This window comes from Marinobacter sp. B-12, assembly GCF_056857915.1.
The window spans coordinates 115,343-230,685 of the sequence record NZ_JBSXOB010000063.1 but is presented as its reverse complement, the minus strand read 5'-3'; the positions used below and the strand labels follow the sequence as shown (position 1 = coordinate 230,685).

Here is a 115,343-nt window from a genome sequence, read left to right as displayed (position 1 = left end):
AACACTGAGCTCGTTAGCCGCAACCACTCGAATCCGGCTGGGCGAATGGTGGGCACCGCTCACCATGGCCTGAGCAAGCTCCACTTCCGCGGCAACGGCCTGGCGGTCAGTCTCGTTATCCGCCAGCAGCAGGACTTCCGCATAGCCGGCGCCCAATGCGGCCAAGATCTCGGCATGGCCAATACGATCGATATGCTCGAGCCCCATCGGAATCAGATCGTCCGCCAGCCCATCGCCGTACCGTGCCAGGTGCGCCATGGCCTCACCACCGGCGCTCAGGGTATGAAACACAAGGCGTGGAGATTCTTCGGTATGTTCACGATAAACCCTGGCCATCACCTCCACGGCTTTGGTCAGGGCTTCGAAAGGGCTTTCGGTCATAGTGATGGCTGAGGTCGGGCAAACAGCCGCGCAGGAGCCACAGCCGGCACAGATATCCGAATCAATCTGCACGTGGTCGCCGAACGAAAAAATGGCCTCTGTGGGGCAGACGTCCAGGCAGCGGGTACAGCCGGTTTTGTTGGCCCGGGAGTGGGCGCACAGGGATTCCTCCAACCTGAAGTAGACGGTTTTCTCGAACTCACCAACCCGTTCCCGGGCCGTCAGGGCAATGCGTTCCAATTCCCCGGTTTTGGCGGGGTCGGCCCAGAAATAACCGTTGCGCTTCTGATGGCTGGGAAAGGCCGGAGCGTCACCACGGAGGTCGATAAACACATCACACTCGCTGCGAGCGGTGGCTTGCACCTCGCCGTAACCCAGTGCACCACGGCCGGCGGGATTCAGGGTTTGCAACTGGGCAAACTCCATCCTGAAATGGCCCAGCGCGCCATAGGCTGACGTCAGCCGGCCCTTCGCCACGTCGTAGGCGGCAGAGGGTAGCTGTATGGGACCGGCGTCATTGACAATACAGGTAACCCCCAGCTCGTCCTGCACCAGCTCGGCCATCCTTATGGCCTGCTCAGTAGGGCCGACGATACAGCACACTCCGCTGGAGCGGATCGTTTTTGCAGGCGCTATCGGAGCCGGGAGTTGGGCCGCAGCAACCAGGGCCGCTTGTTTGGCGCGCAGGCGTTTAGGGTTTGCACTCGCGGCCCCCCAACCTGCCCGGTCCCGGATGTCGATGGTGCCCAGCGGTGCGGAATGCCCGGTTTCGGCCTGAACATCCTCGCCCAGACGCTCGAACAGGGCAGCCTGCTGGCCACAGGCAATGAGTACGTCTGCATCACCACCCAGATGCTCAGCGGCCGTCTTCATGTCATGGCCGCACAGTTGATCCACCGCGATGACCTGCTCGGCGGCTGCGGCCTTGCGCAGCGCCTCTGGATCAAAGGACTGTGTTTTATCGCAACTGCATAGCAGTAAGGTCTTGGGTGCCGTCATCAGGAATCTGACTCTTTTCGTTGTTGTTATACGTATACGAATCACTATAGCTCTTCGAGCATGACACAGCGGTTTGTTTTTAGACAATCGGAAAGTTGGATATTTTTTGACCTCCTGCTAGCTTGAAGGAATAACAAAAGAGAGCAGCCATGAGCAGTCGCACAGATCATTGGAAACGCGCGTTACAAGTCGGTGCCGTCGTTCGCCAGTCTCCTGGCGTGACCCAGTGGGCGCGGTATGTCTGGAAGCCGGTGGCGGTCATACCGGGTGCCCCGGAGGCGTTCTGGAAAGAACTGGTCCAGGAAGGCGATGAGGTGGATTACCACGCAGGCTCGGTGACCATGGAACTCTTTCGTGCCGACGTGGAAGGCTACCTTGTATCCCTGAATATGGCCGTTCCCTCCGTCTGGATTGTCATGGATAAGGACCAGACTGGTCGCTCTCCCTCAGGGTGGGTCATCAGCTCCATTACTGCCAGTGCCCATGAGGCATTGGATGCACAGGACAGTGGTGAAAGTATCGTCGAGCCCGTGCCCATTCCCGAGTCTCTGGCGGCCTGGATCAAAGAATTTGTCGATATGCACTACATCGAAGTGCCCTTCAAGAAACGGCGCCGTGACAGTGTCCACGTTGACGGTATCGAAGACGCCAAAGGCGATCCGCGTATCCGTCAGGAGAGCGACGTCTTTCGCGCACCCGCCAACATCAAAAAACCGAGGATTCAGTGATGGCTGAGTCACGCCTGCAACGTTGGTCGCGCAAGAAAACAGAAACCGGCAAAAAGACTGAGCTGGCCCCGCCCCCATCAGTCGAGTCCGAACCGTCACATGAAGAGCAGGAGCTCTCTATTAATGAGACGTTGTCCGAGCACGACGTATTGGAGAAGTACGGCTTACCCGATCCCGATGCCATCGAGCTGGGTACCGATATTACCGGGTTCATGCGAAAAGAAATCCCCGAGCTGCTGCGCCGCAGGGCCCTGCGGTCTCTTTGGAAATCCAACCCTGTACTTGCCGTGCTGGACGGGCTCAATGACTACGATGAGGATTTCACGAACGCTGCTGCGACCGGGGCCGTAAAGACCCTCTACAAGGTGGGACAAGGGCTAATCGACCGGACCGCAAAGGTTGATGAGCCGGTTGATAACCCGGTGGGGGGGCGCACCGCAAAGCTGGCCGAGGCTCCGACAACCGTAGTGCCTCCGGAACCTGCAGGACTGCGCGAAACACCCGTTTCCGACATCAATGAGGCGCCATCAGATACTGATCGTCACTCTCAATCAGTGGTCACCGAAACCGGAGAGAAACCGACGCCGCACTACCGCCCGCGAATGCGTTTTGAGGATTCATGAGTGTTAGAAACCGTAGTTGCGCCCGACACAAATCGGAACTATATACAGTAGATCGGTGATTAAAAATTAGACAACAATAAACAAGAGACAATATAGAGAGAGACATCTTGGCCAACGCTGCAGAAGTTCAGTGCCCGCGCTCGATCAGTGACGAAGATCGAGCGCGTGCCCAAATGTATCGGTTGCTGGGTGTCCTGCTGGACGCCCCACCTTCGAGTGAGCTGCTCCGGGGGCTGGTAACCTTAGAGGGTGACGATACTCCGATTGGATCCGCCTCCAGAAACCTCGCTGCCCTTGCCCAACGCACCGCGCCCAATGATGCAGAGCGGGAGTTCAACAACCTTTTCGTTGGCATCGGTCGCGGTGAATTACTGCCCTACACCAGTTATTACCTGACCGGCTTTCTCAACGAGAAGCCCCTTGCGGATCTGCGTAGCGATCTGATGGCCAGGGGCATCAAGGCTAGAGACAACGTTAAAGAACCTGAAGATCACATGGGTACGCTGTGCGAAATCATGGCCGGCATTATTGCGGGCGAGTTTCTGTGTGACAGTGACCAACCTTCTCAAAAAGCCTTTTTCGACGCACACCTGGCAAAGTGGGCGGAACTTTTCTTTGCCGATCTGGAAGAAGCGCAAAGCGCGGTTTTCTACGCGCCTGTGGGCTCGCTGGGCCGGGCTTTCATGGCCGTTGAGGCCGATGCGTTTGCCATTCAATAACTGGGACCTGCCCGGTCCCTTAACTCAGGTGGAGGTGTCCAATGGACAACCCGAAACGTGAAAACAGCCGCCGCCGTTTCCTGAAGGTGGCAGCAGCCGCAGCTCCTGCGGCCGTTGCGCTGGCAGTCTCGCCCAATGCCGCAGCCGAGGTGGTGAAAGAGGCCCCGAAAAGCCGCGGTCTGCGTGACACTGAACACACACGTAAGTACTTCGAATCGGCTCGCTTTTAAGGAAGCGTGCGTCATTCAAGGTTGCGAAAGGCTCTTGAATGGCCACACCTCCGTAAAACGAGAATAAAAAGAGAGAGGTAATTGACATGTTAAGAAAGAAAACCAACGGGGTAGCGAAAGGCCCCCGTGCTGGTTCTTTACTTTCATCCCTCGCTGCCAAGACCATGGATCGTCGTGGTTTTCTGGCCGCCTCCGGTGTCACGGTGGGCGGTCTGGCAGCTTTGTCACTGACGTCTGGCCGCGTTGAGGCCGCAACCCCGTCGACGGGAGGTGGGGAAGTTGTTCGCAAAAAGTCCGTGTGTACCCACTGCTCGGTTGGCTGCACGGTGATGGCGGAAATCCAGAATGGCACCTGGATCGGGCAGGAGCCGGGTTGGGACAGCCCCTTTAACCTTGGTGCGCATTGTGCCAAAGGGGCTTCCGTACGGGAGAGTGCCCACGGCGAACGTCGCCTCAAGTACCCGATGAAAATGGTCGGCGGCCAGTGGCAGAAAATCTCCTGGGACGAAGCGATCAACGAGATCGGCGACAAGATGCAGCAAATCCGCGAGGAAAGTGGTCCGGATTCGGTCTACTGGCTGGGCAGCGCAAAGTTCAGTAACGAGCAGTCTTACCTGTTCCGCAAGTTTGCCGCCTACTGGGGCACCAACAACGTCGATCACCAGGCCCGGATCTGCCATTCGACCACGGTTGCCGGCGTAGCCAACACCTGGGGCTACGGCGCGATGACCAATTCGTATAATGACATCCACAATTCGCAAGCCATCTTCCTGATCGGTGGTAACCCCGCGGAGGCGCACCCGGTGTCGCTGCTGCACCTTCTGAAAGCCAAGGAAGAGAACAACGCACCGCTGATCGTCTGCGACCCGCGTTTCACACGCACTGCCGCCCATGCGGATGAGTATGTGCGGTTTCGTCCGGGTTCAGACGTCGCGCTGGTCTGGGGCCTTTTGTGGCACATCTTTGAGAACAGCTGGGAGGACAAGGAGTTCATCCGCACCCGGGTGTACGGCATGGACGACATCCGCCAGGAAGTAAAGAAATGGAACCCTGAGGAAGTTGAGCGTGTAACCGGTGTACCGGGAGCACAGCTTGAGCGCGTTGCCCGCACCTTGGCGAATAACCGCCCGGGCACAGTCATCTGGTGTATGGGGGGAACCCAGCACACCAATGGCAACAACAACACCCGCGCCTACTGCGTGCTGCAACTGGCGCTGGGCAACATGGGCGTTGCCGGCGGTGGCACTAACATCTTCCGCGGCCACGACAATGTTCAGGGCGCCACAGACCTGGGCGTACTGGCCGACACCTTGCCCGGCTACTATGGCCTGGCCGCTGGCTCCTGGGCCCATTGGGCCAGAGTCTGGGAAGAGGACCTGGATTGGCTCAAGGGGCGTTTTGCCGTTTGGGACAAGGACGGCAAATCCAGAGCCATGATGAACGAGAAAGGCATTCCCGTTTCACGCTGGATTGACGGCGTTCTGGAAGCCAAGGAAAACCTGGAGCAGCCCGACAACACCCGGGCCATGGTGCTGTGGGGCCACGCGCCCAACTCGCAGACCCGGATGCTGGAAATGAAGGAAGCCATGGAAAAGCTCGACCTGCTGGTCGTTGTGGACCCCTTCCCCACCGTGTCTGCAGTGCTGCACGACCGTAAGGAAGGCGCTTACCTGTTGCCTGCGACCACGCAGTTCGAGACATCGGGCTCGGTCACCGCTTCCAACCGATCGCTCCAGTGGCGTGAAAAGGTCGTTGAGCCGCTGTTCGACTCCAAGGTCGACCACGAAATCATGAAGCTGTTTGCGGACAAGTTCGGTTTCACCGATCGCATGTTCCGCAACATCGCCATCAATGGCGATGAGCCGTCGATTGAGGACATCACCCGCGAATTCAACCGTGGTATGTGGACCATTGGCTACACCGGCCAGTCCCCTGAACGTCTCAAGAAGCACATGAAGTATCAGCACCACTTTGACAAAACCACGCTGCGTGCAGTCGGTGGACCTTGTGATGGTGATTATTACGGCCTGCCATGGCCTTCCTGGGGCACACCGGAGATGAACCATCCGGGAACTGCCAACCTGTACGACATGTCGCTGCCGGTTTCCAAAGGCGGCCTGACCTTCCGCGCCCGCTTTGGCGTCGAACGCAACGGCGAAAATCTGCTGGCAGACGGCGTCTACTCGAAGAACTCCGAGATCAAGGACGGGTATCCGGAGTTCACCATGCAGATGCTGATGGACCTGGGCTGGGATGGCGATCTGACGGCCGAAGAGCGTGCCAGCATTGATGCTGTTGCCGGCCCCGAAACCAACTGGAAAACCGACCTGTCTGGCGGCATCCAGCGTGTTGCGATCAAACACGAGTGCGCACCCTTTGGTAACGCCAAGGCCCGCGCCATCGTCTGGAACTTCCCGGACCCCGTGCCGCTTCATCGCGAACCACTCTATACCAGCCGCCGAGACCTGGTGGAGGACTACCCGACATACGAGGACAAGACCTTTTGGCGCGTCCCGACCCTGTACGAGTCCATCCAGAAGAAGGACTTCAGCAAGGACTTCCCCATCATTCTGACCTCTGGCCGACTGGTGGAATACGAAGGTGGTGGTGACGAGACCCGGTCCAATCCCTGGCTGGCGGAATTGCAGCAGGACATGTTCATTGAAGTGAATCCGCGTGATGCGAACAACATGAACATTCGTGACGGCAAGGATGTCTGGGTGTCCGGCCCGGAAGGTGCACGCATCAAAGTCAAGGCTATGGTGACCGAACGGGTCGGCGAGGGCGTAGCCTTCATGCCGTTCCACTTCGGCGGACACCTGGAGGGCAAGGATCTGAGGGACAAGTATCCGAAAGGCTCCGACCCCTACGTATTGGGTGAATCCACCAACACAGTTCAAACATACGGGTATGACTCGGTCACGCAGATGCAAGAGACCAAGTGCACCCTGTGTTCGATTATGCCGGCATAATGAGAGGTGTAGACCATGGCACTTGAAGGAAAAGCACGCGCAAAATTCCTGGTCGATGCCGAACGCTGCATCGAATGTAATGCCTGCGTAACGGCCTGTAAGAACGAGAATGAAGTTCCCTGGGGCATAAACCGTCGACGCGTGGTGACCATCGAAGATGGTAAGCCTGGCGAGCGTTCGATCTCGGTCGCTTGCATGCACTGTTCAGACGCGCCTTGTATGGCCGTTTGTCCGGTGGATGTCTTCTACCAGACCGAAGACGGCATAGTGTTGCATTCCAAGGATCTGTGTATTGGTTGTGGGTACTGTTTTTACGCTTGCCCCTTCGGCGCACCCCAGTTCCCGCAAGCGGGCAACTTTGGCAGCCGGGGCAAGATGGACAAATGCACCTTCTGTGCAGGTGGTCCTGAAGAAGACAACTCCACAGCTGAGTTCTCCAAATACGGTCGCAACCGCATTGCCGAGGGCAAGTTACCAATCTGTGCCGAGATGTGCTCGACCAAAGCGCTACTGGCCGGTGATGGCAGCGAGGTGGCGGACATCTATCGCCAGCGTGTGGTGAACCGCGGTTTTGGTTCGGGCGCCTGGGGATGGGGCACAGCTTACGAGAAGAAGGGCGCGTAAGCCCACTGGATGCTTCCGGGGCCTTGGTGCCCCGGCATTCATTGAGGCCACGAATTCTTTTTGTTCTTTCCGCTGGAGTGCTTTCATGAACGGTAAACTAGTCGGTGCCGCCGTCTTTATGCTGGCGACATTATGCCTCAACCCTGCGTGGGCGCAAGAAACCACGGAGGTTGACCGGAAGTCTACCGGGGGCGCTCAAACCCTCGAAGACATCATGGCTCGTCAGGAAAAGCTGAAAATTGACGAGCAGTTTCGGTCAGACAACACGGGTGATCCCGCCAATGCGGCACCGATCAGCGAGCCACTGGGTACCCTTGGTGGGCGCTCCGATGCTGATGCCTGGCGTGGCGTTCGATACGACAACATCAACATCGAAACCCAGGTCCGCAATCCGGCCGCCGATGTTCTGATCCAGAACGGAGGCATAGGCTGGTATCAATTGAGGGAGGGCCCCGTCATCAACTACGGTGGCGGCGCCCTGCTTGGTATTATCCTACTGTTGGTGATTTTCTACTTTGTTCGGGGCCGAATCAAGATTGATGGCGGCCCTGCGGGCACCACGATTGAGCGGTTCAAAGCCGTCGAACGGTTCGGCCATTGGCTGTTGGCAGGCTCGTTTATCGCCTTAGGCCTGACGGGGCTGATCACCCTGATGGGGCGAAGCTTCCTGATCCCGGTCATGGGGCCAGACGCCTTTGCCACCCTGGCTGCCGGCTCCAAGTGGATCCACAACAACGTTGCCTGGGCGTTCATGTTTGGCCTGGTGATGACGTTCGTCATGTGGGTGGCCCACAACATCCCCAACAAGCTGGACTGGCAATGGCTCAAAGCCGGCGGTGGCATCTTTACCAAGAGCCACCCTTCCGCGAAGAAGTTCAACGCAGGCCAGAAAATCGTTTTCTGGACCGTGATGGTGCTGGGTGTTTCCGTCTCTCTTTCCGGTCTGTCGCTGCTGTTCCCGTTTCAGATGCCCATGTTTGCCGATACCTTCGGCATCCTGAACAGTGTTCTGGGAACCAGCTTCCCAACCGATCTGGCGCCCCACGAAGAGATGCAGTACGCCAACCTCTGGCATTCGATTGTCGCGTTCGTGATGATGCTCGCCATTATCGCCCACATCTATATTGGCTCGGTTGGTATGGAAGGCGCGTTCGATGCCATGGGTAACGGGCAGGTTGATGTGGAGTGGGCGCGACAGCACCACGACCTGTGGGTGGCAGAAGTTGAAGCCAAGCAGGGCAAAGGAGGGTCATCGTGAAGGTTATGATTTCGGCATTTGTCGCGGCGCTGGTGATTGCCTTTGCCGCCCCGCCCGTTCTTGACCAGTTCGGGTGGTCCTCAGCCGCGCAAACCAGCAGTGAGAGTGTGCGGCTTGACTGAACAGTCCCAGATACATGAAACAGAGGTTTACCAGATCGATGCCATCGGTTTGGTATGTCCCCTGCCCGTTCTGCGGTTTAAAAAGCGCACCCAGGGCCTTCCCAGTGGCACGCAAGTTGAATTTTTGGCCGATGATCCCAGCGGCCGTCGGGATTTACAGGTGCTGTGCGAACTGACCGGGCACCGGATTGAATGGGTCCGCGAGGAGGATGCCGGGGTGCTTCGGTACCGCATCTGCCTGGCTTAGCGATCGCGCCGGAACAGATCCGTTGCGGTCCTGGCAAGCCTGCTCAAACCATCCGGCGGAAAATACCGTCCCCACGGAGCATATGACGAAAGGCCGCTGCGATATGGCCAGCGATCAGAACACCTAACGTTATGGCGAGCCACCCGTGTATCGCAAACAGGCCTGCAGCCAGCTCTTCGTCCTCTGGCACAAACGGCATCGCTGGCAGTTGGATATCGCCAACTATGCCCAGGGCCGGAAACGCCGTCACACCGGCCCAGCCAAACAACGGCGTAACCACCAGCAGTATATAGATCAGGTGGTGCACGCTCTTGGCGGCCATCTGCAATGTGCGGGGCATGTTCTCCGGATAAGGCGGGCTTTTTACGCGAATTTTCACCACGATCCGCAGGATCATCAGTAACAACACACTGAAGCCAATGGCTTTATGCATGCTGTACAAAGTATTCGTCAGCGCCCCCCATATATCAGCTTCCGCGCGTGAGGCCATCCAGAGCCCGACGGGTATCAGCGTCAGAACCATCAGCGCCATTACCCAATGCTGTACCCGCCAGCCCGCGGGGTATTTCTGGATCTGTTGCATTACGCCTTCTCCATCAGCGAATTTATCCCCACACTCTCAAGAGGCGGTGCCATGCAGCCTTAGGAAAGCATAGATCATAGAGTCGAATTCTACTTTCTCTATCCGGATGCTGGTAATGTGCTATACGATTATCAAAGCCCTTAATGGAGAGCTCCAGCGGCTACGCGTCTAAATGATCTTCAGGCTCTTTCCTTTTCTGAAATGGGCCAGGCCCACGAGACGGCAAACCCGGGCGGATGCCATTGCCGGCATCACGGTTGGGTTGGTGCTGGTTCCCCAGGCCCTGGCATACGCCCAACTCGCGGGAATGCCTCCCGTTACCGGTCTCTATGCGGCACTGCTGCCGGGCATTGTCGGGGCCTTGTTCGGTTCATCGTCACTGCTTGCGGTCGGGCCTGTGGCATTGACCAGCCTGCTGACCTTTGCAGCGCTGCAACCGATGGCCGAAGCGGGATCCCCGGAATGGGTAGTGATGGCGATATGGCTCGCCCTCTATTCCGGGCTCATGCAGTTTCTTATGGGCGCGTTCCGCATGGGCATTCTTGCCAACCTGATCTCGAACGCTGTCGTTCAGGGGTTCGTGAATGCGGCTGCGGTCATCATTATCGTTTCGCAGATCCCATCACTGTTGGGCTTCGATACAGGTGCCGGTGGAAACTGGCTATCCACGACCTGGCAGGAATGGCAACACGCTCCCTGGCGGCTGATCGCAACCGCCGGGTTCGGTCTTGGTGGTGTGGTCGCTTTGCTGTTACTCGGGAAGTTGACCGCTCGCCTGCCTGCAGTGATGGTGATTACCCTGATCGGCATCGCCGGCAGTTACCTGCTGGGATTTGGAGAGCTCGGTGGCTCGGTCATCGGGCCGGTTGGGAGCGGACTTCCCCATCCCTCACTGCCTCTGACACTCTCCGTTGACCAGCATCTGGCGCTTCTGCTGCCCGCTGCAATCATTGCACTGATCAGCTTTACCGAAGCGATGTCCAGTTGCCGCACCATGTCTCGAATAACGGGGGAACCGTGGGATCGGAATCAGGAGTTAATCGGTCAGGGGCTGGCCAAAATGGCCAGTGGCTTCAGCGGTGCCTTCCCCGTCAGTGGTTCATTCTCCCGCACGGCGCTGAATGCCTACAGTGGCGCGAAAACCGCGAGGGCATCCCTGATCGCCTCTCTGGTGGTGCTGATCTCCCTTTTCGGGTTTACCGAACTCCTGTATCACCTGCCGACCGCGATTCTCGCCGCCATCATCATCGTGCCCGTCACCCGGCTGATTGATGTCCGCTCGCTTATGCGATTAAGCCGTGAAAACCCCAAGGATGGCCTGGTAGCTCTCGTCACCCTGGCGGTGACACTGGTCACCGTACCAAATCTGTACTGGGGCATTCTGGCGGGCATGGCAGCGTCTTTGCTCGCTTTCCTTCACCACCATACCATGCCGCGAATCATTGAGCTGGGAGTTCACGAGTCAGGTGGGTTTCGTGACCGACATCTTTACCAGCTTCCGCCCATTGCCGAGGGGGTTCTCGGGGTACGTATGGACGCCTCACTCACGTACCTGACGGCACCTGTTCTGGAGCGCTCTATCCGCAAGCGTGTGGATGCCGACCCGAATCTGAGAGCCGTGCTTATTTCTGCGTCTTCCCTGAATCAGGTCGACTCTACTGGCCTGGACACCCTGCAGGACATCTGGTCTTTTCTGGATGCCAGAGGCATTACCCTCTACCTGTCTGGCCCAAAGCTTCCGTTGAGAGGAGCCCTTTCAAGGACAGGACTGGCGCAACTGATCAAAGAGGAGAACATTTTCGCTACTGACGCGAAGGCGATTGAGGCATTGACGTAGATAGAACCCGGGGCAATCCCAGACGCAGCGTTCAGTTCGGCCTCTCTACGAAAAAGGTCCACAACAGTGCCGGGCGCCCAAAGAAGTACCCCTGTAAATAAATCCCCGGATGGTGGGCTTTCAGGAAATCCGCATGTTCTTGCGTTTCCACTCCCTCCGCCACAACTCGAACATTCATGGATTCGCCGATACGTTTCACCATATCGACAATATCGGCAGACGTGGAATCGCTTAATGCCGAAAGCACAAACGACCGGTCAATCTTGATTTCCGATATGGGCAGCCGGCGCAACTGGGAGAGCGAGGAATAACCCGTCCCGAAATCATCCAGCGAGAACGTGCAGCCAAGGTTCCGTATCTTCTCCATCTTTTCGACAACGGCATCCACATCTTTCACCATCACGCTTTCCGTCAACTCGAACGTAATCAGCGCCGGTGGGTAACCCGAGTCTGCGACCAACCCGAGGATCGCCTCGGCAAAATCTTCCTCCGCCATGTGCTTGGCGGAAATATTGATCGAACAGCGAAGTTGTCGCGAATCTGCTCTCATCTGAGCCAACATTCCCAGGCACACGCGAACGATATGGCGCTCCAGGGCGACAATCTGCCGGGTCCGCTCGGCAAAAGGAATAAATTCGCCGGGCCCCAACAACCCTCTTTCCGGATGATCCCAGCGAACCAGCAGTTCGATGCCCGCCAGTTCCCGGTCCGGGCTAAGCTGGGGCTGGGCATACATTGCAATTTCGTTCTCGGTAATCGCTCGGGCCAGTTCCGACTCCACCGCCATTTGCCGCCGGATATTCTCGCTCATGGAATCTTCAAACATCGCAACAGCCCGGTTCGAGTCCTTGGCATTTCGGTGCGCCGTTTCGGCATGGCGTAAGGCCAGGGATGGCATGTCGGAGCTTTCTGTCGGGTACAGCGCAATGCCACCGGTTGCCTCTATCGTTAACGCCCCTTCCGAGCGATAAGGGACGGGTTCCCGCAGAGCCTCCTGAATACGCTCGAACAACCGCAGCGCTATCCGGTAAGCTTCGTCCAACGTCCACTGCTTTGGTGCCAGCACTATTCCAAATTCATCGCCGGACAGACGAGCGATGGAATCGTCTTCATGGCAAGCCTTCCTGACCCTCTCGGCAAACGTCTGAATGACAATATCACCGCAGTCGAAACCATAGGTCTCGTTTATATATCGGAAGTTGTTGATATCAACAACGATCACCGCCGTGGTCATGCCACCGTGATGACACAACTTCAGTACCGTACTCAGTTGGTCCAGGAAAAGGGCCCTGTTGGGGAACCCGGTAACGGGATCACGCCAGGTCAGTTCTTCCAGCCGCTGCTCGGTCTCTTTCAGGTTGGTGATATCGTTAAAGACCGTCACGTAGTGGGTCACCTGGCCGTCATCAGCCACTATCGTGCTGATCGTTCTTAGCTCCGGGTATACCTCGCCATTCCTTCTGCGGTTGTAGATCTCCCCCGACCAGTGATGATGTATCTCCAAATAATCCAGAATACTGGTGCTGTCTCGGCGTTTATCCACGCGCATATCAAGAATGTCATGATACCGACCCAGGGCTTCTCCTTCGGAGTAACCGGTAATACGGCTGTAGGACGGGTTTACTGCAGTGATCTTTCCTTCTGAATCAAGCACCGCAATGCCTTCCGAGGTTGACATGAAGGCCTGCTCATAGAGGTTTCTTGAAGCAGTGGCCCGGTCCCGTTTCCGTTTCTGTTTCTGCATCAACCGCCAGTTCAACTGGTCCATTTGATGCAATCTCTCGCTTAACGTTTGATTGAGCTCGACCATATGATCAAGCATGCCCTTCAGGGAAATGTGAGTGCGCACTCTCGCCCGTACAGAAGGAATGCTGATTGGCTTGCGAATAAAATCCACAGCCCCTGCCTCAAACCCTTTCTCTTCGCTGTCAGTGTCAATGAGTGCCGTGATGAAGATAACCGGAATATGCTGAAGCTCCTGGCGTTTCTTCAGCCGCCGACACAGTTCCAGACCATCCATGTCCGGCATCATGATATCCAGCAGCAACAAATGAGGACGCTCTCCCTTATCGAGAAGCTCCAACGCCTGTTCCGCGCTGGTGGTCACGATAATGTCATGATCGCTTTTCAGTGCTTCCGACAACACGCGTATATTAGTGGGTTCGTCGTCCACGACCATGACTCTGGGTTTCACCTGAAAGAGGTGCGTTCCAATCGAGTCGTCCCGATCCAGCTTAGATGGCAGGTCTGACACAGCTACGCCCCCCTTCCCGTTTTGCCTCATAAAGATATCGATCCGCCGCTTCCTTCAACTCTGAAGAATTCGTCTCTTTATGAGGAACGACGGCGTAGCAACCGACTGACACCGAAAAGTTAGGGCAAGCCTGCCCACTACGGCGACATTTTTCGTGTTCAGCGTCCAGAACCTGCGCCAGACGCTTGGCCGCCCGAACCGTATTCGCGAGTGAGGCGCCAGGCAACATGGCTACAAACTCATCGCCGCCGAGTCTTGCCACCACATCGCCAGCGCGGCCAAACGCCTTTTCCATGGACGTCGCCAGAAGTTGCAGGCAAACATCACCCTGAGCATGCCCAAATTGATCATTAATGTTTTTGAATTGATCCATATCCACCAAAGCAAGGCCGAGGGAAAGCTCGTTTCGGAGAGCCCTCCGCCACTCCAGGTCCAATTGCTGCTCAAACATCCGACGGTTTCCGATCCCGGTCAGTGTATCCCGCAACGCCTGAGCCGCCAGCAGATCCGTTTTTCGCTTGAAATCAACAAAGGTTGAAACCTTGGCACTCAGAATGATTTTATTGAAAGGTTTGAGGACATAATCAATAGCACCTTCTCTGAACGCTTCCTCAATATCGCTGCTCTGGTCGGAAGCCGAAATACAGATCACCGGAAGTTCCCGGTAGGCCGGGGCCGACTTCAAGCGCTTCAGGAACTCAATGCCTTTGCCGTCGGGCAGATAGAGGTCAAGAAGCACAGCGTCCATGTCCGGTGAGAGGCAGCGCTTTGCCTCTGCCAGCGATTTGGCAACAACAAGTTCACAGGCCGCTCCCAATATCCCCACCAGACTGGCGATACCCGTAGGGTTATCTTCCACAACAAGCACAACTGGCTGTTTTTTATGGCTCATTGTCTGGTCTGTACTCCGTTTGGACATCATCCAATAGCGCGAGTGCTTGCTGAAAGTCATAGACCTCCAACGCTTGCCTCAGTCTGTTCGCCAGTTTCATCTGGCTGCTGGCGATAAGATGATTCAAGATCACCCTCAGATCTTCATCTTCAGCGATACGATTGCCACTCAGTTTCGTCTTCACGCGAGAGAGAGCTACCTGTAGTTCCACTCCGGAGTTATCGGCATTGTCCGCAGGAGCAATCACCTTAAAATGCTGCTCCAAACGACGACTATGATCAAGAAGCAGATTGAGCAATTGAGGTAACATGGACAGCGACGTACGGTCCTCCTCGGCGTTCTCAACCTGACCAGCCACCTGAGCAAGCTCTGTGTCGGCAATACTGGCGGCGGCCCCCTTGATTTTGTGCGCCATGTGACGGGCATCCTCCGCCAGCGTTGCCTTCCGGACCTCAGCAACCATCTCCGCAGAACTGGCGATAAAACTTCTGACACACCGTGTGAACAAAGCACTGTCGTCACTGAAAAGACGGTCGTAAGCCTGGCGTGAAATAAATTCCGGCATTTCCGTTACCGCTGTCTCCGTGTCGTTGGATACCTCACTGTCGTCGGACACCTCGGGTGTGTAAACCACTGACCGACGATCTTCAAAATAGGTTTCCAGCAGTAATTGGATATCCTTGGGAACCACCGGTTTGGTGAGATAGTCCTGCATTCCCGCCGCCTTGGCCGTCATGCGGTCGTGATCGGAAATAGAGGCCGAGAGTGCAACGATGATCGAGTCATTTGCGTTGGCACAGCCATGGATGCGCTCGGTAACCTCCTGTCCGGTTTCACCGTCCAGGTGAAGGTCCATCAGTATGAGGTCGAACCCCCTCTGCCCTAAGCACTCGACGGCCTGGTCCCCTGTCTGGACAGACTGCACATCGACACCAAACGAACTCAGGTAACTCTCAACAATTTCGCAGTTCAAGGGCACATCGTCGACAACCAGCGCGGATAGCCCGTCAAACTGGGGCTTGCCCCCGCCCCGCGAATCCGGAGTATTCCCGTGTCTTTGGGAGAAGTGCTCGAAGAGCTTTGATGGCGTCAGGGGTTCAAAAGCCATGTGCCCGCCGGAACGCTCGAAGTCCGCCACCCAGTCCCGCCAATAGCCGGCGGGGGCGATGATCAGTATGGCCCAGAGCGGGTACCTGCCGGGATGAGTCAGGATCTCAGTCACGAAACCATCCAGTAAGCCTGGTTCCGTGCCTTCCATGTCAATCAGGAAGAACCTGTCTTCGACGTGTTCGACCTTCGCAATAGTCTCGAGGATACCAGGCCACTGCGACATGTCATCGACGGTTTCAAGTGTCAGGCGCCAGTGCTCCCTATAATCCTCGAGCAAGGCCAGATTGGCACGAAAACCGTAATGGAAGACGTGAATCGGCCTTCCCGTCCTCGAGGAACTTACTGTGCCATCGTCCTGAGAGACACCTACAGGCACCAAAAGCCGGAAAGTCGAGCCCTGGCCAATGTCGCTCTCCAGGGTGAACTCCGCCTTCATCAATAATGCCAGTCTTTGGCTGATGGCAAGGCCTAACCCGGTCCCACCGAAATTCCGGCTCGTGGATTCGTCCGCTTGCCGGAAGTTCTCAAAAATTCGCCCCTGGTCCTCGGGTTTGATCCCCACACCGGTATCCACAACTTCAATTTGCAGATAACCGCTTGCCTGACTCTCAGTCCGATAATCAATCCTGACATCGATACCGCCCTTACGGGTGAATTTGACGGCATTGCCGACAAGATTGGTGCATATCTGGGAAATGCGTAAAAGATCGCCCGTCACCCGATTGGGTGTCCCGGGATCAATGGACACCCTGAGTTTCAGGCCTTTTTCTTCCGCAACAATGGCAAACAGGTCGACGCTGCGATGAACCAGCGCGTCGATGTCAAATGGATGGATGTCCAGCTCTATGTGATCCGCTTCGATCTTGGAGAGGTCCAGAATGTCATTCAGGAGCTGCAGGAGGGCCTCTGACGCCGAGAAGGCTTTCTTTACGAGTCTCCGGGGGTGATCCTCCAGCCCAGCTTCCTGCAACAGCACCAGCACACCGATAATCGCGTTCATGGGTGTGCGGATTTCGTGGCTCATATTCGCAAGGAAAGCGGTTTTGACGGTCACCGCCGATTCCGCCTCCTGCTTCTGCTCCTTGAGTTCCGCATTCAGAACTTCCAGCTCCTTTTCGCGCTGTACGATATCGGTCACATCAATCGTGGTCGCCATGAAACACTGCTCGCCCTGCAACGTTACCGGGTGATAACTGACCACAACATCACGAATCTCGCCTTTACGGTTCGCAAGCGAAGCACCGGCCTGAACGCTCTTTCCACCCAGCGCCTGCTGATAGAGTGTATTGCGTTCTTTGACGAGGTCGGGGCCAAGCATCTGCTCCAGATTGTGGCCAATGGCTTCTTCTTTGCTGAAGGGAAACCAGTGTTCTCCGCAGGCGTTCATAAAACGGCACGTGAGTCGGGAGTCCCAGACGGACACTGTCAGCGGCAGGTGGTCGGTCAGCGTGTTGATAAAATCCAGGCTTTCCCGCAGCTCAGACGTTTTCTCAACAACCTCGCTCTCGGCGCGACGGCGAGCGTTAGCCATGAGCGCAAAGACCAGCAAAATCAAGGTATTGATAACGAGGCCGCTGACCAGAATGCTAATGGGCTGCTTACCGGCATTGAACGTTTCAAAGCGCCGGGTGGTCTGGACATCGAAATGCCACTGACGACCGTACATATCCATCACATACGACGTCTCGAACATGGGTGTGGGGTCGTAATTAGCCCCCCGGGTTTCATCGAGTTCACTGTACAGGCGGGATTCGCCATCCATGACCCGAAAGTGAACAAGCCGGTTGACGTTGGCGAGCGTGCCTTCCATCAGTTTCGACATGATGAAAGGCGCGTAGATCAGCCCTCTGAACAACGACTCACGCTGATCGGCCGGTGGTACTTCGGCTGACTGGTAAAAAGGCCGGTAGAAAAGGAACCCAGGTGTTTTTTCCTCATCCTGTACCAATACAATAGGGCCCGTTATCTGGGTCTGACCGGTTCGCATCGCCTTGAGCGCCGCCTGATACCGGTTCGACTCATGGGCCATGTCGAGCCCGACCGCCGCCCTGTTGGACGTCTCTGGCTCAATGTAGACAATGGGCCAGAAATCATCGCCACCGTGGGAAGGATGAACCCGGAAGTAGGAACGCTCCTGTTGTTTTTCCGCTATATAGTCGTCCAGATTCTCAGCGGCAACACGCTCAATAACCCCGATACCATTAATGCCTGGCAGACGCTCCTGAAGCGCCAGCACTTCGCTGAAGCGCTTCCACATCTCCAGATTCACATTGCCCTCTGAAGCCCGGATAGCGCCTGCACCGAACATCAATGCAAATTCATATTTCTGCATCCGGTCCCGCAGAAGCTCATCAAGCTGCTCCACCTGATGATCAAACTGCTCCCGGGCTTTCTCCTCGGCAATTCGAGACGAAACCTGCCAGGCGGTGAAGGTAAGAAGTAACGAGAGGGAAATCACTACCCAGTGGAGTACGGACAGTGACTGAAAGGACTTCCATGCGTTGAACATACCTAGGCCCACATCCTGTTAGCGAACTACACAACAAAGTGTAGTTCAGTTTCGGAGGGAGAACGAAGGGATATACGCGTCAGAGACCTAAAAGATTCACGCTTGGAACCTAAAGCAAACCGATTCGGTATTCAATCGGCTACATGGCTTGCAGGCGGAATAAAGCAATTTTATTGATCTCGCTCAGAGCGCGCTGAAATTCCTGCTCGGGAGAGTTGTGAATACGCTCCTCGAACGACGCCAGTATCTGGTGTCGATTACTGCCCCGCACTGCCATAACAAAAATAAACCCGAACTTGGCTTTGTATCCCTCGTTCAGCCTGACAAAGCGCTCAAACTCTTCCGGGCTACAATCCTGAATGCCGGCACCGGCCTGCTCGGAAGTACTGGAGACCGTCAGCTCTCCACGCATAGCGGCTTTGCCTGCGAGGTCAGGGTGGGCGTTGATCAATGCCAACTGGGTGTCGCGATCCGCACTGAGAAGGATGTTGGCCATCCGCTCATGCAGGCGTTCGACCTCATTACATGTTTCATCGATGCCCATCTCATAGGCTTTATCCGCCACCCACGGTGAATGCTCATAGATGTCCGCAAATGCGGCCACGAAGTCCTCGCGCCCAAGGCTGGACGGAGTCAGCGTTTGAAAACGGCTCATTGTATGCTCCTGATATTTCAATGTACGCGGTCGACACCCGGATTGTAGAGCGCCAAACCAAAAATATCGTATACAATTAACATAGACATCAATGCGAGGCAATTCTTTTTGCGGGCCGGTAATATCTCTGAGCTCAACATGACGCCCGCTCACTGACCCTGATCCATAATTGACCTGAAAATACGAATGTTATTAATTTATGGGATACAATATAGAAACAATATGTATTCATTTATTGTTGAATTGTGTTACTCTTTGATCAGGTCATCGTGGCCACGGCGGGAAGGTTTTGTGACATTCGATCTGCGAACCTTACCCGCCCTCCTGCAACACACTCGACTTGCCTCAGTGTGTTTTTACCCGCCTCCTGGCGGGTTTTTTTTGCTCCTTCTCCAACTCCATTGATGGCCTGGAGCTCCGAAAGGTGGCTCGTGACTGGATCAGGCTCGGCTAAACGGGGGCTTTTCTCGTATACTATCCCACTACCGGATTCCGTACTTCCACCACCTCATTCGCGAGACATTATGAGCAAACAAGCGCAGCCCACCAAAAGCCCGAACCGAGCCGAGAAAAAACGGACGGGGGCGACAAGCGACACCATATACGCCCACATGTTCGACGCTATTCTTGAGCATCGGCTGGCCCCGGGAACCAAGTTGAGCGAAGAGGCGTTAGGAGAGATTTTTGGCGTCAGCCGCACGATTATCCGGCGGGAGCTGTCACAACTTGCCCATGAGGGTGTCGTTTCCATTCGCCCCAACCGGGGCGCAATGGTGGCCAGCCCAAGCGTGGAGGAAGCCCGCCAGATTCTCTACGCAAGGCGTTTGGTCGAACGTGCCATCACGGAGCTTGCCGTTCAGCACGCCACGGAAGAACAGATTGATGAGCTACGGGGGATGGTGACAGAGGAGCATGATTGCTTCGCCCGAGGGGATCGGGGCGCCGGTATCCGCTTGTCCGGCGAGTTCCACCTGAAACTGGCCGAAGCGGCGAACAATACCCCCTTCGTAGGCTTCCAGCGCAGCCTGGTTTCTCAGACCTCGCTGATCATCGCCCAGTACGAAAAGGGAACCCGTTCGCACTGTTCCTATGATGAGCACAACCAGTTACTGGATGCGATATCGGCCCGTGACACCGACAAAGCCGTTTCATTGATGATGCATCACATGGATCATATTGATGCGAAACTGAACTTTGATAACGAAAGCACGACGGATGACCTGCATGCGGTGTTTTCACACATCGGCTTTGCCCGGAAGAAAGCCGGCACCAAATAACAGGGTCCGGCCAGAGCATTCAGGTGTGGGAACGCTGTTGATGTTCGGCATTGTGCTCACTTAGACTTCGGGGCTCACATGGATTTCGGAAGCACCAGAATGGCCCGGAAATCATTAACGTTGGTGCGAGTCGGACCCGTGATGATCAAGCCATCGAGTGCCTCGAAAAAGCTGTAGGCGTCATTGCGGGCGAGATAGCTGGCAGGATCAAGCTTCAGGGCCTGAACCCGCGACCAGTCATTGGGACCAAAAATGGCGCCGGCGTTATCTTCGGAGCCATCAATACCGTCCGTGTCGATGGCCAACGCGTGAATATTGGACGCTCCCTGAAGGACCGAGATGGCACCCAGGAGGTATTCGACGTTACGACCTCCTCGCCCTTCACCGGACACCGTAACACTGGTCTCGCCACCCGAAAGGATCAACAGTGGTTCTTTGAGGTCTTTTTGCAGCTTCAACGCCATTGTCGCATGCTCAGCTCCGAGCTCCCTCGCCTCTCCTTCAAGATCGTCACCCAACACACGAACGGCGACACCGGCCAGATTTGCGGAGGCCTCCGCGGCTCGGAGTGCATCAAAGGCCCTGGCCTGGACGATCGTACGATCAAGTCCAAATTCGGGTGAGTGCGGCTTGGGCGCGGTATCGTCACTGAGCAGGTGGCGACGCACGGCCTCTGGAATGTCTATGGAGTACCGCTCCAGTATTTCCAGCGCATCCATTGGCGTTGTCGCATCTGGAATGGTCGGCCCTGAGGCGATGAGCGCAGGATCGTCGCCAGGCACATCGGAAATCAGGTAGGTAATCACCCTCGCCGGATGGGCGGCGACGGCCAAGCGCCCGCCCTTGACGCGCGAAAGATGGCGCCGCACCGTGTTGATCTCTCGGATCGGGGCGCCACAACGCAACAGCGTCTTGTTAATGGCCTGCTTTTGCTGCAGCGTCAGCCCTGGCGCCGGCAGCGTCATGAGCGCGGAACCGCCCCCCGAAATCAACGCGACAACAAGATCATTCCCGGTCAGCCCGGATAACAAATCGAGCATGCGCTGGGCGGCCTTCTCGCCCAACTCGTCCGGCATGGGATGGGAGGCTTCCAATACCTCGATGTGACGACATTCCGCGCCATGGCCATAACGGGTAACAACCAGACCGGAAAGGTCAGCGTCGTCGTAGGCGTCAGCCCACGTGCGCTCGAAGGCCGCCGCCATTGCCGCCGCCGCTTTGCCAGCCCCAATCACAACGGTACGTCCGGACGGGCGCGGCGGTAGCTGGCCGGCCGAAAGCAGCGTATCGGGGTGGACGGCAGATACTGCCGTTGCGGCAAGCTGCCTGAGCCAGACATTCACTTCTGTCGGATGATCAAAGGACAGCGAATCGGACAAGGCGTGCATCAGCGGCTCCTCACAACGGATAGAAAATAAAGAAACGACGTGGTACGCCGGCGCCCCAATGACTGGTGCCGAATCGACACCGGCCATTGGGTTTGGGTGCTGCGCCGGCAGCTTAACTAGGCACCGATCTCGTGGTCAGCCAGCTTTTCCAGGGCCTTCACAATGCCTGCGTGGTCCCAATCCGCACCGTTGTTCGCGGCGCAGGCCTGGAACAGTTGCTGGGCATTGGCGGTACCAGGCAGCGACAGATTCAGGCTGCGTGCACTTTCCAGGGCCAGGTTGAGGTCCTTCTGGTGCAGGCGAATACGGAAGCCAGGGTCAAAGGTGCGCTTGATCATGCGCTCTCCGTGGACATCGAGGATCTTCGACTGGGCCAGACCACCCAGCAGGGCCTCACGCACTTTCGTTACATCCGCTCCGGCTTTCGAGGCGAAAAGCAGGCCTTCAGCCGCGGCCTGGATGGTCAGCGCTACGACGATCTGGTTGGCAACCTTGCAGATCTGACCGGCGCCGTGCTCGCCAATATGGGTGATGGTCTTACCCATTACCTCAAGGACGGGCAGGGCCCGGTTAAAGCCTTCATTGGTACCACCCACCATAATGGTCAGGGTTGCGTTAACAGCGCCACCCTCGCCACCAGACACCGGAGCGTCGACGTATTCACCACCAGCCTCAGTGATGCGCTTGGCAAATGCCTGGGTGGGGATCGGCGCAATGGAGCTCATATCGATGACCAGCGTACCAGGCTGGATGCCTTCAACGATGCCGGCCTCGCCAAGCAGCACGTCCTCAACATCGGGGGTGTCAGGCACCATGGTGATGATAATCTCGGCCTGTTCCGCAACTGCCTTGGGGCTATCGACTTCTTTCATGCCCTTGGCCGCCAGGCCTTCGTCCAGAGAGCCATACTTAACGTAGGTTACCAACTCGTGGCCTGCTTCCAGCAGGTGTCCGGCCATGGGCCGGCCCATAATCCCGAGACCAATAAATCCGATCTTGCTCATAATCCTCTCCTTACTCACTTTTTTGTTGAATGACCTTATCGTGCGTTATCCAGCCAGCCGAGACCTTCGAGCGTCGTCGTCGCAGGCTTGTACTCGCAGCCGATCCACCCCTGGTAGCCCAGGCGATCAAGATGGCCGAACAGGAACGGGTAATTGATTTCCCCGGTGCCGGGCTCGTGGCGCCCTGGATTGTCTGCCAGCTGCACATGGCCGATTTGTGAAAGGTGCTTTTCGATGGTCGGGGCCAGGTCGCCCTCCATGATCTGCATGTGATAGATGTCGTATTGCAGTTGCAGGTTGTCGCTGCCCACTTCCTCGAACAACGCCAGGGCCTGCCCCGTCCGGTTGAGGAAGAAGCCGGGTATGTCGCGGGTATTGATGGGCTCGGCGAGCAACAGGATGCCCGCCGCTTTCAGTTTTTCGGCGGCAAAGCGCAGGTTGTCGATCAGGGTTCGACGGGCCTGTTCTTCGCTTACCGTGTTTGGTCGGATACCCGCCAGACAATTCAGTTGCTTGCACCCAAGCACGGTGGCGTAGTCAACCGCCAGGTCCACGCCTTCACGAAACTCGTCGACCCGATCCGGGTGGCAAGCAATACCGCGCTCACCAGCTGCCCAATCCCCGGCCGGAAGGTTGTGCAGCACTTGGGTAAGGCCATGGGCATCCAACTGCTTTTTGATGTCTGCCGCGGGGTAATCGTAGGGGAAAAGATACTCTACGCCCTGGAAGCCTGCCGACGCGGCGGCCTGGAAGCGGTCAAGAAAATCCTCCTCGGTGAACAGCATGCTTAGATTCGCTGCAAACTTAGGCATTTTTGGGTCTCCTACTCGTCCATTTTTGGGTCTTCGCCCCCTACCTGACACTTTCCACAGGTCGGGGGCGATTGATTGCGATACTCAGGTCAGGCTGGCAATTGAGGTCGGCGCATCGGTGACGTTCTCTACCAATGCTTCGAACTCGTTAACACCGTCAAGGTCGGTCCCCATGGCAATGTTGGTCACACGCTCAAGGATGATCTCGACCACAACCGGCACACGGTGTTCGTGCATCAGTTGCCGCGCCTGTACAAACGCCGGGCCAATGTCATCAGGCTTGGTGACCCGCAACGCCTTGCAACCAAGGCCTTCGACAACCGAGACGTGATCAACGCCATAGTCGTTTATCTCCGGGCAGTTAACGTTCTCGAACGACAGCTGTACGCAGTAGTCCATGTCGAAACCACGTTGCGCCTGACGGATCAGCCCCAGATACGAGTTGTTCACGAGGACATGGATGTAGGGCAGCTTGAACTGTGCCCCGGCCGCCAACTCCTCAATCATGAACTGGAAGTCGTAGTCCCCGGAGAGAGCGACGACCTCGGCCTCGGGATCGGCACGGCATACGCCCAGAGCTGCTGGAATGGTCCAGCCCAGCGGTCCGGCCTGGCCGCAGTTGATCCAGTGCCGCGGTTTGTACACGTGCAGGAACTGCGCCCCGGCGATCTGGGACAGGCCGATGGCGGTCACGTACCGGACGTTCTTGCCGAACACCTTGTTCATCTCTTCGTAGACGCGCTGCGGCTTGACCGGCACATTGTCGAAGTGAGTCTTGCGCAGCAGGGTCTGCTTGCGCTCCTGGCATTCCTGAGCCCAGGCGCCGCGGTCCTTGAGCTTGCCTGCGGCGCGCCACTCCTTGGCCACGGTAATGAAGAGTTCCAGCGCCGCCTTGGCATCAGAGACAATCCCATAATCCGGCCCGAAGATACGGCCGATCTGGGTGGGCTCGATGTCAACATGAACAAACTTCCGGTCCCTGGTATAGGCCTCAATGCTACCGGTGTGCCGGTTCGCCCAGCGGTTACCAATGCCCATCACGAAGTCGGACGCGAGCATGGTGGCGTTGCCATAACGATGGGACGTCTGGAGCCCCACCATGCCGGCCATCAATGGATGGTCATCGGGAATCGTCCCCCAGCCCATCAAGGTCGGAACAACGGGAACACCCGTAAGCTCTGCAAACTCAACCAGAAGGTCGCTCGCATCACTGTTGATAACGCCGCCACCGGCAACCAGCAGGGGCTTGTCAGCATCGTTCAGCAAGGTAAGCGCTTTCTCGATCTGCGCCCGTGAAGCCGCCGGCTTGTAGGCAGGCAACGATTCGTAGGTGTCCGGATCAAATTCGATCTCGCTCATCTGCACATCGATGGGCAGGTCAATCAGAACAGGACCAGGGCGGGAGCTGCGCATCAACTGGAACGCCTGCTGGAACGCCCGCGGCACCTGGGCCGGCTCGAGGACGGTAACCGCCCATTTGGTCACCGGGCCGGCGATGGCCTGGATGTTCACCGCCTGAAAGTCTTCCTTGTGCAGCTTGCTTCGCGGCGCCTGCCCAGTGATGCAGAGAATGGGTATGGAGTCGCCCGTGGCAGAGTACAGCCCGGTGATCATGTCGGTGCCAGCAGGTCCTGACGTTCCGATGCAGACACCGATGTTGCCTGCTTTTGTGCGGGTGTAACCCTCCGCCATATGAGAGGCCCCCTCCACGTGGCGCGCGAGGACGTGGTCAACCCCTCCAACCTTGCGCATGGCGGAATAGAACGGGTTAATCGCCGCTCCGGGCACTCCAAAGGCAATATCGATACCTTCTTTCTTCAAAACGTGAACAGCGGCTTCTGCTGCGGTCATGCGAGTCATGGTGTTTCCTCCGAAGTAAGGTTGTTCTTGTATTCGAGGCGAAGCTCGTCCCGGCGCATGAAACGTCTGTGCACCGTCGGTAAAGGTTGAATGGAAATTCAGCCAGTGGATCAGTCAGATAGGTCGAGGAGCACACGCACCTCCATTCCGTACTCGTCGCAGTTGTGCCCCGGACCGCCGCGATCGATAACCAGGAATTCGCCTTCCCGATCCAACACCGACTGCACGGCGTGCCAGGTACCCGCGCGGTAATTCACTCCCTGGAAACCATCGGTGACAAAGGCGCGAACTTCATCAGGGCTGATCGTGTCGCCTGGGGGTGCGACAACAACCAGGAATCGCTCCTCGTGCAGGGGCATAAAGGCCTGGCTGCCTTGCGGGTGGCGCTCCAGGAACGACAGCTCAAGCGGTAACGTCACCGGCTGGCTGACAAAAATACTCACCAGAACCCGTGCCTCATCACCGAGCAGCTCCACCTTCGCCAGATCATGGTGGCGCTGGGTGCGCCCTGCATTGATGGCAAAGGAGTCAGCCGTGCGCCGGTCTATAACATCCCCAAACTCGGCGAATGCCTCCTGGCTCAGCGGTTGTGCTTTGAGTTCCAGCATAAAATGTCCTCGTCTCAGCTCAGCGCGAACCGAATCCGCTGAGTTTCATGTGCCGGTTCACGTCCTTGTAAAGCAGGTAACGGAAAGGTCCCGGCCCACCGGCGTAGCATGCTTGCGGGCAGAAGGCCCGAAGCCACATGTAGTCACCCGCCTCCACTTCAACCCAATCCTGGTTGAGGTGATAAACCGCCTTCCCTTCCAGCACGTAAAGGCCATGCTCCATCACGTGGGTCTCGGCAAATGGAATGACTCCGCCGGGCTGGAAATTGACAATATTTACGTGCATGTCGTGGCGAATGTCCTGCGGATCAACAAAGCGTGTTGTCGTCCAACGACCCTCAGTTCCTGGCATCTCGGTGGGCGTTATGTCTGTCTCATTGGTGACAAAGGCCTCAGGCACATCAATGCCGTCTACATGCTCGTAGGCTTTTCGCACCCAGTGAAAACGCAGCGTCGCGTCGCTCTCGTTGAACACTTGCCAGGACGCACCCGGCGGGATAAAGGCATAGCCGCCCTCCTGCATCCGGTGTTGTTGGCCGGCGATGGTCAGGGCCATCTCGCCTTCAACCACAAACAGGACCCCTTCTGCGCATGAGTCCAGCTCTGGTCGCGAGCTGCCGCCCCCCGGAGACACTTCCATGATGTACTGGGAGAAGGTTTCGGCGAACCCGGACAGCGGGCGTGAAAGCACCCAAAGCCGGGTTTTTTCCCAATGCGGCAAGGCACTGGCGACGATATCCCGCATCACGCCCCTGGGAATGATGGCGTAGGCTTCAGTAAAAACCGCACGGTCAGACAACAACTGGGTCTGAGGCGGATGCCCGCCAGCGGGAGCGTAATACGTAGGTTTGTTCACAGATCGATTGCTCATTGCTGCTCCTTGGATGAGAGCGGGTGGTGGTGCTCGGCCCAATGGCGGGCAATATCCACACGTCTCGTAACCCAGACACGATCATGGGCTTCTATGTGATCGAGGAATCGCTGCAGGGCCCGAAAGCGCCCCGGCCGACCTACCAGCCGACAGTGGAGACCAACGGACAGCATCTTTGGCACGTCCTCACCCTCGGCATAAAGCACGTCGAAGGCATCCCGCAAATACTGGTAAAAGTCCTCTCCGGTGCCGAAGCCTTGTGCTGAAGCAAAGCGCATGTCGTTGGTGTCCAGGGCATAAGGCACCACCAGATGGTTGTGCATCTCGCCCTGGCTATCGTACTGACGGGTCCAGAACGGCAGATCGTCTCCGTAGTAATCGCTGTCGTAGAGAAAGCTGCCTTCGTCCAGTACCAGACGGCGCGTGTTCTCGCTGTCGCGCCCGGTATACCACCCAGCCGGTTTCTCACCGTATAAAGCCTCGAAGATCTCGATGGCCCGACGCATATGCGCGCGCTCTATACTTTCCGGAATATTCTGGTAATGAATCCAGCGCCAACCGTGACAGGCGACCTCGTGACCCAGTTCTTTAAAGGCATGGGCAAGTTCGGGGTGCCGCTCAAGCGCCATCGCCACGCCAAACACCGTCAGCGGCATGCCGCGACGCTGGAACTCGTTCAGTACCCGCCATACCCCTGCCCGCGAGCCGTACTCATAAATTGATTCCATGCTCATGTGCCGGCTTGGGTAGGCCTCGGCCCCGGCGATTTCGGACAGGAACTGCTCCGAATGCGTATCGCCATGCAGAACGCAGTTCTCCGCACCTTCCTCGTAATTGAGAACGAACTGCACGGCAATGCGTGCCCGACCAGGCCAATTTGCATGGGGAGGCTCAGAACCGTAACCAATCAGGTCTCGGGGGTAATGATCTGGATTAGCCGGACTCATCAAGCAACTTCCTTTTTCCAATCCGTTTGGCAGGCCGTTGGTGCCGACTCGCCTTCAATGTTCATTGTATACTTAATCATACTATATTGTATCCAACTTGAACGCAACACTCATTCACCCCAGTTCTTGATGATTTCGCGCTCTTCTTTCGTCATGTTCGTGGAGTTGCCCAGCGGCATGTATCCGTTCGCCACAACCTCCTGGATCTTGGCCTGATGGCTGAGAATCTGATCAACCGCATCAAACGCAAAGCCCGCAGGCGGAGCCGAAAACGCCGGGTTCTCCGGTTGCTTCGAATGGCAACCCACACAGTGCTGTTCAATTGTCGCGCCCACGTTGGCAGCCAGGGGGGATTCACTTGTCTCCTGTGTCGTACTGGGCTCGGCGTTTGCCTGAGCCACTGCCACCTGGGACTCTCCCGTGGGCGCGGCCACCCAGAACGTCAGCAGAATCAGCACACCGCCTGCGAGAAGGTAGGAAGGCTGGGTTTTGCCCGCGTGCATCAGTACGAAAAACTGGCGGATAACGGCGCCGGCAAATATGAGCAGCGACATCACCAACCACGCCTGAGCCTCTGTATACGCAAAGGCGTAGTGATTACTGATCATCAGCAGAACGACGGGCAGCGTGAAGTAGGTATTGTGTACAGAGCGTTGTTTACCGCGCTTGCCATCAATCGGATTGGGCTCCTCGCCCGCCTTCATGGCATCGACCATGCGGCGCTGGCCCGGAATGATCCAGAAAAAAACGTTCGCGGACATGGCTGTCGCCATGACGGCACCAGTCAGAAGGAAGGCGGCGCGGCCAGCAAACAATTGCGTGCTTACATAGGCAACAATGACAAGAAGCACCCCAACCGCAATACTCAGAATGCCGTCGCGCTCCATGTTGGGGCTTATGCGCTTGCACAACTCATTGTATACAACCCACCCGAATGCCAGGAAAAGCACCGCCGAAACGTTGGCCTGCCATCCACTTAGCTCAGCAGCCCACTGCCAACTGCTATTGGTGTTAACCAGGTAGAAGCCTGGGTTGACCATGTAGAGAATAACGAACAGTGCGAAACCCGACAGCCAGGTGGTGTACGATTTCCAGAACGACCAATGCAGGTCGGCAGGCAAAGTACCCGGGCTGGTGGCGTACTTTTGGTTGTGATAGAAACCGCCCCCATGCACGGCCCACATCTCACCAAAAACCCCCTTCTTTTTGCAGTTTTCGGCCTGTGGCGGCTTGAGGCTGTTATCCAGCATCACGAAGTAGATTGACTCACCAATCCACGCAATCGCCGCAATCACATGCAGCCACCGCAACATGAAATTCACAAAATCCAGAATGTAAGCTTCCATTAACCTGTTCTCTTGTTCGCACTGTTGTATTGATGACTGACCATCTCGACTCAGCTACCGCGGTAGGTGGAGTAGCTGTAGGGAGACAGTAGAAGGGGCACATGAAAGTGCTGAGAGGCGTCAGCCACGCCGAAACGCAATGGGATAACATCGAGAAAGCGCGGCTCGTCGGCTTCCACGCCCTGGCGCCGGAGATAGTCACCAGCGTGAAAGACCAGTTCGAACTGGCCTTTGGTAAAGGCTTCACCCTCAAGAATCGGGGCATCGCAGCGGCCATCATCATTGGTGGTGACTTCTTTCAGCAAAGTGCGCGATTCACCCTCCAGCCGGTATACCTCGATACGAATACCTTGTCCGGGGCGACCCAGCGAAGTATCCAGTACGTGTGTGGTAAGGCGTCCCATAAAGTTCTCCTGTCATGTGATGGCAGCTGGACCGCTGAAACCAGCGGCCCAATGGATCCGATGATGATAGCGAGGGTCAGAAGTGGAACTTGACCAGGGCGCTAACGGCATTTTCCGTATCTATATTCGGGCTACCGAATTTATTACGCCAGTACGAGTACTCTATACCGGCGAACAACACGCCAGCCTCTCCCGTGAAGTGGCCAAGGTCGAGTTTAAGCTGGGGGTTGATGTGCAAGTCCGCACTCTGACCACCACTTACCCCAGATGAATAGTCGACAAACCCGTCAAAGAGAAACAACGCGCTGCCCAGTTCGAACGGTGCCCCCCATGTTACGGTCAGTTGCCAGTCGTCCGGCGTGTCGAACGCGGTATTGTTTTCAACATAGTAGGCATTGGTATTGAAGTACTGAAATCCAGGGATGTCCCAGCCCAATCCAAGCCCATACATGTAGTTGTTCGCCTCTACCCCACCATCGAACTCATACTGGGCTGCCAGATATACATCTTTAACCGGCCCGAAACCCAGGTCCTGGCCGCTCAGCCAGCTCAAGCTCAGGCGAGGTGCGAACTCCCCGTAGGTGGAGTCAGCGTTACCTGAACCCCCCTGGACCTGATAGCGGTCAATGAAGAAGAACGTATCTCCCCAGTTATGGGCGGTCGCGTTTTCAAAGGTAAACACAGTCGCAGACTCTTTTTGAGAGCCAAAGATTTCATAGTCATCGCTATAAAGCAGCGACACACTGGAACTGCCGAAGAATTTTTCAGCGTGAGCAACCGGAGCAAACGCGGTGAAAACGCACGCCGCCAGCAGGATTTTTTGCAACAGTTTCATTATTACTACCTCTCGTGTTGTTGTTTTGGGGTAAAACCTCGGGTTTTGGTCAACCATGCGCCTTCTTCCGTCACAGGAAGGCGAACTTGGCGATAAAGATGACACAGAGCACATACAGGCTGACGGATACCTTCTTCCTCTGCCCGGTAAGCAGCTTCAACGTGGCATAGGTAACGAAGCCCAGCGCAATACCATTGGCGATGGAGAAGGTCAGCGGCATCATCACCACCGTAATGATGGCCGGAATGGTGTCGGTGATGTCCTTCCAGTCGATGTGGGCCATTCCACTCATCATCAACATAGCGACGTATATCAGCGCACCTGCGGTCGCATAGGCCGGGATCATTCCCGCAAGAGGTGCAAAGAAGGTTGCCAGCAGGAACAGCAAGCCGACAGTGACGGCCGTCAGACCAGTGCGACCACCCGCGGCCACGCCTGAAGCGCTTTCAACATAGCTCGTTACCGGCGGGCAGCCCACAAAAGAGCCCAAGACACTGGACGTACTGTCCGCTTTAAGGGATTTGGAAAGGTTTTCTATCTTGCCGTTCTCGTCAACCAGGTTTGCACGATGAGCCACCCCCATAAGTGTTCCCGCGGTGTCGAACATGTTCACGAAGAGAAACGCGAGCACAACGCTGATCATTCCCACGTTCAACGCGCCCGCAATATCCATCGCCAGCCAGGTTGGCGCCAGGCTGGGCGGGAGCGACACAACCCCGCCATATTCCACAAGCCCCATGCTCCAGCCGATCCCCGTTACCACGAGCATGCTCAGCAGGATGGCGCCGAAAACGTTGCGGTGGCTAAGCACCGCAATCAGCAAAAAGCAGATGGCAGCCAGCAGTGTTGAAGGTTCACCAAAAGACCCCATCGTCACCAGCGTCGCAGGGCTGTCGACGACAATGCCCGCCGTCTTCAGGCCAATAAGCCCGAGAAACAGACCAACCCCCGCCCCCATGGCAAAACGCAGGCTCATCGGAATGCTGTTAAGCAGCCATTCGCGGATTCGCGAGAGGCTCATAATCATAAACAGGATGCCGGAGAGGAAGACCGCGCCGAGGGCAACCTGCCAGGTATAGCCCATTTCGCCAACGACGGTGTAGGTAAAAAACGCGTTGAGCCCCATGCCCGGAGCCAATCCCACCGGCCAGTTGGCGTAAAACCCCATGAGCAGGCAGCCAAGTGCCGCCCCCAAACAGGTGGCGACGAACGCAGCACCATGATCAAGGCCGGCCGCAGCCATAACATTGGGATTAACGAAGATAATGTAGGCCATGGTTACGAAGGTGGTCAGGCCCGCCATCAGCTCAACTTTAACTGAGCTTCCATGCTGACGGAGCTTGAAAATGCGCTCGAGCCAGTCCGTTCTCGCTAACGCTCCGAGCGAGCGCTTCTGCTGATCGATGTTTTCCACAAGGTATTCCTCATCATTGTTGTTTTCTATCACCCAGAGCAGAGCCCTTGAGGCAGGTGATGGCTGGTTTGCCATATTGGCATTTCCTGACTTGTCGGTCAGGAACCACAACTCCGATTATGCTTTTGTATACAACAATTGCAACACAATTCTTATAACGATTGTGCACAAGAAAAAAGATGGACCCGAAGAGGTATGGCAGAAAGGTTTCAAGCCAAGGGTGGGCATGCTCATCAGCGGCAACGGGCAGCCCGCCAGTGGCACGCTATCGGCGGTGAACGGACGCGCCCGCGCTGAAGGTTTCCTTCACCACACGGTCATCGCCAAGAATCATGAGGGCAAACAGTGTTTCCTCCAGGCTTTTGGAATGCTTCAGGCGGTAACTGACCAGGGGCGTGGCCTCATAATCCAGCACAACAAAGTCCGCCTCTTTCCCGGCCCGCAGGCTGCCAATCCTGTCATCAAGGTAGAGGGACCGGGCTCCGCCCAGTGTCGCGAGGTAAAAGGCCTTAAAAGGATCCAGCTTCTGCCCCTGCAGTTGCAGCACCTTATACGCCTCGTTAAGACTTTGAAGCTGGGAAAAACTGGTACCCGCTCCTACATCCGTGCCCAGGCCAACGCGCACCCCATGCGACTCCAGGTGCGCCAGGTCGAGCAAACCACTGCCAAGGAAAAGGTTCGACGTCGGGCAAAAGGCAACCGCTGAGCCAGTGTCGCCCAGACGCCGGCATTCATCGTTGTGCAGGTGAACACCGTGTGCAAACACTGACCGCTCACCAATCAGGCCATGGTGGTCGTATACATCGAGATAACCATCCCGCTCCGGAAACAGCTCTTTGACCCACTCTATCTCCTGTCGGTTCTCGGAAATGTGGGTGTGCATGTACAAGCCCGGGAATTCCTTGAAGAGCTTGCCTGCGAGCTCGAGCTGCTCATTAGAGCTCGTCGGTGCAAATCGGGGCGTCACCGCATAGGACAAACGGCCCTTTCCATGCCACCGCTCGATAAGTTCTTTGCTGTCCGCATAACCAGATTCCGCCGTGTCCACCAGGTAGTCCGGAGCGCAACGGTCCATCAGCACCTTGCCCGCAATCATCCGCAGGTTCAGCTTGGACGCGCGCTCGAAAAAGGCATCCACCGACTGTTTGTGGACGGTTCCGAAGACCAGGGCTGTCGTCGTTCCGTTTCTCAGCAGTTCGCGGAGGAAGATATCAGCCTGGGCATGAGCGTGCCGGGTATCATCAAATTGCCCCTCACAGGGAAAGGTGTAGGTTTCCAGCCAGTCCAGCAACTGAGCGCCATAGGAGCCGATGATTCCCACCTGCGGATAATGGATATGGGTATCGACGAAGCCCGGAGTTATCAGGGCATTCTCGTAGTGAACGACCTCAACCTCAGGAGACAGCGATGGTAACAGGCTTTCCGCCATGCCCACCTCGACGACAATGCCGTCCTCGACCACCAATAGGCCGTCTTCAAAATACTCGTAGGAACGTTCCGCACCCACCACACCCGGGTCGGCGATGCAGTGGAAAACAGAGGCACGGTAGGCTTTGCGCTGGGACATGGTCACTCTCGTCAGTTTTCTGTCGCATTGGTATTGTTGGCGACGATTGGATTGCGTGTCTCAGGGAAATTTAAACAGGATTGGCAGATCGGTCAATAAAAAACTGACCAACAAGTCAGGAAATTTTCATGGCCGAGAGCCGTCGATGGCATACGACGGCGGTATGCCAGGCACTTTTGAGTCAGGAGTCAGGAGTTAGGGCGCGAGGCCACAACCGCGCAGAATGACAGACGTCAGGAAATCCGCGGCGTGCTGAAAGTCACTCTCGGTGTATTCGCTCTTGTCCTCAATCGCGAGGATCTGGACCTGGAAGTCAGCGTAATGTTGCGTGGATGACCAAATCAGGAGGATGAGTTGCACCGGATCGACGGGCGCCATTCGCCCCGCGTCTATCCACTGCTGAATCACACCCGCTCGCGCCTGTACCCACTCCCGCATGGTCGTGGATAGATGATCCTTGAGGACCGGCGCCCCCTGAATGATTTCCAATGCAAACAGGCGCGATGCCAGGGGGTGAGTCCTGGAGAGCTCTACCTTGGCGTGAATAAAGCTGGTCAGGGTCGTGGCGGGGTCGTCTTCTGGCTGTATCTTCGAGAACATCTCGTTCCACCGCCCCATGATGTCATCCATCAACGCGTAGTAGATGCGCTTTTTATTGCTGAAATAGTAGAGCACGTTGGATTTCGGCAGGCCCGCCCTATCCGCAATTTTCTGAACGGTGGTTGCTCCGAAGCCGTTCTGGGAAAACTCCTTTTCCGCGGCCATCAGAATACGCTCACGATTGCGCTCACGGATTCGGCCCGGGCGCACTTTCTTGCGCTTGTCGCCTGATGACGTTGTTCGTTTCGTTTCGGGGGAGTCTGGTTCGATTTGACGGGTCATGGTGTCGGGTAACTTCAGGTTGGAACGTCGAGGCTCCGACGATAGCCGATCTCTGTGCGGCAATCAAAGGAATAGTCTTTACACAAAAAACTGGACTATTTGGTCAAGAAATTGTAAAAAGAATAACGGGCCCATGTGACTTTTGGCATCCGTGATGCGGCATCGCCTGTGCAACTACTGAAATCAATCAAGGGCTTACGCCAATGACTCTGATGCTCAGTCTTAACAAAGAGAAAAGCAGAAAGAGCCCGGCGCAAGTGCAGAAGAGCGGGAAAATTTGTGATCAGATTCTACTTGAACGGCCAACTACAAAAACTCAACCAAGTCGACCCGAATCTAAGCATCCTCGACTGGCTGCGCACCAGGAAGCGACTGACGGGCACTAAGGAAGGCTGTGCATCCGGCGACTGCGGAGCTTGCACCGTGGTGATCGGCTCGCCCGATCCTGAGCAATCCGGACAGCTCCGCTACGACAGCGTGAACAGCTGCATTGCGCTCGTCGGAAGCCTGCATGGCAAACATCTGGTGACCGTCGACGCGCTGACCCAAGAGCCAGCTCACCCGGTACAGAAGGAGATGGTGGAGTGTCACGGAGCCCAGTGCGGTTTCTGCACGCCGGGCATCATCATGTCACTGTTTGCCCTACATACAGAAAGCGCGGCGAATGGTTCCGTACCCGACGACGAGGCCTTACTGGAGGCGCTGTCGGGCAACCTTTGCCGCTGCACGGGCTACCGCCCAATCATCGAAGCCGGGCGCCGGGCTTGTGTGCAAACCTGGGAACCCGGCACCGGTAACGCCGTTCTGAGCCGAAGCAGTGCGCTCAGTGGCCCGGATGGCGCGACGCCGAACAACCCCGCGCCGGGTCTTGGCGGCATAGCCTGGCTGCAGGACCCCGAAATGATCGCCGACCTGTTAAGCGTGCAGAATACAGCTGGCGAACTCACCGACGATCACGGCTACCGATACGACGCACCAGTCTCTCTTGAGGCGCTGCGTGGGCTGTGCCATCAGTTTCCCAAGGCAAGGTTGATTGCCGGCGGCACCGACCTGGCTCTTGAAATCACCCAACAGCTCAAAGACCTTGATCACCTGATTGGTCTGAGTGGTGTCGAGGAGTTGCAGGTGATCAACGAGGACGAAGACGGGATCTATATCGGAGCCGGCGTCACCTACCGTGCAATGTTCCATAAGCTCGAGGAGCGTTGGCCGCACTTCGGGCCGATGCTGGAGCGCCTGGGTTCACGCCAGATCCGCAACCGCGGGACGGTCGGGGGCAATATCGGGAACGCATCGCCCATCGGAGACATGCCCCCGGCACTGATCGCACTGGGGGCAGAACTCGATCTGGACAGCGTTGATGGTACCCGGCGCCTGCCCCTGGAGGACTTCTTCCACGGCTATAAGCAGACCGACCTCCAGCCTCACGAGTTCATCCGGGGCACCTGGATCCCCAACCCGGCCCCTGACGAAAACCTGTTCATCTACAAAGTCTCCAAGCGCATTGATGACGACATTTCCGCGGTGCTGGGTGCCTTTTGGCTCAAGCGCGACGGCGAAACCATCAAGGACTGCCGCCTGGCCTTTGGCGGGATGGCAGCCACGCCAAAGCGGGCCAGTGGTGCCGAAGCGGCACTTCGAGGACAGCCCTGGAATGCAGACACGGTTGCGGCCGCTATTGCCGCACTGGAACTCGAATTTGAACCCATGACAGACGTGCGGGGGTCCGCAGCCTATCGCCTGCAAGTAGCCGGCAACCTGCTGCGCCGCGCGTTTTTGGAGAGCACTCAAGACACCACAACAACAAACCAGCCCCTCATGGTGACTGACTATGCGTAAACTACCTCCCAATATTCCGCGGCCCACCACAACGGCGAAAGGGCTGACAGGCACCCAGGCATTTCACGACAGTGCCTGGAAGCACGTTCGAGGACAGGCCCGCTATATAGACGACCTCCCCGAGCCCGCAGAACTCCTGCACGCGGCCGTCGGCCAGAGTACACACGCCCACGCCCGTATCACCGCCATGGATCTCAGCGAGGTTTGGGCCTACCCCGGCGTGGTTTCGGTCATGACCGTCGAGGACGTGCCCGGCCATACCGACATCGGGCCGGTCTTTCCTGGCGATCCGGTTCTGGCCGGAGATGTGGTCGAACATGTGGGCCAACCGCTGTTTGCCGTTGCCGCAACGAGTCATCGCGCGGCCCGCCAGGCGGCCCGACTTGCGAAAGTCAGTTATGAGCCCCTTCCTGCCGCGTTGACCGCGGAGGCCGCGCTTGATCAGCAGTTGTTCGTGCGCCCCAGCCATACCCAGCTGAGGGGCGACCCGGATAAAGCGCTTGCAGAAGCGCCGAATCGCCTTCAGGCCCAGATGCACGTTGGCGGACAGGAGCATTTCTACCTGGAAGGACAGGCGTGCCTGGTAGAGCCTACCGAAGACGCGGGCGTGTTTGTTCATACCTCCAGCCAGCACCCGTCCGAAGTGCAAAAGCTGGTGGCCGAAGTTCTTGATCTCCCTATTCATGAAGTCCAGGTGGAAGTACGGCGCATGGGTGGCGGCTTCGGCGGCAAGGAAACCCAGGCCGCCCCACTGGCCTGTATCTCGGCCCTGCTTGCCCGACGCACAGGACGGCCCGTTAAATACCGGATGGCGCGCTACGACGACATGGTACAAACGGGCAAGCGACACGACTTTTTCAACACCTATGACATTGGCTTCGATAACGAGGGTGTGCTGCGGGGTGCCGACATCATGGTGGCTGGCCGCTGTGGCTTTTCGCCGGACCTGTCCGATGCCATCGTCGACCGCGCCATGTTTCATTCCGACAACGCCTATAGCCTGGGGCAGGCGCGTGTTGTTGGCCACCGCTGCAAAACCCATACGGTTTCCAATACCGCCTTCCGAGGCTTCGGTGGCCCCCAGGGCATGATGATCATTGAGCGGGCGATGGACGATATCGCCCGCCATCTCGACATGGACCCGCTGGATGTCCGCAAGCGCAACCTGTACGGGCCTGGCCGTGATGTAACCCACTATGGTCAAACCGTCGAGCAACACGTATTGCCAGACCTGATCGACACGCTCGAGGCCAGCTCGGACTACCGTCAGCGTCGTACCGAGATTTCAAGGTTCAACAAAGAGAACTCGGTACTGAAACGGGGCTTGGCCCTGACACCGGTGAAGTTCGGCATTTCATTCACGGCCAAGCACCTCAACCAGGCCGGTGCACTGGTGCACGTTTACACCGATGGCAGCATTCACCTCAATCACGGCGGCACCGAAATGGGCCAGGGGCTTTACATCAAGGTAGCCCAGGTCGTGGCCGCGGCCTTCCAGGTGGACCTGGACCGGGTAAAAGTGTCCGCGACCCGGACCGACAAAGTACCCAACACTTCACCGACAGCCGCCTCCTCGGGTACCGACCTGAACGGCATGGCTGCCCTGAATGCCTGCGAGAAAATCAAGCAGCGCCTGGTCGGGTTTGCCGTTGAAACCTATGGCGTGAGCGCGGACTCGGTTCGGTTCGAAAACAATCAGGTCCATGTCGGCGAGCAGCCGTTCGGCTGGGCGGAGTTCGTGCAACAGGCCTACATGGCGCGGGTTTCGTTGTCTTCCAACGGGTTCTACAGCACTCCCAAGATTCACTATGACCGTGGAACCGGTCAAGGCCGGCCCTTCCTGTATTACGCCAATGGAGCTGCCTGCGCAGAGGTGGTGGTTGATACCCTCACCGGAGAGTACAAGGCCTTGCGGGTGGACATCCTCCACGACGTGGGACAATCGCTGAATCCGGCCGTGGACATTGGCCAGATTGAAGGCGGCTTTGTTCAGGGCATGGGCTGGCTCACCACCGAAGAGTTGGTTTACAGCGACGAAGGCCGGCTGTTGTCCAACGGCCCCGCGACCTACAAAATCCCGGCAGTCTCCGACGCGCCACCGGATTTCCGGGTAGCCCTGTTGCCTCACAGCCCCAACCGGGAAGCCACCGTATTCCGTTCAAAGGCCGTGGGCGAACCGCCACTCATGCTGGGCATGGCCGTATGGTCAGCCCTGCGTGACGCCGTTTCGAGCGTGGCGGACTATCGCTACAGCCCGCCCCTGGATACGCCTGCGACACCAGAACGGATGCTCCAGGCTGTCACTGCAACCGAGCGCTGGGTAGCAGCGCAGGGGGAACCGTCATGCAAGACCGCCTGACCTGGATCCAAGCCGTTGCTGACTGCGAACGTCGCGGTCAGCCCTATGTGTTGGTCACGGTACTGGGCGTAACAGGCTCGGTACCACGGGAGCCGGCCAGTAAAATGGTCGTCACCCGGGAACACAGCTACGACACCATCGGCGGCGGCCATCTGGAATACCGGGTGATCGCCCGCGCCCGCGAGCGCCTGGCAAACCACGAATACAGTTACGAGCTGGCGCATTTCCCCCTGGGCGCCAGCCTTGGACAATGCTGTGGTGGTAGCGTGGCGGTCCTGCTGGAAGCCCAGTCTGGCGGCGACGCCCGCCTTGTGGTCTTTGGTGCGGGTCACGTCAGCCATGCCCTGATGCGCATCGTGGGGGATTTGCCCTGGCAGATCACCTGGGTCGACTCCCGGCAGGAATGTTTTCCCGCCACAGTTCCCACCAACACCACCGTTCACTGTACCGACGACCCGGCCGGGGATGTTCCGGGTCTGTGCAGCAATGCTCATGTGCTGATTCTTACCCACAACCACGCACTGGATTACGATCTCTGCCAGGCGCTGCTCAAACAGGATGATGTGCTGACCATCGGTCTGATCGGCTCGCAGACCAAAGCGGAGCGGTTTCGCAAACGCCTTGATCACCGTGGGTATACCCAAACGGACATCGACCGCATTCGGTGCCCCGTCGGGCGCAGTGACATCCCGGGCAAGCGGCCCATGGAAGTCGCAGTGTCCATTTCCGCCGAGCTTCTTAGCCTGGTCGCTTCCGACACAGCCGAGAAACCCTCAAAGCGAGGTCTCTCCTGGGGGGCACTCAAAGCTCTGACGAAGGAAGTTAAATCTGGAGAGGTCGAGGTTGTGGGCCAAAAAACGTGACTCAGCAGGTAACCTGACATTTCTGCCAACCCCAGGCCAGCACCCGCTCGAGCGCTGGCCTGGCTTACAGCCCGCCGTCAAAAGTTCAATTTGCTCACAATTTTTCTTGACAAGTAATACATAATTGTACGAAGTTATCGGTCATGATGTATACAACAAAGAGCTGTAGAAATGACCGAAACAGACCACAGATTATGGATTCGCAATCCGCTTGCCTGCTCTGACCCAAGCGCTGCCGGCGGTATTGTCGTCGCAGGAACAGGAATTGTGGAAAAGGTGGCCGGGGGGCAGCAACCTCACCAGCCCGTCAACGAGACCTTTGATGCTTCAGAGCATGTCCTGTTACCCGGCTTGGTGAATACCCACCATCACTTCTACCAAACCCTGACCCGTGCCTATTCCCCCGCGCTCAATAAAGAGCTATTTCCCTGGCTGACCACGCTTTACGATGTCTGGGCCAATCTCAACGACAGCCAGATGGCCCTGGCCAGCGAACTGGCGATGGTCGAGCTGCTGATGTCGGGATGCACCACCGTAGCAGACCATCACTACGTCTTTTCCGGCGCGTTGGTCAACGCGATTGACTGTCAGGTCGAAACCGCCCAGCGCCTCGGCGTCCGTGCCGCCCTGACCCGCGGATCCATGAGCGTCGGGCGCGACGATGGTGGCCTGCCGCCACAGTCCGTGGTCCAGGACGAGCAAACCATTGTCGAGGACAGCCAGCGTCTTATCGACCGTTATCACCAGCGTGCTGAAGGGGCCATGACCACCATCGCCCTGGCCCCCTGTTCACCGTTTTCAGTAAGCCGGGAGTTGATGCGCGAGAGCGCGCGGCTTGCAGAGAAGAACGACGTTCGCCTCCACACCCATCTTGCCGAAACTGAAGATGAAACTGCCTACTGCCAGAAGCTGTTTGGCATGCGCCCTCTGGATTACCTCGAGGACAGTGGCTGGCTCACCGATCGCACCTGGCTGGCCCACGGTATTCATTTCAACGACGGTGAGATTCAGCGCCTCGGTCGCGCAGGCACGGGCATCGCCCATTGCCCCTCTTCAAACATGATTCTGGGCTCGGGGCTGTGCCGCACTCTCGAGCTCGAAGCTGCCGGCTCACCGGTCGGACTTGCGGTCGATGGTTCAGCGTCAAATGACCACTCAAACCTTGCTTCGGAAATGCGCCAGGCTCTGCTTCTGGGCCGCCTGCGTTACTCCCCAAGCCAGGTCACACACGAAGCCGTCATCCGCTGGGCAACGGAAGGCTCGGCCCGCTGCCTGGGACGAACGGATATCGGCGGACTGGAGCCAGGCCAGCAGGCTGACCTGGCGCTGTTCAAACTTGATGAGCCGCGCTTCTCAGGCGCGGAGAACCCACTGGCTGCGTTGCTGCTGTGTGGCGCGCACCGCGCTGACCGGGTCATGGTCGCCGGGCGCTGGAGAGTGACCGGCGGCCAGCCCTGCGACGTCGACCTTGACGCGCTGATGGCACTCCATGATGAGGCTGCCCGCCAACTAAGGAGAGCCATTTAGAAGATCTTTGTAGAGCTATTGGTAGTCAACAGTCAGGCATTCCTACAAAAACAACCACTAGGAGAGACTCATGACAACAAGTACATCCGAACGGCCAGATACCGGTCCAGGTGACCGTTATAGCACCCGCGACGTTAATGCCATGCCACCCCTGAGCCGCGCGATACCTTTGGGCATTCAACATGTTCTGGCGATGTTCGTTAGCAACGTGACCGTGCCGATCATCATCGCGGGGGCGGCGGACCTGCCTCCCGACCAGACCGCTTTTATGGTTCAGGCTGCGATGTTTGTTGCTGGCATCGCCACCCTGTTGCAATCTCTGGGCCTCGGGCCCATCGGTGCTCGTCTTCCTATTGTCATGGGGACCAGCTTCGGATTCGTACCGGTCCTGATTCCCATTGCCATCGGTATGGGGTTGCCCGCCGCCCTTGGGGCGGCGTTGTGCGGAGGCGTCGCAATGGCGCTGATGGGGTTGTTTCTTCCCTGGTTTCGGTTTTTGTTCCCGCCAGTGGTGACTGGAACCTTTGTCGTAATGCTGGGCATTTTGTTGATGCCCGTTGGCCTCGCCTACGCTGGCGGTGGTTTCGGCGTATCGGATTTCGGTGCCCCTCATCACATCGGACTGGCCTCACTTGTTCTCGTCGTAACAGTGGGTCTTCACCAGTTCGGCCGAGGTGTCTGGAGTGAAATTGCCCCACTGGCCGGCTTGCTGGTTGGCTTCGCCGCTGCCGCTGGTTTTGGCTATGTCGATTTTTCCAAGGTGGGCGATGCGGACTGGGTGACGTTCCCCACCCCGCTCGGCATTGGTATCGAGTTCCATATGGCCGCCATTATCCCCGTGGTAGTGCTGTCTCTGGTCACCGTGGCCGAATCCATCGGCGATATAGTAGGTACCACCGCAGGCGGGCTGAACCGTGAGCCCACCAGGAAGGAGCTCTCTGGTGGCGTCATGGCCGATGGCATCGCGAGCGTGTTCGCGGCCATTTTCAATGCCTTTCCCCAGATCAGTTTCAGCCAAAACGTAGGCATGGTCGCATTGACGGGTGTCGTTAGCCGCTATGTGGTGGCGATTGGTGGCGGATTCCTGGTGTTGGCCGGTCTGTTGCCAAAGCTCGGAGGTCTCGTTTCCAGTATTCCCAACGCGGTACTCGGCGGTGCGGTATTGCTGATGTTCGGTATGATCGCCAGTGCCGGCATAAAAATGCTCAGCCAGGTGCCGTTCGACAAGCGTAACATGCTGATCATTGGTACTTCTCTGACCATAGCGGTGGGTTTACCGGCGCAAGAGGGGTTGTATGCCAATCTGTCGGAAAACCTGCAAGCGATGATCGAGTCCGGATTGATCCCCGGGGCCCTTACCGCCATCGCGCTGAACCTTATTCTTCCAAAAGTCCATAAACCGGTGCCCGACGGCGCTGAACGGACAGAAAGTACTTTGATAAAACCTGATTCACTTTGAACATCCAGAGGGGCTGGGAGAGCCCCTTGGGCGCCGTTATTTCACTCAAGGAGGGAGGGACAGGAGAAGGCGTTTCCTCAGACAGCAATACGCAATCGCCGTGGAGTACCGATGAGCATTCGCCTAAAACTAATCATAGGAATGGGGGCAGCACTGCTTGCCAGCACGCTGCTGTTGGTTTCCCTTAATATCGTCCAGATGCGAGGGCTTCTTGATCGATACCTGCTTAACTCGGCCCTGCCATCCAGCCTGGAGGCCATAGCAAACTCCGTTGAGCGCGACCTCCAGGCTCCTATTACAGCGTCACGGCTAATCGCGGGGAACAGCTACCTCAAAGAGTGGATAGGTGACAACGAACCACAGCAGGGGCTCGGCGCCGCCACCCGATATCTGGAGGGGGTCAGGCGCAGCCAGGAAGCCGCCTCCGCCCACTTCGTGTCGGCAAACACGGGCAACTACTACACCCATCAGGGCATCGACAGGGTGGTTACTCCCCAGGCGGACCGCTGGTTCTATAATTTCCTGGAAAGCGGCGAGACCATGGACCTGTCGCTGGACGTGGACAAAGCGACGGGCAAACCTACCCTCTTCATCAATGCCCGCATGGAGGATGGCGGTGAGGCTATCGCAGTAACCGGCGTCGGAATCGGGCTTGATCAGATGGCTGAGCGAATCAGGGAATTCCGCTTTGGTGAAACCGGCATCGTGTACCTGGTGTCTGAAACCGGCCAGGTCAACATTCATCCTGACCTGCAGCAAACAGACCAGCCCCTATCGAAGGTTATCTCTCCGACGGCCGCCGCCGAACTGTTCCAGGACTCAACGTACCATCTGACCGAGTTTGAGCGTGATGGCCGTCGCTACGTCGCCGCCAGCCTGCCTCTGTCGATCACGGACTGGCGCGTCGTCGTAGAGGTTCCGTCTGCCGAGATTTATGGCGAAGCCAGCCGGGCCAACCAGACATCCTTGCTCGTCGGCGTCCTCGTAGCCCTTGTTTTCCTGGGCATCATAGCTCTGGTCGCCACTCGCATGACGAAGCCACTGACGAAAATCACTCGGGCGTTGACCGAAATTGCCAAGGGAGGCGGAGACCTCACCCAGGAACTGGCCGTTGAACGCAAAGACGAGCTGGGCCAATTAGCCACCGGGTTCAACCAGTTTGTCGGGTCACAACGAGAGATGGTTCGGGGTCTTCTGGAGACGGCAATCCGGCTCAAGGGCTTTGTCGAGCAAACCTCCACCGTCATGACGGCCAACACCGACCGGGCCAAGGAGCAAAGCAGCCTGACGGACTCCGTCGCCACAGCGGTGTGCGAGATGGAAGCTACGGTTCAGGAAATTGCCAAAAGCGCCACGGAAACGGCAAACCAGCTGGAGCAGGTCGGCAACAGCGCCAGTGACATCCGTGACGGCATGTCGCGCTCCATCGCCCAGGTTGAGGGAATGGCGGAGAACATCCGTGAATCGGCCTCGGCAATCCAACAGTTGGCCGTGGAAGCGCGGGATATTGGCCAGGTGATCGAAGTGATCAATGCCATATCTGACCAGACCAATCTACTGGCTTTGAACGCAGCCATCGAAGCGGCCCGGGCCGGTGAACACGGGCGCGGATTCTCTGTGGTCGCCGACGAAGTTCGCAGCCTGGCACAGAAGACGCAATCATCAACCAAGCAAATCCGAACCATTATCGAGCGTTTACAGGAGGGCTCCGAGCGTGCGGTCGAAACCATGGCCACAAGCGAGAAAGCCACCGAAGAAACCGTCAGCACTTCCGCCAGCATGGGCAAAGCCCTGGATGGAATCGGCGAAAACGTGGACCGGATTGTAGAGATGAGCCACCAGGTGGCTGCGGCAACCGAAGAACAAAGTTCCGTCACCGAGGAGATCAGCTCCAACGTTCAGGACATCTCTCATCTCAGCACGCGTTCGAGCGAGGACATGATGACCGCCAGCCGTGAGATTGAAGAACTGCGTGCGATGGCTGAAAAGCTCGAAGCCCAAATGAAAGCGTTCCGGCTCGACCGTGAGGACTGACTCAACGAGGACAAGATCCGGGCGCTGTACCGCTCATCCAACAACTATAAGGAGCCATAAATGAAGCACATATTTGCCGCCTGCCTGCTGTTTGCCTTAACCGCCCAGGCAACTGCGCAGACATACGTGGTTGGCGTGGAACGGGGAAGCTTCCTGCCCCATTACGGGGTTGACGAACAAGGCCAATATACCGGCTTTGCCCGTGAGCTACTGGACCTGTTCGCAGAACATGCCGGCGTAACCTTCATCTATAAACCGTTGCCCGTCGATGAACTGATGCCGGCCCTGGTTGAAGGTAAGGTGGACTTCAAATACCCGGATCATCCCGATTGGGCCCGTTCGGCAAAAACCGGGGACAGGATCAGCTACAGCCGCCCCATTGTGGAGTACGTTGACGGCGTTCTGGTGTCTCCGCGGCGCCTCGGCCTGGATGGGGACCACCTCAAACGCATCGGCCTTGTTGATGGCTGGACGGCCCGGGGATACGAGGAAAAGATCGAGGCCTCACAGATACTCCCGGTACCCAGTGACAGCCTGCCCGAAATGATTCATCAGGCATTGCTGAAGAACAGCGATGGCGCTTACTACAACGTGGTGGTCGCCCTGCACCACATCAACAATGTTCGGGTAAGACCGGGCGTTCTCGTGTTCGATCCCAATCTCCCGCATACCCGAAGCTCCTACCGGCTTTCAACGATCAGGCATGGGGATTTGCTACCGCGCTTCGACAGCTTTCTTGAGGAGCGCCACGAACAGGTCGCGGCGATCAAGGCCAAGCATCGGGTAGAAGCCAACATTGGCACCGAGTACTTTGGCATGGAGCAATGGAAAGTGGACTTTCTCAAACGGCAAAAAGCGAAAAACACTCAGTGACACTGACCCTCTCGCCGTATTCTTGCCCAAACTGACCAAAGCTACTGAGGGCACAGTTCCGTTTCCAGCCAGCGGCGCACTTCATGCCGGTGACGCCTGCGGTTGAGCTGTTCACTTTGAATATCGCGGGGGAAAATTTCCGATGCGCCTTCATGCCTCAGCCAGAAACGCCGGCGTACACCCACCGCATAGCGGCTGGGGCCATGAACCACAGCAGCCCGGATTTCAACGGCCGTAACATCCTCGAACAGGTAATCGCTGTCGCTGTCGCTGTCACTGTCACTATCGTCACTTCGGCGGCCCAGGATAATGTTGCGGAACGAACCCAGTACCAGGTAACCACCGGGCTGCAACGGACCCTGCCGCAGAACCTGGTGTACATTACTGTCGTCTGCCCCAACCCGACGGTACTCGGTAACGGTCAGGGCTTTCTCGTCACCGCTACGTGTCTGCAGTACCACCTGCACACATTGAACATGGATGGTTTCCTTGCCCATATTCACCAGCAGACACAGGGCGTCCGGATTCTCGTTCTGGGCATGGTGAATGACCATATAGGGACGGTTATTGCGCTGATACTGGATCAGGAACAACTGAAAATAAACGATCCAGATAACCGCCATGACCGCGCTGCTGATGGGGCTGATATATTCCATTCGCTCTCCTGCTTCAGCCGACATATGCGCTTACACGTTCTGTCGAAACACCGGGATTTCAACCCCGGTACCTGAAACAGATTATTCCTCATTGCTCAACCGCGCCACCACCGCCGCCAGATCCGTCATACCTTTCTCCACCTGCTGAATACCGGTGGCAATGCCGGAGATTTCATCCGAACTGCGACGTGACAGCGTCGATACCCCGTCCATGTTCGCGCGCAGCGACTCAATCAAATGACTGTTCTTGCCTACAACCGTGGAGATTTCTTCCAGGGATTGAGCGGTCTTAGCAGCCAGTTTACGCACCTCGTCGGCCACCACCGCGAACCCCCTCCCCATTTCGCCGGCACGGGCGGCTTCGATCGCTGCGTTCAGGGCCAACAGGTTGGTTTGCTCCGCCACAGTGCGAATGGTGCTGACAATGCTGCCAATCTGCTCGGCCTGGATTTCCAGATCCCGACTGACCTCCGTGGCGCTGGCCACCTCAGCCAGTGCCGACGCCGAGGTTTCTACCGCAAGGTTGAGAGCTCGAGTGGCTTCAGCCGCAATCTGCGAGGTTTCCTCGGAGGTGGCAGCAGCCACGTCGGCCGCCTCGCGGGCATTGTTCACCCGCGCGGTAATGTCCGAGGCAAACTTGATCACCTTGTATACCTGCCCGCCAGCATCCAGCACAGGGCTGTAGGTGGCTTCCAGCCAGATACTTTTACCGTTTTTGTCCCTGCGCTCAAACTGCCCTGAAAAGCTCTCACCACGAGCCAACCGCGCCCAGAAGTCCGGATTATTGCGATAGAAATCATCAAAACAGAACATCTTGTGGTGCTGGTGGAGGATCTCGTCCTTGGCGTAACCGGTGGTGGCCAGAAAGTTATCGTTGGCTTCCAGTATCGTGCCGTCAGGCGTGAACTTGATAACCGCCATGTACCGGTCGATGGCATCGAGCATGGCAGTATCATCCGCCACTTTGTCCTGGGCGGCGGTCGCGTCTGTTGCTAGCTTGATGACCTTGAAGACTTTCCCGTCCTCGTTGGTGACAGGGAAGTAGGTGGCCTCCAGCCAGACACGTCGACCATCCCTGGCAAAGCGGGGGAAGGTGCCTTGTTTCTTGATACCGCGCCCGAGATCCTCCCAGAAGCGCTGATATTCCGACGATGCTGTATAGCTTGAGTCACACAGTGACCGATGGTGCTTGCCAATGACCTCCTGGCGCTCGTACCCGACGATGGATAGCAGGATATCATTGGCAGACTCTACAATTCCCGAAGGGCTGAACTCGATATACCCGATCTGAGCGGCAATGGCATCCAGGGTTTGCTGCACCCTTTCCTGCTCGCCTCTGGAGACCGTTAACTGACCCGTCAATTCCGCAATACGATGGCGCCCAAACATGACACTCTCTCCCTGATGGATGAAGCCGCACATTGTTCAATGTATGCTCAACTCATCGGGAAAATAAGTATTTTAAAGTACTGTTAGCGAAACGAACTGTAAGGAACAATTACAATACATTTTTAGCTCAATAACCGGCCACTCTCAGCGCACTGATCAATGCTCGTCTTGCGCCAGCCCATGCCCACCATCCCAACCACCCTCCAAGGCCTTATACAGATCCACTGGCGCTACCAGCCTGACCAGCCTCAGTTGCACCAGTTGGTCACGGGTCTGTAACGGGGTGTGCTGGGCGTCCAGCATGGGCAGCAGTTCGTCGCTGACTTCCCGGTCACGCAGCTCGGTCAGCTCCATGGTCCGGGCGGCGCGGTCGTTGACTGTTTGCTGACATGAGGGTGCATACACCTTCAGCGGTATATATCAGAGCCTTCAGTAGGGTATACGTCTATCGTCCTGTGATACTGGCTTGGTGAGGCGCCAATGTGTCGGCGGAAAAAGCGGGTGAAATGCCCCTGGCAGGAAAAGCCCAGAGTATCCGAGAGGTTACCAAGCGTACACGAGCGGTTTTCTGAAAGCCATTGGAAAGCCAACTGCATCTTCCCAATGTTGGCCAACATCTGGGGCGTCATGCCAGTATTCTTCCTGAAGAGGGCAAAAAACTGGGCCCTGGACAAGCCGCACTCACGGGCGATAGCCTCCATATGGAGGTCACCCTGAGGTTTGTTCAGAATAAGCTCCTTGGCTTTCCGGATTCGCGCATCGTGGAAGCCGCCAGCGGAATAGACCCTTAAACGGGACAAGTGGATCCAGTCTGAATACCTCTCAATAATACTAATCATCAGATCAAAGAGCATACCCTCCAGCCGCTGAGGCTGAATCGTATCGAACGATAGCACGTCTGATATCAGCAGATCCGCTTTGGTACGGATAGACGGGGCCAGTTGGATACAAGGTTGCGAGAAAAAATCAGGGCGACCACTGAGCGACAATGTATGCTTCAGAGCAGCAAGCCAGTTCGGATCAATATACAGGGCCAGGATCACGGTGTCGTCGGAGCCATGTTGATGGTCGTAGGAATGCGGCTCCCAGGCATTGACTAAAACGGCGGTCTGGTCGGTCAGTGGCTGCTGCCGATTCCGGACCGAAAAAAACGTATCGCCTCCTGACGCTTTCAGAAGAACATGGCATTCTGAGTGAGCATGCGGGACGAGCGACTCATCCATTCCGAGCAACGCAACTCGTCCGAATGCCCCGTGAAAGATTCGGAGAGCACGCGACATAACCAGCAGACCTTAACCATGTGGCACCCTTCCGAGACTACCACCTCTTGATTTTGTTTTCTAATAGCTTGCGTCATGCCGCTCAGTAGATTCTATAAGGGCCACATCCCTGCGGCCCAATTGGTTCAGGTTGGTACGGATATTCCCGTCTCGCTCTACTTACTTTGCTTTGTTTTCCGACGGTTTCTCCGACAACAACAGGGAGACCAGAATCCCGAAAACCAATGCCCAGAAAGGAGAGCTGATACCAAAGAGACTGATACCACTCATTGCAACCAGCAACGCAACCATGGCACCGATCTGATGGCCAGCCACTTTCGAAAAAGCGTGTTGGAAAGCCGCGATCAGGACACCAATCATAGCCAGGCCCGCGACGGCACCGATCAGTGCCTTGGGTAAGGCAAGAATAAAGGGAACGGCCGCCCCGGCAAAAAGGCCGAAGGCGCAGAAAAGGACGCCATTGACCACGGTTGCACCGTAGCGTTTAGATTTGTCATCTCCCGCCTGCTCGGACGAACAGATCGCGGTCATTGGGCCAGCAATATTGGCGTTGTGGCCACCGATTGCACCGGCAATCATGCCGCCAATACCGCTAATGGTGGTCATTGCGTTGATGGGTGGACGATAATCCTCAGCCATCAGGACACCCATCGCCTGAGCGTTTTCCGCACCGATCACCAGGGCCGCCAACGGAATTGAAATAGCGAGTAGCCCATTCAGGGTAAAGGTCGGCATGGTCAGCTCGGGCGCGACAAAGGCAATGTTCACATCAGCCGGCTGTATGGAGCCCATCGCAAGTGCAATGCCAAAACCGACGATGGCGGCCGTCAGGACGGGGGGTACAGCCTTGGTAAGGCGGGCGGAAAGGAAGAAAGCCACGGCGGCCGCACCGGCAATCAGTGGCATGCTTTCCACTGATTGAACCGCCCCGGTGCCAAACCGGATCAACGCGCCAGCGATCATTGCCATGACAATGGGCATCGGCAGCCAGCTCATAATGCGGCCGATAACGCCGCTTACTCCGAGCAACAGCACGATGGCGCCGCTCATGATGAAAGCACCAACGGCCTCGGTAAAGGGAATAGTTGCCAGCGCTCCGATCATGATGGCCGCACCGGGAATTGAGTAGGCCCCGGTGATGGGCTGGCGATAGCGAAGCGCCATGATGAGACTGATCAGCCCACCTACAAAGTAGATGGCGAGCAGCCAGGCCACGGTCTGCCCGTTACTCAGATTGCCCGCTTCAGCGGCACTGATAACGATCAACGCCGGTCCCGAACAGCCAAAAAGCGCAGCCACCACCCCCGCGCTGACGGACTTGACGTTCAGGGCTTGCATCAGGCTCTTCAACCACGAAGCGGATGAATCAGTGGTAGGCGATGTATCTGGATTTTCGAGTGTTTGATTTTGCATAACCTGTCTCTCATTGTTGTTGGATGTCAGGTATTTCGATGACTGATTTCGCGTACTTACATCAGGTTCATTTGCCCCGAAATTCGGGCTTACGCTTCCCTTGAAAAGCTTCCACTCCCTCACGGAAATCCTCTGAGGAACGCAGGCGACTGTAGCAGTGCCCCTCCATCTCAATGGCGACCGACAAGATGGCGTTCTCATTGTCATTGATCATTCGTTTGGCCGTACGCTGCGCTAGCGGGGAGAAAAACCGCAACTCTTTCACCAGGGCATCCGTTGCACTTTCCAGCTCATCATCGGCAACACATTCAGTCACGAAGCCCCACTCAAGAGCCTGGGGACCGCTGATTCGCTTGGCACGCATTACCATGTCCTTGGTGCGGGTGATGCCGATGGTTTTTTGTAGCCGGGCCGAGCCACCCGAACCGGGTATCTGACCCAACTTCTGCTCTGGCAATGCATAAAGGGCCGTTTCCGATGCAATGCGAAAATCGCAGGCCAGAGATAGTTCGAAACCAACCCCGAAGGTGTACCCACGGTTTGCTGCAATCACCGGCTTGCTGCAACGAGCCGGTGCCGCAATGTTGTCCGCCAGTTTCGATACATGTTCTGGTGAAGCTTCCAGGAAACCTCGGATATTACCGCCGCTGGAAAAATGCTCCCCAACTCCGCGCAAGACGATGACCCGGACGTCCGAAAGCTGGTCCAGAGCCTCGAAGACCGAGCGCAACTCATCACGCTGGTTCATCTCTATAACGTTCAGAGGCGGGCGATTAAGCACGATATCCGCACGTTCCCCGGCAGGATCAAGATGGACCTCGAAGCCGTCGAAGCCCGAGGACAGGAATTCCTTCAATTCATTCTCTTTCATGACAGTATGTCCTGTAATGGTCACTGGTTGTTGGTGGTGGAGGGCTCCTGCTCACGCAGTACCCGACGAAGTATCTTGCCCACCGGCGACTTGGGAATTTCGTCGACGAAGACATAACGACGAGGTCGTTTGAACCGGGTCAGCTCACGCTCAATACAGTGACGGTCGAGTTCTTCCTCTTTGATCGGCGCCCGGGGTTTCACAAAAGCGGTGACGATCTTGCCCCAGCGTTCATCAGGCAGGCCTACCACCACAACTTCTTCTACCTGGGGGTGCAGGGAAAGAACGTCTTCGATCTCCACCGGGCTGACGTTCTCGCCGCCGGTGATAATCAGATCATCAACCCGCCCGGTCACAAAAAGGTCACCGTCGGCGTCGAAATAGCCCGTATCACTGGTGAAATACCAGCCCTGTTTCAGGGCCTTTTGGTCGGCATCTGGTCGTTGCCAGTAACCCTGAAAGGCTTCGTCACCGTTCATGTCGGCAATGATTTCGCCTTCCTCGCAAACGGGCATTTGCTCGTCGGGTGTGTCGGCTCCAATCCGGACGACGCGAATGCGCTGATTGAGGGAAGCACGCCCAGAGGAGCCGGGCTTTTGGCTGGCATTCTGATCGATGGTGAAGGTGTAGATCTCGGAACTACCGTAGTGATTGACGAACAGACTGGGATTGAAAGCGGCCTCTACGCGCGCGATCAGTCCAGCGCTCATGGGGGCGCCGGCATAGCCGAGCTTGTCAACACTCCCAACACGCCCCGGGTCGAAATCCGGATGTTCGATCAGCATGTGGTAGAGCGTTGGCACCAGGTAGAGATTACTGACCTGCTCACGCTCAATCGCATCGAGCGTTTCCTTGGGGTCAAACTTCGGTATGCATACGAATTTGCCATCAACCAACGCCATGGAGAGCAGCGAGCGCACTCCCATGGTGTGATAGAGCGGCATGACCCCGAGCGTGCACTCATCGTGTCGATAAAGATTCTGCGCCACATGGGCCAGCGCCGCCGAACGCTCTGCCCGGTGCACCCGGGGCACGCCCTTGGGTTTGCCACTGGTGCCCGAGGTATAGAGCATCAGCGAAAGATCCTCTGCCGTGGCCCGCAGTATGGTGTCACCCCGGGTGCCCAGAAGACTGTCGAAGTCATGGGCGTCCGGATCCTTGATCTGGCCGGAGGTAATGCGCACAAGAGACCGGGCAGACGAGCAGTTTTGCACCGCTTCGCTGGCGGATTCGTCGTAGGCGACGACACGTGCCTCGGTATCGGAGATCAAGAATTCAAGATCCTGGGCGGTCGAACGCCAATTTACCGGAGTCACAATGATACCGGCGAACTGGCATGCCCAGTGCAGCGTCGCCATCTGCCAGCGGTTCTGCATGATGACCAGCAGGCGGTCTCCTTTACTCAGGCCAAACCCTTCGAGGCATCGGGCGACGCTCTGGATGTCCTGGAACCAGGTCTCATAGCTTTTGCGCAGGGTTCCGTCCGCAATCGCTGTCGCCTGGGGGCGGCGCTCCACAGACGCAAGAAAACTTCGACCAAGATCAAACATTATTGTTCTCCTGTTCTTTATCGGTTGGTCCTGAAACCTCGTGATCACGCGTTTCGGCGACCTCAAGGATGGCGTTGACGATGCCCGTGTAGCCTGTGCAACGACACAGGTGCCCCGACAACATGTCGCGGACCTGCGTCTCGGTGGGTCTCGATACCCGGGTCAGGAACTCGGTACTGGATATCAGGATGCCCGCGGTACAGAAGCCGCATTGCAGGGCATGGTGTTTGCGAAACGCCTGCTGGAGATCATTCAGCGTCTCTTCGCGGGCGAGCGACTCGACCGTCTGCAAATCCCTGCCCTGAGCCTGTACCGCCAGCATCAGACAGGAACGGCTGGCCCGACCGTCGACCAGTACCGTGCAGGCACCGCATACACCGTGCTCACAGCCCACCCGCGTGCCGGTGGCGCCCAGTTCGTGGCGCAGGAAATCACTGAGCAGTGTGCGCGGCTCTGCATAACCGGCGCGTTCCCGGCCATTGAGAGTGACAGTCACACGGTGACGTGTATCAGCCTTGAGGTGCATGGGTGTCATCCTTCTGAGCGGAACATTCATCTATCAGGCGAGAACCCAGCTCACGTACCAGGTGGCGACGATAGACAGCCGAGGCGTGGGCGTCGTCCTGAGCATTGAGGGACCAGGCAAAGTGATTGAGCCATGACGCCCGGGCATCATTACCGGTCATGCTTCGACGAACCGGCCGGTCGGCAACACCACCGACCGTCAGGTCAGTTCTGTCCCCGCAAATCCTGACAGCCAGGGCAACAATGGCGAAGTCACCATGGCGCATGGAGACCTCGCGGAAGCGGTAACGTTCGTTACCCTGGCCAAGTGGAAAACGCACTTCCGTAATCAGTTCGTCCGTGCGTTTTGCCGTGGTCAGAATCCCCTGAAAAAATTCGTGAGCGGGTAATTTTCGGGTTTTGCCCTTGCGGGCTTCCAGAACGACCTCGCCTCCGAGAGCGGTCAGACACAAGGGCAGTTCGGCACTGGGGTCGGCATGGGCAATCGACCCGCACACGGTCCCGCGATTGCGGGTCTGGGCATGACCAATCCAGGGCATGGCCTGGGCGAGAAGCGGCACCTTTTCGGCAAGACCGGGATGCTCCAGCAGTTCTGCCTGGGTAATACCCGCACCGACTGCGAGATAATCCCCGCGATCCTCGATGTAATGCAGGTCCTGAATTCCGGCAATGTCGATCAAAAGCCTGGGCTGGGCAAACCGCATGTTCAGCACCGCCATCAGTGACTGGCCACCGGCTATAAGCCGCGCATCATCACCAAACTCGTGCAAGAGGTCACAGGCCTCCCGCCGGGTGCCGGGCCGGGTATAATCAAAAGTGGCCGGTTTCATGACGGGCCTCCTTTACCAGTAAGCAGTGCCCGGATTCTCTGCCACAGCCTCTGCAGGAATAGGAACCGGGATGTACCGCCGCCCATCCGACGGGAGAACCGCGAGAACACCTGGCCAATGATCATTTTTGACGCGCTCTGCAACATGCGGCCGCCAACCGAAGCGATCCTGCCGCCGACGGTTGCCTCGTAGTCGTAGTCCAGCCGCGTACGATTGCCTTCGAGCGCGGTCAGGGTGACGGTGGCGAATGCTTCCGCCGAGCCCATGGCACTGCTGCCGTAGCCACGCAGTTGAAGGCTGTCTGGAGGGTTCAGGTCGTGAAGGCTGACCCGGGCATCAAAACGGGCACGTATCATACCCACACCAACCGTGACATCGGCACGGTATTCGTTCTCCCCAGTCATCTCCAGGCCGTGACATCCGGGGATGATGGCAGCCAGTGTTTGCGGATTGAGGAGAGCGTCGAAAACCTCATTGGGGGTGCCGGGCAGTTCGACCGAATCCCTGGCTCTGAGTCTAGAGCCACTGCTAGCGGTAGCTTCCGTTTCCGGCTCACCCACACCTTCCGGGCGGGGAGGCTCCTCGATGCCCATAAGGATGCGTACTTTCGACGGCGTCAGAGGAAGCTCGACATCCCTGGTCTCGAGCGCATCGGCAACGGCATTGGCGATGCATACCGGGGTGCTCATGTTGTTCCCCTCGCCAACGCCTTTGGCTCCGAGAGGCGTAAAAGGTGACGGTGTCTCCATGTGGAGGATAACCGGCTCCGGGACCTCAACGCTGGTGGGGATCAGGTAATCGGCAAGCGTCCCCGACTGGAAGTTGCCATCAGCGCCATAGACAAACTCTTCCATCAAGGCAGCGCCCAGAGCCTGGGCAAACCCGCCGCGAATCTGGCCATCCACCAGTTGTGGATTGAGCATTCGGCCAGCGTCATGAAGGGTCACATAACGATCTATGCGGACAGCACCGGTGATGGCATCAATCTCTACCCCGCAATAATCAAAAATGAAGCCATAACACAGGGAACTGTTGATCAACTCATCGTCACCGGGAGCCTCCAGTTCCGGAGGAGTCCAGAACGCCGTTTCCCGAAGGCCGCCCGGCTCGCTTTGGGGTGTTGTTCCCGGAGACCAGTGAGTGGCGCCTGCCAGGCGGTGGAAAGAAGACGACTGGTCCGTACCCTCCACATAAACCCGGCCCTCCGAGAACCGGATATCGTCGCTATCGATATTCCATTGCTCCGCGGCAAGGGCGGCTAGTCGAGCACGGACCTTTAGGGCGGCCTTGTAGACAGCCCCGGCTACGGCGCCGGAAAATCGGCTGGAGTAATTGCCGGATGCAATCGACCAGGCGTCTTTACCGGTGTCCAGTTCCACGTTGACGCTGATGGATTCCAGTGGAACACCCAGCGTTTCTGCCACGATCTGTGCAGCGACGGTTTGATGGCCCTGCCCCTGGGGAGTGGACGAAACATGCACGCTGACACTGCCAAGCGGATCGACACTAATCGTTGCCGTGCTGACGGCACCATTCTTGGGGCCTGCCCGTTTACGTTCCTCGGGAGTGAACGCCATGGTGATATAACCCATGTTCGAGATGGACGGCTCGACAGCGGCCGTGTAACCGATCCCGTAGTAACGCCCCTCACGCCTTGCCTCATCACGCCGCTGGATGAGTTCTTCCAGGCCCCCTTCCCTGACGCCTTTTTCCAGGCCTGCCGGGTAATCCCCGGAATCCAGTAGTGAACCGGCTGCCGAGCGATAAGGGAAAGCGCCTTTGGGGACGAGGTTGGTACGAATGACGTCCAGTGGGTCCAGATCTAGCTCAACGGCAATACGCTGCATCAGCCGTTCCAGCGGAAAATACACCTGCGGCCCACCGAACCCGCGGTTAAGCCCGGTCGGCGTTTTGTTGGTCATCACAATTCGGTTGCGCACGGCAAGGTTGCGAATGGCATAAGCGCCGGTCAGATTGCCATGCATCCGGTAGGTGGTAGCCGGTTCCGGCGCTCGCAGGTAGGCGCCGCAATCATCTAGCTGGTCCAGACGCAGGGCCGTTACCCGGCCCTCTCGCGTTACCGCGGCTTCGAGCGTACTGACCCGGTTGGTTCCCGAAGAGGCGCCCTGAAGGTGTTCCAGACGGTCCTCAACCCACTTGACCGGCGCGCCGACTTTGCGCGCGGCCAGGCCCATCATAACGACATAGGGAAAAACACCCTGTTTGATGCCAAAGCTGCCGCCTGATTCCGGCGGAGTGCGTAGTCGAAGACGATTGGCGGGTACCTGAAGAGCCCGGCACATGACCGAGTGAAGCGCATAGGGCCCCTGAAAGTTGGAGGTTATATCAAAAGCAGAGTTGGCCGGATCGAATTGAGCAAGCACCACGTAGCACTCGATCGGCATACAGGAACTGCGAGGGAAACGAACCTTGATCGAGACCTGTCGGTCGGCTTCGGCAAACGCAGTCTCGGGATCGCCATAACGGAATGTGCGGTCGCTGACGACATTCCCGCCAACCTTCTCGTGAAGGATTGCCGCACCGGACTCAATAGCAAACTCGGTGTCGACAGCCACCGGAAGCGTTTCATAGTCAACCGTCACTCCACTTAGAGCATCTTCAGCCAGATATCGATTTTCAGCGATAACCACGGCGACTGGCTCACCAACATAACGCACCTTGTCCACCGCTAGGCACCAGTGCTCCATGGGCTGACGCACGCCCACCGGGAATGGCAAAGCCCACTGACGAACATCTTCACCGGTCAGTACACCGTGAACCCCATCCATTTCCAGCGCCCGGGACGAATCCACGGCTTTGAGCCGGGCATGGGGATGAGGCGAGCGCACAATAGCGGCGTACAAGGTTCCCGGTGGGGTCGGCACTTCATCGCCATAGCGCCCCTGGCCACGCAACAGGACCTCGTCTTCGAGCCGGGGCTGGCGTGTGCCGATAAACTGCTTTTCATTTGTAGTTGTCATTGACGGAGCCAAACTCATACTTTCCTCCGCGGCCGGAATAGGGGTAATGGGCCACTTTGCAGAAAGTCTATAGAGCGGTTCCGGCGGTGTCGTTACCCCGGGAAATTGCTTATTACGCCGCCGTACGGCTTTTTACCCGAGAGTCTGAATTTCACTGAATTCCCCGGATGTGGTGCCGACAATGAATGGAACACTGTGGGAGAATCAGGGCATCCTGCCCAGCAAGGTTGTAGAAAATAACCATGAGATCCCTCGAACATCTGATCACGGACTTCATCGCTTACCGGGAGGACGGCCAACGTGTGGCACTGGTCACCCTGATCGGAAATACTGGTTCATCGCCCCGGCCTCTGGGAAGTCAGATGGTGGTTTCCGAGTGCGGCCGTTCAGTGGGCTACCTGACCGGTGGTTGTGCCGAATCCGTCATTGTTTCCGAAGCCGTTGCCGCCATCGAAGCCCAGGCCAACCGACAGATCCGTCTGGGGCTTGGCTCTCCCTACATGGATATTCAGTTGCCCTGTGGCGCGGGGATCGACATCTATATTGACGTGACGTTGTGCGACGAAACGGCACGACAGATCAACTCGTCTCTCAGGCACCGGACTCCCGTTGCCCTGGATACCTGTCTCGAAACCGGTAGACACCAGACGGTGATAAGCCATAAACAGACCGTGAAGAATGGCGTGTTCAGACGCTGGTATCTGCCACGACGCCGCTTACTGATCATGGGGAAAGGGCCCAATACCACGGCGCTTGCCTGCCTTGGCACGGCAACGGATTACGAGGTGGACGTACTATCACCGGATCGCAAAACCCGTGATGCCTGTTCTTCGGAGGGGATCGAAGCGAAGACCCTGAAGACCCCGGAAATGATTGACGCGGTCCCGCTGGATGCCTGGACAGCTGCCGTCCTGCTATTCCATGAGCATGACTGGGAACCGGCTATTCTAAAGGCGTTGCTGACCTCGGATTGTTTCTATATCGGCGCTTTGGGCAGTCGCAGCACCCACGAAGACCGCATCCGCCAGCTTGAAGGCCTGGGGCTCGGGAAAGAGGTAGACAGGATTCATGGCCCCGTGGGCCTGGATATCAAGGCGATGACGCCGACAGAAATTGCAATTTCCATTCTCGCGGAGATCACATTCGCCTACCGCTCGGAAAACTCTTTGCCATCACTGGTGTCAAGCAGTTCATGCTCTTCACACACTTCGTCACTCACCTGAAGAGTCAGCTCTGACGCAGGTCACCTTGCGTTATTCAACGCAATAGCTAAGGTTACAAAACTATACATTCGCATCGAATGCTGGAAATTCAATGAATTTTCGCCAACTATCTATGCGAAAAGGTCGTTTTTTAGGCATCTGTGCGGGCGGACTGGTCCGGGTTATCTCCCAACCACAATCACCTTAAATCGAGAAACGCTTCCTTCACGTGCCCGGCCAATGCATCGTTAATCGGGTTACTGCCACTGCGCACCAGGGCAATCTGGTAATTTGTGAGCGTTGGAAGGCCTTCCCTGTCGAGCCGTCGCAGGGGGGGCTTCACCAGGCTTACCGGAAAAGGTGCAACAGCCAGATCAGCGTACATCGCCGCTTCCTGACCAAAACAGTTATCGCAGGTATAGGCGACACGATACGGAACCTGAGCCTCATCGAGGGCTTTCAGGGCCGTCCGCCGCCAGACACAGCCCTGGTTGGCCAGGGCGACGGGCAGAGGTGACCGGTTAGCAGCGACACCACCTTCACGACCGACCCAGACCAGAGGCTCCGTGTGCACGACTTCCCCTCGCCGTTCCTGCCCTTCATTCCCGATCGTGACAAGCACCATATCCAGTTCTCCGGCGTCCAGGCGATCAAGATTCTGCTGGCTCGAGCCTACCAGTACATCCACCTGAACGGCCGGACAAGACCTGGCGAACTGTGCCAGAACACCAGGTAGAATGCGGCTACCCACATCGTCTGAGGTCCCAAAACGAACCCGGCCTTCCAGAGCGGGTGAAAGAAACTGCTGGATGGCCTCCTCGTTCAATCGCAGCAGTCGTCGACCATAGCCCAGCAACACCTCTCCCTCGGGCGTCAGCCGGACGCGACGGGCTTCGCGCACAAAAAGGACGTGGCCGAGAATTTCCTCAAGCCGTTTGATCTGCATGCTCAGGGCCGAAGGGGTACGAAAAACCTGCTTCGCGGCGCGGGTAAAGCTTCCACTCTCGGCAATGGCCACGAAGGTTCTCAATACGTCGGTATCCAGTAACGGGCCAACCTCGCGGCTGGGCGCATGCTCGGTACTGTTCATAAGCCACCTTTCAATTTTTCTTAACCTATAGGTTAAATCTTTTCGTTTGTTTGATCAAAGGTGACATTGCATGCTGATAACCATGCCCCAGCGAACATGCGAGGGCACCCACACTGGTCACTGAACAGGAGATCGAAATGATGAGCCATTACCAGGAATTCCACCGCCCGCAGCTTCGTCCAGACTCTCCGTCCAAGCCTCCGGAGCTGGAAGTTTACATGCCGGCCACCCCGCCACTGGCGTTCATGGCAACGATTGAGTTCTGGGTCAGGATCTTTCGGCGCAGGCACCATTTTCGTCGCCTGTTCCTGCCTTTGCTGAAGGAGGATGACGAGATACTGGCGGACATCGGTTTCGAGAGGACGGATATTCAGTGGGCGCTCAATCTCCCACTGAAGGTCGATGCTCTGAAGGCGCTGGAGGCCTGTCGCAGGGAGCGAGTTTGTTCAAACGTAAAGTGACTCGATCACATCCGTATACTTCTCATAGATGTTGCTCCTGCGCACCTTCATGGTGGCGGTCACTTCGTTGTCGTCATGGTCCAGCTCCTTGGTGAGCAGGTGGAAGCGCTTGATCCGGGCCACTTGAGGCAGCTGTTCGTTGCCCTTGGCTACCTCGGCCTGGATCAGTTCATTCACCTGAGCCTGTTCTGTCAGGCTGCGGAAGGTGGTGTAGGCAATCCGTTCCTGCTCCGCCCATTTGGCCACGGTGTCAAAGTCGATCTGTATCAGGGCGGAAACATATTTCCGGGCCTCCCCGATCACAATGCATTCCTTGATATAGGGGCTTGCCTTGATGGTGTTCTCAATCTCCGTCGGCGACAGGTTCTTGCCGCCGGCGGTGATCATGATGTCTTTCAGCCGGTCGACGATCTTGAGCTGGCCATCCCGCCATTCGCCTACATCGCCGGTACGCAGCCAGCCGTCTTTCAGGGTTGAGGCGGTCGCCTCGTCGCTTTTGTAGTAACCCTTGAACATGCTGCCGCCACGCATGATGATCTCGTTGTGCTCACCGAGTATGACCTCAACGCCGGTAATCGCGACTCCCACGGTTCCCAGATGCACGTCATCCACCGGCTGTGCGGTTGCCACGCCGGTACTTTCTGTCTGGCCATAAACTTCCAGCAGGGGAATACCAATGGTCCGGAAGAATTCCAGAATCCCGGTGGAAATGGGGGCCGCTCCGGTCATTGCGATGGTACATCGGCGCAGGCCAATGAAATTCTGCAAGGCCCGGAACACCAGCCAGTAACTGAGACTGTACAGACCTTTTTCTTTCAGGCTCCACTGCACGCGGGATTTGGTGGCCATGGGCGAACAGGCCCGGATTGCCCAATCGAACAATGACCGCCGGACACGTCCGGTCTCCTGGATTTTAATGTAGATGGAAGAATGGAGCTTCTCCCAGATTCGGGGCACGCCCAGGAAAAAGGTCGGCGCAATTTCCCGCAGATCTTCCTGAACGGTGCGCAGGCTCTCGCCAAAGCTGACGGAGCTGCCTGCATAGACCGGCGCAATGTTGGTTACCGCCTGCTCCGCCACATGGCACAGCGGCAGGTAGGAAAGACTGGAACCGCGCTCGTCCGCCTGCAGCAACTCAATAAGACCGGGCGCGGCAGCATGAAGGTTGCCCCAGCTGATCATGGCGCCCTTCGGCCGTCCGGTGGAGCCGGAGGTGTAGATCATCAGGGCGGTGTGATCCATCCGCTGGCCATCCAGCAGTTCATCCACCAGGCCGGGATGGTCTTTTTCAAACGCCCGGCCTCTGGCCTCAATGTCCTCGAATGCCGTCGGAGGTTCGGGATAGTAACGAAGGCCTTTCATATCGATGGCGATGGTGTACTTCAGCTGCGGCAGTTGAGGCCAGGCTTCCAGCACTTTATCGGTCTGTTCCTGATCCTCACACACCACAATGCTCGCATCGCTGTGTTCGAGAACGTAGGCCACCTCATTCCAGGGGCTGGTCGGATACACCCCAACACAGATACCCCGCACCATGCCAATACCCATCTGGGCGATCACCCATTCCACCCGGTTTTCCGAGATGATGGCCACATGGCCACCCTCCTCCAGCCCCATGGCGCGGAGCCCCAGACCAAAATGCCGGGCACGGTCGTAGTAGTCCCGCCAGGAATAGGCCTGCCAGATGCCAAAGTCTTTCTGGCGCAGGGCCAGTGCATCCGGCCGCTCTTGCGCATGGGCCCGCAGCATCTGGGTCAGGGTCAGATCAGGTAGGGAAGGGGTTGTCATGACAGCCACCGTTTACGGCGTTTATAGTGCTTGATATCGCGGTAACTGCGGGCTTCACCTTCCTTGCCGCCCACACCCAGGTAGAACTCCTGAACGTCCTCGTTCGCCGTGAGTTTGTCCGCCGGCCCGTCGATCACGATCTTGCCGTTCTCCATGATGTAACCGTATGAGGCAATCGCCAGAGACACCGCCGCATTCTGCTCCACCAGAAGAATCGCAGTGCCCTGTTCACGGTTGATCCGCGCCACGATGGTAAAGATCTCCTCCACCAGCAGCGGCGCCAGGCCCAGGGACGGCTCATCCAGCATGATCAGTGCGGGCTGGGCAATCAACGCACGCCCCAAAGCCAGCATCTGCTGTTCGCCGCCTGAGAGGTAACCCGCCAATTGCTTACGGCGTTCCTTCAGGCGAGGAAAATAATCGTAGACCAGTTCGTAGCTGTCGCTCAGGGAAGGCTTGCTGCCACTGAGTGCGTAGGTGGCGGCAACCAGGTTCTCCTCCACCGTGAGGTCTTCAAACACACGGCGGCCTTCCATGACATGGAACAGTCCGTTACGCACCAGTTTTTCGGGAGGCGTGCCCTTTACATCCTGGCCCCGGAAACGCACCTCCCCGGCGGTCACCTCCCCGTCTTCCAGGGTCAGCAGGCCGGAGACACTCTTCAGCGTGGTGGATTTGCCAGCACCATTGGAACCGAGGAGTGCCACAATGGCGCCCTCCGGCACCCGCAGCGACAGGCCCCGGAGAACCTGCACCGACTTGTTGTAGACCACCTCGATATTATCGATTTCCAGCAAGGCTTCCATACAGCCCCTCAGTCAAGGTGAATCCAGTCCGATACCGGCTCATAACGGCCTTCTTCAGCATTTACCCGCCAGATCCGGCCGACCGGGAAGGACATGTTCCGCACGGTGACCGGAATGCCGATAATGCCGCCAGTATCCCAGTCCTCAATAGAGGCAAGAGACTCCGCCATGTTGTCTCCGGTCAGTTCTTTCCCCGCATCGAGCGTGCGCTTGACCACTTCTGTCCAGACCATGGCATTGAACCACCCCTGCATGTAGCCGGTAGGACGGTAGCCCGCTTCCGGGTCGCTTTTCTCTGCCTGAGTCCGGAGGGCATCAAGCATGGGACCGCTTTCCTCGCTGTCGTAGTAGTTGTAGGGCATTACGCCCATGTAGCCATCGGCATCCGCGCCCATCTTGTCGATGATCAACTTGTCCGAGGACCAGAAGGTGCCCATGAACTGGGTATCGAGGCCCATCTGGCGCATCTGCACCATGAACTCGTTGATCGGCGACAATACGTAGCCATGAAACACAACATAGTCCGGTCGTACCCTGCGGAGTTTCAGGACCTCAGCAGACACATCCACACTGCCGGGCTTGGTCACGATCTCCTCGACGACGTCGATGCCCAGTTCACCCGCGCGGGCTTTGCCGTTTTCGATGGGGTCCTTACCGAACTCGGTATCACTGTATACAAACGCCACGGTGGGCATATCACCACCTTCACCCTGAGTGGCGATGTACTCCAGAATGATGCCAAACATCTGACTGTAGTTCGGGCCGGGAATGAACTGGTAGGGGTATTGCTCGTTATCCGTCAGCGCGGTCGCGAACGACGCCCCGCTCATCAGGGTATCGCCCTGGCTGTTGAGCTCAGAGGCGATGGCTTTCATGAAACCGGTGCTGTCGCCGTAGTAGGTAGCCGGGGAACTGCTACCGGAAATCTTCTTGAAGGCCGCCACCGAACGGTCCACCTCGTAGGCAGTGTCTTCCATCACATACTCTACCGGGTGGCCATTGATGCCCCCCTGGCTGTTGATCCAGTTAGTGTAGTCGGTCAGACCGGCGTGGATGTGAATACCGGCAAACGCAAACACGCCGGAAAGCGGTATGGAACCGCCAAACACGACGGGCTCCTTGTCCTGTGCCATCGCCGGCGCGACCACTGTCAATGCAGCGACCAGGCTGCCAAGACCGGCAAGCCGGCGACCTTTTTTGAGGATGTTTCTGAACATGTTCTTTCTCCTTGCAGCTTCTTGTTGTTGGTGTTGTTGCACGGGCTCCCGTGGGGGAACCGTTAATTCCGGAACGGCCAGAGGCGGAAAAAACGGCGGATTCGGTGCCAGATTTCCGCAAGCCCATGAGGTTCAAAAATCAGGAAGCCCACAATCAGGGCGCCAAAGATGATCTCCAGCATCGGCGACATGAACACGGGGGCGCTGGGGTAGAAAGGTGTCAGGGCCGCCGTCAGCAGTTTCAGCGCTTCCGGCACCAGGGTCATGAAAGCGGCACCGAGGATGCCGCCCAACAGATTACCCATACCGCCCACGATAACCGCCGCCAGATAGAAAATGGACATGGAAAGCGGGAAGCTCTCCGGGGTAACTACGCGATAGAAATAGGCAAACAGGCCACCGGCCACGCCGGCGTAGAACGAGCTGAGCGCGAACGACATCAGTTTGTAGCGCAGAAGATTGATGCCGAGAATCTCGGCAGAAATATCCCGGTCGCGAATGGCGATAAAGGCCCGACCAATCCGGGTGCGAAACACATTCCGGGCCGCCAGCACCATCAGCACCGCCAGCGGCACGATGATGAAATACATCATGAAATCACTTTGGAACGTCAGCCCGAACAGGTGCGCTGGCTCCAGACTCAGGCCACCCATACCACCGGTGACGGATTCCCACTCGGCAAAAATGAAGTGCAGGAACACGCTCGCAGCCAGGGTTGCGATCGCCAGATACAGGCCTTTGACCCGCAGTGATGGCAGACCCACCAGAATCCCGACGGCGGCAGCCATGAGCCCAGCCAGCACCAGAGTGACAGGGAACGGCAGGCCGGTGTTAATGGACAGCCAGGCCACCGTGTAGGCGCCAACGCCCATGAAACCGGCCTGCCCCAGGGAAATCAGCCCGGTAAAACCGGTCAGGATGTTCAGGCCGGTGGTGCTGATCACAGCAATGCCTACCAGGCAGCCCAGGTACAACAGATAAGAGTCCACGGCAAACGGGAACACCGTGAGAATCAGCAGGAAAAACCCCAACCACAGCTTCTGGGTCTGGCTGGTCCAGATTGCCTCATCGGCCTCGTAACTCTGTTTTGCGTCACCGATGCGCATCTTACACTCGCTCTATTTCGTGGGTGCCGAACAGGCCGTAGGGGCGGATCACCAGGATTACCGCCAGCACCAGGAATGTTGCCGGCATCCGGTATTCGCCTCCGAGGTAGGCACCGGCAACCGTTTCCAGCCAGCCAATAAACACGCCGGCGACCAGGGCACCGAGAATGCTGTCCAGGCCGCCAACGATCACCACCACCAGCACACTCAGACCAATAATCCCGAATTGCGGGCTGAGTCCGCCGGTGGCGGCCACCAACACACCGGCCAACGATGCCGCGAGAGAGCCAAACACCCAGGCCATGTTGAACACCCGGCGCACGTTAATGCCCATGGAATACGCCGCCGCCTGGTCCGAGGCTGTTGCCCTCAGGGCCACGCCACCGCGGGAGAAGCGGAAATAAAGCAGGTAAGCGATGAGCAGAGCGGAACCGATCAGAAAACCGTAAGCGATTTTTGGAGCGAGGTAGAGTGGGCCGATGAATACAGGTTCCCGCGGCAGGAAGCTGGGCAGCAGTTGAGGGTCGGCGGTCCAGATAAACTCCACCAGGCCCACCAGAATACTGCCAATGCCGATGGTCACCATCACCACCGAGATGGGAGACTCGCCCAGCATGGGCCGGATCATGGTCTTCTCGATCACACCGCCAAGAATACTGCCGCCGATCACCGCCAGCGGCAGGGCAATCCATGGTGATAACTCCATGCCGCCGGCAAATGCCAGAAACAGATAGGCGGCAAACATCATGATCTCGCCGATGGCGAAATTGATCACCCGGGTGGCCTTATAGATGATCACAAACCCCAGCGCGATGAGGGCGTAAAGCCCGCCCATGGCCAGGCCAGCCAGGCTGATTTCACCAAAAAACACCCAATCCATCAGGCAACCTCCCCTTCCGGATTGAGCTTCCTTCGCAAACTGTCGATGTCGCTGTTGCCCAGATAGGCCTTGATGACCTCGGGATTGTTCTGAACATCCGCAGGCACACCTTCGGTGATGATCTGGCCAAAATTCAGAACCGCGATGTGGTCTGATATGTCCATCACCATGCCCATGTCGTGTTCCACCATCAGCACGGTAATGCCCCACTCTTCCCGGATATCCAGAATAAACCGGGCCATATCCTCCTTCTCTTCCCGGTTCATGCCGGCAACCGGCTCGTCCAGCATCAATACCTGAGGTTTCATGGCCAGAGCACGGGCAAGCTCAACCCGTTTCTGAAGGCCATAGGGGAGGCTGGCCACCGGCTGGCGTCGTATATGGTCGATTTCCAGGAAGTCGATGATCCGCTCTTCCACCTCTTGGCGGACAGCCATTTCCTCACGGCGGGCGGGCCCGAAATAGGCCAGCGCACTGAGCAGGCCGCTCTTCATGTGCACATGGGCGCCAAGCTTGATGTTGTCGAGCACCGTCATCCCCCGGAACAGAGCAATATTCTGGAAGGTTCGGGCAAGGCCAAGTGCGGCCCGTCTCGGCGGTTTGATACTGCCCGGCAGCGGTTGGCCCTGATAGCGGATGGTGCCTTGCTGTGGTTTGTAGAAACCGGAGATGCAGTTAAAAAGCGAAGTCTTGCCGGCACCGTTCGGGCCGATAATGGTCGTTACGGTGTTCTCAGGCACATGGAAACTGACATCCTGCAGCGCCTTGACGCCGCCAAATGAAAGAGACAGGTTACTGATCTCAAGGATGCTCACATTACCTCCCGGCACCCCTGGCGCCGGGCAAACAGGCTCGCGAACATGCCCTGCTGATACCCATCTCACGCCCGAAGATGACTGCCATTATTGTTTTTTCTTGTCATCGGGGGATTCCCGATCCAGATTAAACGTAGTCCATTCAGGCAACATTAGGCAAACCCTTCTATCCTGTTACCTGTCAGACAACAAAGGGCAGTGTACAAAAAGTGAAACCATAGGCCCGCCACGACGAGAGAGGCGTCAACCATGACTGATCCATTGGTAACCACCGATTTCGACGCCGACACGGGCATCGCAACATTAACCTTCAACCGGCCAGAAGCTCTGAACGCCATCAGCGTGCCCCTGGCAGAATCCTTTCTCGCGGCGGCTCAGGCACTGAAAGAGCGGTCAGGCCTTCGATGCATCGTTCTGACCGGCTCCGGGCGGGCTTTTATGGCAGGTGGGGATATCGCCAGCATGACCGGCTCTCCCGAACAGGCGGGTAAAGCCGTCAGCGCCATCCTGGGTGCGGTCAACCCGGCCATCCTCCTGTTGCGCAGCATGGACGCCCCGGTGATCTCGGTAGTCAAGGGGGTTGCCGCTGGTGCCGGGCTGAGCCTGGCACTGATGGCGGACCTTGTCATTGCTCAGGAAGACACAAAGTTTTTGATGGCCTACAACGGCATCGGCGCCGTGCCTGACTGTGGTGGCAGCTGGTTTCTGACGCACAAGGTTGGCACCGGGCGGGCTGCCGAGTTAATGCTACTGGGCCGGACCCTGAGCGCGGCTGAGGCCAAAGACTGGGGCATGATTACCGAGTGCGTTCCGGAAGCCGACTTTGAAAAACGGGTTGCCGAGATAACGAAAAAAGTCGCGAATGGCCCTACCCGAGCCTTCGGTGCCTTCCGACGGCTTACCGACGGCGCCTGTGGTGATCGGTTGGCTGCTCAGTTAGAAGCGGAAAAGGAAGCCTTCCTGGAAATGACGCGGACCGGAGATTTCGCTGAAGGCGTCTCGGCGTTCCTGGCCAAGCGCCCCCCTGAATTCCACGGTTCCTGACCATCAGGGTGCTACACCCTGCGCAGCCAACGTCACGATGTCCGGATATTCGTGTACCCGGATATTCGATTGGGCGGGCGTTTGCTGGGCAAGCGCCAACACTTCATTCACCATCGCCCTGGCCACAGTGGCCGCTTCAATACCACGAAACTTTTCCAGCGGGCCGATCAATGCCCGGTTGATAAAGGGCATGGCTTTTATGCCCAAGGCTTCGGCGGTGCGCTGCTCGTTGCGGTCGCCCATCAGCAGACTGGGTTGGTAGATGGACAGGCAGGGATAGCCAAGCGACTTTATGCCGTCTTCCAGTTCACCCTTCACCCGATTATAGAAAACAGTGGAAGACGATGACGAGGCAATGGCAGACATCAGCACGAACACCTGTGCGCCGTTTGCCCGGCCAAGTTCGGCCGCTGCCATCGGGTAGCCATAATCCACTTTGCGGAACTGCTCGCGGGAGCCGGCCTTCTTGATGGTGGTGCCCAGGCAACAGACGATGGCATCCACCGCGAACAAATCGCTGTGCTCATCCAGGTGATCAAAATCCACTTCCTGCTGACGCAGTTTTTCATGGTTCAGCGGCAGCGCTCGCCGCACCGGCGCGACAACCGATGACACCTCTTCCCGCGCCAACAGGCCTTCGAGTACCTGACCTCCGGTAAGGCCGGTGGCACCCAGTAGCATCACGTTCATAAAATCTCCCTCAGCCACGAAACAACACCCGGATATTCGATAGTATCCAACACAAACTCCTGCCCCCGCGAGGCACTTCTCAGCGTGCAGTCGTCCCCGTCCCGGGACCAGCGGGCGAGGTTACCGTGAAAACTCATCGCGGTGTCCGCCGAATCCGGATAGAAACACCTCGGTAGTCGCCATTGCGTAGTCGAAGCGGCATCCGGTGCCGTCAGGCGTAACCGATCCTCCAGGCCTCCAAACACCCCGGCACCTGGCAGGCCGGTTGATCGCCCTCCAAGCTGCAGGGCATCGGAGGCCACATAAAGTGTATTGCCGCCATCTGGCTGACCATGGAAGTGGGGATGGTATCGGGCCCACTGCAGGTCACTATCCGACAACTCATCAATGCGGTACACCTCGCCAATCTGGAGCCAGCCCCACAACCCGTGAAACGGCCGGGCCTGTTTTACAAACTGCCAGCATCTGCCCTGTTTTTCCACGTCCCGAAACAGGCCGAAAAACAGGAACAGATCCCCCTCGCCCACCTGCTGCTTACGGAGGTGGCCCTGTGCAGCGCCAGTCTGCCCAAGGCAAGGCCGCCAGCCGGTTTCCCGGGGATAAGCGTCAGCGATCAGATCCGGATCCAGGTGGGCCTTTCGGGCGCCACCACGCCGGTCGCCGGTCAGGTCGGCCACCAACTTGCCAACATTCAGGCCTTCATGACGAATATCACCGTAAGTGATCCGGGAACGCGAGTCGGGGATCGGCAGGGTATAGAAAGACCCATCAGGGAACACCGGGCTGGGACAGCCGCCTGCGGAGGAATCAAAGCCTTTACGGCTGAGGATCAGTTTCATAAACGCATTTTGGAGCAAGGAACGGACCGCAACCATATCACGCCATTGAAAAGCAGTTTAAACTGACGGCAACAACGTTCTGGCCCACCCGCAGATTCAATACCGATTGCCCATGACTGATTTTGAAACCCTGAACACGCTGAAGGCCGGCCTTGAAGCCTGGTGGCATCCGGGCGTTACCGTCCTGCTCTCAATGGCTATCACCTTTCTTGTGTACAAGGGTGTGCTGGCAACGGTTCAACGCTTAACCCGCAGCAAAACAGTTCCCCGCCTGTTTCTGGATGCGTCATCAACCGCTCTGGGTGTTGCCATTACCCTGGTGGTACTCAACGCCATTCTGGAAGCGGCGTCCCAGGACCTGCCGCTGATCAATCACTTCCGTCACGCCGCCACGCTGCTGCTGATTGTGGCGGTCACCTGGGCGCTGGTGCGCTGCACGTCGGCCATCGGCGACGTCATCGTCTCGCTGAATCCAGTACTGGAAGGCCAGTGGAAACGGGCCCGCAAGGTGGAAACGCAAACGCGCTTCCTGGTGAGGGTGCTGAATATTCTCATCGTCATCGTGGGCCTCGGAGCCGCGCTGGTGACGTTCGAACCGGTTCGCCACCTTGGTAGCAGCCTGCTGGCCTCTGCGGGCATAGGCGGCATTATTCTCGGTTTCGCGGCCAAACCGGTGTTAGGCAACCTGTTAGCGGGCATGCAGATTGCCCTCACCCAACCGTTCCGGATCGATGATGTGCTGCATGTACAGGGCGAATGGTGCTGGGTGGAGGAAGTCACCGCCACCTACGTGGTGCTGAGGGTCTGGGACCTGCGGCGGCTGGTGGTGCCGCTGCAATGGTTTATCGAAAACCCGTTCCAGAACTGGTCGAGACACGACACCGAAATGATGGGAACGGTGTTCATCACGGTCGATTATTCCATGCCCATCGAACCACTGCGGACCGAGTTTGGGAGACTGCTGGAACAGGCGCCTGACTGGGATGGGAAGACCAGGATCGTGCAGGTGACCGAAGCCGGCGAGGCCAATATCGAGGTGCGCTTCCTGCTCAGCGCCAGGGACTCAAGCTCGCTCTGGAATCTCCGCTGTGCCATCCGCGAGGGGTTGATCACCTTTATACAGGCGCAGTTTCCGGCCCATCTTCCGAGGGTCCGTGCCAGGCTTGTGGAAACACCCGACCAATAACCCTCACACCTGCTCAGCCCCGCGCAGCATGGCGTGCAGCAATTCTTCCGCATCAAATTTGGTCAATGCCTCGTCTGCCCCCACCTGCTTGGCGTAACTCACGCTCATTTCACTGTTCAGGGAGGTATGCAGAATGATGTACGGCTGCTTCAGGGCGTTGCCGCTGTCCCTCACATCGAAGGTCAGCTCGTAGCCGTCCAGACCAGGCATTTCGATGTCGCTCACCAGGATATTGATGGGTTTTCCATCGCGGTTGGCGTTCAGCATCAGGTCCAGTGCATCCCGCCCGTTGGTGGTCACGAAATAGCTCACATCCTTGCTATCCAGAGCATCCGACAGTTGCTTACGTGCCACCTGTGAATCGTCCACCAGCAGGATATTCAGGCCTTTCAGAATTTCCCTCTGGACGTCCGTCAGCACCACTTCACGGGGATTAATGGACTCCGGATACACTCTGGCCAGCAGCAACTCCACATCCAGCAACTGGACAATCTGGTCCTCAAAATTTACCAGTCCTGTAATAAAGGCTTTGTCGCCCAGACTACGAGGTGGCGGCAGGACGTCTTTCCATTCGGTTTCGATTATTTTTCGAACGCTTCGTACCAGGAAGCCGATTTCCTGGCGCTGGATATCCGTCACAATGATGGAAGCGGTCTTGCGTTCATCCTCAGTGAGTGGCGGATAGCCGACCGCTGCCGCCATGTCGATCACCGGCACGGCGGAGCCTCGGAAACTCATGGTGCCGATCACCGCCGAATGGCTGTGCGGCAGTCTGGTCAGCGGTACAAATGGCATGATTTCCCGGATCTTCAGGGTGCCCAGGCCGAACGGCCTCTGATTGGTCAGATAAAACAACAGCAGTTTCTGGGGGTGTTTGGTACCCTCGGCCATAACCTTACAACCTGTCAGGAGCTTTGAAGAAAGTGTAACAGCCGAACGATACCATGCCGCCAGAAGCGACATTGTAAGAATTTGCAGCCGTTCGGAGGTCGCTTGAGGCTGCCGTTGAATCCAGCCCCGCCTCTCCCGCGTATCACCTATACTGTTGTCATCGGGAGGCTATTCGATGAAACGCGCAACTGCACTAGTATCGGTATTCCTGTTCTTCGCCGTCATGGCCGTGGGTGGTCATGCCGACAACGATGATATCGATGACGCCATCCAGAACACGATCCTGTCGCAGATTGAAGCCTTTGCCAATGACGACAGGGAAGCCGCCTGGGACTATGCCTCGGAGGGCATCAAGCAGCAATCCGGCTCGATAGATACGTTCTACGATATGGTCAAGCTGTCCTATGCGCCCGTCCACCGGGCATCGTCCATTGAGTTCATGGAGCGCATTCCCCACCCCGGTTTCCAGATTCAGGTGGTACGGCTATTGGGGCCGGAGGGAAAGCACTGGATCGCCCACTACCAAATGGTCAAAAATGGCGACGACTGGAAAATTGGCGGCGTCGGGCTCAAAGAGGGACCAAGCTCAATATAGCAGGTGACCGACAATAGGCTTCTGACGCCTATGTCTTTCAGCTTTGCCCGTCCGTAAGATAGATTCCATAATCCTGAATGCCGGCAGAGCCTGAACTTGATGAAGAACCTCACCTTCTCCTCCCATTACGCCAGGGCCGTTCTTTATGGTCTGGAGAAGGCCGGCGGCTACTCCAATGAACTGCTTCGCAATAATGGCATCGACCCGGAGTTCATCCACTCGCCGCGGGCACGAGTGCCCACGGAACAGTTTATCCGCCTGTTCCGGCTGGTGTGGGGCAAGCTGGACGATGAGTTCATGGGTCGCACCACACAATCCTGTCGCGTCGGGCATTTCCACCTAATGGGATCGCTGGTGGTGCACAGCAGCAACCTGGAAGAGGTGATTCGCCAGAGCATTCGCTGTTACCGGCTGTTCTCCGATGACATCGTGATTGAACTGGACACCCGCGGCGACGGCGTGGAACTGAGCATCACCCACCGCCATCCGGAACTGGACCCGGACAATTTCCTTGTGGAATGGCTGCTGATGGTGTGGCATCGGCTGATCGGCTGGCTGATCGGGCGCAAGATTGTGCTCAGCCACGCCACGTTTCAGCACGGCCTGCCTAACCACTTCGATGAATACCGGTTTGTCTTTCCTTGCCAGTGCTTCTTTAACCGCGACCGCAACAGCCTGTTTTTCAGCCACAACTATCTGGACATGCCGGTGACCCGAACACCAGAAGAGCTGGACGCATTCATTGAGAAGTCGCCACGCAAGTTGCTGATCTGGACCGATGAGGACGACAGCCTGACGACTCAGGTTCGGCAGATTCTGGAAAACGTGGACGATGATCGCCTGCCCACGCTGGAGCAGATCGCCGGGCAACTGCATATGACCGACTACACCCTGTCGCGCAAACTGAAGGCAGAGGGCAGCTCCTACCAGAAGATCAAGGACAACCTCAGGCGGGACCAGGCGGTGATCATGCTCACACGGCAGAACCTGACAGTGTCGGAGATTTCGTCACAGCTGGGGTTTACCGAGCCCGGTGCCTTTTCCCGTGCCTTCAAGCACTGGACCGGGCTCAGCCCACTGGCCTACCGCAAGCAGGACCAGTAGTTCTTCTTTTTACGTTTACAGCAGTTCGATTGCGACAGCAGTACCTTCCCCGCCCCCGATGCACAGGGACGCCACGCCGCGCTTGAGACCACGCTGTTTCAGGGCGTTGATCAGGGTGACCATGATCCGCGACCCGGAGGAGCCGATGGGGTGACCCAGGGCACAGGCGCCGCCATGGACGTTAACCTTGTCGGCGTCGAGCCCAAGCTCATTGATGGCGGCCAGGGTGACCACGGCAAAGGCTTCGTTGATTTCGAAGAGGTCGACGTCGTCGCGGCTCCAGCCGGCTTTCTTCAGTACCTTTTCGATGGCACCGATGGGCGCAAGGGTGAACTCGGCCGGCAGGCGGGCGTGGGTGGCGTGGGCAACGATACGGGCCTGGGGCGTGAGGCCGCGCTTTTCGGCTTCTTCGCGGGTGGCCAGTACCATGGCAGAGGCGCCATCGCTGATGGAGCTGGCGTTGGCGGCGGTGACAGAACCGTCTTTGGCGAAGGCCGGTTTGAGCTGGGGGATTTTCTCGGGTTTGGCTTTGCCGGGCTGTTCGTCGGTGTCCACCACGGTGTCGCCGCCACGGCCGGAGACGGTCACGGGGGTGATTTCGTCGGCAAATCCGCCGTTCTTGATGGCCGACAGGGAGCGCTCGAGGGAGGCGATGGCGAAGTTGTCCATGGCCTCGCGGCTGATGTCGTATTTGTCGGCGGTGCGCTGGGCGAAGACGCCCATCAGGCCGCCTTCGTAGGCGTCTTCAAGGCCGTCGAGGAACATGGAGTCCATGAGCTGGCCATGCCCCATACGATAGCCGGCGCGGGCTTTGGGCAGCAGGTACGGAGCCTGGCTCATGTTTTCCATGCCGCCGGCGATCATGATGCTGTTGGTGCCGGCTTTGATCTGGTCGTGGGCCATGATGACGGCTTGCATGCCGGAACCGCACATTTTGTTGACGGTGGTGCAGCCGCTGGAATCGGGGATGCCGGAGGCGCGGGAGGCCTGGCGTGCGGGTGCCTGGCCGAGGCCACCGGGCAATACGCAGCCCATGATGACTTCCTGGATGTCGGCGGGCTGCAGGCCGCTTCTTTCAATGGCGGCCTTGATGGAGATGGCGCCGAGATCCGGGGAGCGCACCGAGCTCAGATCGCCCATCATGCCGCCCATGGGGGTTCTTGCGGAGCCTGTGATTACTACGTCGTTGCTGTTCATTTCTTTAACCCTCTGATGTCGGTGAAGGACCGTGCGAGTGACCTTCCTCCGGGACACGCTGTAAATACGTCCCTGTACGCTCGACAAAAGCCATCCATGGCTTTTGACGGTCCCGGAGGAAGGTCACTCACCCGGCCCCCAACTTGTGAGATGGATGTCTGTTCTGATTACGCCTTTCCTAAAACCGATCTGGCAATGATTTCTTTCATAACCTCAGACGTACCGCCATAGATTCTCTGCACCCTGGCGTCGATAAACGCTCTCGAAATCGGGTACTCGCTGGTGTAGCCATAACCGCCGAACAACTGCAAACAACCGTCGGCCACCCGGCACTGCATTTCCGTGGCGCTGTACTTGGCCATGGAAGCGGTCGGGGCGTCGAGTTCGCCTTTTTCGTACAATGCAATGCACTCGTCGACGAAGGCGCGGTTTACGCGGCAGTCGGTTTCCATGCGGGCGATTTCAAAGCGGGTGTTTTGCAGTTGGGCCAGTTTCTGGCCGAACAGTTCCCGTTCCTGGGCGTAGTTAATGGTCAGGTCCAGGGCGCCGCGTGCGGCGGCAACGCCCAGGGCGCCTATGACGAGGCGCTCGCGGGGGAGTTCCCGCATCAGGTACATGAAGCCCTGGCCTTCCTCACCCAGCAGTGCGGAAGCGGGAATGCGCATGTCGGAGAAGAAGAGTTCCGAGGTGTCGCCGGAGTGCTGGCCGATTTTGTCGAGGTTGCGGCCTTTGCTGTAGCCGGGCAACGAGGTGTCGACCAGGAACAGGCTGATGCCACGGGCGCCGGCCTTGGGGTCGGTTTTGGCGGCGACGATGACCATGTCGGCGTGTTGGCCGTTGGTGATGAAGGTCTTCGAGCCGTTGAGGATGTAGTCCTCGCCGTCTTTGACGGCACTGGTGCGGATGGCCTGGAGGTCGCTGCCGGCGCCGGGTTCGGTCATGGCGATGGCGCCGACGGCTTCGCCGGAGACCATTTTCGGTAGCCAGTATTGGCGCTGTTCCTCATTGCCGATATGGCTGAGGTACGGGGCGACGATGTCGGAGTGCACCATGACGTTGGTGGACAGGGCGCCAAAGCCCATGCGGGCCATTTCTTCGCCCACGACGACGGAGTACTGGAAAGGTGCACCGCAGCCGCCCCAGTCTTCGGGTACGTCGACGCACAGCATGCCGGCGTTGCCCAGGGTATTCCAGAGCTCACGGGGCACAATACCGGAGTGTTCCCACGCTTCGTAGTGGGGTGTTACTTCGGTTTCCAGGGCCTTGATGACGGACTCCCGGAACATGTCGAGTTCTTCTTGATCAACAGCGCTGGTCATGGGTATCTCCCGTCGGTGATTAGTGTGGCCTTGATTGGATAACGGTCAGTCTGTCGCAGTCACGGTCTGAGCGCCATGACATAACCGGGCAGGAAATTTGATAAAAAATGACACCCTGGGGCTGCATCGCTGGCAGCCACAGGGTTTATAGCGATCAAAGCTTTTTGGCGTCGTCCCGCAGCACGAACTTCTGGATCTTGCCGGTGGAGGTTTTCGGCAGTTCGCTGAACACGATCGTCTTGGGGACTTTGAACTTCGCCATCCGCTCCCGGCAGAAGGCGATGATATCGTCCTCGCTGACCTCCCCTGCTTCCGGCTTGAGGGTCACGAAGGCGCAGGGTGTTTCTCCCCACTTTTCGTCCGGCCTTGCCACCACGGCGGCTTCGAGGATATCGGGGTGGCGGTAGAGTACGTCCTCCACCTCGATGGTGGAGATGTTCTCGCCACCGGAAATGATGATGTCTTTCAGGCGGTCCTTGATCTCCGCGTAGCCATCGGCGTGCCACACGGCCAGGTCGCCGGTGTGGAACCAGCCGCCGCGGAAAGCTTCTTCCGTGGCTTTGGGGTTTTTCAGGTAGCCTTTCATCACCGTGTTGCCGCGCAGGAAAATTTCGCCGATGGTGTTGCCATCTTTCGGTACCGCTTCCATGGTTTCCGGATCACCCACCATCGTGCCGGCCAGGGTATGGTAGCGAACGCCCTGCCGTGCCTTGATGCGGGCCCGGTCTTCCACCGGCAAGTCGTCCCATTCGGATTTCCACGCACACACCGTGACCGGCCCGTACACCTCGGTAAGTCCGTAAACGTGGGTCACGCGGAAGCCCATGTCTTCGATGGCCTCGATGACCTTTGCCGGGGGTGCCGCACCAGCGGTCATTGCCTGAACGGTGTGGCTGAAGCTGGATTTTGCCGCTTCTGAAGCGCCCAGCAAGGTGTTCAATACGATGGGCGCCCCGCACATGTGGCTGACTTTGTGTTCGCTGATCAACTGCAGGATCTTCTCTGGCTCCACCTTACGCAGGCACACGTGGGTGCCGGCAAAGGCGGTGATGGTCCAGGGGAAACACCAGCCGTTACAGTGGAACATCGGCAGCGTCCACAGGTACACCGGATGCATGCCCATGGACCACACCGCCTGATTACCCATGGCGTTTTCGTAGGCGCCGCGATGGTGGTATACCACGCCTTTCGGGTTACCGGTGGTGCCGGAGGTATAGCACAGCGAAATCGCATCCCATTCATCCGCCGGCATATGCCAGTCGAAGGCCGGGTCGCCGCTGGCTACGAAAGCGTCGTAATCCAGATCGCTCACCTGGGTTCCGGCACCGCTGAATTCGGGGTCGTTGACATCAATCACCTGCGGCGGGTTGTCCAGCATGCCAACGGCTTCGTTGATGACGTCGCCAAACTCCCGATCGGCAATCAGCACTTTCGCCTCGCCGTGCTCCAGCATGAAGGCAATGGCCTTGGCATCCAGGCGGGTGTTCAGGGCGTTGAGTACCGCCCCCAACATGGGGATGCCGAAATGACATTCCAGCATCGGCGGAATGTTTGGCAGCATGGCCGCCACGGTATCGCCCTTGCCGATACCTTTGTCAGCCAGCGCGGACGCCAGGCGGCGACAACGCTCGTAGGTCTGCTGCCAGTTGCGACGCAGATCACCGTGAATCACCGCCGGGTATTCCGGATACACGCTGGCGGTGCGGGCCAGGAAATCCAGCGGTGTCAGCGTGGCGTGATTGGCGTCGGTCGGCTCTAATCCCTTGTCGAAGATGGAGTTCATACGGGTCTCCTGGTGTTGTTATTCAACACCTGACTATAGGGCACTGCCGACGTTTCAGCGAGCCCCCACAGCCGTTCGGCGGGTATCCGGCTGATCCAGCCGCGCCATTTCCTCCAGCAGCTCCGAGGTCTTTTCCTTCATCAGCGCAATGTCCCCCCGGGACTCCACATTCAGCCGCACCAGCGGCTCGGTGTTCGACATTCGGAGATTGAAACGCCAGCGTTCAAATTCCACGCTCAGACCATCAACGTGCCGAACGGATACCGCATCGGCACCATAGATCTCCTCGATCACCGCAAGCAATCGGGCCGGATCATCCACCGTCCGGTTAATCTCGCCACTGGCGGGGAATGCCTCAATGCGGGCGTCGATCAACGACGATAGCGGCTGTCCAGTCTGGCACAGACGTTCGGCCACCAGCAGCCAGGGAATCATGCCACTGTCGCAGTAGGCGAAGTCGCGGAAATAGTGGTGGGCACTCATTTCACCCCCATACAGGGCATCTTCCTCGCGCATGCGCTGTTTGATGAACGCGTGTCCGGTTTTGCTTTCGATGGGCGTGCCGCCCGCCTTTCGGACCAGTTCCTGGGTATTCCAGGTCAGCCGCGGATCATGGATGATTTTGCCTCCATCAACCTTCCGCAGGAACTGGTCTGCCAGCAGCCCCACGATGTAGTAACCTTCAATGAACCGGCCATTCTCGTCGAAGAAGAAACAGCGGTCGTAGTCGCCATCCCAGGCGATGCCCATGTCTGCGCCTTCGCGGACAACAGCCTCGGCCGTTATCGCCCTGTTTTCCTCAAGCAGCGGATTGGGAACCCCGTTCGGGAAATGCCCGTCGGGCTCGTGGTGCAGGCGCACGAAATCAAAAGGCAGCCATCGCGATAACGCGTCGATAACCGGCCCCGCACCGCCGTTGCCCGCATTAACCACCACTTTCAATGGGTTGATTTTAGTGCCGTCGATGTACCCCAGCAAATGATGGATATAGTCGGCCTCCACTGACAGACTCTCTGAGCGCCCGGGAACGGCGGCATCCATAAACGGCTGGGATACTCTGTCGCGGATGGTATTCAGGCCGTTATCCGAGCTGATAGGGCGCGATCCAACACCGACCAGCTTCATGCCATTGTGGTCCTTTGGATTGTGGCTGGCGGTCACCATGATGCCGCCATCCATACTGTAATGACTGGTGGCAAAGTAGATCTGCTCGGTACCGCAAAGACCGATGTCATAGACATCCGCCCCCGCCGCCCTGAGCCCGGCGGTCAACGCCGCCGAGATCTCCGGGCTCGATAGCCGGATGTCGTACCCCACCACAACCCGGCGGGCACTTGTCAGCTCCACATAAGCACGTCCGATTCGCTCTGCCAGTTCGGCATTCAACTGGTCGGGGACCCGACCGCGCAGGTCATAAGCCTTAAAACAGGACACGTCCATAGCTGTTTCTCCATCTAACCTTCGATCAATAACGCGGCCCACTCTGCTGCCCTGGCGGTAATGCAGAGCGGGCCGCGTTGGCCCTACACTTTTTCCGACATCACCGGAATCTGCTCTTCCTCCACGTCCGGGGTGGGTGCCGCTCGACCGTAACGGTCGTCCAGACGTTCAATGTCATCCTCTCCCAGGTAGGCGCCTGACTGGACTTCAATCAGTTCGAGAGGAATGCATCCGGGGTTAAACAAGCGGTGTACCGCGCCGATGGGAATATAGGTCGATTCGTTTTCTGAGAGCAGAAACGTTTCCTCGTCACGGGTCACTTCGGCAGTACCCTTGACGATGATCCAGTGCTCAGCCCGGTGATGGTGCTTCTGCAACGACAGCTTCTCGCCCGGCTTGACGCTTATGCGTTTCACCTGAAAGCGGTTGCCCATATCGATGCTGTCGTAGCTACCCCAGGGACGATACACCTGCCGGTGGGTACGGGTTTCCGAGCGTTGGTCACCGTTCAGCCGCTTGACCAGTTTCTTGACGTCCTGCACCTTGTCCTTGTGGGCAACCATCAACGCATCCTTGGTGTCGACCACCACCAGGTCCTTCACGCCCAACATGGCCACAAGCTTGTCCGAGGTGTGCACCAGACAGTTATCGCTGTCTTCCAGACAAGCATCACCCAGGATGGCATTGGCGTTCTCGTCCTTCTCGGTCACATCCCAGATCGTGGACCAGGAGCCGACGTCGCTCCAGCCGGCGTCCATGGGCACTAACAAAGCTTTCGATGTTTTCTCCATCACCGCGTAGTCGATGGAATCATCCGGGCAATGCTCGAATATTTCCGAGGGAATGCGGGTGAAATCCATATCGCGCTCAAGGCTTCGGGCGGCCAGAAGGCAGGTGTCGTAAATATCCGGGCTGTGTTTTTTCAGTTCCGCCAGATAGCTGTCGGCGCGGAACATGAACATACCGCTGTTCCAGTAGTATCCACCGGCAGACAGCAGCGCGGCGGCTTTTTCAGCATCCGGCTTCTCGATAAAGCGGGACACCGGCCGGGCAGCGCCGGGCGCTTCCCCGGACTGGCCGGCAGCGATATAGCCGTAGCCGGTTTCCGGACGGGTTGGCGTAATGCCAAACAACACCAAACCACCCGATCGGGCGGCGTCCTGCCCCTGGGCAACGGCGCGCTGGAACGCATCAACATCCTCAATGGCATGATCCGCGGGCAAGACCAGCATGATGGCTTTGGGGTCTTTCCTGGCGACTTCGATCGCGGCCATCGCGACCGCCGGGGCGGTGTTGCGGCCAAACGGCTCCAGCAATATAGACAACGGTTTTCGTCCTATGGCCTCCAACTGTTCTTTGACGATAAACCGGTGTTCATCGTTAGCTACCACGACCGGCGACTCGGCGTCGTCGACCGGTAACCTGCAGAGAGTTTCCTGCAGCATACTTTGCTCTCCCACCAATGGGAGGAACTGCTTGGGATAGGCCTGACGCGAGAGGGGCCAAAGCCGTGAACCGTTACCACCTGATAGTATGACTGGAATCATCGTTCTGCTCCTTTGCTCTACAAAGACGTACCACAGGGACGTCCGTTGGCGTATTGATCAAGATCCTTAAGCCAGGATCTGTTACTAACGTTCGCTAACTTGAATGTTGCTGGGTGGGTCCGGCTGTGCGCCATCCGGCCACAGCGGGTCTATGCCGTACAGATAGGAAATATCGCCACCCAGACGGGTGGATTTCATCGGCCGAAGCTCGTCCAGAAACGCCGGCATTCCCTCAACGGAGCCCCAAGTGGCCTGCCAGGGTTCCATCCAGGCTAGTGACCAGGATTTGTACAACCCATCGACAACTTGCTCGTCTCCGGTAATACGCTCAATTCGATCCGGGTCATCCAGTGCAGCGACCACATTGCCGGACATCTTCCTGAAACTGTCCTGATAGCGGTCGTAAACAGAATTGCCATTGACCTCTGCGAATACCGCAATCATGGTTAGGGGCTGCATTGCGTAATTCATATACTCAAGAGCCCGTGTCTCTCGACTAAGCTCCTTGGGCAGGTAACCGCCGTTGTTGATCTGCCCCATGGCTTCGTCGAACTTTGCCATCGACCAGTTCCAGTCGTCACAGTCCTGGGTTGCCACTGCCGACGACATGACGGCCCAGGCCGCCCAGTAGTCATGGTTGTTGACCTTCCTGGCCTCCCGGTCCGTGTAGTAATCGCGGACCCCATCGCTCAAACGCAGAAACCAGCCTTCAATTCGACGGGCCCGCTCCAGGTCCATGGCGGCCTCCGGAGCTGACGTCCACATCCGGAGATAGGCGTTTGCAGCGGCGGCCAGCGCCCACTTGCGTACCGCCTGGCCCACGTGATTGATGTCATCCGTCAGCAGGGCGTCCGATGACGCCCACGCGTCGAGGTTGTCCAATACGCAATCCAGTGCTTCGGGACCATCACCGTCAACCTGGTAGTCGTCGGCGGCAGCGATAACGGCTTTCTCGAAATCACGCACATTGCTGGTGGCCTTTTTGTACTCCTCATAGGCCTGCTTGTTGAGCTTGTTCCGAGCGTTGTCACTGCCCTTGTACTTGCTGGTCAGCGATAGCGAGCCGACATGCGGCTCCACCCGCTCACAGTCGTAGTCGCCGCCATCCCTGTCTTCCGGCGTCTGGTAATAGCCAACCGGGGCTCGCAGTTGTCCGTTCAGGCACTGCCCGGCATGCACGCTACTCACACCAAAGACGGCGGTTATCCCCGCAGACAGCAGTACCCGGCCCCATTGTCGATGTTCAGAGCGTTGTTGGATTCGCATAACCATCCTCTCTATGCGTTGGATGAATGTGCGTCAGATATCCTGACGGCGACAGATTTTCGTGGTTACCGTTAAGCCTTCCGAGACCTGCTCCGGTTTCAGCGCGAGGTCCAGCGACATGAACATCTCATCGTTCCAGTTCGGCCCTTCGGGGAGCTCGAAGACAAACCGGCCGGGGGTTTCAACCCGGTCGCCATACTCCATATCCACACGGTCCTTGCGCCCGAACACGTACCAGATGAAGGCATCAACCTCTTTCACCCCCGGGTCGCTGAACTGCAGGTCGACAACGTATTCGTTGCTGGGCATTTCGATGAACTGCCCACCGCCGTTGTAGAGCACTTCGGTGGTGCCGGCCTTGACCGGCGTGGTTTTCTGAAGCACCGGCTCCTGACTCTCACAGGCACCGCTGATCATCGGTGTGACCTGCCGATAGAACTCCGCACTGTCGAGGTTGTGGTAACCGGGCACCTCCCAGATCATGATCTTGGGTGGCGACTCCCGGAAGTTGTCGGAAAGCAGGTACTCGTACATGGAGCCGTCGTAGCTGCCGCCGGCAACGGCAACGTTCAGCACCTCGACACCCAAGAATTCCTGCAGCGCCCCAACAAAGTTGTAGTCATGGGCGCCCTTACTGTTACTGGTGCCCACCAGGGTGATGGGCGGCAAGTCCTGGTCACCAAACAGGGCGCTGGCTTCAGCGGATTGGCCGGTACCGGAGGATTCGGTGCGGAACTCGTCCACGTACTGCGAGCCATATTCGAAACCGCAAATCCGTTTAACAGCGTCCTGAAGCGACCCGTCCTTTCGGATCAACCCGGACCGACGAGTCACGAATTCCTGCTGCGACAGCGACTGATAGGCCGGCATGTCCTTGATTCGCTCCGCCACGACCTCCGCGGTGCGTCGCGCACCATACGGAGTCCAGTGGTGATCCCGTTTAAAGAAGAAGGCGTCTTCACGTGTCTCTTCGTCCAGAAGCGGCGTCAGGTCCGGAACCACCAGCCCTGCCTGACGAAAGCGCATCAATGCGTCAGCGTAGTTTTTACGCGCCACGTTCCAACTGAACGGTACCGGCGATGTCGCGGGCAGGTGATTCGGATGGACCAGCCCTTTTGTCGGCTGGAACACCATCACCAATTCGGTACCGGTGGTTTGCTTCAGGTGCCTGGCAAAGCGCTTCAGGTGTTTCAGGCCTTCCAGGTTCGGCCCGAACTGCTCCACCAGTTCCGCTTCCGAACGGAACAACCAGCCGTCTTTGCCCTGGACCAGCATCTTGAAGTTCTTCAGATAACCGGTGTCGTAGCTCGATGGGTATGCCGTGAGTGGGCACAGGTCACAACAGCGTTCGATGTTGTACTCGGGCAGCTCGGCAGCGCTGGCCTTGACACCCGCGACACTGAGCAGCCCGAGCGCAACCAGCGCCCATAACCCACGGCCTCTGAACACCTGCTTCATACCGATGTATCCACTCGGTTTTCAGCAACAACCAGCCTCGGCTCGCCACCAACATCGATGGCAAATACGCTGAATACCTTGCCGCGCTGCAGATTGACTTCACTGGTGGTGGCCAGCGCCTTGTTGCTCTGGAAAGCGCCCAGCGCAATGCTGACGGCGTTGATCTCGCGATTGGCCACGTCCAGGGGGCCCACTGCATCAATCACGGCGACCTTGCCGTCGGACGTTTTCAGAGTGACACCGCTATTACTGGTCAGGTTGTAGAATGAAAGCAGTGCCTTGCGAGGGTTGTCGAAGGCGACATCCTTCATCACTTTCATCTCACCGGAATCCAGTACTACCACTGTGTAGAACTCGTTCTTTTTCATGTTGACGGACGTCTGCTGACCGGCAACGTCCACCTGATAGTTACCTTCAGGAAGGTAGATGTAGGGGCTCGCCTCCAACGGTGATACCTCCTTGATCACCTTGTCGCCCAGAGAGGCGCGGGCGATTGCGCCGCTGGCATCCGCGTTCACCACGCGAATGAAGGCCGCCCCGTCCGGCGCCTCAGCGGCATAAAGCGCGTCCTCGCCGGCCTGGGCCATGTTCATGGAGACCAGCAAACTGCTGATCAGGGCAAAAAAAGCGGTATGCATCAGTGCTCTCATTTTCATCATCCTCAGGGGTTGGTTTCAGAACGGCTATCCGCTTGCGCGGTCAGCGTTTTGTCAGCCCGGCGAAACCAGGCCTGGGCCTGCTCAGACTCCAGCGGTTGCGCCAGGTAACGCTCGGGAAATTCCCAGATCACCAATTGCGGCGGTTGATCCCGGAAATCGGAAGAGTTCAGATAATCGATCATCGGTACGATAGGGCCATCGCCTTCTTCGGCCACGTTGATCAGGTCCTGGCCAAGGTGCTTTCGCAAGGCGCCGGGGAAGTCCCACTGTTCATTGGCGCTGTAACTTGTGCCGACCAGAACGGTGTTGGTGGCGTCATCGCCAAACAGGGCGCTGGCATTCGCCTGGCCGTCGTTCTGGGCGCGCGTCGTTCTCGGTTCCAGTTGGTCCGGTGCAGGACCGAAGCCGGTAAACGCAGGTTCCACCGGAATGTAATTGAGCAAGTCACCACGGTGCTGGACCGGTTGGGCAATCGATGTCACAAAGTTCTGCTCACCCCAGGACAAACCATTGAAGCGGTCGCGGATGAATTCGGCAGCGCCCTTCGCATACAGGTTTGCGCCAGTTGGCGACCAGTGGGTGTCGGTTCTCAGGAACACCGATTCACCATGGTGCTGTGCCTGCTCCAATAGCGGTTTGAGTTCCGGCGCTGGAATGCCCGCCGTTGCCAGCGACTGCTGGAACCGGTTGTACAGCGACATCATCACCGGTTCGGGCTGCGTACTGCCCAGCTTGTCCGAGTGGATTCGGGCTTTGGCTGGTACCACCAGCACAACCAGTGGAACACCCTCGGCCAACAGATAGTCGGCGACGCGATGAACACGCCCCAGGTTGCGGTCGACCACCTCGCCGTCACGGCTGGCCGGGTAGATTTCCTCGTCGGTGAACAGCCACTCATCCTGCCCCACCACAACGCCTTTCCGGCCCTCATCAAAGAGCGTGTAGTTGATCGCGGCCCAGAGGTTGGTGCCCAGATCCTTGGCCGGAAACTGATCGTCGTAGTGGCTCTCCAGATTTCGGGCCAACTCGCCATTGACCGGACTCAACCCTGTTTCGGCCTGGTAACCCAGCAAGGGCCGCAAGGACAGCACACCCAGAACCAGGACCAGCGCGATGAAAAGAAAAGCCGTGATTCGTGCAGACGCTTTAGTCATCAGATCCACCCTCAGAACTGGAAATACAGGAACGGTGAGAAACTCTCGGCGGACAGCTTCAGCACCGCGAGCGCAAACACCGGCACCAGCAACGGAGCGGCGGCAGACCGCCAGCCGGCCAGAACAGGGCCAACGTCACGGTGCCCGAGCCGGTCCTTCAGACCCATCATCGCGATCACACCAAAAGCCACCGCCAGGATCGCCAGGTTCAGGTCCCGAATGCCCTGGACATAGACATCACTCAGGCCCGCACCGTCAAAGCTGAACATGGCACCGTAGAACCCGAAGGCCTCGGTCAGCGTGCTCGCCCGGAAGGTGACCCAGCCCAGCATCACGAACAGGAAGGTCAGCGCCCACCGGAAGAACCGGAACCCGGACGGGCTGCCCGACACACCCAGCGCCCTCTCGACCGACAGCAACAGACCGTGCCAGGCACCCCACAACAGGAACGTCCAGTTGGCGCCGTGCCAGAGACCACCGAGCAACATGGTGAGCAGCAGGTTGCGGTAGGTTTTGACGGTACTGTTGCGGTTGCCGCCCAGGGGGATGTACAGGTAATCCCGCAGCCAGGTGGACAGGCTGATGTGCCACCGGCGCCAGAACTCGGTAATGCTCTGGCTGATGTAGGGCTGGTTGAAGTTCTCGTTAAACCGGAACCCGATCATCAAGCCCAGGCCAATGGCCATATCGGAGTATCCCGAAAAGTCGAAATACAACTGCGCGGTGTACGCCAATATGCCCAGCCAGGCATCCGCCGTACTGGGGTCGGACAGGGCAAAGGCACTGTCCGCCAGCGGCGCTATCGAATCGGCGATGAAGACTTTCTTGATGAAGCCCTGCATGAACCTGAACGCGCCCTCACCAAACTTTTCCATGGTATGGGTGCGGTAGGTGAATTGGTCCGCCAGGTCCTTGTAACGCAGCACCGGCCCGGCAATAAGCTGGGGGAACAATGCAATGAAGGCCGCGAAATCAATAAACCGCCGGGTCGGTTCCGTATCCCCTCGATAGACATCCACCACGTAGGAAATGGCCTGGAAGATATAGAAGGAAATGCCGATGGGCAGGATGATGTTCGCCAATTCCAATGGCTGACTGCCGGCGCTGACCAACAGGTCGTTCAGGCTGTCGACGCCAAAGTTGGCGTACTTGAAGTACCCGAGCGTTGCCAGGTCACCGCCAACACCGATGGCAACCCACTTGCGGGCACTCGCGGTGCCAATACCGGCGCGGTGTATGGCCAGACCGATGAAATAGTTCCAGAAGGTCACGGCCACGAACAGCAACAGGAAATCCACCCGCCACCAGGCATAGAAGGCGTAGCTGCCGATCAGGATAACCAGTGAGCGGTGCCTGAACGGTGTCAGGTAATACAGCCCCAGGAAGGCAGGCAAAAAGAGAAACAGGAAGATATTGGATGAAAAAACCATGTCAGTTCTCCGCCTGCGTTACCTGGCCCGATACAACGGCCGCGGGCTCTATAAACACCGCTCGTCCCTGGTTCCGTAGTGCGTCAAAAATCTGCATCTGGTATTTGCCAAGCACACCCTCGAAATGGATACCCACATCCGATCTGGGGAATCGCATACCGACATCATAAATCGCGATATAAGCAGGGTTATCCGTCGACAGGGGGCCGCTGGCGTTCGACGCCAGTTCGCCACCCACCACGTTCATCGACACCTCGTAGGAATAGAAATCTTCTTTGAAATTACGGTCGGTGGCAGACAGATCTTTCAGCTGGCCAAAAATACCCCAGGTGCCGTTGAGCACTGCAACGTTGTGGTATACATCCACATTGCTGCTGTTTCTTACCCGGATGCCATTGCGCAGATTGTTCATCAGCCGGTTGCCCCAGAGCAGGTTGTCTGGTGACTCGTAGAGCCCGATACCGTCACCCTGGTTGTCATAGGACACGTTGTTGGCCACAACGTTGTTGCTGCTCTGGCGGTCCAGCACGATGCCGGACAGGCCGTTGTCATAGCTACGGTTGCCAACAATCCAGCTGTTATTCACTTCGCGGGAAATAATGATTCCATGTTTCTCACGAGTGCCATAAACCTCGTTATTGGCAATAAGCAGGCGGCTGGAATAGTCATGAGGGTCGATGCCGTACACGATGTTATTGCGGTAGACGTTATCGACGATGGCAACGTCTTCCGCCTCATAGCAGTAAAACCCGTAGTAGAGATCCTCGAAAGTGGACTCCACCAGCCAGGCATGAGGCGCGCTGCGCTGCAGCCTGGCATTGTCGTATTCGGAGTACTGGGCCACGGTAAAGCCATAGGATTTACTCTGGAGGTAACCCAGGTTTGCCATGGTGGTGCCGAGAATAAAGTTCTCGCTACCGCCCCAGCCCACATAAAACGGACGGAAGTTACCTTTCTTCTGGAAGGTTGCCGGGCCATTGGCCTCTTCGCGCCACCCGATAATCTTGCTGTCAATGGCAAACAGCCAGCCGTCGTTGGCAATAAACGAACCGCGCTCCTCCGACAGCCGCAGTGTCTCGTCGCGCAGGACCAGCGTGGCCTCCTGTTTGACCGCCAGCGGCAAACGAATAATGTAAGTACCATCGCCGGTGCGTTCCATGTAGCGACGATCATTCACCTGCCTATAGACATCCTCCAGCGTCACCTTCCCACTGTTAACCAGAATCGCCTGAGGATGCGAAAACTGACGGATCACCCACTCGCGCGCCCGCCCTTCGTCCACGAAGTCCCCCAATGCACTGACCCCGCCCATACGCTCCACCGTGACGTTCGGCGCAGTATCCGGCTGGCCGGCAAGCTTTGCTTCAATGGCGTCACGGCTATAGCCCGACACATCCGGAATCTCAGGCTCAGGAAGATACAGCTCCTCTCCGGACTTAATCTCGATGCCATAGTCTTCCACCAAGGGCGCAATCGCCGGCGGCGCATTGACCACGCTGCCATCATCGGCGCTGGCTGCAGCTAACGTATCCGGCGGCACGATGAACGCAGTTATAAGCAGGCAAAAAGCCCATCTGGCTTCCAGGGTTTTCATGAACTCTCCTCAGAACCGCTTCGACACGTCTACAACTACCCGATGCCTGGCGTCATCTGCGTCCTCGCCGTAGGCATCTCCTGGCATGAACACGCCACCACGCAAACGGACATCAAATGCTGCCCAGGAGGTTGAAGCACTGTCACCGTAGTAGCCCAATACCAGATCCGCTGATTGGCCCAGGTCATCACTGCTGCCGGTAAAGCCCGGCTCGACCAGGTCGGAGCGCACGGCGCCGTTCTCATCACTCAGCCAATAACGGTGATACAGCAGGTTGGCGTCCCAGGTGTCGCGGTCAGAGAGCGCGGTATACAGCGTGAATACTTTCAGGTTGGTCCATTCCGGCTGAATGGCCTCGCCAAAGCGCTGAACCTGGGAACGGGTGCCGGTGAACCGAGAGCGGTTGCTTTCCAGACTGGTTTGCCGGAACGCGTCACTCTCTCCGGTCTCACCGCCACCGGAAGCAATCGCACCGTGAGCGCCAATCACCAAGCGTGGCGTATCCATCAACTGGGCACGCGCACCAAGGTCCGCGGCCCAACCGGACACGTCTCGATCACGGGCGCCGAAACCACTGGGAGTACTGGCATCTGCCCCCACCACCGTGTCCGTGCCATTCACCGCCGCCACCGAGGCGAAGTACTGGAACGCATCATGGGAATGCCAATCGAAATAACTTCGGTCGGCCTGAATGGCCGTCCAGGTCAGCGAATCGGTAAAACTGTCATCCAGGGTCTGGCCGCGTGCCGCGTACTCGTCGGCCCGATCGCCATAGCCCTGCCCGTGTGTGGCCAGAAATCCCAGATAATGCCCTTTACGCCATTGCCAGCGTGTGTGGGCAAAAAAGCGAGCGATGTCCTGTTCTTCGTCCTGAGGTTCGTTGTTGTCAGTCCGAAACTCGGCGAGCTTCTGAGCAACACCCACCGTGGTGTCAAGCAGCGACGTGTTGAAGATCCAGCGTGTGAGGGTGATATCGTCATCCCACCACATGCCGCTGTTTTCCTTGAGGCGCTCACGGCCAAAGCGAATCGACTCGCCGGGATAGTCGCTCAGGCCGTTGTAATCCAGCCAGGCCTCCCGGAGTGCAAAAAAGCCGTCGGTGGCGGTGCCGCCGATCTCATCGCTGACGTCCACCTGACCGGTTGCGCCAAACGCCTGGAGGCGCAATTTTGAGCGCCAGTGAGGGGACAACTGCCAGACCCACTCGGGTTTGATATCAAGACCCGCTTCGTTGGATTTGGTCTCGCCATTGGCACCCAACCCGAGTCGTCGATCGCCTTCGCTGATGAGGCTGAGCTTTGACCTCACGCTCTGTTCAATCAGGCGCGGATAACTCTGGTTCGCGTCGGATTCTGCCGTTGACTGTGCCAAGGCGGGCGACGCACCCAGCGAAGCCAGGCAACTGACAGAGAGTGCAAGTCGAGTTAATCGATAGTTCGTTATAAGCTGCATTGAGCTTATCCTCCTTGTTTCTTGGTCGTTGCCGGGCCTGAAGTACCTCCGGCGATCATCTGTCGCCGCGCGGCACGTTCCTGCCTGTACAGGGCCTCAGCTCTCTTTTCGGTGTGCTCTGGTAGCGACAGAACCATATCCACCATCAGTTCTTTGGCGCGCTCAACACCGCCCTCCACGGCCAACAACGCGAAACTCCACGCATAAACACGGTTCACCTCGATGCCTTTTGCCTCCCAGTAGAGTTCCGCGAGGGCGTAATCCGCCTTTGGAAAGCCTCGGCGTGCTGCCGTCAGAAGATGCTGCTTGGCCTTTTCCGGATCCGGCTCACCGAGGTAGCCACGCTTGTAGATGCGCCCGAGCAGGTATTCCGCTGACGGGTATTTTTCGCGTGCTTCCATGGCGTACTGAATCGCTTTTTTCGGATCGGTCGGCACAATGCGGCCTCGCTCATAGGCCCGGGCCAGTGACAGCGACGCTTTCAGATCACCGTTGGCCCGCGCCTCCCGAAGCATTTCAATGACGACCTCCGGCTCGGCGAGGTAGTTGTTCTCCATGATCAACTTGGCGCGCGCCGTCAGGGCGGGCACATAGTCAGGCGTCAACATCAGGTAGAGTTCGTTGGTGGCGGCCACCTGCTTTTGCGGGACCTCGTCGTCCGACAACCACCGTGCGAACAGGTACAGATCGCGATCTTCAATACTGCCCTGCTCCCAGGCCTGTTTGGCCCGGTCGACAAGCGCCTTCAAATCCTCACTTCGTCCGTCAACCAGATACACTCTGCCGAGCAGTTGGAAGCACTCCGGCTGAGCCTCTGCAATGGGTGCACACAGGCCTTCAACCTCGTCCGTGTGGCTGTCGAACTGGCCCGTCAGAAGGTAGTAACGGGCCAGCGCCACGTCGCCTTTCGGGTCGCCGGCGGCGCGGGCCTGCTGAATCAGCTCACGCGGTTTGGCATTGGGAAACTCTTTGGGAAAATGGATGTACAGGTTGATCAGCGGGATCAGCGCCGTCTTGTCACCTTCCGCAAGCGCTTTGCGAAGGTAGCGGGCGCCATTGGCCCGCTGCTCGGGGGTTTCCCCTTCCCGCGCATTCATCTTGCCTATGCGGATGGCGGCCCGTTCACTGCCCTGCTCCGCGGCCTTGCGGTACCAGTCCAGCGCCTGCTGGCGTGCTTCCGGTGTATCCTGCGCGCCGTAGAGATCCCCGAGCTCCACCTGGGCATCCGCCAGGCCAAACTTCGCCAGTTTTTCCAACTGCGCCCGGGCTTCCTTCACGTTACCTTCGGCTGCGGCCTTCTCTGCCCGCTGAATGTCAGGCAGATTGCCGCAACCAGACAGCACCAGGGTGAACAGACCGGCAATGCACGCTACTCGCATCATGCTCCGCAACTCCCTCAATCTTCCGAAAACCGTTCAACAACTTTCTGCATGCTCGGCATCCGGTACTGATCGACCCTGACACCTATGGGCCGCCCGATGGCTTCAATCGGCAGCGGTTCGGCGGATTCGATAGACGCACTGATAACGTCGATCAGCCCGCCCTGAGCCTGGGAGTTCACATACAGTGAGGTAATGTTCCCGGTCTGTTCCTGGCCATTGGGAAGCCGCAATATCACCTGCTGCCCTTCTTCCAGCTTTTCACCCTGGTCAAACGGGAAGTTGGCAACAACGTGGGCAGACGAGTCCATGGGCGCCATAACCGCAAGCTGCTCACCCTTGCTCATGTACTGATCTTCCGCCGGCCTCATGTTCACCACCTTGCAATCGCAGGGGCTGGTGATCGTTCCCCGAACCCGCTGGTCCAGCAATTCCTCAATCTGGCCGACGCTGTAGCTGCCCTCGCCAACCAGGTCGTTCACATAAGACATCATCGGCGCGTCAAAGGTGGCGACAGCTTCGCCCGCCTTAACCTCCTGCCCGGGCTTGACCAGCGTTGTAACCTTGGCGTCTTTGGGTATGCGTAAAGGAATCTGCTCTGATGCCACCATGGCGGATTCCGCCTTGGTCACGAAGTAGATATCCCAGAGTTCAGAGACAACGAAGCTGATCGCCATAAGACCGATAGCCATTACGATCAGGCTTCCAACCATGGCCCGGAGCTTGCCGAAGAACCCAAGATCATTGCTGCCCTTGCTTTTGCGGGCTTTGGTGAAGTTCTCTCGGGACAAGGTATTGAGGACATCCCCTGCCGAGATAACCTCCCCACTCAGGAAGGCGGTGATGAGATATCGCAGCACCGACACCTCGCGTGCGCCAAGGTCCTGGAACTGACACCCACAGCGATCATTCATGGAATCAAAACTGCGCGGCACGAAATTCACGTCGACGGCAAAATCGAAACCATCGACCTTGAATATCAACCGGCCGTTGTATAACCGGCCATTTCGGAACGACTCAACGCCAGTGTTCACACTGAACCCTCCAGCCGACAAATCAGCCACTGGAAACTTGTGAGTCGTGCCATCCAGATTCACAAACAACTTGGCCGGAATGCGTACCCGGGCATACTGTCGCTGTGCTTCGGATTCATGGACAAATTGCGGTGCAACTGCTGCCGTATTCATTGCTCTGGCCCTTGTGTTTTCTTCATTCGATGATGGGTGTACATGGAAAAATCTCCGTTTGCGCTATACCAGCTTCATAACCAACGCCAGGAAAACGCTGGCTGCAGAAAAGGTCATTACCCGTGACGACCAGCGATTCATGCGTTGCTGGAACGAAGCGTTATTGGCGCTGAATCGGGTTTTCTGACGTGTCCACGACTGTCGATCGAGCCGGAAAAAGACATAGATTTTCACCAGCGACCCGAAAATCTGGTTGAAATACAAAATGCACGGATAGGCTGGCCCGACCGAGTGCCCAGTGGTGATGAGCAGCAGGGTCAGCAACAAGCGGGTAAGTCCGATCCACAACAGGTAGGCCACCAGCACAATGCCGGAGTACTTGATGGCTGCGACAATAGCGGCTGTCAGCCCCAGGATGCTGGTCCACATCGAAATGCGCTGGTCAAACAGGATGTACCAGGTGAACCAGCCAAGGCGCCGGGGGCCGAGCTTGGTCGCACGTGAGTTCTGACGCAGCGAGTTGCCATACCAGCGAAACATGAGCTGACGGGCAGAACGGATGAAACTGGGGTCAGGCGGGTGTTCGACCGTACGAATGGTCGCGTCCGGCACGTAGAAGGTGTCGTAACCCAGGCGCATCATGCTGAACCAGCTGGACTTGTCATCGCCGGTCAGAAAGCGGAACTCACCAAGGCGCCAGTGCTTCAGGGAGTCGTACTCCACGTCACTGATGAACTCCGGGCGCGTAACCACACTTGCGCGGAACACCGACATTCGGCCCGTGAGGGTCAGAACCCGATACGACAGCCCCATCGAACACATATTCATGTGCCGCTGGGCAAATCTCAGCTTGTGCCACTCCGACATCAGATAACTGCCGCGCACTTCGCAAAACTCGTTGGTAGTCAGCGCGCCGATGTTCGGCATCAACCGGAAGTAGGGTGCGGTTTTACGCACCACGCCCGGTTCCAGCACGGTATCGCCGTCCACTACCGCCACCACGGCATTCTCGTCAGGCAGGTCCCGTGAAATAGCGCGAAAGCCGTAAGCCAACCCATCCCGCTTGCCGGTCCCAGGAATGCGCACAATCTTGAGCTTAATGTGGCGGGGCGGGTCCAGCTTGCGCCACATTGTCCGCATCAGCATTTCATCGGAAAGCTCGACCACCGAGGCCACCACCGTCGTTGGCCAACCACACTCAACCGCTTCCCGGATAATCGAGTCGTACACCATGGCGGTGGTGCCGGCATCGATACGGAAACTGGTCACCATCAGATAAACATGGGAGGGAGCGGCATCATCGCCCAACGCCTGTGCCCGGCGCCGAATCCCCGGAAATGCCCATTTAAGGAAATACATCGCACGCAGAAAGTGGGTAAATCCAACGGAGTACCGCCAGATACCAATCACCCCGATGACCAGAAGGAAGTGGGCGCCGCCCCTCACCGTATAGGTGGTGGGCAGAGAGATCGCCAACGCTCCGAGTACGGAGAGAAAAAGCAACCAGCCGCCTGTTCTGGACACTGTGTTGTCTGAGATATAAGACATGCCGTCCGTTCCTGAAATAACATTCCGTGCGTTTTCTGAACGTGACGCCCCACCCCAACAGGGCATCAGAGCGTCACGCATGGAGGTGAAGGCCTACCAGCAGATGCCTTCCAGCACCTCGGTACTTGTGGTCTTCATGAACCCCACAAGATCGATCACCCGCTTGCCGTCAGGAACTTCAGAAATCACCGTTTCGAAGAGCTCGTCATTGTTGCCGACCACGATCACGTCCGCGTGATCAATCACGCCACGCAAGTCGCTGTGCATCAGGTTCGAAAGGTGCGGGATTTTCTGGTTGATGTACTCACGGTTGGCACCGTGCGTTCGGGCGTAATCCACATTGCGGTCGAAAATCTGCAGGTCATAACCCTTGCCGATCAGCATCTCGGCCAGTTCCACCAGCGGGCTTTCCCGCAGATCGTCGGTGTTGGACTTGAAACTCAGGCCGAGCATGCTCACCTTGCGGCAGCCATAGCCGGTCAGGATCTTGAACGCGTGGGCAACCTGCTCATTGTTGCTGCTCATGATGGAGCTCAGCAGTGGGTGCTTCACGTCCATCTGATTGGCCCGATAAGTCAGTGCCCGCACGTCTTTGGGCAGGCAGGAACCGCCGAAGGCGAAGCCCGGGCGCATGTAATAGCGTGAGATGTTCAGCTTCTTGTCCTGGCAGACAACGTCCATGACATCCCGGCCGTCCACGCCCATCGACTTGGCAATATTGCCGATCTCGTTGGCGAAGCTGACTTTGGTCGCGTGCCAGATATTGCAGGTGTACTTGATCATCTCCGCCACCTCGATGGGCTTGCGGATGATGGGTGCATCAAGGTCTTCGTATATCTTCGCCAGGAACTCGCCGGAGCGCTCGTCGAGTTCACCAATGACCGTCATCGGAGGGTGATCGTAATCCTTGATCGCCGTGCTTTCACGAAGGAACTCGGGGTTCACACACACACCGAAATCGACGCCGGCGCGTTTTCCCGACGCCTTCTCCAGAGCAGGGATGACCACTTCACGAACCGTTCCCGGCAGGACCGTGCTGCGAACCGCTACCAGGTGCCAGTCACCCTTGTCTTTCAAGGCATTGCCGATGTCGCTACACACTTTTTCGACAAACTGCAGATCAAGATTGCCATTCGGCTTACTGGGCGTGCCCACACAGATCATCGACAGCTCACTCTCCTGAACTGCGATGTGACCGTCGGTCACACCGTTGATGAACCCATTCTCGCGCCCGCTTCGGAGCAACTCCTCCAGCCCCGGCTCCACAATGGGAGACCTGCCGCTGTTGATCAGATCAATTTTGATGGGCGACACATCCACACCGACTACGTGATGCCCCCGCTGGGCCAGACTGGCGGTACACACCGCCCCGACATAGCCCAAACCAAAAATACTGACTCGCATATCCTTTACTCCCCTGACTGTCATCCAGCGACTCCCGCCCGGAAGCCACCATGAATCCAACGACTGACTACTGGTTGACTGGTGACACTCAAAAGGCTCTGAACGGCAACCCCGCAACCGGGAAAGAGATTCTTTTTTGAACTTTCTCCCGATACCGATGTCCACTAACGAACAGACAAGCTCAACAAAGAAAACGTCGGCCTGATACACCTTTTGAGTATCCAGTTTGAGTTGGGGGAACACGAAGACGGACAAATCACCGGCAAGCGATCCACGCCGTCCACAGCGTTCCAACAGCCAGAAAGCTATCGTAAAGAAACGTTAAATACCTGTTACGAAAAGATAATTCCGGGTACAGGTAGGGGATACATGTCGCTATCTTCGGTGTGCATTAGTCGAATACAGACAAAACCTAGTCGACTGAGAACGCAGAAAAAATGAGAAAGGAGATCTTCAGGACATGCACCTGTAAGGCGCAAATTAGAGGAAGGAATGCATTTTTCTATTTCGTAATCGCAAAAAAACAAAAATCGATATTATAAAATCGAATCAAACGCGATTTTTTCGTATGGAACCCATTTGATCACCCCGTCGTTATACAGGGTCGTATCGAGAAAAATACCGCTCAAAAACAGTGAAACTCAGCCGATCACCGACTGAGCTCCACCACTGAATCTCACCACTTAGCCTTACCAAAGAGACGAGATTGGTGTTAACGCGCCGCTGCTTTATTTAGGCGCCATGCGCAGCGCACAGTCCAGGCGAATAACCTCACCGTTGAGGATGGGGTTGCGCACCATCTGATCCACCAGCATGCCAAACTCTTCGGCCTTGCCCAATCGCTTGGGGAAAGGCAGCGTGGCAGCGAGGCTGTCCTGCACTTCCTGCGGCATGCCCGCCATCATCGGCGTCATGAAAATCCCCGGAGCAATGGTGTTGACCCGAATCCCCTCCCGCGCAAGCTCGCGGGCGGCCTGAAGTGTCAGCGACACCACACCGCCCTTCGACGCACTGTAGGCTGCCTGGCCAATCTGCCCCTCGTACGCCGCCACAGACGCCGTGTTGATAATCACACCCCGCTCACCGTCAGCATTGGGTTCCCGCTGCGCCATATCGGCCGCGGCAAGACGCAGAATGTTGAAGGAGCCAATCAGGTTGACCTGAACCACCTTGCTGAACGCCTCCAACGGCATCACACCGTCCCGGCCCAGGATCTTTGCGGCCGGGGCAATGCCCGCGCAGCTGACCGCCACGCCACAGGGCCCATGAGCCTTACGGGCTTCGCTGAACGCAGCTTCGGCACTCTCAGAAGACGTAACATCGCAGTAGATAAAGACGCCGCCGATGTCTTCCGCCACTTTTCTACCCTGCTCCTCCTGAACATCCAGAATCGCCACACGGCACCCGGCTGCCGCCAGGGCGCGCGCTGATCCCTCGCCCAAGCCCGATGCACCGCCTGTTACAATCGCCGCCACATTTTTGAATTCCATTATTCACTCCTGTTTCACATATCTGTTGGTTGAAATTGGACTCTAAAAATACTTTACGTTTACGTAAACTTTATCTAACCTAAGTCTAAAAAGGAAATCTCTATGGACATCAAGAAAACTTACAGCATCAGCGAGCTGGCCAAAGAGTTCGACGTGACTACACGAAGCGTACGCTTCTACGAAGATCAGGGTCTACTGCACCCCACCCGGCGCGGTCAGACCCGAATATTCAGCTCGAAGGACCGGGTGCGGCTGAAGCTGATCCTCCGGGGCAAACGCATGGGCTTTTCCCTGTCGGAAACCAAGGAGCTTTTTGACCTGTGGGACGAAACCCTCAGTGGCAACGAGAAACAGCTTCTTCTGATGCTGGACACTCTGGCCCGCAAAAGGGCGCAACTGGAGCAACAGAAAAACGACATTGCCCAGGCGGAAATGGAAATGGACACCGCAGAAGCACGATGCCGCGAGGCCCTTGCTGACCTGCAAGCGCGAAAGCGTAAACAGACGAAGGCCACCACCAAAGAGCCTGAATCGATAGATCAGAAATAACGGGAAGACCAAAAGGTAGCCAACAATGAAATCACAATACTCAGAGTTCAACTTCGGCCTCGGCGAAACCCTGGACATGCTGCGTGAGCAGATCAACGGCTTCGCCGCCAGTGAAATCGCCCCCCGCGCCGAAGCCATCGACCATGACAACCTGTTCCCCAATGACCTGTGGAAAAAGTTCGGTGACATGGGCCTGCTGGGTATTACCGTTGACGAAGCCTACGGCGGCTCCGGCATGGGCTACCTGGCACACGTCATCGCCATGGAAGAAATCAGTCGTGCCTCCGCTTCCGTGGGGCTCTCCTACGGCGCGCACTCCAACCTGTGCGTTAACCAGATCAACCGCAACGGCTCCGACGAGCAGAAAGAGAAATACCTGCCCAAGCTCATCAGCGGTGAACACATCGGCGCCCTGGCCATGTCCGAACCCAACGCCGGTTCCGACGTCGTCTCCATGAAACTGTCCGCCAAAGACGCCGGCGACCACTATGTGCTCAACGGCAGCAAAATGTGGATCACCAACGGCCCCGACGCCAACGTCTACGTCATCTACGCCAAAACCGACCCGTCCGCCGGCCCGCGTGGCATCACCGCCTTCATCGTCGAACGCGACACCCCGGGATTCAGCCAGGCCCAGAAGCTCGACAAACTCGGTATGCGCGGCTCCAACACCTGTGAGCTGGTGTTCGAAGACGCCAAGGTGCCCAAGGAAAACGTCATGGGCGGCGAAGGCAACGGCGCCAAAGTGCTGATGAGCGGCCTCGACTACGAACGCCTCGTCCTCTCCGGCGGCCCGCTGGGCATTATGCAGGCCGCTATGGACGTGGTCGTACCCTATATCCGCGAACGTAAGCAGTTCGGCCAGGCCATCGGTGAATTCGAACTGGTGCAGGGCAAAGTCGCCGATATGTACACCTGGATGAACACCGCCAAATCCTACGTCTACATGGTCGCCATGTCCGCGGACCGCGGCAACACCACAAGAAAAGACGCCGCCGGTGCCATCCTCTACTCCGCCGAAATGGCCACCAAGCTGGCGCTGGACGCCATCCAGTTGCTGGGCGGTAACGGCTACATCAACGAGTATCCGACAGGCCGTTTGCTGCGGGACGCCAAGCTCTACGAAATCGGCGCCGGCACGTCTGAAATCCGCCGGATGCTGATTGGTCGGGAGTTGTATCTCAACAACTAGGCCTTCTGTCTCCGGTGGAGGCGGTTGGCCGGGCAGGGCTTTCGGGAACCGCTACGGGCACATCCATGTGCGCTTGACGTAGGCCATCCTTGGCCTACGACATTCCCGAAAGCCCTACCCGGCCAACCGCCCGAACTTGGGTAGTTGCCCTCAAACAGAAGTACAAAGAGCGGATAGCAACCAAATTCAGACGAGGGTCTGGTGGCATGGCGATCCGGGACCGTAAAAAACAGGGATGTTTTTTACGAGCCTACAGGGACGTATTCACGGCGTGTCCCGGAGCGCCATGCCACCAGACCCGACGCACGGACTCAGACACACGGACTAAAATGCTATGACGGTACTCCAAAGCAAAGTTAACCCACGGTCCGAAGAATTCCAGGCCAACCAGGAATCCATGGCCAAAGCCGTGGCCGACCTGCGGGACAAAGTAGCGACTATTCAGCAAGGCGGCGGCCCCTCATACCAGGAACGCCACATCGCCCGCGGCAAACTGCTCCCGAGAGAGCGCATCAACCGCCTGTTGGACGACGGCAGCCCCTTCCTGGAAGTGGGCCAGTTCGCCGCCTACAACGTCTACGATGAAGAAGTGCCCGCTGCGGGCGTGGTCGCCGGCGTGGGCCGCGTCTCCGGCACCGAATGCATGATCATCGCCAACGACGCCACCGTTAAAGGCGGCAGCTACTACCCGCTGACCGTCAAAAAGCACCTGCGCGCCCAGGAAATCGCCCTGCAGAACCGCCTGCCCTGCATCTACCTGGTGGACTCCGGCGGTGCCAACCTGCCCCGGCAGGACGACGTCTTCCCGGACCGCGACCACTTCGGCCGCATCTTCTACAACCAGGCCCGCATGTCCGCCGACGACATCCCCCAGATCGCCGTCGTCATGGGCCTGTGCACCGCCGGCGGTGCCTACGTACCCGCCATGGCCGACGAATCCATCATCGTGCGCAACCAGGGCACCATCTTCCTGGCCGGCCCACCGCTGGTGAAAGCCGCCACCGGTGAAGTCGTCAGCGCCGAAGATCTCGGTGGCGCCGACGTGCACTGCAAAGTCTCCGGCGTGGCAGACCATTACGCTGAAAACGACGCCCACGCCCTGGAAATCGCCCGGCGCTGCATCTCCAACCTTAACCGCCGCAAACCGGCGGACGTGGAAATCCGCAAGCCCAAAGCGCCGCTGTTCAATGCCGAGGAAATCTACGGCATCGTCGGCACCGACCTGCGCAAACAGTTCGACGTGCGCGACGTCATCGCCCGCATCGTCGACGGCTCCGAATTTGACGAGTTCAAACGCTACTACGGCCAGACCCTCGTCACCGGCTTTGCCCATATCCACGGCTACCCGGTGGGCATCATCGCCAACAACGGCATCCTGTTCAGTGAATCCGCCCAGAAAGGCGCGCACTTCATTGAACTGTGCTGCCAGCGCAACATCCCGCTGCTGTTCCTGCAGAACATCACCGGCTTCATGGTCGGGCAGAAACACGAATCCGAAGGCATCGCCAAGCACGGCGCCAAAATGGTCATGGCCGTGGCCTGTGCCGAAGTGCCCAAGATCACCGTACTGATCGGCGGCAGCTTTGGTGCTGGTAACTACGGCATGTGCGGCCGAGCCTACAGCCCCGACTTCCTGTGGATGTGGCCCAACGCCCGCATCTCCGTGATGGGCGGCGAACAGGCCGCCGGCGTACTCGCCACCGTCAAGCGCGAGGGCATGGAGCGCAAAGGCCAGGAGTGGAGCAGCGAGGAAGAGGCCGAGTTCAAGAAGCCCATCGTCGACTCCTACGAACACCAGGGCCATCCCTACTACGCCAGCGCCCGCCTGTGGGACGACGGCGTAATCGACCCGGCCCAGACCCGGGAAGTGGTTGCCCTCAGCCTGTCCGCCACCCTTAACCGCCCGGCCAAGCCAACACGCTTCGGCGTGTTCCGGATGTAATCGGGGAGACCGACATGACAGACAACGAATCCGCAGTCCTGCTCAGACAACGGTCTGAAGGCATTGCCGAGGTGGTTCTCAACCGCCCGGACAAGCGCAACGCCTTCGACGACGTAATCATCCAGCAGCTGATCACCGCACTGGAGAACGTCGACGCCGACGACAACACCAACATCGTCATCCTGCGCTCCGAGGGCAAACACTTCTCGGCCGGGGCCGATCTTGGCTGGATGCGCCGCATGGCGGACAACACCCGTCAGGAAAACCTCGACGACTCGCGGGAACTGGCGCGGCTGATGAACGTGCTTAACCACCTCTCCAAGCCGGTGATCGGCCTGGTTCAGGGTGCTGCATTCGGCGGCGCCGTCGGCCTCGCGGCCTGCTGCGACATCGTCATCGCCACGGAAAAATCCAGTTTCTGCCTGAGCGAAGTCAAACTCGGCCTGATACCGGCCGTGATCAGCCCTTACGTGGTACGCGCCATCGGCGAGCGCCAGGCCCGCCGTTACTTCCTGTCCGCCGAAGTGTTTACCGCAACGCAGGCGCAGGAATACGGCCTGGTGCACATCGTCTGTGACGATGTTGAGGCCATGGACGCACGCTGCAACGAGATGCTGCAGCAACTGGCCATCAACGGCCCAGAGGCCATGAAAGCGGCGAAAGACCTGATATTCGCCGTCAGCCACAAGCCGATCAGCGCCGATGTGATCGACGATACCGCACAACGCATTGCCGACATCCGGGTGGGTGCCGAAGGGCAGGAAGGGCTCAGCGCCTTCCTGAACAAACGCAAGGCCAACTGGGTTCCGGAGGAATAACAACTATGTTCAGCAAAATCCTGATCGCCAACCGGGGCGAAATCGCCTGCCGGATCATACAGACCGCCCACCGCATGGGCATTCGCGTGGTCGCCGTCTACTCTGACGCCGACGCCGACGCGCGCCATGTCGCCATGGCGGACGAAGCCTTCAACATCGGCCCCGCCGCCAGTTCCGAGAGCTACCTGAAAGCCGACAAGATCATTGAAGTGGCGAAAGAAAGCGGCGCCCAGGCGGTTCACCCGGGCTACGGGTTTCTTTCCGAGAACACCCAGTTCGCCGAGGCCTGCGAAGCCAACAACATCGTGTTCATTGGCCCGCCCTCCTCGGCTATTGCCGCGATGGGCTCCAAGTCCGCCGCCAAGGCCATCATGGAAAAAGCCGGCGTGCCCCTGGTGCCGGGTTACCACGGCGACGACCAGTCCCCGGAAACGCTCCGTAAAGAAGCCGAAAAATGCGGCTTCCCGCTGCTGCTGAAAGCCGTCGCCGGCGGTGGCGGCAAAGGCATGCGTGTGGTCGAGCGCATGGAAGACTTTGACGAGGCCCTGGCCGCCGCCAAGCGGGAATCGAAAAACGCCTTCGGCAACCCGGACATGCTCATCGAACGCTACCTGACCCAGCCACGGCACGTGGAAATCCAGGTGTTCTGTGACAAGAGCGGCAAGGGTGTGTACCTGGCCGAGCGCGACTGTTCGGTTCAGCGTCGCCACCAGAAAGTGCTGGAAGAAGCCCCCGCCCCGGGCCTGAGCGAAGACACCCGCAAAGCCATGGGCGAAGCCGCGGTCAAAGCTGCCCAGGCCATTGATTACGTCGGTGCCGGCACCGTTGAATTCCTCTACGACGTTGACGGTTCCTTCTTCTTTATGGAAATGAACACCCGCCTGCAGGTGGAGCACCCGGTCACCGAAATGGTCACCGGCCAGGATCTGGTGGAATGGCAATTGAAAGTGGCCTGGGGCGACCCGCTGCCGCTGGAACAGGCCCAGGTAAAAACCCGGGGCCACGCCCTGGAAGCGCGCATCTACGCCGAAGACCCGGACCAGGACTTCCTGCCCGCCACTGGCAACCTGCGTTACCTGAGCACGCCCGATGAAAGCGCCCACGTGCGGGTGGATACCGGCGTCACCGAAGGCGACGACATCAGCATCCACTACGACCCGATGATCGCGAAACTGATCGTGTGGGACGAAACCCGGGACCAGGCCATCAACCGCATGGTGCAAGCCCTGGAGCACTACCGTATCGCCGGCGTGAAAACCAACATCCGCTTCCTCCACGCCCTGGCAGACGCCCAGCCGTTCCGGGAAGCGGATCTGACCACCGGCTTTATCGAAGACCACCGCGAACTGCTGTTCCCGAAATCCCGGCTGGACACCCACAAAGCCCTGGTACTGGCTGCCGGCTTTGTGCTGGAGCAGCGCAAGTCCCGGGAAGTCATCAGCACCGATCCCTGGTCGCCGTTCGGCCGCCAGAACAGCTGGCGCATGAACTCGGAATACGCCCAGCCCCTGCAACTGCAGGTGGGTGAGGATATCCACGAACTCAAAGTGCTGGAACGGGACGACCGCTATCAGGTATTCGTGGGCGACAGCGTCTACAACCTGACGGCGAAGCTGGACGACGACTACCTGCAGGCGGTCATCAACGGCCACCGCATCAGCGTTCACGGCAACCTGCACAACGATCAACTGGTGCTCTTCTACGAAGGCGACACCTTCCAGTGCATCCTCTACCGCGAAACCTACGGCTTCGAGGAAATGGCCGGTGAAGGCAGCCTGGCCGCGCCCATGAACGGCGCCATCGTGGCGGTACAGACCAAGGTGGGCGACACCGTGACCGCCGGCCAGAGCCTGGTGATCATGGAAGCCATGAAAATGGAACACGCCATCAAGGCCCCGGCCGACGGCGTGGTGACCGACATCTTCTTCGCCGAAGGCGACCAGGTGTCCGAAGGCGCTGAACTGATCGCCATCGAAGTCACCGACGAGGAGGAGGCAAGCTAATGGCCTTTCCGAAACAGGTAAGACTGGTTGAAATGAGCCCCCGGGACGGCCTTCAGAACGAACCCGGCCCGGTGATCGACACCGCCATCAAAACCGGCCTGATCGACCGGCTGGCCGACTGTGGCCTCAACCACATCGAATCCGCCAGCTTCGTGTCGCCGAAATGGGTGCCACAAATGGGCGACGCCGCCGAGGTGATGGCGGGCATCAAGCGTAAAGCCGGTGTGCGCTATTCCGTGCTCACCCCCAACCTCAGGGGCTTCGAAAACGCCCTGGCGGCCGGGGTGGACGAAGTCGCCGTGTTCGGGGCTGCGTCGGAATCCTTCAGCCAGAAAAACATCAACTGCTCCATCGCCGAAAGCCTCGAACGCTTCCTGCCGGTAATGGAAGCCGCCAAACAGCACCACATCCCGGTAAGGGGCTACGTCTCCACCGTGCTCGGCTGCCCCTACGAGGGCGACATCGCCCCCGAACAGGTCGCCAAAGTTGCCAAGGCCCTGGCCGAACTCGGCTGCTACGAAATCTCGCTCGGCGACACCATCGGCGTGGGCACCCCGCTGAAAGCCAAACGCATGCTCGAAGCCGTTGCCGCCGAAGTGCCGATTGAGAAACTGGCCGCCCACTTTCATGACACCTACGGCCAGGCACTGGCCAATCTGTACGCGGTGCTGGAAGAAGGCATCTCGGTGATTGATGCTTCCGTCGCCGGCCTCGGCGGCTGCCCCTACGCCAAAGGCGCTTCCGGCAACGTCGCCACGGAAGACGTGCTATACCTTCTGAACGGGTTGGGCATCAAGACCGGCGTCGATCTGGACAAATTAGTGGCAACCGGCGAATGGATCAGCGAACAGTTAAAACGCCACAACGGCTCAAAAGTCGGCCAGGCTCTCGGAGGAAATTGCGCATGAACCAGAACAACAACGTCGTCGCCCTGGATCTTCCGATCCCGGAGATCAAAGACATGCCGGAAGACACCCAGAAGTACTTCCAGATCTGCCAGGAAAAACTCGGCATGATCCCCAATGTGCTGACCGCCTACAGCCAGAACCTGAAGCAGCTCGAGGGCTTTACCCGCCTCTACAACGAGCTGATGCTCGGCGAGGGTGAACTCAGCAAACTGGAACGCGAGATGGTTGCTGTTGTGGTGTCCTCCGAGAACAAGTGCTTCTATTGCCTGGTGGCCCATGGCGCCGCCGTACGGGTACTGAGTGGCGATCCCCAACTGGGCGAGCACATGGTGATGAACTACCGCAGCGCCAAACTCGACAAGCGCCAGCGCGCCATGCTCGATTTCGCCTCGCACCTGACCCGCTCCCCGGCGACCGTTACTGAAGAACACACCCAGGCCCTGCGGGACACCGGCCTCAGCGACAGTGCCATCTGGGACCTGAGCAACCTGATTGGTTTCTACAACATGTCCAACCGGGTGGCCATCGCCAGCGATATGCAACCGAATCCTGAATATCACAACCAGAGCCGCTAGCAGGCTGATTCAAACCTGCAGCTTGCCCTCGACGACAACAACAATGGAGGCAGACACCATGAGCATGACTCTCCCCAGCTACACCAGCGGCACCTCCGAAGTACCCCTGCTGGGCATGACCATCGGCGCAATGCTCGACCGCACCGCCGAGAAATACCCGGATACCGAAGCCCTGGTCGCCCTGCACCAGGACATCCGCTGGACCTACAAGGAATTCGTCGAAAAGGTCAACGAAGCCGCCCGCGCCTTCATGGCCATCGGCGTCAAACGTGGCGACCGCGTGGGCATCTGGTCCCCCAACCGCTACGAGTGGACCGTCACCCAGTTCGCCACCGCCAAGGTGGGCGCCATCCTGGTCAACATCAACCCGGCTTACGGCGTGCATGAGCTGGACTACGCCATGAACCTGGCCGGCATCTCCGTACTGGTGACGGCAGACAGCTTCAAGGCCTCTGACTACCGCAAAATGGTCTACGACCTGGCCCCGGAACTGAAAGCCGCCGCCCCCGGCAAGCTCAAGGCCCAGAAAGTGCCCGAGCTGCGAGCCGTGATCAACCTGGACAAAGACAAGCACGACGGCATGTGGACCTGGGCCGAGTTCGTTGGCTTTGCCGGCGACGTCAGCCAGGAAGAACTGGACAAGGTACAGGGCCAACTGCAGTTCGATGACCCCATCAACATCCAGTTCACCTCCGGCACCACCGGCAACCCCAAGGGCGCCACCCTTACCCACCACAACATCCTCAACAACGGATACTTTGTGGCGGAGAGCCAACTGCTCACCGAGAAAGACCGCCTGGTAATCCCCGTGCCCCTGTACCATTGCTTCGGCATGGTGATGGGCAACCTGGGCTGCATCACCCACGGCGCCACCATGATCTACCCGGGTGAAGGCTTCGAGCCCAAATCCGTACTGCAGGCCGTGCACCAGGAAAAAGCCACCGCCCTGTACGGCGTGCCCACCATGTTCATCGCCGAACTGGCCGAGCCAGAGTTCGAAACCTACGACCTCTCCACCCTGCGCACCGGCATCATGGCCGGCTCCATCTGCCCGGCGGAGGTGATGAAAAAGGTCAACGGCAAGATGAACATGAAAGAAGTTCAGATCGCCTACGGCATGACCGAAACCAGCCCGGTTTCCACCCAGACCAGCTCACTCGACCCGTTCGAGAAACAGGTCACCACCGTGGGCCGCACCCAGCCCCACCTGGAAACCAAAATCGTCGACCCCGGCAACGGCAACGTCGTCCCACGCGGCGAAATCGGCGAACTGTGCACCCGTGGCTACAGCGTGATGCTGAAGTACTGGAACAACGAAGAGAAAACCAGTGAGGCCATCGACGGCGCCGGCTGGATGCACACCGGCGACCTGGCCACCATGGACGAAGACGGCTACATCCAGATCGTCGGCCGCATCAAGGACATGGTCATCCGCGGCGGCGAGAACATCTACCCGAAAGAAATCGAGGAATTCCTCTACACCCACCCCGCTATCGAGGAAGTGCAGGTGACCGGCATCCCCGATGACAAATACGGCGAAGAGCTGATCGCCTGGGTGAAGCTGAACCCGGATGCAGACCCGGTGACCGGCGACGAACTTCGGGAGTTCTGCAAAGGCAAGATTGCCCACTTCAAGATCCCCAGGAACTACAAGTTCGTGGATGAATTCCCGATGACCGTCACCGGGAAGATCCAGAAGTTCAAGATGCGGGAGATTTCGATTGAGGAGATGGGGTTGAAGAAGTAAGCGCCCCTCCCTTCTCTGATCCTACCTGCAGACCCCGGCCATGTGTCGGGGTTTGTCGTTTCCATGGCGGCGTTTCGGTGTACTTATTCACCACTCTGTTTCAGGCCATTTGGAACAGCAATAAAAGCCCGATCATTCTTACAATGGGCGGTACTAATGGAGTCAGGATTACATGTCCGGCTACTACTGGGACAAAGATCGCTCTGCCGCCTTAAGCCAATCGTCCATGCTACTGACCCCGATAACTAGCAATAAATCTTGAACCAGGACTACTCGATGCAGCATCTTTCCGCCATCGCTTTCCTCAAGCTCTTCGGCGTGAGCAAAAAGGCGAGTTAATAGCTGTGTAAGGCAACCCTCATGATCGAACAGATAGGCCTTAGTGCGGCGAGCAAACTCAAAGTAAAGCTCTGCCACCTCCAAAGCATAAAATGGGTCTAATAACGACACTGTATTCAGCCACTTATCAATTCCAAAAATATCGCTCCTTCCCGACTCACTGCCTGACTCAAGCAGGGGAAAGAGGTTCTTAAAGATATGAACTGGTAGAGTGTCTTGTAGGTCATCTGTTTGAAGGAAAGATCGAAGCTCTCTTGCTACTACCGGAGCGAACTGATTTTCCGGGTTCAAACCCTTTTCCAGTCCTGTTAGGCACTGTTCCCTGTGACGTAGAAAGTTGCCCGGATGGGACCAAACACTTGCAGCACCACTCCATGCTTCTGCAGACTTCAAAGTATTGAGGTTAATCAGTAGCGAAGAAAAATTCACTTTCCCAGAGAAAGCGGCTAGCGCGGATATACGCCCCCACGTTTCCAAGTCTTTACCTTCGCCCTTTTTCGACAGAATATCCAAGCACAGATCCACATCATTAAAAACATCACGGTAGGCATGGTACAAACAAGGTTCAGCTACACCCCAGAGACCCGGAGCAGGCTCTTCCATAACGATCCAAAACAATTCCCAACCAAACACAGGACGAAGACTTTGGAGATAAGGCATCCGTCTTAACAACACAGAACGGACAGCAGGGTTTTGGTCATTGGAGAAACGGCGCAATGAATCAGACAGTGGATCAGGCCAGGCAATAGCCTTCTTTTCGTGTTGAATGGCTAGAACCATCAGGGCATTTGCAATATGCCCCCGCGACATATTGATGCCGGCAGTAATTAAATCAGCCTGATCTTCCGATACGGAACTCTCCTCTTCGAGACTAGAAAACTCTGTGGCCAAATACACCAAACGGCCTGAATCATTCCCATCAGCCACTACAAATGCGCAGCCTTCAATCACTTTGGCTGCAGCTCGATTGTGATGCCAGTATTCAGGCTGCTCTTCTAGTTCATCAATGATTTTACCTGCAAGAACTATGGGATCAGGAACTTCTACAGATGACCAATCTCCATTCGGTTGCAAATCGCCATACCGGTAGAGCAAATACACCCCAAGGCCTTCCATCAAATTGTCTCGGAAACTGGGAGGGATACTCTGCCAGTTCTCTGACAACAGGTTCAAGAAACGAGAGGGATGTCGAGTTGCAGCTTCACGCAATTGCCATGCAACCTCTCTTTCGCCCCCAACAAGAAATTCATCAAATGAATTTTCGTAGCCGTCATAGTGAGCAAGCAAACGCAACACTCCCGCATCACTCACGTTGAGAAACTCTTTAAATGAGAATGGCGCATGAACCACTCCCCCGCGAGACACGATGCGCGGTACTCTTTCAAGAGGCCAACAAAGCGTTTCGCACTCATCTATTAAGTTTTGCGCTTCTTGGCATCTGAGGTGACATGGTATTCCTAGTATTAATTGGCTCAGCTCGATAGGTCTCCACGCCCGCAACCGAGATGAAGGTGAGCTTTCATCGTGCAAAGATAGCAAAGTCGATTGAATGTGATTTTGCGAAACACCATCCAATTGAATAAGCGACCGCTCGATCAGGGAGCCAATTTCATAAGAAAGGGAGACCTCGAACCATTCTCCATCTGTCAACATCTGGGTTATCAGATCAAGGTTATCGCTCGAAGCTTCAGTACTTCCAAGGAGAGCAAAATAGCGAAGTGCTCCCTCCGAATTAAAGCCCAACCGCTCTCTATTGGCTATCCACCAGCAAGATCGGTTTATTGCATGGTGCAGAATTGCAGACTCCACAGCATCAAATAAAACGCGCTCATTATCTGTGTGCCTAAAATCACATTGTGAATGGGTATCATCATGAGACGTCCCGCTTAAGAAGCCCACATAAAAACCTTCAATAGGAAGACCATACCGTCGACTTCTCGCATTACTCCATTGCTCAATCGAGGCAATGGCTAAGTCAAGCAACGAAGCGGACGCCCTCATGCGACTTGCCAGGAAGTTCTTCTTTCTGTCCCCAAATTCGTGAGGTTGACAGTGAAGCTTCTGGTTAAAGTGAAATGTAGCCGCATCCTCCTCACTGATATCGCCTGCGATATAATCCCAAAGGACTTCGTCATCCAAGCTGCCAAAGTCGACTAAATAGGCAAGTGCCTTTCCGAGAAAGCTGTAATCCTGTCTAGGTAGAGCAAGAAGCTTAGTTACCAAAGGCCCACATAACGCCATATTTTCTACGTCAAACTGCGTGGTTTGAACAGCAATACTTCCTGCCAACCGCTCATGGTCTACCCCGTCCATTTCCAACATTTCGGACCAGAAACTTAACACTCCCAATGCATCTTCATTCTTCCACTGAGATATGCGATGGGCGTGAGTGGTCAGCCCCTCAATGTCATTCAAGTTCTTCAGTAAAGGCACTAGTTTCTTCATCCAGAAGTGGTGCCATGCCACCTTGTCTGCGTGGTTGTAGATGACCTGAAAAACATCCTTGTTTTGCATCCTTAAATCACGAATCAACAACCGATCGTCATCATAAGGCGCATATTCCGCAAAGGTCTCGGCAACAAGGCGACGGATATGAAAAGCAGCACCTCCAGTCAATACCGCTCGCAGCTGTTTTCGAAGGAGAGCCCGATCCTTTGATGCTAATTGGATTACAAAACTACGGATGCTAGGACGAACAAACGGCACAGGCGGTAAACCCTGGATGAAATCATTTAAGCTCATACACTGCCTAACCGCATTGCTGATCACTAAAACATCCAGCAGAGTCTGATGACCAAAAGTGAGGTGGCCGTCCTGGGTTTCATGCAGAACGCTGTTGCTAAGCAAAGCCCTCTTTATTTCCTGTGAGGCGCTGAAGCGTTGTTGAGGCAGGGTAAGCGTACGAAGCCTCAACATTTCTGAGGCCATCTCTTCAATCGCATGTAGGGCAGTATCGCCCAGTGAACTGTCTTGCTCTACAAAAGTAGCCAGGTATCGCTCTGCCAATGCCTGACTAGTAACTACATTGAAGCCCCCCTCTTGCAGAGCTAGATCAACAAACAGGGCCAACTCACGTGGGTTACGAATAAGGTCTCGAGTCGTGTCATCTATCACCGATGCATCTATTCCAAGCCGAGACAAAAGCGGGGCCACTTGGCTCTTCCAGTCAAACGGCTGGCAGGTTACTTCTACTTCCCAGTCACGCTGCGCGATACGACGGTCGTACTTGCGATCAAAATCACGGCAAGCTGTAACGACGGTTACCCGGGGGATGATCAAAAGGCGATCAATCAACGACAGAAAATAGGCCAGCACGGTGTGTTCACGAGCAATTGAAAGCACATCAAGAGAATCGATCATCACGACTACATGAGCAGTCTCGCCTAAGCGCGCGACCTTACTGACCAGATCCCCGGACAACCCTTGAGCCTCTCGATCCCGCTCACTAACTACGTCGACAAACTCCCGGGATTGGACAAAAAGCGGGGCAAGCTCATTTGAATCTCTAGCTATTCTTTCGAGGCATTCCTGAACCTCCAACATGACGCAGGTTTTTCCAGAGCCCGGCATGCCGGTTAACAATACTGAGCGATGCTGTGCTTTTATTGCGTCGAGCAACTCATCTACCGCAGAATTCGAAAGGTGTTCTGTCCCTATATCAGTTTTCCAGGCGCGACCTACCGAGGACGTTCTTTTAAATTCTTTGAGAATCTCTCCTGTAGCCATAGGTGGCGTCAACACCGATCCAGCTTGATTAAGCAAACTCCTCAATTCTTCCTTAGTTAGGAGGTGCTGAACCTCTGTGCTACTTCCAGAATCACTGACACGCATACCAAGGTTATCGATTCGGCGCCATAAAGCATCAAATGCTGCAGAGCAGTTGCTTGCCACTTGACGCAAATGTCCCTTTATCTGCTCAGCCATTCGCTCAAGTTCTGGAGAGTTTTCAAAAATTATCCGCTGCACGAAGTGATAGGAGGACAAGTTCGAGCCCTCCTCCTCAAGAAGCTGGCTCACTTTGGCATCAGTTTTTTTGTTAGCCCCCTTCAGATTCGCTTTAAAACTACTTTCGTTTGAGTAATTCTTGCTAAACTCTCGTAATGCAGCAAGTTCCCCAAAAGCGGTGCGGGAATAAAACCAAGCCTCTGTCTGGGAATTGCTTTCGAATAGAGCAATCGCTTTCCGAAGTTCATCTTCAAGATCACCCAAGGACCAAGCCTTGTGCTGCGTTTGGTTCTTTTTGCACTGACAACAAATAATGCTTCCATCAGCTCTGCCAATCACCACATCATCTACTGGCCAGTTTACCGAATCGACTTCAATCCATTGGTAATCAGGATCGGACAAGACGGTCAGCGCCCAATCAAATGCAACAAGTGTTTGATACCCATCACCTCGATTCGACTGAATTCCAGCTTTACTCATATATCTCTACTGACGAAGGTGAGTGTGGTTAATCTATTCATCGACTTTTCAACCAACCTCCCGGCCGGTCGCTTTCATTCCCGCGCCACCTCTCGGAAACTCATTGCAACCCTACTTCCCCCTTAACTCACAATGCAAAGGCACAACGATTTCCACTTTGCCTAATAATTATCAACTCTACACACGAGCTCCCAATGCAAACCAATCCTTGCATAAATTAGGCACCTTTAACTCCATTTCTGTTGAGTCTCACTGGCGAAGTCTTTTGACATATTCTGCAGTCAATAGATTATCTGCATCGAGACCAAGAGGGGCCACGCCAATGTGGCCAACGTTTCCGCCGATATTCGAACACATAGAGGGTAAAAGCCAGGGCATACGTAACTGTTCTGCTTAACTGCCGCGAAGCATGATCGGAAAAAATCGGCCCGAGATGCTCGGATACCCTGAGTGCCCGCATCGGTCCGTGCATCCGTCGCATGAATTTCTGCCGATTCGGCACTGGCTTCGACCACGTGGATAACGTCTGGTAACGAAGGCCAGGCATCCAGGTCTGTTCAACCAAAATTCCTACCAACCATCCATTCTAATTCCGTGCTGTCGTAAATAATTACCTTGTCTTTCAAGATAGGTTTCGGTGCGCCGGGTGTAGTCTTCACCTTCCTCTTTGTGATCATAGGGTCTAGCCTGATATCGCCCAACCTCAATTGCGTTTTCTTCACTATTCATGATCCACATAACCACTGTTCCCCCCGGTGCCAGCCCGAGCACCAGGTTATATCGGGGGCGATCAACCATTTCCCCATAGCGTTCGAAAGGCGCAGACTCTTTCATTTTCTCCGAAATCTCATCAGGGTTTTCCAGTTTGATCACAGCCTCATAGGACTGCTGCTCCGCAAAAGAGAACCAGCGGATCAGAATTAGCTCGGGAGTGGCCTGCCATTGTGCCCTGGAAAACGGGGGGTGTTTCCAGCAGCAGGAAACGATTCCAAAGGGGCGGCGCCAGCCGATGTCTTCAGAAAAGGACTCAATAAAAAACTTGTCAACCCATACATCGTAGTGCTCAGGAGCTACAACCCCAATTCCCCTGTCCTCTTTCCAGGACTCGTCCGATTCTGTTGGTTTAGAACAGCCCCCCAGGAGCAAAAGCACACATAGGCTGAACGCCCCCTTAGTAGTCATGATATTGCCCATCTACCCACTGTCCCTTATTCGGATGGATGGCACGGAGGCCATTCTTGGCTGGCTGAAACGGGTAAAGCAGCCCCATTTTCACGTAATGATCGGAATGATGAATGTACCGTTGTCGCAAAAGCGCTCTGGACTCGGGTGACAGCAACAACTTGTTGCCCTGCCATACGTGAGCGGCGAGATTTCTGGCAATGGGCATCAGTTCCTCAGGCAAAGAATAGGCAGCATCTTTAGGGTCAATGACATCAAACGGTACTCCCTCATCCAATGCCAACTTGTGCATCAGATACAAAGGAATACGTGAATATTCTCCCCGGACCTCACGATTCAGCCACAGGCGCAGAGTAATGTCACCTCCGGGCAAGCCAGGTGGCCTCTCCTGTTCAATCTCCAAAGTCGCAAGTGGGTTCAGGGGCCCGATCCATCCCTCGCTCTTTACCAGTGCACGCTCCTGCAACATGCGCGAGAATTCGAAGCTCGCCTCGGGGTTGCGACGATCTCTACCTGTGACTACCAGAGGTGGACGAACTTCGATACGTTCCTGAAACCGATCCGGATAGCCCCCGCCAATATCGGAATGCACCCCCGGCAATACCCATTCGCTGAAATGCTCGGGCAAGTTTCCATCATCACCCCTTAGGCTGTTCAACGAGAAATTGTGCCGGCGCTCATCACGGGCCACGAACTGAACCGCACGCTGTACCTGACCCGGTCTCAGATTGACGTTGATACGGCCAGTCCTTTCGTCGTGGGCTGAGAAGTCTAGGTTGCCCAGGTCGGCGATCCCCGCGACGGTATCGAACAGGCCCAGAAAACGAACTGTGATTTTCTTTGGCCAGGAGACACCTTCGCGTTTGAAGGCTTTAGCCAGTGCTCCGCTTTCATCAACCTCCCGGCTTACAAAATGACGAGCCGTTGCCGCGCCCCGACTGAAGCCAAACACATCAAGAACCAACTCATCTATCGGTTCGTGGACCAGGGTACCAATCTCTTGCGCCAGATCGCCGCTCCCCTGACCGATTTTTTTGAGTATGCCTTGTTCACCAAGCCCGATTCCCATACTCATGGCATCGTCGGGCTCGCCGGACTTTGTGCCCACTCCTGGAACATAAGTGGACAGCAGGTACACCGGTTCACCACTTTCAGCTTTGACTCTGCCGCGTTGGTATAGGCTTTCAAGTTTGGAGACATTAGTTTCAGCATTGAGATAACTGCCCTCCATGATCTGCGACAGCTCACTACTGCACTGATCTTCCGACATGGCACCAGCGGCATTGGCCGTCAGGCATTCATCCATTTGTCGTTGGTAGGTTTGGGTATTGTTGCGATTGTTGCCGGTGCCATCAAAAAAGATGCCGGCTTCCACCCGGACTTTGGGGCGGTTCTCTTCTTCGGGCGAATCATCCGGTGATTTGTCAGGCAACCCTTCGTCAATCAACGCGCCTTTCTGCGCTGCCCGGCGTACGAATTCCTGTGGGTCTGTGTCCAGCAGTTCTTTTGCCGTTGGCGTAAGTTGGCCTTTGTCATCCAGGGCACCGGCTACTGCAAAATCCACGACTGGCGCGGCGGTGGTGGCGATGCCAAGAATCACTCGGGGATTGCCACTTACAATTGAACCACCATGGTTGGTGGGGCTTCCGAGATACGCCACGGGCATGCCATCGGCAAATGCCATTGGGTATCCCTGGGTGATCATGGCGCCACAGCCCGTGGCATCGCCCACTCGGGCTACGGGCTTGCCGTCAGCGAGAATACTGCAGCCGTTTGGCAGGATGGGGGAAGAACCGTGCCCTGGGATCGGGCAAACGTGCGTATCGCCTACGCAGGCGGTGATGAGTTGGCTCATGGTGAGAATTCCTTTCTCTTACAGGTTGCCTCCTGGCTACCCGGTGTTTAACTATATCTAGCAGCCCATGAATATAGCATGCTGGATACTTCATAACATTGCAGTTAATACATGTCAGATGTCGAAATTGTTGATTACCATTAGGAGGTAACTCATGTGCAACATTGATGCTGTAACGCCAGGCGAGTTACTGAAAGAAGAGTTCCTTGGGCCTATGGGTATTTCTCAATACCGCTTGGCTAAAGAGATTGGGGTGCCTGCTCAGAGAATAGGCCAGATCATCGCGGGAAAGCGTTCGATTACCGCAGACACGGACCTGCGACTCTGTCGCTTCTTTGGTTTGTCTAACGGCTACTGGTTGCGAGCTCAGGCAGCCTACGACACTGAGCTTGCCGAAGATGCCCTAGAGGATCAGTTGAAGAATATTCGTCCGTGGACTGCTGTATCCGAAATCGGGCACAGGGCATAACCGGGCGTTAAGCTCCATTGTTGCGTGATGCGCATCATGCTACCATCCCCTCATGATTAAATCGTTCCGTCACAAAGGACTGAAGCGGTTCTATTCGACCGGTAGCACGTCCGGCATACAGCCCGACCACGCCAAGAAACTGCGTATGCAGTTGGCTGCTCTGGATACTGCCACTTCGGTGGAAGACATGGACATCCCTGGTTTTCGGCTTCATCCATTGAAGGGCAAAGACAAAGGGCGGTGGTCAATTCGGGTTAACGGAAATTGGCGCATGACGTTCGAATTTCAGGACGGCAACGCCTACATTCTTGATTATGAGGATTATCACTAATGACGATGCATAATCCACCGCACCCTGGTGAGTTTATTCGGGAGGTGTACATGGCACCTTTCGGTATTAGTTCTCGTCAGCTTGCTTCGAGTCTGGGGGTTTCTCCCTCTACCTTATCTCGGCTACTCAAAGGCGATAGCGGTATCAGTCCGGAAATGTCTCTTCGGCTATCCAAGGTCCTTGGGCGTAGCCCTGAAAGCTGGCTGGCGATGCAGGATATGTACGATCTTTGGGTGGCCCGCAACACGGTGAATCTGGATGGCATTCAGCCCCTAGACTTCGAAGCAGCTTAACCAGCGGCTGTTGTCGGACGCGCCTGAAGATATTGGAACAGGTTTATTTTCTTACCGCATCGATGAAAATCGCACGATTGTCGAAAACCGCGGCACCTATTTCAGTAGTGGTACCGAAGCTGGGCAACGAGCAAAGCGTCATCCGTGACCTTGTAAACGATGCGGTGTTCTTCGTTAATTCGGCGGGACCAGTAACCAGCGAGGCTGTGCTTGAGGGGTTCCGGTTTGCCGACACCCTCGAACGGTTCTCGTTTGGTTTCCTTGATAAGCTTGTTGATTCGATTCAGGATCTTTTTGTCCGTTTTCTGCCAGTACAGATAGATATTTAACAATCGGCTGCACATGCTGCCAACGCTATTTGCTTAAGGAGAAGCAGTTTGAACATTACGGATTTACCCTTTGGGGTGACTGACTGGTCTGACATTGAGAGAACGGAACACTCAGGGGAGAGGGGTATGGCTTACTGGCAGACCCGTACTTTCGGAGACATTCGCGTTCGTATGGTTGAGTACAGCCCTGGCTACATCGCCGACCATTGGTGTGCTAAAGGGCACATTCTTCTTTGCCTGGACGGAGAACTCGATACCGAACTCAAGGACGGGCGTTCCTTTACGCTCACCCCTGGAACAAGCTATCAGGTAGCAGACAACGCTGAGCTCCATCGATCCTCAACGGAGTGCGGGGCCAGGCTATGTGGCTTAGGCAAACGCCGTACGGCGAGTGCCTAAGCCACATAGCCTTGGCAAACTCACTGGCCACTAAATCGCTAATGGAGAGCATGGATGCAATTTCAAACCATCCCGATAATCCGAATTTTTGATGAGGCAAAGGCCAAGGCGTTCTATCTCGAGTTCCTCGGCATGTCGGTCGACTGGGAGCACCGCTTCGAGGAAGGCTTCCCCCTCTATATGCAGGTTTCCAGAGGTGACCTTGTCTTTCACCTCAGCGAGCACTCAGGGGACTGCACGCCCGGCTCCAAAACGTTCGTAAATATGGATGATATCGAGGGCCTGTACGGTGAAATAACCTCGCGTGGCTACCGCTACAGTCGCCCGGAAATAACCACAGCTCCATGGGGCGACAGGATATTCGAGGTGGTAGACCCGTTTTCTAACAGAATTCTGTTTAATGAGCTCACGTCTACCACATAACCATGATGCGCCTGAGAAAACCGGGACAGCTTTATTTCCTGACCGTATCGAAAAAAATAGCTCGATTGTCGAAAACCGCGATACCCAATCGACTACCCGATGAGCCTATCAAAGGTTTTTGATAAAACAACGATCG

97 protein-coding genes (1 of these 97 cut by a window edge) are annotated in these 115,343 nt (G+C 57.2%); 37 read left to right on the top strand and 60 right to left on the bottom strand.

What is annotated here, in order from left to right:
• Positions 1 to 1,380, bottom strand: the 5' portion of a protein-coding gene (locus AC13D2_RS18725) for a 4Fe-4S binding protein (protein ID WP_482939023.1). It extends 600 nt beyond the left edge of the window; the window shows 1,380 of its 1,980 coding nt (coding positions 1-1,380); its start codon is at positions 1,378 to 1,380; the stop codon falls past the left edge of the window.
• Positions 1,381 to 1,529: 149 nt separating this feature from the next.
• Between AC13D2_RS18725 and AC13D2_RS18720 the strand changes: the two genes are divergently transcribed.
• From AC13D2_RS18720 to AC13D2_RS18680, 9 genes are all read left to right on the top strand, one after another.
• On the top strand, positions 1,530 to 2,108 hold the full coding sequence (locus AC13D2_RS18720) for a DUF3305 domain-containing protein (RefSeq protein WP_317307087.1): 579 nt from the start codon (positions 1,530 to 1,532) through the stop codon (positions 2,106 to 2,108).
• The gene (locus AC13D2_RS18715; protein WP_278366714.1) at positions 2,108 to 2,731 is read left to right on the top strand and encodes a DUF3306 domain-containing protein; all 624 of its coding nucleotides are present in this window, start codon (positions 2,108 to 2,110) and stop codon (positions 2,729 to 2,731) included. The genes AC13D2_RS18720 and AC13D2_RS18715 overlap by 1 nt, the downstream gene beginning before the upstream one ends.
• Positions 2,732 to 2,838: 107 nt before the next feature.
• Positions 2,839 to 3,450: a TorD/DmsD family molecular chaperone gene (locus tag AC13D2_RS18710; protein ID WP_041334497.1), complete on the top strand. Its 612-nt coding sequence runs from the start codon at positions 2,839 to 2,841 to the stop codon at positions 3,448 to 3,450.
• Positions 3,451 to 3,491: 41 nt separating this feature from the next.
• Positions 3,492 to 3,680 carry a twin-arginine translocation signal domain-containing protein gene (locus AC13D2_RS18705; protein ID WP_007153239.1) on the top strand — a complete coding sequence of 63 codons (189 nt, stop codon included), beginning with the start codon at positions 3,492 to 3,494 and terminating at the stop codon, positions 3,678 to 3,680.
• 86 nt (positions 3,681 to 3,766) lie between these two features.
• Positions 3,767 to 6,652, top strand: coding sequence for a formate dehydrogenase subunit alpha (locus tag AC13D2_RS18700; protein WP_292049950.1), 2,886 nt, complete (start codon positions 3,767 to 3,769; stop codon positions 6,650 to 6,652).
• Between the two features lie 15 nt (positions 6,653 to 6,667).
• A complete protein-coding gene (fdh3B, locus tag AC13D2_RS18695) occupies positions 6,668 to 7,276 on the top strand; it encodes a formate dehydrogenase FDH3 subunit beta (RefSeq protein ID WP_292049949.1) in 609 nt (202 codons plus the stop codon).
• A gap of 85 nt (positions 7,277 to 7,361) precedes the next feature.
• On the top strand, positions 7,362 to 8,534 hold the full coding sequence (locus AC13D2_RS18690) for a formate dehydrogenase subunit gamma (RefSeq protein WP_300494292.1): 1,173 nt from the start codon (positions 7,362 to 7,364) through the stop codon (positions 8,532 to 8,534).
• A complete protein-coding gene (locus AC13D2_RS18685; RefSeq protein ID WP_300494427.1) occupies positions 8,531 to 8,656 on the top strand; it encodes a hypothetical protein in 126 nt (41 codons plus the stop codon). Before AC13D2_RS18690 ends, AC13D2_RS18685 begins: the two co-directional genes overlap by 4 nt.
• Positions 8,649 to 8,903: a sulfurtransferase TusA family protein gene (locus AC13D2_RS18680; protein WP_420390294.1), complete on the top strand. Its 255-nt coding sequence runs from the start codon at positions 8,649 to 8,651 to the stop codon at positions 8,901 to 8,903. The genes AC13D2_RS18685 and AC13D2_RS18680 overlap by 8 nt, the downstream gene beginning before the upstream one ends.
• A gap of 43 nt (positions 8,904 to 8,946) precedes the next feature.
• Here AC13D2_RS18680 and AC13D2_RS18675 read toward each other — a convergent pair whose 3' ends face one another.
• On the bottom strand, positions 8,947 to 9,486 hold the full coding sequence (locus tag AC13D2_RS18675) for a cytochrome b (RefSeq protein ID WP_300494295.1): 540 nt from the start codon (positions 9,484 to 9,486) through the stop codon (positions 8,947 to 8,949).
• A 172-nt stretch (positions 9,487 to 9,658) separates the two neighbouring features.
• On the opposite strand from AC13D2_RS18675, the gene AC13D2_RS18670 reads away from it, so the two are divergent.
• On the top strand, positions 9,659 to 11,323 hold the full coding sequence (locus AC13D2_RS18670) for a SulP family inorganic anion transporter (protein ID WP_292049947.1): 1,665 nt from the start codon (positions 9,659 to 9,661) through the stop codon (positions 11,321 to 11,323).
• A gap of 31 nt (positions 11,324 to 11,354) precedes the next feature.
• Here the strand turns inward: AC13D2_RS18670 and AC13D2_RS18665 are convergent, their stop codons facing one another.
• From AC13D2_RS18665 to uraD, 4 genes are all read right to left on the bottom strand, one after another.
• On the bottom strand, positions 11,355 to 13,577 hold the full coding sequence (locus AC13D2_RS18665; RefSeq protein ID WP_482939022.1) for a GGDEF/EAL domain-containing response regulator: 2,223 nt from the start codon (positions 13,575 to 13,577) through the stop codon (positions 11,355 to 11,357).
• Positions 13,558 to 14,469: a diguanylate cyclase gene (locus AC13D2_RS18660; protein ID WP_292049945.1), complete on the bottom strand. Its 912-nt coding sequence runs from the start codon at positions 14,467 to 14,469 to the stop codon at positions 13,558 to 13,560. The genes AC13D2_RS18665 and AC13D2_RS18660 overlap by 20 nt, the downstream gene beginning before the upstream one ends.
• A complete protein-coding gene (locus AC13D2_RS18655; RefSeq protein ID WP_292049944.1) occupies positions 14,459 to 18,088 on the bottom strand; it encodes a CHASE domain-containing protein in 3,630 nt (1,209 codons plus the stop codon). Before AC13D2_RS18655 ends, AC13D2_RS18660 begins: the two co-directional genes overlap by 11 nt.
• A gap of 139 nt (positions 18,089 to 18,227) precedes the next feature.
• Positions 18,228 to 18,743, bottom strand: coding sequence for a 2-oxo-4-hydroxy-4-carboxy-5-ureidoimidazoline decarboxylase (gene uraD, locus AC13D2_RS18650; protein ID WP_482939021.1), 516 nt, complete (start codon positions 18,741 to 18,743; stop codon positions 18,228 to 18,230).
• A gap of 524 nt (positions 18,744 to 19,267) precedes the next feature.
• Between uraD and AC13D2_RS18645 the strand changes: the two genes are divergently transcribed.
• Positions 19,268 to 20,020, top strand: a complete 753-nt coding sequence (locus AC13D2_RS18645; protein WP_300494306.1) for a GntR family transcriptional regulator — start codon at positions 19,268 to 19,270, stop codon at positions 20,018 to 20,020.
• Between the two features lie 74 nt (positions 20,021 to 20,094).
• On the opposite strand, the gene AC13D2_RS18640 is transcribed toward AC13D2_RS18645, so the two are convergent.
• The 13 genes from AC13D2_RS18640 to AC13D2_RS18580 all read right to left on the bottom strand — a co-directional run bounded on the left by AC13D2_RS18640 (position 20,095) and on the right by AC13D2_RS18580 (position 33,958).
• A complete protein-coding gene (locus tag AC13D2_RS18640) occupies positions 20,095 to 21,408 on the bottom strand; it encodes a glycerate kinase type-2 family protein (RefSeq protein ID WP_482939020.1) in 1,314 nt (437 codons plus the stop codon).
• Positions 21,409 to 21,524: 116 nt separating this feature from the next.
• The gene (locus AC13D2_RS18635) at positions 21,525 to 22,415 is read right to left on the bottom strand and encodes a 2-hydroxy-3-oxopropionate reductase (protein ID WP_482939028.1); all 891 of its coding nucleotides are present in this window, start codon (positions 22,413 to 22,415) and stop codon (positions 21,525 to 21,527) included.
• A gap of 32 nt (positions 22,416 to 22,447) precedes the next feature.
• On the bottom strand, positions 22,448 to 23,224 hold the full coding sequence (gene hyi, locus AC13D2_RS18630; RefSeq protein ID WP_300494312.1) for a hydroxypyruvate isomerase: 777 nt from the start codon (positions 23,222 to 23,224) through the stop codon (positions 22,448 to 22,450).
• A gap of 84 nt (positions 23,225 to 23,308) precedes the next feature.
• Complete coding sequence (gene gcl / locus AC13D2_RS18625; RefSeq protein WP_482939019.1) at positions 23,309 to 25,084, bottom strand: glyoxylate carboligase; 1,776 nt, start codon at positions 25,082 to 25,084, stop codon at positions 23,309 to 23,311.
• 110 nt (positions 25,085 to 25,194) lie between these two features.
• Positions 25,195 to 25,692, bottom strand: a complete 498-nt coding sequence (locus AC13D2_RS18620) for an ureidoglycolate lyase (protein ID WP_482939018.1) — start codon at positions 25,690 to 25,692, stop codon at positions 25,195 to 25,197.
• Between the two features lie 19 nt (positions 25,693 to 25,711).
• Positions 25,712 to 26,548 (bottom strand): bifunctional allantoicase/(S)-ureidoglycine aminohydrolase, encoded by an 837-nt coding sequence (locus AC13D2_RS18615; RefSeq protein ID WP_482939027.1) that lies wholly within the window; start codon positions 26,546 to 26,548, stop codon positions 25,712 to 25,714.
• A gap of 11 nt (positions 26,549 to 26,559) precedes the next feature.
• Positions 26,560 to 27,510 carry an allantoinase PuuE gene (gene puuE / locus AC13D2_RS18610; RefSeq protein ID WP_482939017.1) on the bottom strand — a complete coding sequence of 317 codons (951 nt, stop codon included), beginning with the start codon at positions 27,508 to 27,510 and terminating at the stop codon, positions 26,560 to 26,562.
• Positions 27,511 to 27,620: 110 nt separating this feature from the next.
• Positions 27,621 to 28,856, bottom strand: coding sequence for a urate hydroxylase PuuD (locus AC13D2_RS18605; protein ID WP_482939016.1), 1,236 nt, complete (start codon positions 28,854 to 28,856; stop codon positions 27,621 to 27,623).
• 50 nt (positions 28,857 to 28,906) lie between these two features.
• Positions 28,907 to 29,260 carry a hydroxyisourate hydrolase gene (uraH, locus tag AC13D2_RS18600; RefSeq protein WP_292049935.1) on the bottom strand — a complete coding sequence of 118 codons (354 nt, stop codon included), beginning with the start codon at positions 29,258 to 29,260 and terminating at the stop codon, positions 28,907 to 28,909.
• A 76-nt stretch (positions 29,261 to 29,336) separates the two neighbouring features.
• Complete coding sequence (locus AC13D2_RS18595; protein WP_421911954.1) at positions 29,337 to 30,152, bottom strand: outer membrane protein OmpK; 816 nt, start codon at positions 30,150 to 30,152, stop codon at positions 29,337 to 29,339.
• 13 nt (positions 30,153 to 30,165) lie between these two features.
• Positions 30,166 to 31,542 (bottom strand): NCS2 family permease, encoded by a 1,377-nt coding sequence (locus AC13D2_RS18590; RefSeq protein ID WP_482939026.1) that lies wholly within the window; start codon positions 31,540 to 31,542, stop codon positions 30,166 to 30,168.
• 232 nt (positions 31,543 to 31,774) lie between these two features.
• Positions 31,775 to 33,076, bottom strand: coding sequence for a guanine deaminase (gene guaD / locus AC13D2_RS18585; protein ID WP_482939015.1), 1,302 nt, complete (start codon positions 33,074 to 33,076; stop codon positions 31,775 to 31,777).
• Positions 33,077 to 33,271: 195 nt separating this feature from the next.
• Positions 33,272 to 33,958, bottom strand: coding sequence for a TetR/AcrR family transcriptional regulator (locus tag AC13D2_RS18580; RefSeq protein WP_300494327.1), 687 nt, complete (start codon positions 33,956 to 33,958; stop codon positions 33,272 to 33,274).
• Between the two features lie 279 nt (positions 33,959 to 34,237).
• Between AC13D2_RS18580 and xdhA the strand changes: the two genes are divergently transcribed.
• The 7 genes from xdhA (at position 34,238) to AC13D2_RS18545 (ending at position 44,912) form a co-directional block, all read left to right on the top strand.
• Entirely contained in the window at positions 34,238 to 35,797 is a 1,560-nt protein-coding gene (gene xdhA / locus AC13D2_RS18575; RefSeq protein ID WP_300494328.1) for a xanthine dehydrogenase small subunit, read from the top strand.
• Entirely contained in the window at positions 35,790 to 38,156 is a 2,367-nt protein-coding gene (gene xdhB / locus AC13D2_RS18570; RefSeq protein WP_482939014.1) for a xanthine dehydrogenase molybdopterin binding subunit, read from the top strand. Before xdhA ends, xdhB begins: the two co-directional genes overlap by 8 nt.
• Positions 38,141 to 39,019: a xanthine dehydrogenase accessory protein XdhC gene (gene xdhC / locus AC13D2_RS18565; RefSeq protein WP_292049929.1), complete on the top strand. Its 879-nt coding sequence runs from the start codon at positions 38,141 to 38,143 to the stop codon at positions 39,017 to 39,019. Before xdhB ends, xdhC begins: the two co-directional genes overlap by 16 nt.
• 171 nt (positions 39,020 to 39,190) lie before the next feature.
• Positions 39,191 to 40,546, top strand: coding sequence for an 8-oxoguanine deaminase (locus tag AC13D2_RS18560; protein ID WP_482939013.1), 1,356 nt, complete (start codon positions 39,191 to 39,193; stop codon positions 40,544 to 40,546).
• A gap of 70 nt (positions 40,547 to 40,616) precedes the next feature.
• Positions 40,617 to 42,005 carry a uracil-xanthine permease family protein gene (locus AC13D2_RS18555; protein ID WP_421911950.1) on the top strand — a complete coding sequence of 463 codons (1,389 nt, stop codon included), beginning with the start codon at positions 40,617 to 40,619 and terminating at the stop codon, positions 42,003 to 42,005.
• 111 nt (positions 42,006 to 42,116) lie between these two features.
• A complete protein-coding gene (locus AC13D2_RS18550) occupies positions 42,117 to 44,039 on the top strand; it encodes a methyl-accepting chemotaxis protein (protein WP_482939012.1) in 1,923 nt (640 codons plus the stop codon).
• A gap of 60 nt (positions 44,040 to 44,099) precedes the next feature.
• On the top strand, positions 44,100 to 44,912 hold the full coding sequence (locus tag AC13D2_RS18545) for a substrate-binding periplasmic protein (RefSeq protein WP_300494343.1): 813 nt from the start codon (positions 44,100 to 44,102) through the stop codon (positions 44,910 to 44,912).
• 41 nt (positions 44,913 to 44,953) lie between these two features.
• On the opposite strand, the gene AC13D2_RS18540 is transcribed toward AC13D2_RS18545, so the two are convergent.
• The 10 genes from AC13D2_RS18540 to AC13D2_RS18495 all read right to left on the bottom strand — a co-directional run bounded on the left by AC13D2_RS18540 (position 44,954) and on the right by AC13D2_RS18495 (position 56,407).
• Entirely contained in the window at positions 44,954 to 45,568 is a 615-nt protein-coding gene (locus tag AC13D2_RS18540) for a hypothetical protein (RefSeq protein WP_300494344.1), read from the bottom strand.
• Between the two features lie 81 nt (positions 45,569 to 45,649).
• Positions 45,650 to 46,957 carry a methyl-accepting chemotaxis protein gene (locus AC13D2_RS18535; protein WP_300494346.1) on the bottom strand — a complete coding sequence of 436 codons (1,308 nt, stop codon included), beginning with the start codon at positions 46,955 to 46,957 and terminating at the stop codon, positions 45,650 to 45,652.
• A gap of 156 nt (positions 46,958 to 47,113) precedes the next feature.
• Positions 47,114 to 47,311, bottom strand: coding sequence for a hypothetical protein (locus tag AC13D2_RS18530; protein WP_300494348.1), 198 nt, complete (start codon positions 47,309 to 47,311; stop codon positions 47,114 to 47,116).
• Positions 47,312 to 47,364: 53 nt separating this feature from the next.
• Positions 47,365 to 48,237: a helix-turn-helix transcriptional regulator gene (locus tag AC13D2_RS18525; RefSeq protein ID WP_292049922.1), complete on the bottom strand. Its 873-nt coding sequence runs from the start codon at positions 48,235 to 48,237 to the stop codon at positions 47,365 to 47,367.
• Positions 48,238 to 48,396: 159 nt separating this feature from the next.
• The gene (locus AC13D2_RS18520) at positions 48,397 to 49,575 is read right to left on the bottom strand and encodes a benzoate/H(+) symporter BenE family transporter (protein WP_482939011.1); all 1,179 of its coding nucleotides are present in this window, start codon (positions 49,573 to 49,575) and stop codon (positions 48,397 to 48,399) included.
• Positions 49,576 to 49,717: 142 nt separating this feature from the next.
• On the bottom strand, positions 49,718 to 50,521 hold the full coding sequence (locus AC13D2_RS18515; RefSeq protein ID WP_300494352.1) for an enoyl-CoA hydratase/isomerase family protein: 804 nt from the start codon (positions 50,519 to 50,521) through the stop codon (positions 49,718 to 49,720).
• 20 nt (positions 50,522 to 50,541) lie between these two features.
• Positions 50,542 to 52,071 (bottom strand): AMP-binding protein, encoded by a 1,530-nt coding sequence (locus AC13D2_RS18510; RefSeq protein ID WP_300494354.1) that lies wholly within the window; start codon positions 52,069 to 52,071, stop codon positions 50,542 to 50,544.
• Positions 52,064 to 52,597, bottom strand: coding sequence for a (2Fe-2S)-binding protein (locus AC13D2_RS18505; RefSeq protein WP_126810704.1), 534 nt, complete (start codon positions 52,595 to 52,597; stop codon positions 52,064 to 52,066). Before AC13D2_RS18505 ends, AC13D2_RS18510 begins: the two co-directional genes overlap by 8 nt.
• The gene (locus AC13D2_RS18500) at positions 52,581 to 53,426 is read right to left on the bottom strand and encodes an FAD binding domain-containing protein (RefSeq protein WP_482939010.1); all 846 of its coding nucleotides are present in this window, start codon (positions 53,424 to 53,426) and stop codon (positions 52,581 to 52,583) included. The genes AC13D2_RS18505 and AC13D2_RS18500 overlap by 17 nt, the downstream gene beginning before the upstream one ends.
• Entirely contained in the window at positions 53,423 to 56,407 is a 2,985-nt protein-coding gene (locus tag AC13D2_RS18495) for a xanthine dehydrogenase family protein molybdopterin-binding subunit (RefSeq protein ID WP_300494361.1), read from the bottom strand. The genes AC13D2_RS18500 and AC13D2_RS18495 overlap by 4 nt, the downstream gene beginning before the upstream one ends.
• 242 nt (positions 56,408 to 56,649) lie before the next feature.
• Here AC13D2_RS18495 and AC13D2_RS18490 point away from each other — a divergent pair, with 242 nt between their 5' ends.
• Positions 56,650 to 57,630, top strand: coding sequence for an XdhC family protein (locus tag AC13D2_RS18490; protein ID WP_292049913.1), 981 nt, complete (start codon positions 56,650 to 56,652; stop codon positions 57,628 to 57,630).
• A gap of 178 nt (positions 57,631 to 57,808) precedes the next feature.
• Here the strand turns inward: AC13D2_RS18490 and AC13D2_RS18485 are convergent, their stop codons facing one another.
• The gene (locus AC13D2_RS18485) at positions 57,809 to 58,699 is read right to left on the bottom strand and encodes a LysR family transcriptional regulator (RefSeq protein ID WP_300494365.1); all 891 of its coding nucleotides are present in this window, start codon (positions 58,697 to 58,699) and stop codon (positions 57,809 to 57,811) included.
• A 137-nt stretch (positions 58,700 to 58,836) separates the two neighbouring features.
• Here AC13D2_RS18485 and AC13D2_RS18480 point away from each other — a divergent pair, with 137 nt between their 5' ends.
• Positions 58,837 to 59,160 (top strand): hypothetical protein, encoded by a 324-nt coding sequence (locus tag AC13D2_RS18480; RefSeq protein WP_300494368.1) that lies wholly within the window; start codon positions 58,837 to 58,839, stop codon positions 59,158 to 59,160.
• Here AC13D2_RS18480 and AC13D2_RS18475 read toward each other — a convergent pair.
• The 6 genes from AC13D2_RS18475 to AC13D2_RS18450 form a co-directional block, all read right to left on the bottom strand.
• Positions 59,146 to 60,948 (bottom strand): AMP-dependent synthetase/ligase, encoded by a 1,803-nt coding sequence (locus AC13D2_RS18475; protein ID WP_300494370.1) that lies wholly within the window; start codon positions 60,946 to 60,948, stop codon positions 59,146 to 59,148. The genes AC13D2_RS18480 and AC13D2_RS18475 overlap by 15 nt on opposite strands.
• On the bottom strand, positions 60,945 to 61,754 hold the full coding sequence (locus AC13D2_RS18470; protein WP_292049909.1) for an ABC transporter ATP-binding protein: 810 nt from the start codon (positions 61,752 to 61,754) through the stop codon (positions 60,945 to 60,947). Before AC13D2_RS18470 ends, AC13D2_RS18475 begins: the two co-directional genes overlap by 4 nt.
• Before the next feature lie 8 nt (positions 61,755 to 61,762).
• On the bottom strand, positions 61,763 to 62,971 hold the full coding sequence (locus tag AC13D2_RS18465; protein WP_300494374.1) for an ABC transporter substrate-binding protein: 1,209 nt from the start codon (positions 62,969 to 62,971) through the stop codon (positions 61,763 to 61,765).
• 62 nt (positions 62,972 to 63,033) lie between these two features.
• Complete coding sequence (locus tag AC13D2_RS18460) at positions 63,034 to 64,077, bottom strand: branched-chain amino acid ABC transporter permease (protein ID WP_292049906.1); 1,044 nt, start codon at positions 64,075 to 64,077, stop codon at positions 63,034 to 63,036.
• Between the two features lies 1 nt (position 64,078).
• Complete coding sequence (locus tag AC13D2_RS18455; protein ID WP_292049905.1) at positions 64,079 to 64,957, bottom strand: branched-chain amino acid ABC transporter permease; 879 nt, start codon at positions 64,955 to 64,957, stop codon at positions 64,079 to 64,081.
• Positions 64,957 to 65,772 carry an ABC transporter ATP-binding protein gene (locus AC13D2_RS18450; RefSeq protein ID WP_292049904.1) on the bottom strand — a complete coding sequence of 272 codons (816 nt, stop codon included), beginning with the start codon at positions 65,770 to 65,772 and terminating at the stop codon, positions 64,957 to 64,959. Before AC13D2_RS18450 ends, AC13D2_RS18455 begins: the two co-directional genes overlap by 1 nt.
• Positions 65,773 to 66,021: 249 nt before the next feature.
• On the opposite strand from AC13D2_RS18450, the gene AC13D2_RS18445 reads away from it, so the two are divergent.
• A complete protein-coding gene (locus tag AC13D2_RS18445) occupies positions 66,022 to 66,816 on the top strand; it encodes an enoyl-CoA hydratase/isomerase family protein (protein WP_300494378.1) in 795 nt (264 codons plus the stop codon).
• 3 nt (positions 66,817 to 66,819) lie between these two features.
• Here AC13D2_RS18445 and AC13D2_RS18440 read toward each other — a convergent pair whose 3' ends face one another.
• Together AC13D2_RS18440 and AC13D2_RS18435 are read right to left on the bottom strand one after the other, a co-directional pair.
• Entirely contained in the window at positions 66,820 to 67,506 is a 687-nt protein-coding gene (locus AC13D2_RS18440) for an NAD-dependent epimerase/dehydratase family protein (RefSeq protein ID WP_292049900.1), read from the bottom strand.
• Positions 67,503 to 68,345, bottom strand: coding sequence for an Nmad3 family putative nucleotide modification protein (locus AC13D2_RS18435; protein WP_292049899.1), 843 nt, complete (start codon positions 68,343 to 68,345; stop codon positions 67,503 to 67,505). The genes AC13D2_RS18440 and AC13D2_RS18435 overlap by 4 nt, the downstream gene beginning before the upstream one ends.
• Positions 68,346 to 68,457: 112 nt before the next feature.
• Here AC13D2_RS18435 and AC13D2_RS18430 point away from each other — a divergent pair, with 112 nt between their 5' ends.
• Entirely contained in the window at positions 68,458 to 69,531 is a 1,074-nt protein-coding gene (locus AC13D2_RS18430; RefSeq protein ID WP_292049898.1) for a mechanosensitive ion channel family protein, read from the top strand.
• 3 nt (positions 69,532 to 69,534) lie between these two features.
• Here AC13D2_RS18430 and AC13D2_RS18425 read toward each other — a convergent pair whose 3' ends face one another.
• The gene (locus AC13D2_RS18425) at positions 69,535 to 70,422 is read right to left on the bottom strand and encodes a chemotaxis protein (protein ID WP_292049897.1); all 888 of its coding nucleotides are present in this window, start codon (positions 70,420 to 70,422) and stop codon (positions 69,535 to 69,537) included.
• A gap of 175 nt (positions 70,423 to 70,597) precedes the next feature.
• On the opposite strand from AC13D2_RS18425, the gene AC13D2_RS18420 reads away from it, so the two are divergent.
• A complete protein-coding gene (locus AC13D2_RS18420) occupies positions 70,598 to 71,017 on the top strand; it encodes a DUF4864 domain-containing protein (RefSeq protein ID WP_292049896.1) in 420 nt (139 codons plus the stop codon).
• A gap of 99 nt (positions 71,018 to 71,116) precedes the next feature.
• Complete coding sequence (locus tag AC13D2_RS18415; RefSeq protein ID WP_292049894.1) at positions 71,117 to 72,121, top strand: AraC family transcriptional regulator; 1,005 nt, start codon at positions 71,117 to 71,119, stop codon at positions 72,119 to 72,121.
• Positions 72,122 to 72,136: 15 nt separating this feature from the next.
• Here AC13D2_RS18415 and AC13D2_RS18410 read toward each other — a convergent pair whose 3' ends face one another.
• From AC13D2_RS18410 to AC13D2_RS18330, 17 genes are all read right to left on the bottom strand, one after another.
• Positions 72,137 to 73,318 (bottom strand): thiolase family protein, encoded by a 1,182-nt coding sequence (locus AC13D2_RS18410; RefSeq protein ID WP_300494386.1) that lies wholly within the window; start codon positions 73,316 to 73,318, stop codon positions 72,137 to 72,139.
• Positions 73,319 to 73,485: 167 nt separating this feature from the next.
• Positions 73,486 to 74,637 carry an acyl-CoA dehydrogenase family protein gene (locus tag AC13D2_RS18405; RefSeq protein ID WP_300494389.1) on the bottom strand — a complete coding sequence of 384 codons (1,152 nt, stop codon included), beginning with the start codon at positions 74,635 to 74,637 and terminating at the stop codon, positions 73,486 to 73,488.
• Positions 74,638 to 74,791: 154 nt separating this feature from the next.
• The gene (locus AC13D2_RS18400; protein ID WP_482939009.1) at positions 74,792 to 76,420 is read right to left on the bottom strand and encodes an acyl-CoA synthetase; all 1,629 of its coding nucleotides are present in this window, start codon (positions 76,418 to 76,420) and stop codon (positions 74,792 to 74,794) included.
• Positions 76,421 to 76,474: 54 nt separating this feature from the next.
• Positions 76,475 to 77,860: a phosphohexomutase domain-containing protein gene (locus AC13D2_RS18395; protein WP_482939008.1), complete on the bottom strand. Its 1,386-nt coding sequence runs from the start codon at positions 77,858 to 77,860 to the stop codon at positions 76,475 to 76,477.
• A gap of 83 nt (positions 77,861 to 77,943) precedes the next feature.
• Positions 77,944 to 79,407, bottom strand: coding sequence for a mannose-1-phosphate guanylyltransferase/mannose-6-phosphate isomerase (locus AC13D2_RS18390; RefSeq protein ID WP_292049889.1), 1,464 nt, complete (start codon positions 79,405 to 79,407; stop codon positions 77,944 to 77,946).
• Positions 79,408 to 79,491: 84 nt separating this feature from the next.
• On the bottom strand, positions 79,492 to 80,673 hold the full coding sequence (locus tag AC13D2_RS18385) for an alginate lyase family protein (protein WP_292049888.1): 1,182 nt from the start codon (positions 80,671 to 80,673) through the stop codon (positions 79,492 to 79,494).
• Positions 80,674 to 80,706: 33 nt separating this feature from the next.
• Entirely contained in the window at positions 80,707 to 82,131 is a 1,425-nt protein-coding gene (locus tag AC13D2_RS18380) for an alginate O-acetyltransferase AlgX-related protein (RefSeq protein WP_292049886.1), read from the bottom strand.
• Positions 82,128 to 82,781, bottom strand: a complete 654-nt coding sequence (locus AC13D2_RS18375) for an alginate O-acetyltransferase AlgF (protein ID WP_292049885.1) — start codon at positions 82,779 to 82,781, stop codon at positions 82,128 to 82,130. Before AC13D2_RS18375 ends, AC13D2_RS18380 begins: the two co-directional genes overlap by 4 nt.
• Positions 82,782 to 82,792: 11 nt before the next feature.
• Positions 82,793 to 83,944, bottom strand: coding sequence for an alginate O-acetyltransferase (locus tag AC13D2_RS18370; protein WP_292049883.1), 1,152 nt, complete (start codon positions 83,942 to 83,944; stop codon positions 82,793 to 82,795).
• An 11-nt stretch (positions 83,945 to 83,955) separates the two neighbouring features.
• Entirely contained in the window at positions 83,956 to 85,374 is a 1,419-nt protein-coding gene (locus tag AC13D2_RS18365; RefSeq protein WP_292049882.1) for an MBOAT family O-acyltransferase, read from the bottom strand.
• Position 85,375: 1 nt separating this feature from the next.
• Positions 85,376 to 86,968 (bottom strand): right-handed parallel beta-helix repeat-containing protein, encoded by a 1,593-nt coding sequence (locus tag AC13D2_RS18360; protein ID WP_292049881.1) that lies wholly within the window; start codon positions 86,966 to 86,968, stop codon positions 85,376 to 85,378.
• Positions 86,969 to 86,977: 9 nt separating this feature from the next.
• A complete protein-coding gene (locus AC13D2_RS18355) occupies positions 86,978 to 88,420 on the bottom strand; it encodes an alginate export family protein (protein ID WP_292049880.1) in 1,443 nt (480 codons plus the stop codon).
• Positions 88,421 to 88,425: 5 nt separating this feature from the next.
• Positions 88,426 to 89,802: a tetratricopeptide repeat protein gene (locus AC13D2_RS18350; protein ID WP_292049879.1), complete on the bottom strand. Its 1,377-nt coding sequence runs from the start codon at positions 89,800 to 89,802 to the stop codon at positions 88,426 to 88,428.
• 14 nt (positions 89,803 to 89,816) lie between these two features.
• Positions 89,817 to 90,986 carry an alginate biosynthesis protein Alg44 gene (locus AC13D2_RS18345; RefSeq protein ID WP_292049878.1) on the bottom strand — a complete coding sequence of 390 codons (1,170 nt, stop codon included), beginning with the start codon at positions 90,984 to 90,986 and terminating at the stop codon, positions 89,817 to 89,819.
• 63 nt (positions 90,987 to 91,049) lie between these two features.
• Positions 91,050 to 92,534 carry a glycosyltransferase family 2 protein gene (locus tag AC13D2_RS18340; RefSeq protein ID WP_292049877.1) on the bottom strand — a complete coding sequence of 495 codons (1,485 nt, stop codon included), beginning with the start codon at positions 92,532 to 92,534 and terminating at the stop codon, positions 91,050 to 91,052.
• 93 nt (positions 92,535 to 92,627) lie between these two features.
• Positions 92,628 to 93,938, bottom strand: coding sequence for a nucleotide sugar dehydrogenase (locus AC13D2_RS18335; protein ID WP_292049876.1), 1,311 nt, complete (start codon positions 93,936 to 93,938; stop codon positions 92,628 to 92,630).
• 728 nt (positions 93,939 to 94,666) lie between these two features.
• Complete coding sequence (locus AC13D2_RS18330) at positions 94,667 to 95,428, bottom strand: SDR family NAD(P)-dependent oxidoreductase (RefSeq protein ID WP_007153315.1); 762 nt, start codon at positions 95,426 to 95,428, stop codon at positions 94,667 to 94,669.
• A gap of 102 nt (positions 95,429 to 95,530) precedes the next feature.
• Here AC13D2_RS18330 and AC13D2_RS18325 point away from each other — a divergent pair, with 102 nt between their 5' ends.
• The 8 genes from AC13D2_RS18325 to AC13D2_RS18290 all read left to right on the top strand — a co-directional run bounded on the left by AC13D2_RS18325 (position 95,531) and on the right by AC13D2_RS18290 (position 105,162).
• Positions 95,531 to 95,977 (top strand): MerR family transcriptional regulator, encoded by a 447-nt coding sequence (locus AC13D2_RS18325; protein WP_292049875.1) that lies wholly within the window; start codon positions 95,531 to 95,533, stop codon positions 95,975 to 95,977.
• A 25-nt stretch (positions 95,978 to 96,002) separates the two neighbouring features.
• Complete coding sequence (locus AC13D2_RS18320; RefSeq protein ID WP_292049874.1) at positions 96,003 to 97,169, top strand: isovaleryl-CoA dehydrogenase; 1,167 nt, start codon at positions 96,003 to 96,005, stop codon at positions 97,167 to 97,169.
• A gap of 334 nt (positions 97,170 to 97,503) precedes the next feature.
• Positions 97,504 to 99,111: a carboxyl transferase domain-containing protein gene (locus AC13D2_RS18315; RefSeq protein WP_292049873.1), complete on the top strand. Its 1,608-nt coding sequence runs from the start codon at positions 97,504 to 97,506 to the stop codon at positions 99,109 to 99,111.
• A gap of 14 nt (positions 99,112 to 99,125) precedes the next feature.
• Positions 99,126 to 99,929, top strand: coding sequence for an enoyl-CoA hydratase-related protein (locus tag AC13D2_RS18310; RefSeq protein WP_292049872.1), 804 nt, complete (start codon positions 99,126 to 99,128; stop codon positions 99,927 to 99,929).
• A 5-nt stretch (positions 99,930 to 99,934) separates the two neighbouring features.
• Entirely contained in the window at positions 99,935 to 101,932 is a 1,998-nt protein-coding gene (locus AC13D2_RS18305) for an acetyl/propionyl/methylcrotonyl-CoA carboxylase subunit alpha (protein ID WP_292049871.1), read from the top strand.
• Positions 101,932 to 102,840, top strand: coding sequence for a hydroxymethylglutaryl-CoA lyase (locus AC13D2_RS18300; RefSeq protein WP_292049870.1), 909 nt, complete (start codon positions 101,932 to 101,934; stop codon positions 102,838 to 102,840). The genes AC13D2_RS18305 and AC13D2_RS18300 overlap by 1 nt, the downstream gene beginning before the upstream one ends.
• Positions 102,837 to 103,415, top strand: a complete 579-nt coding sequence (locus AC13D2_RS18295) for a peroxidase-related enzyme (RefSeq protein WP_300494410.1) — start codon at positions 102,837 to 102,839, stop codon at positions 103,413 to 103,415. Before AC13D2_RS18300 ends, AC13D2_RS18295 begins: the two co-directional genes overlap by 4 nt.
• A gap of 64 nt (positions 103,416 to 103,479) precedes the next feature.
• Entirely contained in the window at positions 103,480 to 105,162 is a 1,683-nt protein-coding gene (locus AC13D2_RS18290; RefSeq protein ID WP_300494424.1) for an AMP-binding protein, read from the top strand.
• Positions 105,163 to 105,345: 183 nt separating this feature from the next.
• On the opposite strand, the gene AC13D2_RS18285 is transcribed toward AC13D2_RS18290, so the two are convergent.
• The 3 genes from AC13D2_RS18285 to AC13D2_RS18275 form a co-directional block, all read right to left on the bottom strand.
• Positions 105,346 to 109,926 (bottom strand): AAA family ATPase, encoded by a 4,581-nt coding sequence (locus AC13D2_RS18285; protein WP_482939007.1) that lies wholly within the window; start codon positions 109,924 to 109,926, stop codon positions 105,346 to 105,348.
• A 570-nt stretch (positions 109,927 to 110,496) separates the two neighbouring features.
• A complete protein-coding gene (locus AC13D2_RS18280) occupies positions 110,497 to 111,120 on the bottom strand; it encodes a DUF2931 family protein (protein WP_482939006.1) in 624 nt (207 codons plus the stop codon).
• The gene (locus AC13D2_RS18275; RefSeq protein WP_482939005.1) at positions 111,098 to 112,963 is read right to left on the bottom strand and encodes a phospholipase effector Tle1 domain-containing protein; all 1,866 of its coding nucleotides are present in this window, start codon (positions 112,961 to 112,963) and stop codon (positions 111,098 to 111,100) included. Before AC13D2_RS18275 ends, AC13D2_RS18280 begins: the two co-directional genes overlap by 23 nt.
• A gap of 154 nt (positions 112,964 to 113,117) precedes the next feature.
• Between AC13D2_RS18275 and AC13D2_RS18270 the strand changes: the two genes are divergently transcribed.
• The 3 genes from AC13D2_RS18270 to AC13D2_RS18260 are packed head-to-tail and all read left to right on the top strand — an operon-like array spanning position 113,118 to position 114,056.
• Positions 113,118 to 113,432 (top strand): HigA family addiction module antitoxin, encoded by a 315-nt coding sequence (locus AC13D2_RS18270; protein ID WP_482939004.1) that lies wholly within the window; start codon positions 113,118 to 113,120, stop codon positions 113,430 to 113,432.
• 52 nt (positions 113,433 to 113,484) lie between these two features.
• Positions 113,485 to 113,763 carry a type II toxin-antitoxin system RelE/ParE family toxin gene (locus AC13D2_RS18265; RefSeq protein WP_203301049.1) on the top strand — a complete coding sequence of 93 codons (279 nt, stop codon included), beginning with the start codon at positions 113,485 to 113,487 and terminating at the stop codon, positions 113,761 to 113,763.
• Complete coding sequence (locus AC13D2_RS18260) at positions 113,763 to 114,056, top strand: HigA family addiction module antitoxin (protein ID WP_292049859.1); 294 nt, start codon at positions 113,763 to 113,765, stop codon at positions 114,054 to 114,056. Before AC13D2_RS18265 ends, AC13D2_RS18260 begins: the two co-directional genes overlap by 1 nt.
• Before the next feature lie 101 nt (positions 114,057 to 114,157).
• On the opposite strand, the gene AC13D2_RS18255 is transcribed toward AC13D2_RS18260, so the two are convergent.
• Positions 114,158 to 114,400, bottom strand: coding sequence for a Txe/YoeB family addiction module toxin (locus AC13D2_RS18255; protein WP_300499892.1), 243 nt, complete (start codon positions 114,398 to 114,400; stop codon positions 114,158 to 114,160).
• 33 nt (positions 114,401 to 114,433) lie between these two features.
• Here AC13D2_RS18255 and AC13D2_RS18250 point away from each other — a divergent pair, with 33 nt between their 5' ends.
• The gene (locus AC13D2_RS18250; RefSeq protein WP_292049857.1) at positions 114,434 to 114,784 is read left to right on the top strand and encodes a DHCW motif cupin fold protein; all 351 of its coding nucleotides are present in this window, start codon (positions 114,434 to 114,436) and stop codon (positions 114,782 to 114,784) included.
• A 54-nt stretch (positions 114,785 to 114,838) separates the two neighbouring features.
• The gene (locus AC13D2_RS18245; protein ID WP_292049856.1) at positions 114,839 to 115,207 is read left to right on the top strand and encodes a glyoxalase superfamily protein; all 369 of its coding nucleotides are present in this window, start codon (positions 114,839 to 114,841) and stop codon (positions 115,205 to 115,207) included.
• The last annotated feature ends 136 nt before the right edge of the window (positions 115,208 to 115,343 follow it).

Excerpts from the sequence above, each read along its gene's own strand:
- AC13D2_RS18720 (WP_317307087.1), top strand. The coding sequence starts at position 1,530 with ATGAGCAGTCGCACAGATCATTGGAAACGCGCGTTACAAGTCGGTGCC.
- AC13D2_RS18715 (WP_278366714.1), top strand. The coding sequence starts at position 2,108 with ATGGCTGAGTCACGCCTGCAACGTTGGTCGCGCAAGAAAACAGAAACC.
- AC13D2_RS18705 (WP_007153239.1), top strand. The coding sequence starts at position 3,492 with ATGGACAACCCGAAACGTGAAAACAGCCGCCGCCGTTTCCTGAAGGTG.
- AC13D2_RS18700 (WP_292049950.1), top strand. The coding sequence starts at position 3,767 with ATGTTAAGAAAGAAAACCAACGGGGTAGCGAAAGGCCCCCGTGCTGGT.
- fdh3B (WP_292049949.1), top strand. The coding sequence starts at position 6,668 with ATGGCACTTGAAGGAAAAGCACGCGCAAAATTCCTGGTCGATGCCGAA.
- AC13D2_RS18690 (WP_300494292.1), top strand. The coding sequence starts at position 7,362 with ATGAACGGTAAACTAGTCGGTGCCGCCGTCTTTATGCTGGCGACATTA.
- AC13D2_RS18675 (WP_300494295.1), bottom strand. The coding sequence starts at position 9,486 with ATGCAACAGATCCAGAAATACCCCGCGGGCTGGCGGGTACAGCATTGG.
- AC13D2_RS18670 (WP_292049947.1), top strand. The coding sequence starts at position 9,659 with ATGATCTTCAGGCTCTTTCCTTTTCTGAAATGGGCCAGGCCCACGAGA.
- AC13D2_RS18660 (WP_292049945.1), bottom strand. The coding sequence starts at position 14,469 with ATGAGCCATAAAAAACAGCCAGTTGTGCTTGTTGTGGAAGATAACCCT.
- AC13D2_RS18655 (WP_292049944.1), bottom strand. The coding sequence starts at position 18,088 with ATGTTCAACGCATGGAAGTCCTTTCAGTCACTGTCCGTACTCCACTGG.
- uraD (WP_482939021.1), bottom strand. The coding sequence starts at position 18,743 with ATGAGCCGTTTTCAAACGCTGACTCCGTCCAGCCTTGGGCGCGAGGAC.
- AC13D2_RS18645 (WP_300494306.1), top strand. The coding sequence starts at position 19,268 with ATGAGCAAACAAGCGCAGCCCACCAAAAGCCCGAACCGAGCCGAGAAA.
- AC13D2_RS18640 (WP_482939020.1), bottom strand. The coding sequence starts at position 21,408 with ATGCACGCCTTGTCCGATTCGCTGTCCTTTGATCATCCGACAGAAGTG.
- hyi (WP_300494312.1), bottom strand. The coding sequence starts at position 23,224 with ATGCCTAAGTTTGCAGCGAATCTAAGCATGCTGTTCACCGAGGAGGAT.
- gcl (WP_482939019.1), bottom strand. The coding sequence starts at position 25,084 with ATGACTCGCATGACCGCAGCAGAAGCCGCTGTTCACGTTTTGAAGAAA.
- AC13D2_RS18620 (WP_482939018.1), bottom strand. The coding sequence starts at position 25,692 with ATGCTGGAACTCAAAGCACAACCGCTGAGCCAGGAGGCATTCGCCGAG.
- puuE (WP_482939017.1), bottom strand. The coding sequence starts at position 27,510 with ATGAGTCCGGCTAATCCAGATCATTACCCCCGAGACCTGATTGGTTAC.
- AC13D2_RS18605 (WP_482939016.1), bottom strand. The coding sequence starts at position 28,856 with ATGGAAGCTTACATTCTGGATTTTGTGAATTTCATGTTGCGGTGGCTG.
- uraH (WP_292049935.1), bottom strand. The coding sequence starts at position 29,260 with ATGGGACGCCTTACCACACACGTACTGGATACTTCGCTGGGTCGCCCC.
- AC13D2_RS18595 (WP_421911954.1), bottom strand. The coding sequence starts at position 30,152 with ATGGTTGACCAAAACCCGAGGTTTTACCCCAAAACAACAACACGAGAG.
- guaD (WP_482939015.1), bottom strand. The coding sequence starts at position 33,076 with ATGTCCCAGCGCAAAGCCTACCGTGCCTCTGTTTTCCACTGCATCGCC.
- AC13D2_RS18580 (WP_300494327.1), bottom strand. The coding sequence starts at position 33,958 with ATGACCCGTCAAATCGAACCAGACTCCCCCGAAACGAAACGAACAACG.
- xdhB (WP_482939014.1), top strand. The coding sequence starts at position 35,790 with ATGCGTAAACTACCTCCCAATATTCCGCGGCCCACCACAACGGCGAAA.
- xdhC (WP_292049929.1), top strand. The coding sequence starts at position 38,141 with ATGCAAGACCGCCTGACCTGGATCCAAGCCGTTGCTGACTGCGAACGT.
- AC13D2_RS18560 (WP_482939013.1), top strand. The coding sequence starts at position 39,191 with ATGACCGAAACAGACCACAGATTATGGATTCGCAATCCGCTTGCCTGC.
- AC13D2_RS18555 (WP_421911950.1), top strand. The coding sequence starts at position 40,617 with ATGACAACAAGTACATCCGAACGGCCAGATACCGGTCCAGGTGACCGT.
- AC13D2_RS18550 (WP_482939012.1), top strand. The coding sequence starts at position 42,117 with ATGAGCATTCGCCTAAAACTAATCATAGGAATGGGGGCAGCACTGCTT.
- AC13D2_RS18545 (WP_300494343.1), top strand. The coding sequence starts at position 44,100 with ATGAAGCACATATTTGCCGCCTGCCTGCTGTTTGCCTTAACCGCCCAG.
- AC13D2_RS18540 (WP_300494344.1), bottom strand. The coding sequence starts at position 45,568 with ATGGAATATATCAGCCCCATCAGCAGCGCGGTCATGGCGGTTATCTGG.
- AC13D2_RS18535 (WP_300494346.1), bottom strand. The coding sequence starts at position 46,957 with ATGTTTGGGCGCCATCGTATTGCGGAATTGACGGGTCAGTTAACGGTC.
- AC13D2_RS18530 (WP_300494348.1), bottom strand. The coding sequence starts at position 47,311 with ATGGAGCTGACCGAGCTGCGTGACCGGGAAGTCAGCGACGAACTGCTG.
- AC13D2_RS18525 (WP_292049922.1), bottom strand. The coding sequence starts at position 48,237 with ATGTCGCGTGCTCTCCGAATCTTTCACGGGGCATTCGGACGAGTTGCG.
- AC13D2_RS18520 (WP_482939011.1), bottom strand. The coding sequence starts at position 49,575 with ATGCAAGCCCTGAACGTCAAGTCCGTCAGCGCGGGGGTGGTGGCTGCG.
- AC13D2_RS18515 (WP_300494352.1), bottom strand. The coding sequence starts at position 50,521 with ATGAAAGAGAATGAATTGAAGGAATTCCTGTCCTCGGGCTTCGACGGC.
- AC13D2_RS18510 (WP_300494354.1), bottom strand. The coding sequence starts at position 52,071 with ATGTTTGATCTTGGTCGAAGTTTTCTTGCGTCTGTGGAGCGCCGCCCC.
- AC13D2_RS18505 (WP_126810704.1), bottom strand. The coding sequence starts at position 52,597 with ATGCACCTCAAGGCTGATACACGTCACCGTGTGACTGTCACTCTCAAT.
- AC13D2_RS18500 (WP_482939010.1), bottom strand. The coding sequence starts at position 53,426 with ATGAAACCGGCCACTTTTGATTATACCCGGCCCGGCACCCGGCGGGAG.
- AC13D2_RS18495 (WP_300494361.1), bottom strand. The coding sequence starts at position 56,407 with ATGACAACTACAAATGAAAAGCAGTTTATCGGCACACGCCAGCCCCGG.
- AC13D2_RS18490 (WP_292049913.1), top strand. The coding sequence starts at position 56,650 with ATGAGATCCCTCGAACATCTGATCACGGACTTCATCGCTTACCGGGAG.
- AC13D2_RS18485 (WP_300494365.1), bottom strand. The coding sequence starts at position 58,699 with ATGAACAGTACCGAGCATGCGCCCAGCCGCGAGGTTGGCCCGTTACTG.
- AC13D2_RS18480 (WP_300494368.1), top strand. The coding sequence starts at position 58,837 with ATGATGAGCCATTACCAGGAATTCCACCGCCCGCAGCTTCGTCCAGAC.
- AC13D2_RS18475 (WP_300494370.1), bottom strand. The coding sequence starts at position 60,948 with ATGACAACCCCTTCCCTACCTGATCTGACCCTGACCCAGATGCTGCGG.
- AC13D2_RS18470 (WP_292049909.1), bottom strand. The coding sequence starts at position 61,754 with ATGGAAGCCTTGCTGGAAATCGATAATATCGAGGTGGTCTACAACAAG.
- AC13D2_RS18465 (WP_300494374.1), bottom strand. The coding sequence starts at position 62,971 with ATGTTCAGAAACATCCTCAAAAAAGGTCGCCGGCTTGCCGGTCTTGGC.
- AC13D2_RS18460 (WP_292049906.1), bottom strand. The coding sequence starts at position 64,077 with ATGCGCATCGGTGACGCAAAACAGAGTTACGAGGCCGATGAGGCAATC.
- AC13D2_RS18455 (WP_292049905.1), bottom strand. The coding sequence starts at position 64,957 with ATGGATTGGGTGTTTTTTGGTGAAATCAGCCTGGCTGGCCTGGCCATG.
- AC13D2_RS18445 (WP_300494378.1), top strand. The coding sequence starts at position 66,022 with ATGACTGATCCATTGGTAACCACCGATTTCGACGCCGACACGGGCATC.
- AC13D2_RS18440 (WP_292049900.1), bottom strand. The coding sequence starts at position 67,506 with ATGAACGTGATGCTACTGGGTGCCACCGGCCTTACCGGAGGTCAGGTA.
- AC13D2_RS18435 (WP_292049899.1), bottom strand. The coding sequence starts at position 68,345 with ATGAAACTGATCCTCAGCCGTAAAGGCTTTGATTCCTCCGCAGGCGGC.
- AC13D2_RS18430 (WP_292049898.1), top strand. The coding sequence starts at position 68,458 with ATGACTGATTTTGAAACCCTGAACACGCTGAAGGCCGGCCTTGAAGCC.
- AC13D2_RS18425 (WP_292049897.1), bottom strand. The coding sequence starts at position 70,422 with ATGGCCGAGGGTACCAAACACCCCCAGAAACTGCTGTTGTTTTATCTG.
- AC13D2_RS18420 (WP_292049896.1), top strand. The coding sequence starts at position 70,598 with ATGAAACGCGCAACTGCACTAGTATCGGTATTCCTGTTCTTCGCCGTC.
- AC13D2_RS18415 (WP_292049894.1), top strand. The coding sequence starts at position 71,117 with ATGAAGAACCTCACCTTCTCCTCCCATTACGCCAGGGCCGTTCTTTAT.
- AC13D2_RS18410 (WP_300494386.1), bottom strand. The coding sequence starts at position 73,318 with ATGAACAGCAACGACGTAGTAATCACAGGCTCCGCAAGAACCCCCATG.
- AC13D2_RS18405 (WP_300494389.1), bottom strand. The coding sequence starts at position 74,637 with ATGACCAGCGCTGTTGATCAAGAAGAACTCGACATGTTCCGGGAGTCC.
- AC13D2_RS18400 (WP_482939009.1), bottom strand. The coding sequence starts at position 76,420 with ATGAACTCCATCTTCGACAAGGGATTAGAGCCGACCGACGCCAATCAC.
- AC13D2_RS18395 (WP_482939008.1), bottom strand. The coding sequence starts at position 77,860 with ATGGACGTGTCCTGTTTTAAGGCTTATGACCTGCGCGGTCGGGTCCCC.
- AC13D2_RS18390 (WP_292049889.1), bottom strand. The coding sequence starts at position 79,407 with ATGATTCCAGTCATACTATCAGGTGGTAACGGTTCACGGCTTTGGCCC.
- AC13D2_RS18385 (WP_292049888.1), bottom strand. The coding sequence starts at position 80,673 with ATGCGAATCCAACAACGCTCTGAACATCGACAATGGGGCCGGGTACTG.
- AC13D2_RS18380 (WP_292049886.1), bottom strand. The coding sequence starts at position 82,131 with ATGAAGCAGGTGTTCAGAGGCCGTGGGTTATGGGCGCTGGTTGCGCTC.
- AC13D2_RS18375 (WP_292049885.1), bottom strand. The coding sequence starts at position 82,781 with ATGAGAGCACTGATGCATACCGCTTTTTTTGCCCTGATCAGCAGTTTG.
- AC13D2_RS18370 (WP_292049883.1), bottom strand. The coding sequence starts at position 83,944 with ATGACTAAAGCGTCTGCACGAATCACGGCTTTTCTTTTCATCGCGCTG.
- AC13D2_RS18365 (WP_292049882.1), bottom strand. The coding sequence starts at position 85,374 with ATGGTTTTTTCATCCAATATCTTCCTGTTTCTCTTTTTGCCTGCCTTC.
- AC13D2_RS18360 (WP_292049881.1), bottom strand. The coding sequence starts at position 86,968 with ATGAAAACCCTGGAAGCCAGATGGGCTTTTTGCCTGCTTATAACTGCG.
- AC13D2_RS18355 (WP_292049880.1), bottom strand. The coding sequence starts at position 88,420 with ATGCAGCTTATAACGAACTATCGATTAACTCGACTTGCACTCTCTGTC.
- AC13D2_RS18350 (WP_292049879.1), bottom strand. The coding sequence starts at position 89,802 with ATGATGCGAGTAGCGTGCATTGCCGGTCTGTTCACCCTGGTGCTGTCT.
- AC13D2_RS18345 (WP_292049878.1), bottom strand. The coding sequence starts at position 90,986 with ATGAATACGGCAGCAGTTGCACCGCAATTTGTCCATGAATCCGAAGCA.
- AC13D2_RS18340 (WP_292049877.1), bottom strand. The coding sequence starts at position 92,534 with ATGTCTTATATCTCAGACAACACAGTGTCCAGAACAGGCGGCTGGTTG.
- AC13D2_RS18335 (WP_292049876.1), bottom strand. The coding sequence starts at position 93,938 with ATGCGAGTCAGTATTTTTGGTTTGGGCTATGTCGGGGCGGTGTGTACC.
- AC13D2_RS18330 (WP_007153315.1), bottom strand. The coding sequence starts at position 95,428 with ATGGAATTCAAAAATGTGGCGGCGATTGTAACAGGCGGTGCATCGGGC.
- AC13D2_RS18325 (WP_292049875.1), top strand. The coding sequence starts at position 95,531 with ATGGACATCAAGAAAACTTACAGCATCAGCGAGCTGGCCAAAGAGTTC.
- AC13D2_RS18320 (WP_292049874.1), top strand. The coding sequence starts at position 96,003 with ATGAAATCACAATACTCAGAGTTCAACTTCGGCCTCGGCGAAACCCTG.
- AC13D2_RS18315 (WP_292049873.1), top strand. The coding sequence starts at position 97,504 with ATGACGGTACTCCAAAGCAAAGTTAACCCACGGTCCGAAGAATTCCAG.
- AC13D2_RS18310 (WP_292049872.1), top strand. The coding sequence starts at position 99,126 with ATGACAGACAACGAATCCGCAGTCCTGCTCAGACAACGGTCTGAAGGC.
- AC13D2_RS18305 (WP_292049871.1), top strand. The coding sequence starts at position 99,935 with ATGTTCAGCAAAATCCTGATCGCCAACCGGGGCGAAATCGCCTGCCGG.
- AC13D2_RS18300 (WP_292049870.1), top strand. The coding sequence starts at position 101,932 with ATGGCCTTTCCGAAACAGGTAAGACTGGTTGAAATGAGCCCCCGGGAC.
- AC13D2_RS18295 (WP_300494410.1), top strand. The coding sequence starts at position 102,837 with ATGAACCAGAACAACAACGTCGTCGCCCTGGATCTTCCGATCCCGGAG.
- AC13D2_RS18290 (WP_300494424.1), top strand. The coding sequence starts at position 103,480 with ATGACTCTCCCCAGCTACACCAGCGGCACCTCCGAAGTACCCCTGCTG.
- AC13D2_RS18285 (WP_482939007.1), bottom strand. The coding sequence starts at position 109,926 with ATGAGTAAAGCTGGAATTCAGTCGAATCGAGGTGATGGGTATCAAACA.
- AC13D2_RS18280 (WP_482939006.1), bottom strand. The coding sequence starts at position 111,120 with ATGGGCAATATCATGACTACTAAGGGGGCGTTCAGCCTATGTGTGCTT.
- AC13D2_RS18275 (WP_482939005.1), bottom strand. The coding sequence starts at position 112,963 with ATGAGCCAACTCATCACCGCCTGCGTAGGCGATACGCACGTTTGCCCG.
- AC13D2_RS18270 (WP_482939004.1), top strand. The coding sequence starts at position 113,118 with ATGTGCAACATTGATGCTGTAACGCCAGGCGAGTTACTGAAAGAAGAG.
- AC13D2_RS18265 (WP_203301049.1), top strand. The coding sequence starts at position 113,485 with ATGATTAAATCGTTCCGTCACAAAGGACTGAAGCGGTTCTATTCGACC.
- AC13D2_RS18260 (WP_292049859.1), top strand. The coding sequence starts at position 113,763 with ATGACGATGCATAATCCACCGCACCCTGGTGAGTTTATTCGGGAGGTG.
- AC13D2_RS18255 (WP_300499892.1), bottom strand. The coding sequence starts at position 114,400 with ATGTGCAGCCGATTGTTAAATATCTATCTGTACTGGCAGAAAACGGAC.
- AC13D2_RS18245 (WP_292049856.1), top strand. The coding sequence starts at position 114,839 with ATGCAATTTCAAACCATCCCGATAATCCGAATTTTTGATGAGGCAAAG.